The following is a 94,829-nucleotide window of genomic DNA, read 5'->3' as shown; positions in this document are numbered from 1 at the left end:
CGCGCCTACAACAACGTCGTGCCCTCCTCCGGCAAGGTGCTGACCGGCGGTGTGGATTCCAACGCCCTGCAGCGCCCCAAGCGCTTCCTAGGTGCTGCCCGCAACGTGGAAGAAGGCGGCTCGCTGACCATCATCGCCACCGCGCTGATCGACACCGGCAGCCGCATGGACGAAGTGATCTTTGAAGAATTCAAGGGTACCGGCAACTGCGAAATCCATCTGGACCGCCGCCTGTACGAAAAGCGCGTCTTCCCGTCGATCCAGCTGAACCGCAGCGGCACGCGCCGCGAAGAACTGCTGCTGTCGCCCGAAATCCTGCAAAAGAGCCGCATCCTGCGCCAGTTCATGTACAACATGGACGAGATCGAGTCGATGGAACTGATGCTGAAAAACATGAAGTCCACCAAGAACAACGTCGAGTTCTTCGACATGATGCGCCGCGGCGGATAATAAATCCACGCTATAATCGAAGGCTAATCGCGAAAAGTACCGGGCTTTCAAATTGGGCAAAACATTGCCCAAGGCACCGGGTGGCTAACGCAATTGAACAAGGAAGAAATAATGAAAGCTGGCATTCACCCCAACTACCGTGACGTGTGCTTCATGGACTTGTCGAACAACTTCAAGTTCGTGACCCGTTCGTGCGTTAACGCCAAGGAAATGATCAAGATGGAAGACGGCCGCGAACTGCCGCTGTACAAGCTGGACACCTCCAGCGAATCCCACCCTTTCTACACCGGTACACAAAAATCCGTGGACAACATGGGTGGCCGCGTGGAGCGCTTCCGCAACCGTTTCGGCAAGACCACCGCTGCTGTCGCAGCACCTGTCGCCGCCGCAGAATAAGTTTTTCTGCAACCTCAAAGGGGCAGCCCGGTTTATCCGCGCTGCCTTTTTGCATTATTGGCCTTACATTTCCGTTCTGTGAACCAAACCACCCCTGCCATCGTTGCGCAAAGCGCCGTCCGCCGCCTGCCGCGCATTGCGTTGTGGCTGCTGTGCCTGGCCTATGTACTGCCCGGCTTTATCGGCCGTGCGCCCTGGCGTAACAACGACATGACGACGTTTGGCTACATCGCCGAACTGGCACGTGGCAGCACGGCGTGGTTGCAGCCCACGCTGCAGGGCCAGCCGCCCGAGATTGAAGCGTTGGTGCCCTATTGGCTGGGTGCCTGGGCGGTGCAACTGGCGCCCGATGCTTGGGCGACCGATTTTGTGGCCCGTATTCCCTTCATGCTGCTGCTGGCAATGGCGCTGGCTGCCACCTGGTACGCGGTGTACTACCTGGCGCGCAGCCCGCGCGCCCAGCCGGTGGCGTTTGCTTTTGGCGGTGAGGCCAAACCGGCCGACTACGCCCGGGCCATGGCCGATGGCGGCCTGCTGGCCATGATTGCCTGCCTGGGGATGGCGCAGCTATCGCACGAAACCACCCCGGCGCTGGCGCAACTGGCGTTTACCGCCCTGAGTTTCTTCGCACTGGCTGCCATGCCCTACCGAACCTGGATACCGGCCATCGGCGTGGTGTTGGGCCTAGCCGGGTTGGCGCTGTCGGGTGCACCGACCATGGCCGTGCTGCTGGGCCTGGGCGGTGCGCTGGTGTGCTTTCTGGACCGCAATGCCCAAGAACCTGGCGAACTCTGCAACGCGCCGCGCAGCCTGCGCTGGAGCCTGGCGGTATTGCTGGTGACGGTGGCAGTGGCAGCGCTGGCCTGGGCCTTGGACCAATGGCGCTGGCGCATCGATCTGCCCGAGACCAACTGGCCCAGCCTGCGCAACCTGGCCCGGCTGCTGCTGTGGTTTACCTGGCCGGTGTGGCCGCTGGCGGTGTGGACGCTGTGGCGCTGGCGGCGGCAACTCACCAGCGGTAACTTTGGCCGCCATCTGGCCCTGCCGTTGTGGTTTGTGGCGGTGGCACTGGGTGCCACCCTGACCACCGATGCCGCCGACCGCTCGCTGATGCTGGCCTTGCCCGCTATGGCCACGCTAGCGGCATTTGCCCTACCTACCTTGAGCCGCACCGTCAGCGCGCTGGTGGACTGGTTCACACTGCTGTTTTTCACCATCTTTGCGCTGATCATCTGGGTTATCTGGGTAGCGGCGCAAACCGGCGTACCCAAGCAACCGGCGGCCAATCTGGCCCGCCTGCTGCCTGGCTTCATGCCCAGTTTTGAGTGGCTGCCGTTCGCTGTGGCGCTGGGGGCCTCGCTGGTGTGGGTTTGGCTAGTGAAATGGCGCGTAGGCCGCCACCGCTCGGCCATCTGGAAGAGCCTGGTGCTGCCCGCGGGTGGCACCGCCCTGTGCTGGCTGCTGCTGATGACGTTGGGCATGCCTGCCGTGAACTTTGGCCGCAGCTACCTGCCCCTGGTGCGCAATGTAGACCGTGCCATCCGCACCCAAACTCCGGGGCGCGCCCTGCCCGATTGCGTAGAGTTCGACAACCTGACCCGGGGGCAGATTGCCGCGTTCCAGTTCCACGGCCAGCTGGTGCTCAAGCCCCGCGGTGCCTCCCAGTGCGCCTGGCTGCTGGTCGATACCACCACAGCCCGCCCACCACCGCAAGCGGTAGACAAGAAAACCTGGGTGCTCAAACTAGGTGTGCGACGGCGGGCAGACAACGGTGAAGCCGTACAGCTCTACCAACGAATCCAGCGGTAGATTACACACCTCAGGTTGCAGTGCTTCGCATCTTTCCCTATCCTTGCTGGGGCAACACCAGCAGCCTGGCAAAGCCAGTTCTGCGGTGTTTCTGACGGTCGTGCTTTCTGGCTGGATGGTGGATGGTGGATGGTGGATGGTGGATGGTGAGTCGTTACTAAATTACAAGCTTTTTAGGCCTCTAACGTATATTCTGCCTACACTAATAGCTATCAATTGGATAGTATTCAACCTATGGCGTGGTGATGGTTTGCGGCATGCTCCCGCGCAAGCGGCTGGCCGGAAACACGATGGCAAAGCGCGAGCCCTGGCCCTGCGTGCTCTCGATGCGCAGTTCGGCACCGTGACGTTGCACCACGTGCTTGACGATGGCCAGGCCCAGGCCGGTGCCGCCGGTTTCACGCGAGCGGCTGGGGTCTACACGGTAAAAGCGCTCGGTCAGACGCGACAAATGTTCGGCCGCGATGCCCGGTCCGGTGTCTTTCACCGAAAACTCGGCCCGGCCATCGGGCAAAGGCTGCCAGCGCACGTCGATACGGCCCCCGGCGGGCGTGTAGCGTACGGCATTGCTGACCAGGTTCGACAAGGCGCTGAGCAATTCGCTCGATGCCCCAGCGATGGAGCCCTCGGGCATGGGGCCAAAGCGCAGGGCATGCACCTTGGTGTGCCCGGCGGTCACCATGCCCGACAAAGCCTCGGCCTCGCGGGCACACTGGGCCAGCAGGTCGCGCAGCACAATCCATTCGCTGTTGCTGGGCGCAGGGCTGCCTTCGATGCTGGACAGGGTGAGCAAATCACTCACCAGGGTTTGCATGCGCTGGGCCTGCTGGGCCATGAAGCCCAGGTAACGCTCGCGCTGGCCTTCGTCCAGAGGCAGGTTCTGCATGGTTTCCACAAAGCCGGACATCACGGTCAGCGGCGTGCGGATTTCGTGAGACACATTGGCCACAAAGTCACGGCGCATGGCCTCGGCCTGCTCCAGTGCCGTCACATCGCGGGACAACAGCAGCCGACGGCCATCGCCATACGGATGCAGGTGCACCGACAAACGCACCGGGCGGCTGGCAGAGCCGCCGCGCCCATGCATGAAAGTGCCGCGCGAAAAGTCGGCATCGGCGTAGTAGGCGGCAAACGCCGGGTCGCGCACCAGATTGCCGATCTGCTGCTGCAGATCGCGCTGGGCATCAAAGCCAAAATGCTCTGCTGCGATGTGGTTGCACCACTCGATACGCCCTTGCGCATCCAGCAGCACCACGCCATTGGGTGAGGCCTGGATGGCGGCCAAAAACTCTTGCAGCCGGGTTTCGGCATCCAGCATTTTTTGCTGCGTCTGGCGCAGCCAGCGGCGGGTGCGGTCGGTGAGTTCACCCCACCAGCCTTGCATGTGCGGTGCTTGCGTGGCCTCGCCGGTGCGTAGCCAGCGCATGACACGCAAGCCCCGCACGGCATCCAGCAGCATCCAGAAAATGCCCGCCAGCACTACACCGACCAGCGCACCCAGGTAGGCGGCCCACTCCCAGCCCAGCAGGCCCGCGCCCAGCTGGAGGCCTAAAAAGCTTAAAAATCGAAACCACATAGGGTGAAAAAAGGAATGCGGGTGGTGTTATCAACCACCCTGGGAATCAAACTGCAGAGGCCGCAGTGGCTGCATTGGAGATGGGGGGCGTAGCCGCCACTGGCTGCGCCGTGATGCGGTAGCCCGCGCCGCGCACGGTTTCCACCATGGTTCCGCCCGCGCCCAAAGACTCGCGCAGGCGCTTGACATGCACGTCCACCGTGCGCTCTTCGATAAACACGTGGTCGCCCCAGACCCGGTCGAGCAGCTGCGAGCGCGAATGCACCCGTTCGGCGTTCTTCATCAGGTACTGCAGCAACTTGAATTCGGTCGGGCCGATTTTGACGGCCTGCTCCTGGAAGGTGACCCGGTAGGTGGCGGCATCCAGCGCCAGGGCACCGATGCGCAGGGTGCCACTCTCTTGCTCGGGTGCGCGTCGGCGCAGCACTGCGCGGATGCGGGCCAACATTTCCTTGGTCGAAAACGGCTTGGAAATGTAGTCGTCGGCACCTGCATCCAGGCCAGCCACACGGTCGTTTTCGTCGCTGCGGGCGGTCAGCAGGATGATGGGCACACTCTTGGTACGCGGGTTGGCGCGCCATTTTTTGGCCAGCGACAAGCCGCTTTCGCCCGGCAGCATCCAGTCCAGCAAGATCACGTCGGGCAGCATGGCATCCAGCTCGCACTGCGCCGTAACGCTGTCCATCGCCCAGGTCGGCTGGAAGCCGCTGTGGCGCAGGTTGACCGCAATCAGCTCGGCAATCGCGGGCTCGTCTTCGACGATCAAGACCCGGGGCATGGTTTTCATTGCAGTGCCGACTCCACCTGTGCGACGGTGGCGTGGCGCACGTCTTCGCCTTTGACGATGTAGATGATGAACTCGGCAATGTTCTTGGCGTGGTCACCGATGCGCTCAATAGCTTTGGCGATGAACAGCAGGTCCAGGCTGGCGGTGATGGTGCGTGGGTCTTCCATCATGTAGGTGATGAGCTTGCGCACAAAGCCGTCGAATTCCTGGTCGATCAGATCGTCTTCTTTCAGGATGTCCAGCGCGGCGCTGGTGTCCAGCCGAGCAAACGCGTCCAATGCCTTGCGCAGCAAACCGGAAGCCATGTCCGCTGAGACGCGCAGGTCCAGCGTCGGCAAGGAACGGGGCGAGCTGCTCTTGGCGATGGACTTGGCCATGCGGGCAATTTTATTGGCCTCGTCGCCCACGCGCTCCAGATTGGCCGTGGTTTTGGAGATGGCGATCAGCAAACGCAAGTCACGCGCCGTGGGCTGACGGCGGGCGATGATGCTGGAGAGTTCGCGGTCAATCTCGATTTCCATGCCATTCACACGGATTTCGGTTTCTGCAACCTGGTCGGCCACCTCAACGCTGAACTGCGACAACGCATAAACCGCCTGGCGGATCTGCGACTCCACCAGACCGCCCAGCTCCATCACGCGGCTGGAAACGCCATTCAGTTCGCTGTCGAACTGGCTGGAAAGATGTTTATCGGACATGAAAGTCTCCAATACAAAGAGGGGCCATAAACGGCAAGCCTGAATTTTTCAAGAACACTGCAGAACCGGCTCCGCCGGGCTGCCAGTGTTACCCCCTGCAAGGGGGTTGGCGAAAACCTGCGTTATCGGCCCTATGGGCCGATCCCGGGGCAGTGTGTAGCCTGGGGGTTAGCCAAACCTTCCGGTGATGTAGTCTTCAGTTTCCTTGCGCTTGGGCTTGAAGAAGATGTCTTCGGTGGCACCAAACTCCATCAGGTCGCCCAGGTACATGTAGGCGGTGTAGTCGCTGCAACGCGCGGCCTGCTGCATGTTGTGGGTGACGATGACCACGGTGTAGTCATTCTTCAGCTCGGTGATCAGCTCTTCCACCTTGGAGGTAGAGATCGGATCGAGTGCCGAACAAGGCTCGTCGAGCAGCAGCACTTCGGGCTTGATGGCAATGCCCCGGGCAATACACAGGCGTTGCTGCTGACCGCCGGACAGACTGGAGCCGCTTTGGTTGAGCTTGTCTTTCACTTCGGTCCACAGGGCCGCCTTGCGCAGGGCCCACTCGACTCGCTCTTCCATGTCGGTGATGTTCAGGTCTTCAAACAGCTTCACGCCAAAGGTAATGTTGTCGTAGATCGACATCGGGAACGGCGTGGGCTTTTGAAACACCATGCCGACCTTGGCCCGCAGCAGGGCCACGTCTTTTTTGCTGGTCAGCAGGTTCTCGCCGTCCAGAATGATCTGGCCTTCGGCGCGCTGCTCGGGGTAGAGCTCGAACATACGGTTAAAGATACGCAGCAGCGTGGATTTACCGCAGCCCGAGGGGCCGATGAAGGCGGTGACCTTCTTTTCAGGGATTTCCATGTTGATGCCCTTGAGCGCATGGAACTTGCCGTAGTAAAAATTCAGGTCTTTGACCGAGATTTTCGAGGGGCTTGCAACAGTAGTTGGCATGGTAAAGACCTAGGTTAATTCTTGTTGGAACCAGCCCACAGGCGGGCCAAAATATTCAAGCCCAGCACGGCCATGGTGATCAAAAACACCCCGGCCCAGGCCAGCTTTTGCCAGTTTTCGTACGGGCTCATCGCAAATTTGAAAATCGTGACCGGCAGGCTGGCCATCGGCTGGCTCAGGCTGGAGGTCCAGAACTGGTTGCTCAAAGCGGTGAACAGCAGCGGCGCGGTTTCTCCGGCAATCCGGGCCACAGCCAACATCACACCGGTAATTACACCGGCCCGGGCAGCTTTCAGAGTGATGCTCAGAATCACCTTCCACTTGGGCGCACCCAAGGCATAAGCCGCTTCCCGCAGTCCCGGCGGTATCAGTTGCAGCATGTTTTCGGTGGTGCGAATGACCACCGGAATCACGATCAGCGCCAAGGCCACCACACCAGCCCAGCCCGAGAACGACTTGAAGCGCGACACCACCACGGCGTAGACGAACAGACCGATCACGATGGAGGGAGCCGACAACAAAATGTCGTTCACAAACCGGGTGGTCGAGGCCAGCCAGCTCTTGGTGTCGTACTCGGCCAGATAGATACCGGCCATGATGCCGATGGGTGCACCCACGCAGGTGGCCAGCGTCACCATCAGGAACGAGCCGTAAATCGCATTGGCCAGGCCGCCTTCGTCGTTGGGCGGCGGGGTCATCTGGGTCAGGGTCGCGATGGTCAGGCCTTCAATGCCCAGCCGCACGGTTTCAAACAAAATCCAGAACAACCAGAACAGGCCGAAAGCCATGGCTCCCAGGGCCATCACCAAGGCAATCTGGTTGACGCGCTTGCGTTTGGCGTATTTGACGCCGCGGGTCTGTTCCAGCGCAGCAGCTTTGAGCAATATTTCGCCCGTGGTCATGATTTGGCTCCTTCATTTTTCCGCAGCTGCGACAGCAGCAGTTTGGACAGGGAAAGAATGACAAAAGTAATAAAAAACAGCACCAGGCCGAGGTACATCAGCGCACCTTGGTGCAGGCCTTCGCCCGCCTCGGCAAACTCGTTGGCCAGGGCCGAGGTGATGCTGTTGGCCGCCTGGAACAGACTGAGCGAATCCAACTGGTTGAAATTACCAATCACAAAAGTCACTGCCATGGTTTCGCCAATGGCCCGGCCCAAGCCCAGCATGATGCCGCCCACCACACCCGACTTGGTGTACGGCAACACCACCTTGGACACTACTTCCCAGGTGGTGGCACCCAGGCCGTAGGCCGATTCTTTCAGCAAGGTAGGCGTGACTTCAAACACATCGCGCATCACGGCCGCAATGAACGGGATGATCATGATGGCCAAAATGATGCCGGCTGACAAAATGCCGATGCCTACGGGAGCCCCGGAAAACAACGCCCCCAGGTAGGGCACGTCGCCAAACGCTGCTTGCAAAGGCTGCTGCACATACGTGGACAGCACCGGGCTGAACACCAGCAAACCCCACATGCCGTAGACGATAGAGGGCACAGCAGCCAGCAGTTCAATGGCCGTTCCCAGCGGGCGCTTCAGCCAGGCAGGCGAGAGCTCGGTCAGAAACAGCGCGATACCGAAACTCACCGGTACGGCAATCAGCAAGGCGATGAACGAAGTCATCACGGTGCCGTAAATCATCACCAAGCCGCCAAAGTCTTCTTTGACCGGGTCCCAGGTGGTGCTGGTCAAAAAGCCCAGACCGAACTTGTCAATCGCTGGCCATGCACTGATGGTCAGCGACCCCAAGATGGCAATCAGCATCACCAGGGTAAAGATGGCCGAACCCTTGGCCAACCAGGCAAAGATACGGTCGAAAACCGGCCCGGAGCGGGCCGCTTTGGGGCGGGGAGGAGTGGTCATCGCATGTCCGGAAGACTTACCAGATGGATTTAACAGGTGCTCGGTCGCCGGAAGTGTAGATGACACGTTTTGCTCCTTTGTCCTAGGGTATCGGTTCTTACTTGATCGCGACAGGCTTGCCAGCGGCGTCTGTCACCTGGCTCCAGGCCTTCTCGATCGAAGCCACCACGGGTGCTGGCAAGGGCACATAGTCCAGATCGTCGGCAATCTTGGCGCCATTTTTGTAAGCCCAATTGAAGAACTTGAACACTTCGGTGGCGTTCGCTGGCTTGTCTTGCTTGGTGTGCATCAAGATGAAGGTAGCGGTAGAGATAGGCCAGGCTTCCTTGCCAGGCTGATCGGTGATCAACTGGTAGAACGACTTGTTCCAGTCGGCACCGGCAGCGGCAGCGGCAAAGGCAGTGTCGCTGGGGGCAACAAACACACCATCGCGGTTCTTCAGCAAGGCGTAGGTCATCTTGCTTTGCTTGACGTAGGCATATTCCACGTAGCCAATCGAGTTGGGCAGGCGGTTCACAAATGTGGCCACGCCTTCATTGCCCTTGCCGCCCGAGCCCGAAGGCCAGTTCACGGCTGTGCCCTCACCCACTTTTTCTTTCCACTCGGGGTGGACGCGGCTCAGGTAGTTGGTGAAGTTGAAGGTAGTGCCAGAACCATCGGCGCGATGCACGGTGGTAATGGCTGCATCGGGCAATGGCACACCAGGGTTCAGCGCTACCAGCGCAGCGTCGTTCCACTTGGTAATCTTGCCCAGGAAGATGTCGCCCAGCACCGCGCCGGTCAGCTTCAGTTGGCCGGGTGCGATGCCTTTGATGTTGACCACGGGCACCGTGCCGCCGATGACAGCGGGAAACTGCATTTGGCCCTTGGACTTCAGTACTTCGTCGGTCTGGGGCATGTCGGATGCACCGAAATCCACCGTTTTGGAGTCGATTTGCTTGATGCCAGCACCAGAGCCCACGGATTGGTAATTGATCTTGACGCCCGTGACCTTGTTGTACTCAGCCGCCCACTTGGAATACACGGGTGCGGGAAAAGTGGCACCGGCACCGGTAATTTCTTGGGCACTGGCGAAACCAGCAAAAGACAAGGCGACCGAACCAGCCAAGCTGGCCATGGCGATTTTGAAACGTACTTGCATCAGAAAACCCTTTGGGTAAGTGGAAACATGTCGAAGAGGAGCTGCGGTTTACCGGATAGGCAAACCTTGGCGATGGCTGTACTTTAAGAAGGTTGTGTGACATCTATGTGACAAAAAAAATAACGCCGTGCTGCCCACGCCGTGGGTGCTATGCTGCGCCCACGAAAAAAGCAGCTACACCATGCAAAACGGAACTCTCATCGCCGCCCTGGACCTGGGCTCCAACAGCTTCCGCCTCGAAATTGGTCGTCTCGACCACGGGCAAATCCACCGTACCGAATACCTGAAAGAAACCGTCCGCCAAGGCAACGGCCTGGACGAAAACCGCAACCTGAGCCAAGAGGCCATGCAGCGCGGCTGGGATTGCCTGGCACGTTTTGGTGAACGCCTGGCAGGGTTCGAGCGTCACCAGGTGCGCGCCGTAGCCACGCAGACCCTGCGCGAAGCCCGCAACCGCGACGTGTTTCTGGCCAAAGCGCACGAGGTGCTGGGCTTTCCCATCGACGTGATTCCAGGCCGCGAAGAAGCCCGGCTGATCTACCAAGGCGTGGCCCGACTGCTGCCGCAGTCGGACGAGCGGCGGCTGGTGGTGGATATCGGTGGGCGGTCCACCGAAATGATTCTGGGCCAAGCCTATGACGCTACGGTGATGGAATCCTTCCGGGTAGGCAGCGTGGCCTGGTCGATGAAGTATTTCCCCAATGGCCAGTTCACCCGCGATGCCTTCCGGATTGCCGAAATTGCCGCCAAGGCCGTACTGGACGAAGCCCTGGACGCCTACCGCCGCGACACCTGGGACGTTGCCTATGGCTCCTCCGGCACCATCGGTGCAGTGGGTGACATCCTGCATGCCGCAGGCTGGCCGCTGAACCTCATCACCCGCGAAGGTCTGGACTGGATCAGCGACCGCTTGCTAAAAGCCCAAAGTGTTGAAAAACTGCGCATCGACGGCATGAAGGATGACCGCAAACTGGTCATTGGCGGCGGCATCAGCGTGCTGCGCGCCGTATTTGACCTGCTGGGCATCAATGAAATGCACGCTGCCGATGGTGCGCTGCGCCACGGCGTGCTGTACGACCTGGTGGCACGTGGCCAGGAAGAAACCGACCTGCGTGCCGTCTCGGTGCAGCGCATGGCCAGCCGCTTTGGCGTGGACACCCAACAAGCCCAGCGCGTAGCCAAGCTCGCTTGCACGCTCTACGGCCAGTTGCAAACCGGCAGCGGTGTAGCCCCCACCGAAGTCGCCCGCCAGCAGCGCAAGCTCAACTGGGCCGGGCAGCTGCATGAAATTGGCTGCCAAATCTCGCACCAGGACCACCACAAACACGGTGCTTACGTTCTAGAGCACGCGGACGCCCCCGGCTTTGCCCTGCTAGAGCTGCACCGCTTGAGCCAGCTGGTGCTGGGCCACCGGGGCAAGCTGCGCAAGCTGGAACTGGATTTTGGCGATGCTGCCTTCATGCAGCAATTGCTATGTTTGCGGTTGGCCACCATACTCTGCCATGCCCGCCGAGACCCCGACACCGCAGGGCTGGAACTCCGCGTGGACCCCGCACTTGCCAGCCAGTTTGTGCTGTCCACCCGCCCCGGCTGGGCGCAGGCCTATCCGCAATCGGCCCATCTATTGCGTGAAGAAGCCCAAGCCTGGCAAAAAACACCGTGGTCCTTGCAGCTTTCTGAAGCGTAAATGTGACTTCTTGCGGCAAACTGTAAAAAATATTTAGGCAATTTATCCGTTAAGCCTGCGTAAAGTGTGTACGGTAACAAGTCGCTCCTCTTTCAACACCCTGCAAGGCCCGTATGTCAGACAATCCCCGCCTTAACCTGGGCGATGGCTACAAGCAGTACTTTGAAATTGCGCCTGCACTAGACACCGCCCGTATCAACGACGTATTTTTTATCCGGCACGATGTTTATGCCCGCGAACTCGGCTTCGAGCCGGTACGAGAAGACCAGCGCGAAACTGACAAATACGATTACCGCTCCCAGCATTGCCTAGTGCGCAGTGCCGATGGAACCCGCCTGGCAGGCTGCGCGCGCCTGGTTCTGGCAGACCCGGCCGATCCCGATGCGCCGCTGCCGTTCGAGGTGACTTGCAAAAACACGCTAGACCGCAGCATCATCGACCCCGCCCTGCAACCGCGTGGACGCATTGCCGAGGTATCCCGGCTGGCGGTCATGTCTGAATTCCGCCGCCGCAAGGGTGAGCAGCAAACCGAAGCCGTTATTTCAGAGCAGGATTTCGGCGACCAGAAACAGCCGCGCTTCCCCTACCTTCCGGTCAGCCTATACATGGGTGCCGTACTCATGGCCAAACGCCAGGGCATTGAAACCCTGTTCACCCTTACCGAACCGCGGTTGGCCGAGCACTTTGCCAAACTCGGGGTCAACATCATTCCCATTGGCGGCCCGGTGGAGCACCGCGGTCAGCGCGTGCCATCCATGCTGCTCGTGAACGAGGTTTACCAAGGGCTGCGCCTCATGATCCAGCCTCTTTGGCACACCATCAACGAACAAATCAACGCCGGGTACGCAAAATCTGCGGGCTAAACAGCCAGTTTCGTTATTTCTAAATATGCTTATTTGCATATTGGTAGAACAATAAAGTAGTTTGGATTAAAGGTGCAGGCTTTTATAGTCGCGCCCTATGCATGATTTTGCTTTTGTTTTTGCCGGATTCTTTGTCGGCTTTGTCGTCGGCTTGACCGGGGTGGGCGGCGGCTCGCTGATGACCCCCATCCTGATTTTCTTCTTCGGCATGAAGCCCTACTTGGCCATCGGCACCGACCTGCTGTTTGCCTGCTTTACCAAAGCCGGTGGCACGCTGAAGATGGCCCGCTCCGGCATGGTGAACTGGCGCATCGTCGCCACGCTGTGCGCAGGCAGCATTCCGGCTTCACTGATCACTTTGTGGGTGTTGCATACCCTAGGCCCCGCCGATGCGCAGGTGCAAAAAGCCATGACCACCACCCTGGGCGTGGCCTTGCTGCTCACCGCTGCGGCCACGCTCTACAAAAGCATCCGTGGCAAATCGGCCCCCCGCAGCGTCAGCGCAGGCAATATGGCCCAGGCCGAGCGCCCGCGCCACTGGAGCCTGCCCCTGCTGTTTGGTGCCTTCATTGGCGCACTGGTCACGCTGACTTCAGTTGGTGCCGGGGCCATTGGCGTGACGGTGCTGATGTTGCTCTATCCGCTGCTGCCGCTGCAACGCATCGTCGCCGCCGACATCGCCTACGCCGTGCCCTTGACCCTGGTGGCGGGCCTGGGCCACGCCGGGCTGGGCTCGGTCGATTGGCCACTGCTGGCCAAGCTGTTGGCCGGTTCGCTGCCCGGCATCTGGCTGGGTTCGCACCTGATGCTCAAAACCTCGGACCGCGTGATCCGAGGCCTGTTGTCCCTGCTATTAGCCTATGCAGGCACCAAGTTACTCGCACTTTAAAATCGCAGCTTGCCCTGCCCCACGATCGATAAAAAATGTACCAATACACCGAATTTGACAAACAGTTCGTCAAACTGCGCGCCGCCCAATTCCGCGACCAGCTAGAACGCTGGCAAGGCGGCACCCTGGCCGAAGAAGAGTTTCGCCCCCTGCGTCTGCAAAACGGCTGGTACGTACAGCGTTTTGCACCCATGCTGCGCGTGGCCGTGCCCTACGGCGAACTGTCCAGCGCCCAGCTGCGCGTGCTGGCCACCATCGCCCGCGACTACGACAAAAAAGACGCACACGACCTGAGCAAAGCCAACCCAGGCCTGAGCGACCTGCACAGCCTGCCCAGCGCCTGCGCCCACTTCACCACCCGCCAAAACGTCCAGTTCAACTGGATTCCGCTCGACAAAAGCGTCGACGTGATGGACCTGCTGGCCAGCGTGCATCTGCACGGCATCCAGACCAGCGGCAACTGCATCCGCAACACCACCAGCGACGAGCGCGCCGGTATTGCCGAAGATGAAATCGCCGACCCGCGCCCGCTGGCCGAAATCATCCGCCAGTGGAGCACGCTGCACCCCGAGTTCGCCTTTTTGCCGCGCAAGTTCAAGATCGCCATCGTCGGTGCTACCGATGATCGCGCCGCCACCGCCTGGCACGATATCGGCCTGCATGTACTGAAGAACGAAGCCGGTGAAGTCGGCCTGCGTGTCATGGTGGGCGGCGGCATGGGCCGCACCCCGGTGCTGGGCACGGTGATCCGCAGCTTTTTGCCCTGGGACCAGATCCTCAACTACCTGGAAGCCGTGGTCCGCGTGTACAACCGCTGGGGCCGCCGCGACAACATCTACAAGGCGCGCATCAAGATTTTGGTCAAGGCCGAAGGCCAGCGCTATATCGACGAGGTAGAAGCCGAGTACCAGCAGATCCTGACCGTGGACGGCGCGCCGCACACCATCGCCCAGGCCGAGCTCGACCGCGTGACCGCCTGCTTTGTGCCCCCGGCCAGCCGCGTCGGCACCCTGCCCGCCCTGGCCAACCCGGTCGCCGCCCCAGTGGACGACAAAGACTACACCCGCTGGCTCAAGCAAAACGTGGCCGCGCACCAAAACCCGTTGCTGCGCTCTGTAACGCTATCGTTCAAGCGTCTGGGATACTCGCCCGGCGATGCCACCGGCGACCAGCTTGATCTGTCGGCAGACTTGGCCGACCGCTACAGCGCCGGTGAAACCCGCGTTACCCACGACCAGAATCTGGTGCTACCTTGGGTGCGCGCTGACGAATTGCCCGCGCTCTACGCCGAAGCCAAAGCCGCCGGCCTGGCCCGCGCCAACATCCGTTTGCTGACCGACATGATCGTCTGCCCCGGCGGCGATTTCTGCTCGTTGGCCAACGCCCGTTCGCTACCGATTTCCGAAGCCATCAGCCAGCGCTACCAGGACATGGACGAGCTGCACGACATCGGTGAAGTAGACGTTCACATGAGTGGTTGCATCAACTCCTGCGGCCACCACCACAGCGCCCACATCGGCATTCTGGGCGTGGACAAAGACGGCCAAGAGTGGTATCAGGTCACGCTGGCAGGCTCGGACGGCTCCAACCTCAGCGGCCCCGCCGCTATCGGTAAGGTGGTCGGCCCATCGTTCAGCGCCGCCGAAGTGCCCGAAGTCATCGAAGCCGTGCTGGACACCTACCGCGCCAACCGCACCAGCGGAGAAGCCTTCATCGACACCCTGCGACGCGTCGGCCAGGACCCGTTCAAGCTGGCCGCCAATGCCGCCCGTACCAGCACCGCCCGTGCGCCCAGAGCAGCGGCCGAAGCTTAAAAGGTCAAATACTATGAAAATAATAGCTGCTACCGCACACACTGCCTACGCTGAAGGCCAAAAAGACCAAATTTTTCTGGCGAACGACGCAGATCCGCGTGCACTGTCGCTCGACGGCGTGACCCGCATCGATCTGCACTTCCCCAAGTTCACCGATGGCCGCGCCTACAGCCAGGCTTTCCTGCTGCGCCGCCGCCTGGGTTACACCGGCGAAATCCGCGCCACCGGTGATGTACTGATCGACCAACTGGTGCAGATGCAACGCAGCGGCTTCACCGTTGCCGTGCTGCGCGAAGGCGTGGACGCCAGCGCTGCCCAGCGCCAGTTCGACCGCTTTGAAGGCTTCTACCAGGGCGACGCGGTGCATGTCGAACCGCACTTCGCCGAAGCCGAAAATTCCGCAGCTTATGCCGCTGAGTTTGCGCTGCAAGACTCGGCCTGATCGGAGCTGACACCATGAGCACCCTCAACCTCGCACACATCAACGCCGAACTCGGCCGCAATGCACCCGGACTGGTGGAATGGGCCCTCGGCTTGGGCCAGCCTTCCATCGTCACCACTAACTTCCGCCCGTTCGAAGCGGTCATCCTGCACATGGTCACCAACGCCCGCCCCGACGTGCCGGTGGTCTGGATGGACAACGGCCTGAACACCGAGGCCACCTACCGCTTTGTCGATGAAGTCACCCAGCGGCTCAAGCTCAATTTGCACATCTATCTGCCGCGCCGCTCGCGGGCGCACCGCGAGGCCGTGGACGGCCCGACGCCCGCGCTGGACGACCCGCGCCACGCCGCCTTCACCGAAGAAGTGAAGCTGGAGCCTTTTGCCCGCGCACTGCGCGAAACCGCACCCAAGGTCTGGTTCACCGCACTGCGGGCCACCGACACCGCCGTACGCGCCCAGATGGACCCGGTCAGCATCAACCCCGACGGCCTGATCAAGGTCGCGCCGCTGCTGCACTGGTCGTCCAAAGAGCTCTACCAATACTGTGAAACCCACGGCCTGCCCAACAACTTCGACTACGTGGACCCCACCAAGGGTGATGACAACCGCGAGTGCGGCTTGCATCTCGCCCATTGAGACCCACTGAAATTTGACCCCCGACATGAATACCCAAGTTACCCCACACCACCTGAGCAACACCCACCTTGACGCACTGGAAGAAGAAACCATCTTCATCCTGCGCGAAGTGGCTGCCGTGTTTGAACGCCCTACCCTGCTGTTTTCGGGCGGCAAAGACTCGCTGGTGCTGCTGAAATGTGCCGAAAAAGCCTTTGGTGCGAAGAATGTATCCACCGGCAGCGGCGGCATTCCCTACCCGCTGTTGATGATCGACACCGGCCACAACTTCCATGAAGTTACCGATTTCCGCGACTTCCGCGCCCAGGAACTGGGTGCCGAGCTGATCGTGCGCAACGTCGAAGACTCGATGAAGCGCGGCACCGTGCGCCTGGCGCACCCTGGCGAGTCGCGCAACGTGCACCAGTCGGTCACCTTGCTCGAAGCCATCGAAGAATTCCGCTTTGACGCACTGATTGGCGGCGCCCGCCGCGACGAAGAAAAGGCCCGTGCCAAAGAACGCATCTTTTCGCACCGCGACAGCTTCGGCCAGTGGCAGCCCAAGGCCCAGCGCCCCGAGCTGTGGACCCTGTTCAACACCCGCCTGCAGCCCGGCGAACACTTCCGCGTGTTCCCCATCAGCAACTGGACCGAACTCGACGTGTGGCAGTACATCGAACGCGAAAAAATCGCCCTGCCGTCGCTGTACTACACGCACAAACGCGAAGTGGTGGAGCGCAAGGGCCTGCTGGTGCCGGTGACCGAACTCACCCCGCTCAAGGCCGGTGAAACTTCTGAGCAGCGCGACGTGCGCTTCCGCACCGTGGGCGACATCACCTGCACCTGCCCGGTGGACAGCTTGGCCGCCACCGCCGCCGACATCGTGATCGAAACCCTGGCCGCCGACGTGAGCGAACGCGGCGCGACCCGCATGGACGACAAGACATCAGAGGCTTCGATGGAGAAGCGCAAGAAAGACGGATACTTCTAATGAATGCTACTACTTCTATAGCTACTCCCGCAGGCACTACAAGCGCCACAGCCCTTTCCGCCTTAAAGTTTATCACCTGCGGATCAGTCGATGACGGCAAGAGCACCCTGATTGGCCGCCTGCTGGTGGACACCAAGGCCGTGCTGCAAGACCATCTGGCCGGTGTGCAACGCCAGGGCGAAACCGACTTGGCGCTGCTGACCGACGGCCTGAGCGCCGAGCGCGAGCAAGGCATCACCATCGACGTGGCCTACCGCTACTTCAACACCGAAGACCGCAAGTTCATCATCGGCGACGCGCCCGGCCACGAGCAGTACACCCGCAACATGGTCACCGCCGCCAGCAGCGCCGATGCCGCCGTGGTGCTGGTCGATGCCACCAAGCTGGACTGGAAAAACGCTGCCCTGGAACTGCTGCCGCAAACCCGCCGCCACTCGCTGCTGTGCCATTTGCTGCGCGTGCCCAGCATCGTCTTTGCCATCAACAAGCTGGACGCGGTGGAAGACTCCTGCCTGGCGTTTGCCCACATCAGCGCCGCGCTGAACAGCTTTGCCACCGCTGCCGAGATTCCCGTCAAGGCCATCGTACCGATTTCGGCCCTCAAGGGCTGGAACGTGGTGGAAGCGGGCCATACGGATACACCCGATTGGTGCAATTACACCGGCCCGACCCTGCTACAGATTCTGGAGCAATTGCCCAGCACGCCCGCAGAAGTGGAGCAGCCCTTCGCCTTTCCGGTGCAGTGGGTGGAAAAATTCTCTTCTAGCGCCGACACCAGCCAGGGCCGCCGCGTGTTCTGGGGCCGCGTCGCCACCGGCAAAGTGGAAGTGGGCCAAGAAATCCGCATCCTGCCCAGTGGCCAAACCGCTACCGTGGCCCAAGTGCTGGACCATGCCCGCAACCCCAAGAGCGTGCTGGCTGGCAACAGTGCCGGCATCACGCTGGACCGCGAGGTCGATGTGTCGCGTGGCGACTGGTTGCTGGCCCCCGGCCAGTTCGAAGCCAGCCGCGAGATTTCGGCCACCGTCGCCTGGATGGACGACGAACCCCTGGTCGCAGGCCGCGTCTACTGGGCGCTGCACGGCCACCGCTGGGTCAAGGCCAAGGTCAAGCGCATCGTGCACAAGCTGGACATCAACACCCTGGTCGAGGAAGATGCCACCGAATTGCCACCCAACGCCATCGGCCATGTCGAGCTGGCGCTGCAAGAGGCGATCGCCACCCGGCCCTATACGCAGTCGCGTTCCCTGGGTGCCTTGGTTTTGGTCGATACCGCTACGCACAAAACCTCAGCCGCCGTTTTGGTGCGCTAAGCATTCCACCCCTAAAATCACGGTCTATCCCCCGCATCTCGAAAATACCATGACCCACGTCGTTTCCGAATCCTGTATCAAGTGCAAGTACACCGACTGTGTGGACGTGTGCCCCGTGGACTGCTTCCGCGAAGGCCCGAACATGCTGGTCATCGACCCCGATGAATGCATCGACTGCGCCGTCTGCATCCCCGAGTGCCCGGCCAACGCCATCTACGCCGAAGAAGACATGCCCGCCGACCAGCTGGCCTTCATCAAGCTCAACGTCGAACTCGCCCGCGCCGAAGGCTGGAAGAGCATCACCAAACGCAAACCCGCCCTGGCCGATGCCGACGACTGGAAAGATGTGATGCCCAAAATCCAGTTGCTGGAGCGTTAATTTGGTATTGCCCGTGCCTCTGGAAACCGGGGCCGTCGTCATCGGCGCGGGCCCGGTTGGGCTGTTCCAGGTGTTCCAGCTCGGCTTGCTGGAAGTGCCCACCCATGTCATCGACGCACTGCCCCATGCGGGCGGCCAATGCATGGAGCTGTACCCCGACAAACCCATCTACGACATCCCAGGCACACCCGCCACCTCCGGGCGGGCGCTGGCAGATTCGCTGCTGCAGCAAATCCAGCCGTTCCAAACGCCCTTCCACCTCGGCCAGCAGGTCAGCCGCATCGAAAAGCAGGCCGATGGCCGTTTTCTGGTGCAGACCGACCAGGGCACGCAGTTTTTGGCACCTGTGGTCATCATCGCCGCCGGTGTGGGCGCATTCCAACCCCGACGCTTGAAGCTGGACGGCATCGAAGCCTTTGAAGGCGGCCAGCTGCGCTACCACGCGGCCCCCGCCACGGTGGCCGGGCAGGACGTGGTGGTGGTCGGTGGCGACGAGGCCGCATTGCACTGCGCGCTAACCCTGGCCGACTTGGATGCCAAAAGCGTCACCCTGTTGCACCGCCGCGATGTACTGCAAGCGCCCATGGCCAATATCGCTGAAATGCAAATGCTGGTGGCGGCCGGGCGCATGCGCTTCATGGTGGGGCAGATTACGGGGTTTGGTGCGGCAGAAGGCCGCTTGGCCAGCCTGGAAGTCAGCGATGTGGACGCAGCGCTACACCAACTGCCAGTCGATGCGCTGAGCGTCTTCCTGGGCCTGTCGCCCAAGCTGGGCCCGGTGGCTGATTGGGGTTTAGCCATGGAACGCAAGCAGTTGCAGGTGGACACGGCCCGGTTTGAAACCAGCGTGCCCGGCATCTTCGCCGTGGGGGACATCAACACCTATCCGGGTAAGCAAAAACTCATCGTCTGCGGCTTCCACGAAGCCACGCTGGCGGCGTACGCGGCGGCACCGCTGGTGTTTCCAGGCAAGAAGATTCCGTTCCAGTACACCACCACCTCCCCCCGGCTGCACCAGTTGCTGGGTGTACCAACACCGTCTTAAAACTTGACGCGGTAGTACACCATTGGCTTGCCCCGGCTGAGGCGCAGTACCACCCGTTCGTTATTGTTGAGCTGCAGGCCCAAGGCCCCACCCAATTCAAACTGGATACCGCGCGCACTGGCCGCACTGAACTGCATCTCCAGCCGGGTGTTGTAGTTAACGGGATTTATGGCTGGATTGGCAACACCTACAGGGTCCTGCCAGGGATTCACGTGCTGCCATACGCCGATGCGGACCCGGCCCTGGCCCTGGTCGGCAGACCGCCAGTGCAACCCCAGATCCAGCCCAGGTGCAGCGTTACGTCCATCCCCCAGCGCGCTCTGGCTAGGTACGGACCAGCCCAACCCCAAGCCCACGCCCGCTTGGGACGTGGGGGCGGACCAGCCGGTCAAACTCATACGGGAATCCATGCGCCCATCGGCCCGCTGCATCGAAGGGATGGTCAGCGTAGCCAGCTCCAGTTGCGCAGCCGACTCGCCCTGCACCTGGGCCCACACCAAGCCATCGCAGCACAGCACAACCAGCGCTACCCAGCAGCGCGGGTACAGCAGCACGTCGGGGCGAAAAGCGATTACAGGCATGGCGGCACACCTTGGTGTAATTACCACTATTGTGCTGCGCCGCCGCGTTTTTACCAGCTTTTTCCCCAACCCACAGCCGTAAAAAAAGCCCGCAAAAAGCGGGCTTATCGGAGGCCTTGGTCAGGCCAGGAATCTTTAAAACTCTTTGACCAGCGAGTAGGTCAGCCCGGCCGTGCCCAACATGTCGATCTGTGCATTCCAGCCCGAACCAAAGCGCCAGCCCGCGGCCGGCACGATGGCGGGCGAGAAGCCTTTGTAGTTCAGCGGCACCTTGTGGTTGTAGGGTGGCTTGTAGCCGTAGAGTACGCCCGCCGACCATTTCAGGTAGACCTTGGGCAGGCTGTCAAACACGTTGTAGTAGGTCTTGCCCAGGTAGGCGTAGCCGCTGTCTTGGCCAAACGAGTTGGTGAACAGCGCCAGACCGTAGAAGCTGTTGTCCACGGTGGATTCGCGTTCCAGGCCCACCAGGTGCACCGGGTGGTGCTCTACGTTGTAGCTGAAATGGGTGGTGTGCGGGCTGAGCTCCAGCCGCCAGCGGTAGGGCACCGCAGGCGCGTCGGCCGGTGCCGAGTCAGGAGCGGTGGCCGTCTGGGCCATGGCGCTGCAGGCCAGACCCAGCAGCGCACAAGCGGCGAGGCGGCGGGGAATCAAAAAAGCATCCATGGGGGTCTTGAAAGAAAAAAGTGGCTGGGAAGGTGCAAGGCCGACATCCATCGCTGGAGCGCACGAACCACGTACCTGGCTGACAAGCATTGTACCGCTACTGTTTTAATAGCTATACGCACAGGTAACGCCTACACCTCAGCCCTATTTTGTATAAATTTGTAAGCCACTGCGTTAGAATTCGGCACTCTGCCAGCGCATCCAAGCCTGGCAGAGTTCCGCTAGGGGTGTTGGGGCTGTAATGGCCCCGACTGAGAAAGTCCCTTTGAACCTGATTGAGGTAATCCTCGCGCAGGGAAGCATGTTCTTCAACGGGCACCGCTGCCTTCTCGGCACAGCGCTGGCCCGTTCGGTTCAAGCCCCCTGCCACTATTTTGCATGGAGCAAATGAATGGCAAATTCACCGTTTTTTCACAATGATGCACTGACACCGATCCCGGACGCAGACCGCGTTTTCGGCTGGTCATCGCACGCCGCCCTGTGGTTCAGCCTGGGCGTGGGCCTGCTGGTGATGCAGATCGGGGCCTACCTGGTGCCGGCCGTGGGCACGCAACAGGCACTGGTGGCCATCGTACTGGGGTCGGTACTGGGCGCAGGCCTGCTGGCCTGGGTGGCGCGCATCGCCTGCGACAGCGGCCTGTCCAGCGCCGGGCTGATGCATGCCACCTTTGGCAGCGGTTTTGCCCGCCTGCCGGTGCTGATGAACATCGTGCAACTGGTGGGTTGGACCACCTTTGAGCTGGTCATCATGCGCGACGGCACCGCAGCCATCGCCAAGCACAGCCTGGGCTGGGACCTGGGCAGTACCCGCGGCGTGCTGCTGACCACGCTGCTGTGGGGCATGGTACTGACCGCCCTGATGGCGGGCTCCATGCTGACCCTGGTGCGCAAGTTTATTGGCCGCTTCGGCCTGCCGCTGGTGGTGCTGTCGCTGCTGTGGCTGAGCTGGCAGTTCGCCCAGAAGCTGCTGGCCGGTGACGCGTTGGCCTTCTGGCACCGCTCTGGCGACGGCAGCATGGGTTTGCTGTCGGCCATGGACCTGGTGATCGCCATGCCGGTGTCGTGGCTGCCCCTGGTGGCCGACTACGCCCGCCATGGGCGCAATGGCAAATCCGCCATGAGCGGCACCTGGCTGGGCTACGCACTGGCCAACATCTGGTGCTACGCACTGGGTGTGGTGGTGGTGACGGTGGCCGCACCGGGCACCGACCTGGTCACCGCGCTGCTGATCGCCCAAGGCGGTTTGCTGGCGCTGGGGCTGATTTTGTTCGACGAAATCGACAATGCCTATGGCGACGTGTACTCGGGTTCGGTGTCGGCCCACAGCCTGCACCCCAAGCTGAGCATCCGGCGCTGGGGCCTGCTGCTGGCCGCGGCCTGCACGGCGTTGGCGCTGGCGCTGCCCGTCCACAGCCTGGAGCCGTTTTTGCTGTTGCTGAGCTCGGTGTTTGTGCCGCTGTTCGGTGTGATTCTGGGCCGTCTGGGCAGCCATGCCACCGCATCTGTGCAGCGCCTGGTGGAACCGATGGCCGCCGGGCTGTGGCTGGCGGGTATTGCGCTGTACCACCTGCTGGCCACCTACGCACCACAGTTTGGCGCGGCCCTGCCCACGCTGGCCGTAGTGTTCATCGCCGCCTGGCTAAGCCGCCCGCTACGGATTACCTACGCACTACAAAAATAATAGCTACTAGCGTAGGTAGAAACTACGCTAGAGGCCTATTTCTCATAAATTTCTAGTTGCGGACAATCCCCATGGGCAAGGGCGCAAAGCCGTGGTTCAACGGCCCCTGGCCGTGCCCGGTGCGCACATCGGCACCGCTGGTGATAGCCCCCAGGATGTAGGCACGCGCCAGCCCCACCGCCTCGCGCAAAGCATGGCCTTGTGCCAGATAGACGGCAATCGCCGACGACAGCGTGCAGCCGGTGCCGTGCCCGTTGTGGGTGGCGATGCGCACCGACTCCCAGCGCTGGCGCACACCATTCGCCAGGCCCAGCACATCGACCACCGCGCTACCCGGCAGATGCCCGCCTTTGACCAATACCGCCTGCGCGCCCAGCGCCAACAAGTCGGCCACGGCGGGCTCCAAGGCAGCTTGGTCGTCCACGCTGCGGCCCAGCAGCAAGCTGGCCTCGTCCAGGTTGGGCGTGACCACGGTGGCGCGGGGAAACAGCTGGCCTACCAGCACCTGCACCGTCTCCTGGGCCATCAGCCGGTCGCCGCTGGTGGCGACCATCACCGGGTCGAGCACCACTTTTTTCAACTGGTAGTGGTCGATAGCCCAGGCCACCACCTCCACCATTTCAGGGGAGTGCAGCATGCCGATCTTCACTGCGTCGGCACCGATGTCGTCCAACACGGCCTGCAGCTGGGCTTTCAAAAACGCGGGGGGCACGGGATGGATGGCGGTGACACCCCGGGTGTTTTGCGCCGTCAGCGCGGCCAAGGCGGTCATGCCGTAGCAGCCCAGGGCGCTGAAGGTTTTCAAATCGGCCTGGATGCCCGCGCCGCCGCCACTGTCGGACCCGGCGATGGAGAGCAGACGCAGGTAGCGCGGATAGCTTGGTGGGTTGGTCATGGGGAAATTATCGGCGAGCGAATGTGATGTAATTCACGCCACGGATGAAACAGGGGTGTCTGGCGGATGAAGCTGGACTGAGAAAAACCCTCATACCCGATCCAGGTAATACTGGCGTGGGAAGATTTCTATCAACGACCCAGCCTCGTTTCGTCCTGTTTTACCTACGGACGACTCCTTGGCAACACCTCTTACTACCACCATCCTCGGCGCAGGCCTGATGGGCCGCTTGCTGGCCCTGGCCTTGGTGCGCGCGGGCCACACGGTGCAGGTGTTTGAAGCCGGTGGGCCAGAGGCCGAGGGCGCAGCCGCACGCGTAGCCGCCGCCATGCTGGCCCCGCTGGCCGAGTCGGCCATCACCGAAACACAAGTGGTGCAAATGGGCCAGTACGGCCTGCTGCGCTGGCCAGAGCTGATCGCACAACTCGACGCACCCGTGTTCTTCCAGCAAAACGGCACTTTGATCTTGTGGCACCGACAAGACGCGGCCGAGGCCACGCGCTTCGGCCACCAGTTGACCGCCACGCGCCAGGCATTGCCCAGCCTGCCTGCCCCGCAGGCCCTGGATGCCACCGCCATCGCCGATTTGGAGCCCAGCATCGGCACCCGCTTCGCCCAGGGCCTGTACCTTCCAGATGAAGGCCAGTTGGACAACCGCCAACTGCTGGCTGCGCTGCTGTTGCAGTTGCAAAAGCACGGTGTCAACATGCACTGGCACAGCCCACGGCAACCTGAAGATTGCCAGGCAGATTGGGTGTTTGACTGCCGGGGCCTGGGCGCACGTGGCCAATGGCCCGGCTTGCGCGCGGTGCGTGGCGAGGTGCTGCGCCTGCACGCGCCAGGGGTGGACCTGCGCCGCCCGGTACGCCTGGTGCACCCGCGCTATCCGCTGTACATCGCACCCAAAGAAAACAACGTGTTCGTGGTGGGCGCCACCGAAATCGAGTCCGACGATATGTCGCCCATAAGCGTGCGCTCCAGCCTGGAGCTGCTCAGTGCCGCCTACAGCGTGCACCCCGGCTTTGGCGAGGCGCGCATTCTGGAGTCCAACACCCAGTGCCGCCCCACTCTGCCCAACAACCTGCCCGCCATCCGCCAACTCAGCGCTCAGGCCCCGCGCGTGCTGCAAATCAACGGCCTGTACCGGCACGGTTTCTTGATCGCCCCGGCGATGCTGGACGCAGTGCTGGAATTAGTAGAAAAAGGGCAGTCAGCGCTTGCCGTGCAATGGAATCTTGCTATAGAAACTGTATGAACGTCCTGATCAACAACCTCCCCTACACCCTGCCCTTGGGCGCCACGCTGGCCGACGCGGTGGCGCTGCTGCAGGCCCAGCCACCCTTTGCCGCCGCCGTCAATAAAAGCTTTGTTCCGCGCGCGCTGTACCCGCAGACCGCACTCCAGGATGCTGACCGCATCGAAATCATCCACCCCGTCACCGGCGGCTGAAACATGACACCTGATCCCCTTATCCTTTACGGCGAAAGCTTCGCCAGCCGCCTGCTGCTGGGCACCTCGCGCTATCCTTCCCCTAGCATCCTGGGCAGCGCCATCGCGCGCGCGCAGCCCGCCATGCTGACCGCGTCGCTGCGCCGCCAGAACCTGGGCCAAGCCGATTCCGGTGCCAATGGTTTCTGGGAGCTGCTGCGCCAGACCGGCGTGCCCGTGCTGCCCAACACCGCCGGTTGCCACGGCCTGCAGGAAGCCATCACCACCGCCCACATGGCCCGCGAGGTGTTCGACACGCCGTGGATCAAGCTGGAACTGATTGGCGACGACTACACCCTGCAGCCCGACACGCTGAACCTGGTGGAAGCCGCCAGCCGCCTGATCCAGGACGGCTTCAAAGTACTGCCCTACTGCACCGAAGACCTGGTGCTGTGCCAGCGCCTGGTCGATGTGGGCTGCCAAGCGGTAATGCCCTGGGCCGCGCCCATCGGCACCGGCAAGGGCCCCATCAACCCCTACGCCATGCAGGTGCTGCGCGAGCGCTTGAGCGTGCCGCTGCTGGTCGATGCCGGGCTAGGCCGCCCCTCGCACGCCTGCCAGGTGATGGAATGGGGCTATGACGCGGTGCTGCTGAACACGGCGGTGGCTCTGGCCCAAGACCCGGTGCGGATGGCCGGTGCGTTTGCCGATGCCGTGCAGGCCGGGCGCAACGCATTTTTGGGCGGCGCAATGCTGGAGCAGCAAGCCGCCCAGCCCAGCACCCCGGTACTCGGCACGCCGTTTTGGCACCACGCGCAGGAATAAACACCATGCCCCACGACATCCTCACGCGCTATGCCGACATGGCGCTGCCGGCCACAGACGAAGCGCTCCGCATCAGCGCCTGCCTGCAACTCGGCTTCATCCCCGCCGATGCCGCCTGCATCGCCCAGGCCTGGCAGGCGCAGATTGCACGCACCGGCAACACCACCGACTGGCCCGATGCCCCGCAAGATTTCGGCCTGCGCCCCTGGCCGCGCCAAGATGCCTTCCCGTGCTGCCCGCAGCAGCTCGGCCTGTACGCCGTGCTGCCAGATGCCGCCTGGGTGGGCCGCATGGTGCGGGCCGGTGTACCCACCGTGCAATTGCGCTTCAAATCGGACGATGCGCAAGCCATCGCCCAAGAAGTCGCCGCCGCCGTGGCTGCGGTGCAGGGCACGTCCGCCCGGCTCTTCATCAACGACCACTGGCAAGCCGCCATCCAGGCCGGGGCCTACGGCGTGCACCTGGGCCAGGAAGACCTGGACGTGCTGCAGCCGGTAGATCTGGATGCCATCCGCACCGCAGGCCTGCGCCTGGGCGTCAGCACCCACGGCTACGCCGAGATGCAGCGCGCTGACCGCGTCAGCCCCAGCTACATCGCGCTGGGTGCCGTTTTCCCTACCACGCTCAAACGCATGGCCACCGCCCCGCAAGGCACAGCGCGGCTGGCCGCCTACGCCCGGCTGTTGCGCGGCTACCCGCTGGTCGCCATCGGCGGCATCGATACCGAACGGCTACCCGAGGTGCTGGCCAGCGGCGTGGGCTCGATTGGCGTGGTGCGGGCACTGACGGCAGCGGCTGATCCCGAGCTAGCAGCCGCCGAACTGGGCGCTACCATCCAGAAGTTTTTGACTACAGCGCAGAAACGGTGAATTCCCACGCTATAATTTGAGGCTGCAATATTCCTCGATAGCTCAGTTGGTAGAGCGCCGGACTGTTAATCCGTAGGTCCCTGGTTCGAGCCCAGGTCGAGGAGCCAAAATTTCAAAATGGGCTTACGCCAACCCGTAGGCCCTTTTTATTTCAGTTAAAAGTATTTGTATTCCTCGATAGCTCAGTTGGTAGAGCGCCGGACTGTTAATCCGTAGGTCCCTGGTTCGAGCCCAGGTCGAGGAGCCACTGAATTCCAGTATGAAAAAAGCACTTACCCATCTAGGTTAAGTGCTTTTTTTATGTCCAATCACCTCCCGCAGTAAATGCAATTACCGAAAGCACACATGTTTGACCAAAGCGGCCAGTGGATTCCCCTTAAGACTTATGACGACTTCGACAATGGCCTGGGCGAGCTGATCGACCTGTGGTCCAGCCTGGATAAGGCCGCCACCCAGCAGCGCAAGCAAGCCGCCCTCGCCCATTACAAAGCCGACCTGGAAGCCGCCACGCTCCAGTGGGCCGACAACAAAGCCAAGTCCAAGAAATACGCCGCCATTGCGCAAGAGCTGGCCGAGTTTGAAGAAGTGCTGGTGAACGGCGCAGGCCCTGAGGCCTGACGAGCCAACCCGGACGCTCCATGGTCGGGCAATAGCCCAACCAATAGCCCACTAAAACAACAAAACCCGCCGAAGCGGGTTTGTGAGCAGGTCTATGCGATCAACCCAAGGGATCAGGCCTGCTTGCGCTTGCGCACAGCCACCAGCCCGGCAAGGCCCAGTCCCAAGAGAGCGAGAGAACTTGGCTCTGGCACAGCATTGGGGGTGGTCAGGTTAAGAACCGAATTCGTCAACCCAACGCCCCAGCCTGCGCTCAACGCATCGATATCAATCCGCAGCATCAATCCGGTGGCGATATCGTCGAAAAAGTTGCTCGCAAGTGTAAAACTGGTATTGGAGAACGCATCGTTTGCGCCAGTAAGCTTGCCCAACTGCACCCACTGGCCTCCCTTCGAATTGGCATCGTAGGCATAGATGTTGTCAATTTCACCAGGGTCCACGTCATGTGCGCCAATGGTCAAGATGGCCGAGGTAAACAAGCCGCCATAGGCGGCCTGCCTCCAGCTCCAATCCTGGGATGCAAATCGGGTGTAGGGAGCGTTGTTTATTTGGCTGGTGACGGGGCCAAAGTAGGTAGTGGGCGTGGTGACGTAACCCACCGGAGTCGCCTGCGCCGCGCCAAAATGGCCTAACACCGCACCCAGAATAACGGCCGAGAGAATTTTTGAAGAAATAGTCATATTTTTTAAGAAAAAGGCTACGGTAGTAACCAGGGTAAGTAGATGAACAAATTTTCACATTTAGTACAAATTGTTACCGTAATTTATTTGGCAAATCGCGCAACTTGATGAACCCCTGTATCTTCTTTACCAATGTCCGCTGGGGTGCTAGTACTCACCTGTGCAGAGGACTCAGGTCTTCACGCCATTTGCCAGGATGTTTGTGCAACGCATCGCTCTCGAAACCTTCGATCATTTCGCCAAAGACCTGAGGCAGCGCCGGTTTGCACCGGACTGGTATCTTCTGGCCATGCCCATCCACTCCTACGAACCCCGCCTTGGCCACGGCCTGCCGCACGATCCGTTCAACGCCATCGTCGGGCCGCGGCCCATCGGCTGGATTGCCTCACACAGCGCAGCCGGGTCTTTGAACCTAGCTCCGTACAGCTTTTTCAACGCCTTTAATTACACGCCGCCCATCATTGGCTTTGCCAGCGTGGGCTACAAGGACACGGTGCGCAACATCGAAGCCACCGGCGAATTTGTGTGGAACCTGGCGACGCGCACGCTGGCTGAGGCCATGAACCAGACCTGCGCCGCCGTGCCGCCCGAGGTGAGCGAATTCGGGCTGGCGGGGCTGACCCCGGTGGCATCACAACTGGTGGCGGTGCCTCGGGTGCTGGAGAGCCCGGTGGCGTTCGAGTGCCGCACCACGCAAATTCTGCAATTGCAAGGCGCGAACGGCGAGAAGGTGCCGACCTGGCTGGTGCTGGGCGAGGTGGTGGCGGTGCACATCGATACCGTGCTGCTGAAAGACGGCGTGTACGACACGGCCCGCGCCGGGCACATTCTGCGCGGTGGCGGGCCTGCGGATTACTTCCATATCAGGCCAGAGCAGCTATTCCAGATGCGCCGCCCGGTTTAAGAAAAACAGGCTTCTAGCGCTTATTCCGCCTGCATTCGACCATCAAAATGCATAGCAAAGCAGCACCTGCAATGCACACCGGTATTTTTCCTACAAAGCTTATCCAAACTGTCTGACAGCGGGCGGGCGCTCGGCAATCATCACTCCACACAACTTTTGGAGACCTGTATGAGCCGCCCCTACCCTGCCACGGCCGATGACATCGGCAGCTTCCGTGCAGACCCCGGCCTGCCCCCCACGGCCAGCCCCGCCAGTGCCGTGTCCTGGGGAGCGATCCTGGCGGGCACCGCCGCCGCCGCCGCCTTGTCGCTGATCTTGCTGATGCTGGGCGTGGGCTTGGGCCTGTCGTCGGTATCGCCCTGGGCCCGTGACGGGGTCAGCGCCACCACCTTTGGCACCTCCACCGTGGTGTGGATTACGGTGACCCAACTGGCGGCTTCGGCGTTTGGCGGCTACTTGGCCGGGCGGCTGCGGCACCGCTGGGCGAACACCCACACCGACGAGGTGTACTTTCGCGACACCGCGCATGGATTTCTGGCCTGGGCCATTGCCTCGCTGGTAACGGTGACGCTGCTGGCCTCGGCCGTGGGCTCCATCCTCAGCGGAGGTGCACAGGTGGTGGGTACAGCGGCCACCGCAGGTGCGCAACTGGTGGCCAAAACCGATAGCGCAGACACCTCCATGGGCTATTTTGTCGACACCTTGTTCCGCAAAGAAAGCAAGGATGGTGAGGTGGCTCAGGCAGAACCCGTCTCGGCAGCCCCGTTGGTCGAGGTAGGCCGTATTTTTGCCAGCAACCTGCAATCTGCCACCCTGCCCCCAGCCGATGCGCGCTACGTGGGCCAACTGGTAGCACAGCGCACGGGCTTGCCGCAGGCGGATGCCGAAAAGCGCGTCAACACCGTCTATGCCCAGATGCAGGCCCAGCTGCAAACCGCCAAGGCCACCGCGCTGGAGGCCGTGGAAAAAAGCCGCAAGCTGTCGGCCTACGCCGCCTTGTGGCTGTTCATTGCGCTGCTGATGGGTGCCTTTGTGGCCAGCTGGGTCGCCACCTATGGCGGCCGCCAGCGCGACCTTTAAATCCTTGCGTTACCCCTGATTCCTTTTCACTTTTTTGGAGAACAGCATGCGTTCACTGCTTTTGTACCTGATCGGTATCCCCATTCCCATCATCATTTTGATTGCCTTGTTTGTGCGCTAGGCACATCCAGCAAGCATGAAAAAGCAGGCCGCGTGCCTGCTTTTTTGTTGCACTGCGCTCAACCCGGTGCCAGCTGCCGATAGACCTCGTGGGCCACGCGCGTCAGCTCGGGTTTGGCGATGCTGCCTGACAAGGCGTAGCCAAAGCTTTTATCCACCCAATAGAAGACATTGACCTTACCGTCTTGGCCGAACTGGAAGGCGGTTGCGGGCTGGTTTGGCCCCGTGGGGACTTCGTGGGTGAGGTACAAGGTCAGCCGTTGGCCGCCGGCATCGGCGTACATAAATTGCGCCACCGGGCCGCTGTCGCCAGGCAGCAAGCGCCCGCCCAGCAGCGCGTAGCCGATGGGCTGCAGGCTGGGCACAGTAACGGTGGCCCCCAGGCGTTTGGACAGCCAGGCCACCAGGTGCTGCTCCTGGTCGGCGCTTACTTCTACCGGGTGCCGCACCTCGGGACTGTAGACCACATGGGCCACGGCAGCCCGCAGCGCAAAGCCGGTCAGCGCGGGCTCTGCCCCCAGGGGAGCCAAGGCCACGGTCTGGTCAACATGCCCGCGCACAAACCAGGCCGATGCGGCGCTGACCACGGCAATCGCTACGCCCGCGGCCAGGCGTTGACCGTACCAGGGTGACCTGGGCAGCGCCGTCTGCACCAGGCGCGGCGGCAGGGTTTCCGCCAGCACTGGGGCAAACAGGGCGCGCAGGCTCCGGGTTTGGGCGCGGTAGGCGTTGATGCGCAGGGCCTCGTCGGGGTGCTGGGTCAGGTAGATCTGCATGTCGGCCTGGCGCTCGGGGGCGAGCTGGCCGTCGGCGTAGGCGTGCAAATCGGCTTCAGTGATGGGGGGGTGGACGGGGCTCATTTGACAACTTTCAGGTGCACCGGCTCGGCGCGGCCTTCCATCAGGGCACGCAGGCGCTCGCGGCCACGCGACAGGCGCGACATCACCGTGCCGATAGGGATGCCCAGCGTGCTGGCGATGTCGGCATAGGCCATGTCTTCCAGCGCCACCAGCAGCAAGACTTCTTTTTGCTCGTGCGACAGCAAGGCCAGGGCGGCCTGCAGGTCCAGCACGTCCAGGCGCTCGCTGTGGCTGGCCGCAACGGGAATTTCGGGAGTGGCATCGTCCAGCTCTACGGTGGCCAGCCGGGGGCGGCGCTGGCCGTCTGCGTGCAAGTTATGCATGACGCCGAACAGCCAGGCGCGCATATCGACCACACCGCGCCACAGACTGGATTTGGCCCAAGCGCGCTCCAAGGTGTCTTGCACCAGGTCGTCGGCATCCTCGCGGTTGCGCACCAAAGCCCGCGCGTAGCGGCGCAGGCGCGGCACGGCGCTGAGGAGTTGCAGGTCGTCCTGGGGCATAGGCGTGCTTGCGAAATCCCTACTTCGCCACGTGCCAGACATCCTTGAAGTTATCGCCCATGCGGTCGGCGGCGGTTTTGTCGTTCTGGAAAAAGTACAGCGGCTTGCCCTTGTAGGCCCATTGTTTACTGCCGTCGTCACGGGTGACGAGGGTGTAGCCGTCTGTGGGCTGGTCGGCTGCCGCGGCCATCAGGGGCGGCCACAAGGTGGCGCAGGGGCCGTTGCAAACGCTTTTGCCGTTGCCCGCCATGTCTTTGTCAAAGGTGTACAGCGCCATACCGTTGGGCCCGACCAGCACGCCACCGGCCATTTTGGCGGGGGCATCGGCCGCACTGGCAGCCAGGGTGGCACAGCCGAGTAGCAGGGCTGCGGCAAAGGATTTTGTGAACATGGTGTGGTTTCCTTGGAAAGAAAATCGGGCAAGGTAGGGCAAAAAGCGCCTACATCCGGGTAGACGCAAAGTGTCTGTGGTTTATTCCCGCGGCCGCAAAAATATTCCCAATCCAGCACATACCCACCCACTTACTTATTTTTGTAATATGCATCCATACAACCGATACCCAAAGGCTTCACTATGGATGTACTGCGACTGACCCTGCGCCAACTGCAGATTTTTGTGGCCGTGGCCCACAGCGGCAGCACCACGGCGGCCAGCGTGGCGATTGCGCTGTCGCAGTCGGCCACCAGCTCTGCCGTGACGGAGCTGGAGCGACTGCTGTCACTGCAGTTGTTTGACCGCGTGGGCAAGCGCCTGCTGCTTAACGACAACGGCCGCGCCCTGCTGCCGCGCGCGCTGGCCCTGCTGGACGGGGCGGCAGGCATTGAACAGATGGCGCGCTATGGCAGCGGTGATGGCAGCGGCCAGGCCCAGTCGCTGCGCATCGGTGCCAGCACCACCATCGGCAACTATGTGCTGCCGCCGCTGCTGGGCGGCTGGGCGGCCTGGCAGGCATCGGGGCAGGCCAGCGCCTGGCAGTCCAGGGTGCAGATCGGTAACACCGAGCAAATAGCCCGCGCGGTGGCCGAATTTGCGCTGGACGTGGGCCTGATCGAAGGTGCCTGCCACGAGGCAACGCTGCAGGTCACCCCCTGGCTGCAAGACACGCTGGTGCTGGTGGCCGCGCCCACGCACCCGCTGGCGCAGGGCGGCACCGCTTCGCTGGACGGCCTGCGTGAAGCCGTGTGGCTGCTGCGCGAACCCGGCTCGGGCACCCGCGAAACCACCGACCAGGCCCTGCTGCCGCACCTGCACGCCTACCGCCGCAGCATCGAGCTGGGCAGCTCCGAGGCCATGCAGCAGGCTGCCGTGCACGGACTGGGCATCACCTGCCTGTCGCGCTGGGTGGTGCAAGATAAATTGGCCGCCGGGCAGTTGCGCTGCCTGGCCACGCCTCTGCCCGCCATCCTGCGCCAATGCCATTTGATCGTGCCGCGCCACAAGCAGATCACCCCGGCGCTACAGGCCTTCATCGCCTTCGCCACAACATTTGCAACAACCCCTGGGAATGCTGCGCTGATGCAAAAGCACTAGAGTTCTAGAAAATTAGGAGCCCGCCATGCACCCCGCCTTTTACGCTTTCGGCTTTGCGCTAGTCGCCAGCAGTCTGCCTGCTGCCGCCCAAAATCCGCCTGCCTGTCCGGCCGTGCTGCAGCACCAGTTTCCGCGCCTGCAAGACGAGGCACCGCAGAACCTGTGCCAGTACACCGGCAAGGTGGTGCTGGTCGTCAACACCGCCAGCTACTGCGGCTTTGCGGGCCAGTTCGAGGGGCTGGAAGCGCTGTACGCCAAGCAAAAAGACAAGGGGCTGGTGGTGCTGGGCTTTCCGTCCAACGACTTCGCGCAAGAGGCCAAAACCTCCAAGGAAATTGCCGACTTCTGCTTCAACACCTACGGTGTGAAATTCCCGATGCTAGGCAAATCGGTGGTGTCGGGTGCGGGCAAAAATGCGTTCTACGCCGAACTGGTCAAGGCCACGGGCCAAGAGCCGCGCTGGAACTTCTACAAATACCTGATCGACCGCAAAGGCCAGGTAGTGGACAGCTATAACTCCATGACCGGGCCCGACAGCCCCAAGCTGGTGGCGGCGATTGACAAGGCGCTAGCGCAGAAGCCCTAGGCATTAACTTAGGCATCAAATTGGCCTATAGCGCATATGCCATCTACACCATTAGCTATAAATTTAGTAGCAATCAACTTAATTCTTGCTAGCTTCCATCGCAAACCGCAGCAGCGCGGCACTGCTGTCTAAATTGAAGCGCTGGCGGATGTTGGCGCGGTGCGCATCCACGGTGCGAAAGTCGATGCCCAGAAAGCGCGCGATCTCCTTGCTGGTCAGGCCCTGGGCCACCAGGGCCAGCACCTCGGCCTCGCGGGCGGTCAGGCTGGGCTGCTGCTGGCGGCGCTCCAGGGCGCGCATCAGGCCCGCGGGGTAATGGGTAGAGCCACCCATCACCGCCTCGATGGCCTTGACGATTACCTCCACCTCCGACTCCTTGACCACAAAACCCGCCGCACCGGCATCAAAGGCCTGCAGCATGTGCTCTTCTTGCGTGGAGGCCGTGAACACCACGTAGCGGATGCCCGGCTGGCGCGCGCTCAGGCGCTCGATCAGGCTGATGCCGCTGGTGGGCTGCATGCGCAAATCCGTCAGCACGATGTCTGGCTGGCTTTGCTCGGCCAGCACCAGGGCTTCTTCGGCGCTGCGGGCCTGCGCTACCACCTGCACGGGCGGGCCGTAGGTAGTGAGCAGGCTGACCAGGCTGTGCAGCACGATGGGGTGGTCGTCCACGATCAGCAGCTTGATAGGAGGGCGCGCGGCGGTAGGTGTCACAGTTTCAGGGCTTCCGGGGGCAAATAGGCGGTCAATACGGTAGCACCGGGCTCTGACTGCAGGCTGAACTGCCCGCCCAGTGTGGCAATACGTTCGCGCATGTGGGTCAGGCCCAGGCCTTCGCGCACTTGGCGCTGGCTGGCCTGCACGTCAAAGCCGCGGCCATCGTCGCGCAATTCCAAGCGTAAACCCGCGGCGTCGTACCGCAGGTGCAGCGCCACGTGGCGGGCCTGGGCGTGTTTTTCGACATTGCCCAGCGCTTCTTGCAGCACACGGAACACGGCGGTGGCCACGGCATCGGGCAACTGCGGCAGCGTGTCCACCTGCGCATCCACCGCGATGCCGGTGCGCTCGCCAAATTCACGGGCAATCTGGGCCACGGCACCGGCCAGGCCCACGTCGTCCAGCAGCGTGGGGCGCAGGTCGTGCGAGATGCGGCGCACATCGCGCATCACGCCCTGCATCAGGTCCAGCCCGCTGCGCAGCGTGGCGACGGCATCACCGCCACCCCGCTGCACCTGCACCAAGGCCGACTCGAAGACAAATTTCACCGACACCAGCCACTGGCTGATGCCGTCGTGCAGCTCGCGCGAGACGCGGGAGCGCTCGGCCTCTTGCGACAGCACCACCTTCTGGGCCATGGCCCGCAGCCGGGCATCGGCAGCACGCTGCTCGTACAAATTCAAGGCAAATCCGCCGCCCGCCACCAGCAGCAATGCGGCCAGTGCTATCAAAAGTATCTGGTTACGGGTTTGCACGATGGCTTGCGCGGTAGAGCTGGTGATCAGCGCCTCGGTTTCCTGCAGGTGGTCCAGGTACAGGCCGGTGCCCACCACCCAGCCCCAGGCGGGGATGAATTCCACATAGCCCAGCTTGCGCTCGACGCGGTGGGTGGAGGGCCGGTTCCAGGGGTAGTCCACAAAACCGCCGCCGCCCTGGGCCCGGGCCACCAGCTGCTGGATGGTCAGGCCGCCCGTGGCATCGCGCAGCTCCCACTGGCTGCGGCCCTCCAGCTGCGGCAGGCGCGGGTGCATCAGGCTGTTGCCGTTTTGGTCGTAAACAAAGAAGTAGCTGTCTTCGTCAAAGTCCATGCGCCGCAGCAGCGCCAGGGCTTCGTTTTGGGCCGCTGCTACATCGCCTTTTTGTTCCACCAGATAGGCGATGGCGCGCACGCCCACGCGCACAAAATGCGCCAGTTCGTCCTTACGGGCCTGCAGCAGAATGGGCTGCACTGCCGCGATCTGGGCCTGCGCCAACTGGTCGGACTGCTGGCGCACCGTCCACGCCACCGCCGCCATCGCCAACAACAGCGGCACGGCGGCCAGCAGCAACACTTTCCACCGTAAACGCATCGCCATCCTTTCGGTTTGAGCACCGATGGTAGACGGCCCTGCTCTAGGGAAAACGCTTACGTATTCACACAGAGCAGCGCTCCGCACTAGCACCGATGCCAAAGCATGTCGCGGCAAGAATACTCAAGTCTTTGATTTTTACAACGAGACAAGACCATGCACACTCCAACAAAAAGCTGGGCCAACCACGCCCTGTGGGCGCTGGTGGCCCTGGGCGGCGCGGGGGCGCTAGCCACCATTGCGCTGCACCGGGGCGAGACCGTCAACGCTCTGTGGGTGGTGGCCACGGCGATTGCGGTTTACCTGATCGCCTACCGCTACTACAGCCTGTTCATCGCCGACACGGTGCTCAAGCTCGACCCCGACCGCCCTACCCCGGCGGTGCGGCTCAACGACGGGCTGGACTACGTGCCGACCAACAAATACGTGCTGTTTGGCCACCACTTTGCGGCGATTGCCGGGGCCGGCCCGCTGGTCGGCCCGGTGCTGGCCGCGCAAATGGGCTACCTGCCCGGCATGCTGTGGATTCTGGCGGGCGTGGTGTTTGCCGGGGCGGTGCAGGACTTTCTGGTGCTGTTTATCTCCACCCGGCGCGATGGCCGCTCGCTGGGCGACCTGATCAAGTCCGAGCTCGGGCCGATACCGGGCGTGATCGCCTTGTTCGGCACCTTCATGATCATGGTAATCATCTTGGCGGTGCTGGCGCTGATCGTGGTCAAGGCGCTGGCCGACAGCCCCTGGGGCACGTTCACCGTGGCCGCCACGATTCCGCTGGCGCTGTTCATGGGCGTGTACACCCGCTACATCCGGCCGGGCAAGATTGGCGAGGTGTCGGTGATCGGCTTTGTGCTGCTGATCGCCTCCATCGTCGGCGGCGGCCAGGTGGCACAAAGTGCCGAATGGGCACCGATGTTCACCTTTGACGGCAAGCAACTCACCTGGATCCTGATTGCCTACGGCTTCATCGCCTCGGTGCTGCCGGTGTGGCTGCTGTTGGCCCCGCGCGACTATTTGTCCACCTTTTTGAAAATCGGCGCAATTCTGGCGCTGGCCATCGGCATCGTGGTGATTGCCCCCGATCTGAAGATGCCCGCCATCACCCGCTTTGTGGACGGCAGCGGCCCGGTGTGGGCGGGTAGCCTGTTTCCGTTTTTGTTCATCACCATCGCCTGCGGCGCGGTGTCGGGCTTTCACGCACTCATCGCCTCGGGCACCACGCCCAAGCTGCTGGAAAACGAAGCCCAGGCCCGCTTCATCGGCTACGGTGCAATGCTGATGGAGTCGTTTGTGGCCATCATGGCCCTGGTGGCCGCGTCCATCATCGAGCCGGGTGTGTACTTTGCGATGAACAGTCCGCTGGCCGTGCTCGGCCCCACGGCCGAAAGCGCCGCGCAGGTCATCTCGCAGTGGGGCTTTGTGGTCACGCCCGAGATGCTGCTGCAAACCGCCAAGGACGTGGGCGAAACCACCATCATCTCGCGTGCCGGTGGCGCACCCACGCTAGCCGTGGGCATGGCGCAAATCTTCTCGCACATGGTGGGCGGCAAGGCCATGATGGGCTTCTGGTACCACTTTGCCATTTTGTTCGAAGCCCTGTTCATCCTGACCGCCGTAGACGCAGGCACCCGCGCTGGCCGCTTCATGCTGCAAGACCTGCTGGGCACCTTCGTGCCCTCGCTCAAGAAGACCGACTCGTGGATCAGCAGCGGCCTGGCCACCGGCCTGTGCGTGGCCGCCTGGGGCTACTTTTTGTACCAGGGCGTGGTCGATCCGTTGGGCGGCATCAACACGCTGTGGCCGCTGTTTGGCATCTCCAACCAGATGCTGGCCAGCGTGGCGCTGATCCTGGGTACCGTGGTGCTGTTCAAGATGAAACGCGAGCGCTACGCCTGGGTGAGCATGCTGCCCGCCACCTGGCTGCTGATTTGCACCATGACCGCCGGATGGCAAAAGCTGTTCGATGCGAATCCAAAAATCGGCTTCCTGGCCCACGCTGCCAAGTACCGCGACGCGCTCGACCAGGACAAGCTGCTGGCCCCCGCCAAGGCCATGGAGGACATGCACCGCGTGATCGTCAACGACTACATCGATGCCACGCTGTGCGCCTTCTTCATGGTGGTGGTGGTGAGCATCCTGTTCTACGGCATCCGCGCCTGCCTGGCCGCCCGCCGCGCCAGCCAGCCCACCACCCGCGAGACCGGCGTGCCCGTGGTGATGCCCGTACGCATGACCGGTCGGAGTGGCCGCGCCAATGCTTAAAGAAATCGCCAGCCTGGGCAGCTACCTGGGCCAAACCGCCCGCCTGATGGTCGGCGTGCCCAACTACGACACCTACGTCGCCCACCAGCGCAGCCAGCACCCGGACCAGCCAGTGATGGGCTACGAGGCTTTCTTCCGCGAGCGGCAGGAGGCCCGGTACGGGGGCAAAGGGCGTGTGGGGCGCTGCTGCTGAGCCAATGCTCCTGTTTTTGACAAAGAAAACAGGAGCACCTCACGTATATTTAATATACGCAAGAGACCTTTTTTATGCCTGAAATTAGGCCTGCTACAGCATCTTCTGGATCAAAGCGCCCTTGAACAGCACAGGTCCGGTCGGCCCAAACCCAACAGGTACGCCGCCTTTGGGCTCCAAGGTAATGGCCAGGGTGGGGATGGCGTGGACATCGCCTTCACCGGCGGTCAGGCGCAGCAGCTTGTCGGTTCCCAACACGCCCAGCGAACGCGGCCCGCCCTTTGGTGGCAAAGCCCAGAGCTGGAGCGACTTGTCGCTGGCTTCCTGGTAGCCGCCCACGCGCTGCAGCAGCAGCTTGTTATTACTGGCATCGAAGGTCACCAGCATCGAAGGATCGGCCTTGCCATCGGCCAGCACGGCCACGTATTTGATTTGCGGTGCAGCCTGCAATTGGGTCTGCAGGCTGGCGATCTGGGTGCCCAGCTGCGCGCGCTGGTCCACGCCCACCACCATGGCGACGATGGCGGCTGCCACACCGGCAGCCGCCGCGCCGCGCCAAACGAACAGGCTGCGCAGCCATCCCACAGCAGCAGGCGGGGCTACGTGTGCATCGCGCATGGCCTGGCGCTGCACATCGGCCTGCACGAGGTTGTCGATACGCGTCCACACTACCGGCTCGGGCAATATCTGGGTTTGCAGTTCGGCCACACTGCCGATGCGGGCCTGCCAGATCAGGGCGGCGGCGCGCACCGGGGCCTGTTCGCGGGCCAAGGTTTCAAAGCGGCGGCGCGCGCCACCGCGCAGCGTGCCCAGGGCGTAGCTGGCGGCCAGTTTGTCTAACAGTTCAGGGTGTTGGGGCAAATGCATTTATTTGCTCCTTACGCAAACCGCGCCATGCAGGTGCGCAATTGTTCCAGCCCGCGCCGGATCCAGGTTTTTACCGTGCCCAGCGGCAGCTTGAGTTGTTCTGCCAGTTCGCCGTGGCTCAGGTCGCGCAGATAGGCCAGGCTGACCACCTCGCGCTGGCGGTTTTCCAGCCGGGCCATGCACTGGTGCAGCGCCCAGGCTTGCTGGCTGGCATTGGTGGTGTCCATCGGGTTGGGGCTGTCGCCCTCTAAAGTTTCGGCCATCACTTCGTCAAGTTCCTGCGTCACGCCATTGCGGTCGGCGGTGCGGCGGCGCAAAAAGTCCAGTCCCCGGCTGCGCACGATCAGCCCCAGCCAGGCCATCGGCGGGCTGAGGCTGGCGCGGTAGTCGCCTGCGGCGCGCCAGATGGTCATGAAGGCCTCTTGCAGCACGTCTTCGGCCCATTCCCGGTTGCCCACCACGCGCACCGCCAGCCCGTAGAGCTTGGACGAGGTGTGCTCGTACAAAGCTTTCAGGGCGGAAGCATCGCGGTTGGCGACTCGGTCCAGCAGTTCCATGAGTTCAGTGTCCGGGTTGAGAGAGGAAGTGGGTGTGGATGGGCTCATAAGCCGGATTGTCAGGCATATCCAGATACAGATTCCAATGCAGGGAATACGGGGCCTGGGGGGCTTTGGATTCAGACCCTAATAACCCAGTATGCCAGTATGGATTTACATCTACTCTGTGCGACGCTGCGTAAACGCCAAGTCGCCTGCGATAGTGCAGCCCTTAACTATTCCGTCTGTATGCACATGTTTTCTGAAGCCCACGCCCTGCCCCGCCTGCCTTTTTTGTTACTCGCCCTGTGGGCCGCTGCACCGGTCAGCGCCCAGTCGGTGGAACATGGCCACGCGCTGTACACCGCCCATTGCACCGCCTGCCACAGCGTGGGCTACAACCTTACCGGCCCCATGCACCTGGGCGTGGTGGGCCGCAAGGCGGGCAGCGTGCCCGGATTTGACTATTCGCCCGCGCTGCGCCATAGCAAGCTGGTGTGGACCCGTGCCAACCTGCTGGCCTGGCTGCAAGACCCCGAGGCGCTGATTCCCGGCCAGGGTATGGACTTCAGCCTGGAGTCTGCCCGCGACCGCGAGGACGTGGTGGCCTACCTGGCCACGCTGACCCCGGCCTCCAAATAAGCTCAAGCAAAATACGGCATCTTTTCAACCGTATTTGCCATGTCCTTCCCCCAAGAAATCTCCCCCGGCCTCGTTATCCAAGGCATCACCCCGCCGCTGCGCCTGGCCGACTTCAAGCTGATTGCGTTCGACATGGATTCGACCCTGATCAACATCGAATGCGTGGACGAAATCGCCGATGCTGCAGGCCGCAAGGCAGAGGTATCGGCCATCACCGAAGCCGCCATGCGTGGCGAAATCACCGACTACAAAGACAGCCTGCGCCAGCGCGTCGCCCTGCTCAAGGGCGTGAGCGTAGCCAGCATGGAGCAGGTCTACACCCAGCGCCTGCAACTCAACCCGGGTGCGGCGGCTCTGGTGGCGGCCTGCAAGGCAGCGGGCATGCAGGTGCTGCTGGTGAGCGGCGGCTTTACCTTTTTTACCGACCGGATTCGTGACTTATTGCACATCGATGCCACCCGCTCTAACCACCTGGAGGCTATCGATGGTCTGCTCACCGGCCGTATGCTGGGCCAGCCCTGGGGCGACATTTGCGACGGTGACGAAAAACGCAAGATGCTGTTGGAAACCTGCGCCAAGATGGGCATTAGTCCACACCAGGCTATCGCCATGGGCGACGGCGCAAACGATTTGCCCATGATGGGCGTGGCCGGTTTGTCGGTGGCCTACCACGCCAAACCGGCGGTACGGGCCCAGGCGATGGTGGCAATCAACACTGGCGGGCTGGACCGGCTCTTAGAGATACTCAACTAAATGGCCTTTGCCCTTACTTGACACACGCTGGGGCTAAGGCTCTATGATGATTTACGAGCTGATTTAAAACACATAAAAAAGAACTTCCCACGAGCCTTGCGACTCAGACCCATACGACCATAGACAGCACAACACCTAGGAGAATGCCATGACCATTTTCACCCGCTACCAAGGCCGCTTTACCGCTGCACAGGAAGAGGAAATGTCGGTTCAAGACTACCTGGAGTTGTGCAAACGCGACCCCTCGGCCTACGCCAGCGTGGCCGAGCGCATGTTGATGGCCATCGGTGAGCCCGCACTGGTTGACACCCGCACCGACCCGCGCCTGTCGCGCATCTTTGCCAACAAGGTGCTCAAGGTCCACCCCAGCTTCAAAGACCTGTACGGCATGGAAGAGGTGATCGAGCACATCGTCGCCTACTTCCGCCACGCCGCCCAGGGGCTGGAGGAAAAGAAGCAAATTCTGTATCTGCTGGGTCCGGTGGGCGGCGGCAAATCGTCAATAGCCGAGCGGCTCAAGGCGCTGATCGAAAAAGTACCGTTCTACGCCATCAAGGGATCGCCGGTACACGAGTCGCCGCTGGGCCTGTTCAACCCGGCTGAAGATGCGGACCTGCTGGAGTCCGACTACAAGATTCCGCGCCGTTACCTGGGCACCATCATGAGCCCTTGGGCCGTCAAGCGGATGCAGGAATTTGGCGGCGACATCACCCAGTTCCGGGTGGTCAAGCTACGCCCCTCGGTGCTGTCGCAAATTGCCGTGTCCAAGACCGAACCTGGCGACGAAAACAACCAGGACATCTCGGCCCTGGTGGGCAAGATTGACATACGCAAGCTGGAAACCTATTCACAAGACGACCCGGATGCCTATTCGTATTCGGGCGGGCTGTGCCTGTCGAACCGGGGCATTCTGGAGTTTGTGGAAATGTTCAAGGCCCCCATCAAGGTCTTGCACCCGCTGCTAACCGCCACCCAAGAGGGCAACTACAAAGGCACCGAAGGCTTTGGTGCCATTCCGTTCGACGGGCTGATCCTGGCCCACTCGAACGAGGCCGAATGGCAGGCCTTCAAGAACAACCGCAACAACGAGGCCTTCCTGGACCGCATCTACATCGTCAAGGTGCCGTACTCGCTGCGCGTGTCGGACGAAATTCACATTTATGAAAAGTTGGTGGAAAACTCGTCGCTGGTGAAAGCACCCTGCGCGCCCGACACACTGCGCATGCTGGCCCAGTTCTCGGTTCTGTCGCGCCTGAAAGAGCCGGAGAACAGCAGCAGCTTCTCGAAGATGCGGGTCTACGACGGCGAGAACCTCAAAGATACCGACCCCAAGGCCAAAAGCTACCAGGAGTACCGCGACTTTGCCGGGGTGGACGAAGGCATGACCGGCCTATCGACGCGCTTTGCGTTCAAGATTTTGTCGCGCGTATTCAACTTCGACCACCGCGAAGTGGCCGCCAACCCGGTGCACCTGATGTACGTGCTGGAGCAGCAGATCGAGCAAGAGCAGTACCCGCCCGAAGTGGAAGAAAAGTACCTGCGCTACATCAAGGAATTTTTGTCGCCGCGCTACGCCGAATTCATCGGCAAGGAGATCCAGACCTCGTACTTGGAGAGCTATTCCGAGTACGGGCAAAACATTTTTGACCGCTACGTGGTCTACGCCGACTTTTGGATCCAGGACCAAGAATACCGCGACCCCAACACCGGCGAAATGCTGGACCGCAGCGCCCTGAACGACGAGCTGGAAAAGATCGAAAAGCCCGCCGGCATCAGCAACCCCAAGGACTTCCGCAACGAGGTGGTCAACTTCGTGTTGCGCGCCCGCGCCCGACAAGACGGCCACAACCCGCTGTGGACCTCCTACGAGAAGCTGCGCGCGGTGATCGAGAAGAAGATGTTCTCCAACACCGAAGAGTTGCTGCCGGTGATCTCGTTCAACACCAAGGGCAGCGGCGAAGAGCAGAAGAAGCACCAAGATTTTGTGAACCGCATGATCACCAAGGGCTACACCGAGAAGCAGGTACGTCTGCTGTGCGAATGGTATTTAAGGGTCCGTAAGTCTTCATAACTGCCGTCCACCATTTGGAGTGTTTATGACCGTGCGCATCGTAGACCGTCGATTTGACAGCAAGCACAAAAGCTCGGTCAACCGCAGCCGCTTCATCCAGCGCTTCAAAGGCCAGATCCGCAAGGCCGTGTCCGATGCCGTCAACAAGCGCGGCCTGAAGGACCTGGACAACGGCGAGAAAATCGGTATTTCGGGCCGCGACATCGGCGAGCCGCAGTTTGAACACGGCAAGGGCGGCGTCTGGGAAACGGTGCGCCCCGGCAACGACCGATTTTTGCGCGGCGACCAGGTGGAGCGCCCGCCCAGCGGCGGTGGCAAAGGCAGCGGCAAGGGCCAGGCCAGCCAGGACGGCGAGGGGCTGGACGAGTTTGTCTTCACCCTCACCCGCGACGAGTTTCTGGACATCTTTTTCGACGAACTGGCCCTGCCGAATCTGGTCAAGTTACAGCTGGCCCGCATCGAGCAGTACCGCCGCATCCGCGCGGGTTTTGTGCAAACCGGGGTGCCGACCAACATCAACCTCAGCCGCACCATGCGCGGCGCGGCACTGCGGCGCATTGCCATCGGTGGCCCGTACGCGGCGCAGATCCGGGCGCTGGAAGCCGAGCTGATGGAGCTGTTGAGTACCCGCCCTGAAGACGACCCTGAGGTAGAGCAAGCCCGCCGCGACATCGCCAAGCTGCGCGCCAAAATCGAGGCCGTGCCCTTTGTAGACACTTTTGACCTGCGCTACAACAACCGCGTGCGCGTGCCCCAGCCGACCACCCAGGCGGTGATGTTTTGCCTGCTGGATGTGTCGGGCTCGATGGACGAGGGCCGCAAGAACGTGGCCAAGCGCTTCTTTATGCTGCTGTATTTGTTTTTGACACGCAACTACGAGCGCATCGAGGTGGTTTTCATCCGCCACCACACCATCGCCAGCGAGGTGGACGAAGACGACTTCTTCACCTCGCGCGAGTCGGGCGGTACGGTGGTGTCGAGCGCCCTGAAGCTGATGCACGAGATCATCGTCGCCCGCTACCCCAGCAACGCCTGGAATATCTACGGCGCGCAGGCCTCGGACGGCGACAACTGGCACGACGACTCGCCCCGCTGCAAGGCCTTGCTGGAAGAATCCATCCTGCCGCTGACCCAGTTTTTTGCCTACATCGAAATCACCGACGGCCCGCCGCAAAACCTGTGGGAGGAATACGAGCGCCTGGCCAGCAGCAAACAAGGCACGTTCGCCATGCAGCGCATTGCAACGGTGGCCGACATCTACCCCGTGTTCCGAGAGTTATTCAAACGCAGGGCCTGACCCCATGACCAAGCCGAAACTCCTCCCCACCGGCTCCGAATGGACCTTCGAGGCCATCGAAGAGTACGACCAGGCTATCGGCGAGGTGGCGGCACGCTACCAGCTCGACGGCTACCCGCATCTGCTCGAAGTCATCAGCGCCGAGCAGATGATGGACGCCTATGCCTCCATCGGCATGCCGGTCTACTACCACCACTGGTCGTTTGGCAAACATTTTTTGGCTACCGAAAACCGCTACAAACGCGGCCAGATGGGCCTGGCGTATGAGATTGTCATCAACTCCGACCCCTGCATTGCCTACCTGATGGACGAAAACACCCTGCCCATGCAGGCGCTGGTAATCGCCCACGCGGCCTACGGGCACAACTCGTTCTTCAAGGGCAACCACCTGTTCAAGCAGTGGACCAGCGCCGATGCCATCGTCGATTACCTGGTGTTCGCCCGCAAGTACATCGCCCAGTGCGAAGAGCGCTTTGGCATGGAGGCGGTGGAGCAGCTGCTGGATGCCTGCCACGCCCTCAGCAACCTGGGCGTAGACCGCTACAAGCGCTCACCCCGCCTGTCGCTAGAGAAGGAAACCACCCGCCTCAAAGAGCGCGCTGAGTACCTGCAAGCCCAGGTGAACGACCTGTGGCGCACCCTGCCGCCGCGCGCCGAAGCCGAAGAAACCCGCGAAGAAAAGCGCTTTCCGCTGGAACCCGAAGAAAACCTGCTGTACTTTGTAGAAAAAAATGCCCCCCTGCTCGACCCCTGGCAGCGCGAGGTGGTGCGCATCGTGCGCAAGATTGGCCAGTACTTTTACCCGCAGCGCCAGACCCAGGTGATGAACGAAGGCTGGGCCACCTACTGGCACTACACCCTGCTCAATACCTTGTACGACGAAGGCCGCCTGGGCGACGGTTTCATGCTGGAGTTCTTGCAGTCGCACACCAACGTGGTCTACCAGCCGCCGTACAACAGCCCGCATTTTTCGGGCATCAACGTGTACGCGCTGGGTTTTGCGATGTGGCGCGACATCCGCCGCATCTGCGAAGCGCCCACCGACGAAGACCGCGCCTGGTTTCCCGATATCGCGGGCTCCGAGTGGCGCAAGACCTTTGACTTTGCGATGCACAACTTCAAGGACGAAAGCTTCATCGCCCAGTACCTGTCACCCAAGCTGATGCGCGAGTTCCGTTTTTTCTCGGTGCTGGACGACGACGCCCGCAAGACGCTGGACATCCAGAGCATCCACGACGACAGCGGCTTTCGCGCCCTGCGCCAGCAGCTGTCGGAGCAGTACGACCTGGGCAACCGCGAGCCCAACATCCAGGTCTGGAACGTGGACCTGCGCGGTGACCGCTCGCTCACCCTGCGCCACTTCGCCCACCAACGCCGCCCGCTGGGCGAATCCAGCGCCACCGTGCTCAAGCACATGGCCACGCTGTGGGGCTTCAACGTGCGGCTGGAGCGGCAAAACGCCGACGGCAGCGTCTCGCTGGTCACCGAGCACCAAAGCGAAAAGCGCCGCCGCAGCGATGCCAAAAAAAGCCCCTGACCCTGTTGCTCCTATTTAAATAGCTACTAGCGCATACAGTACCTACGCTAGAGGCCTATTTTTTATAAATTTTACTTACCCCTGTGGCCAGAGCGGTATTTAAATAACCATCCGAATACCATCCATACGGATGGTTTAAACTGCAGGCATGCCCTCTAAAGCCATTGCGCAAACACCCTCCACCGCAGCCAAGCCCAGAGTGCTGGACTCGGAAAAAATCACCATCAACCTGGGTTTCGTCGACCTGGGCCACATCGACCTGCTAGTGGCTGAGAGCTTTTATGCCAACCGCACCGACTTCATCCGCACGGCCATCCGCAACCAGTTGGCTTCGCATGCCGATGCGGTCAAACAAGTGGTGGCCCGCAAGATGCTGGTGCTGGGCCTGCAGCATTTCAGCCAGGCCGACCTGTTGGCGGTGCAGGCCGCGAACCAAAAATTGCAGGTGCGCGTGCTCGGCCTGGCCAGCATAGGCCACGACGTATCGCCCGAGCTGGCGCTGGCCACCATCGCTTCGCTCGAAGTGCTGGGCTCGCTGCAAGCCAGCCCCGAAGTCAAAGCCGCCCTGGCCAGCCGGCATCTGTAGCCCCTCCTTTTTTCACCCCCTTTTCACCCCACCGAAAGCTGCCATGAGTGCCCTGTTCAAAAAATTTCTGCAAGAAGCCACCCGGCTTACCCGGAGTGGCAGCCTGCAAGAAGCCACGCGGGCCATCCAGCAGGCGCTGGGCCGCATGGCCCCCCCTGCTACGCCACCGCCTGCCGCATCCCCTTGGAGCACCGACAGCGATGTCATCGACGTGGTGGCGCGGCCTGCCCACAAGGCGACCCACCAGCCCCGCCAGCCGGTATCCGAGCCCGTGCGCCCCCTGTTCACGCCGGTGGAGCCGGCCTCTAACGATGGCCCCGGCGAATTCACCGAAGCCAGCTTTACCCACGCAGGCACCACCCGCAGCTACAAGCTCTACACCCCGCCACACGCCATTGCCCACCCGGCCCAGCCCTTGCCGCTGGTACTGATGCTGCACGGATGCACCCAAAACCCGGACGACTTCGCCACAGGCACCGGCATGAATGCGCTGGCGCTGGAGCACGGCTTTGTGGTGGTCTACCCCGCACAGAACGCCGGCGCCAACCCGCAGCGCTGTTGGAATTGGTTCACCCCCGGCGACCAGCAGCGCGACAGCGGTGAAGCCGCCTGGCTGGCTGCACTGGTCCACGAAGTCGGCCAGTTGCGTGCCATCGACCCGGCCCGCGTCTATGTGGCGGGCCTGTCCGCCGGCGGTGCCATGGCCAGCATCCTGGGCCACACCCACCCCGACGTGTTTGCCGCCGTGGGCGTGCATTCCGGTCTGGCCTGCGGTGTGGCCAGCAACGTGATCACCGCCCTGTCGGTGATGAAAAATGGCCGCAGTGTGGCCGGCGCCCCATCGCGCCTGCCCACCATCGTGTTCCATGGCGATGCCGATACAACCGTCCATCCGCACAACGCCGAAGCCGTGCTGCAAACCGCCATTGGCCAGGCCACCACCACCGCCAAAGTCACTGAGGGCACCGCCGCCCAAGGCCAAAGCTACACCCGCACCACCTACCAGACCGCTGGCGGCGGCAGCATTGCCGAAAACTGGAACCTGCACGGTGCAGGCCACGCCTGGTCGGGCGGCAGCGCCAAAGGTAGTTACACCGACCCGCTGGGCCCGGATGCCTCGGCCGAAATGTGGCGCTTCTTTGCGGCCCATCCGCGTGCCGCCGTGCACTAAACTGCCGCCCCTGCCTTCGCGTGTGTCCGCATGTCTGATTTTTTAACCGCCGCCTTCTACCAGTTTGTCGCCCTGCCCGACTACACCGCCCTGCAAGCCCCGCTGCTGGCCTGCTGCGAGGCGCACGGGGTCAAGGGCATGGTGTTGCTGGCGACCGAGGGTATCAACGGCACCATCGCCGGGCCGCCAGACGGTGTGCACGCGGTGCTGGCCTGGCTGCGCAACGACCCGCGCCTGGCGCAGTTGCAGCACAAGGAGGCCACCGCCCGCCACGACCCGTTCTACCGCATGAAGGTGCGGCTCAAACGCGAAATCGTCACCCTGGGTGTGCCGGGCGTGGACCCGACCCAACTGGCCGGGCAGTACGTCCAACCCGCCGACTGGAACGCCTTGATCAGCGACCCGGACGTGGTAGTGGTAGATACCCGCAATGACTACGAGGTGGCCATCGGCAGCTTTGAGGGCGCGCTCAACCCCCACACCCGCAGCTTTGCCGAACTGCCCCAGTGGGTCGAGCAGGCCCGTGCCGAGGGCCAGCCGCTGGCCAAAAAGCCCAAGGTCGCGATGTTCTGCACCGGCGGCATCCGCTGCGAAAAATCCACCGCTTTCCTGCGCGCCCAGGGCTTTGACGAGGTCTACCACCTGGAAGGCGGCATCCTGAAGTATTTAGAGACTGTGCCCGAGGCCGACAGCCTGTGGCGCGGCCAATGCTTTGTGTTTGACGAGCGCGTGTCGGTAGGCCACGGCCTGGTGCCCGGCGGGCTGGAACTCTGCCGCTCCTGTCGCCACCCGCTGACCGAGGCCGACCTGGCATCGCCCGAATTTGAACGCGGTGTGGCTTGCGCCCGCTGCGTGGACCAGACCACCGAAGCCCAAAAACAGGGCTACCGCGAGCGCGAGCGGCAGATGGCGCTGGCCGACGCAAGGCAAACACAGCACGTCGGCGCAAAGCTCGCCAAATGACGCTGCCCATCCTGTATTCCTTCCGCCGCTGCCCCTACGCCATGCGGGCGCGGCTGGCGCTGGCCGTGAGTGGCCAAACAGTGGAATTGCGCGAAGTGGTGCTGCGCAACAAGCCGCCCGAGCTGCTGGCGGCATCCCCCAAAGCCACGGTGCCGGTGCTGGTACTGCCCAATGGCCGCGTGCTGGAGCAGAGCCTGGACATCATGCGCTGGGCTTTGGAGCACAGCGACCCTGCGGGCTGGCTGCAAGCGCCACTGGCGGAAATGCTGGCGTTGACCAGTGCGGTGGACGGCCCCTTCAAACACCACCTGGACCGCTACAAATACCCAGGTCGCTATGAAGACGATAGCACCTCACCCAGTCAGTACCTACACCGGATTGCTATCGGGCATATGGTTTCCGAATGGGAGCAACGCCTGGCCAGACAGCCCTATCTGTTCGGCCTCCACCCCACGCTGGCCGATATGGCCACCGCACCGTTTGTGCGCCAATTTGCGCATGTGGATGCCACCTGGTTTGCGGCCCAGCCTTGGCCGCGGGTGCAAAAATGGCTGGCAGATTTTGAAGCATCCGCGCTGTTTGCGCAGGTGATGCAAAAATTTGCGCCGTGGCAGTCTGGCAGTGCGGGCCTGCCCTTTCCTAGAGCGCCTTAAGCCCCATCAGCAGCAAACCCGCGGCCAAAAAGCTGCCCTGCAGGCGCAAGGCCGAGGGCATGCAGATCAGACGGGTCTCCACATTGCGGTACAACCACTGCCCCGAGCGCAGCGACAGCGTAAAGGCCAGCAGCATGCCCGCAGCATTCATCCACGGCTGGGCGGGGAAATACTGGCTGAACACGGTGTTGACCAGCAGGCACACCGAGAAATGCACCAAAAACACCGAGTACGACATCTGCCCCAGGCGCTGCACGCGTGGCAGCGGCGACCACTGACGTGCCCAGGGGCTAGCCTGCAACACGCCCAGCACCAGGGTGGTGACCAAGGCCACGGCGATGCGCTCGCGGTAGTCCAGCACCAGGGCGGTCAAGCCCAGCAAGGCCAAGGCCACTAGCCAGGCCCAGGGCCGGGCACTGCGTCCTGCCCAAAACGCCAGCATGCCCATGCCGTAGGCCCCGGCAAAGTACAGGCCCAGGGTGTCGAAATTGGCATCCAGGTTGAAATACAGCAGCGAGGCGCTGGTCAACCCCACCACCAGCACCGGGGACAGCCAGCGGGCCGATGGACCGTTTGACAGACCACCCGACCATCGACGCGCCAGACTGAACACCAGCACCGCCAGCACAAACAGCTGGAAGTCGATAGCCACGTACCAAACCCCGGCCGACAGGGCCTCATAGCCCAGCAAATCCTGCAGCATGAACACATGGGCCAGCAACTGGGGCAGCGAGGGCTCGGACGGGATGGACGGGTGCTCCATGCCGTAGCGCGCCACGGCAGCCGCCAGCAGGCCAAACAGCAGCGCGGCCAGATACGGCGTGGACAGCCGCACAAAGCGCCGCTGCACCTGCTGCCAGGACCCTTCGAACCGGGCCACGCCGTCAGGGGCCAGGGTGCTGGCGGCCAGGTAGCCACCCAGCACCAGAAACACCTGTACCGCCATGCGGCCGTAAGTGAACAGCCAGTCCATCAATTCGCTGGCCAGCGGGTAGGCGGTCGTGGACATGGGGCCGTAAAACACCAGGTGGTGGGCCACGATGAGCATGCAGGCCAGGCCTTTGAGAACATCCAATAACGGAATGCGGGAAGCGCGGGGTGTAGAAATCGGCATCGTCACAAAAAACGTCCGCCCGCCGCTGGCAGTGCAGCGGCGGGCGGACAGGTATCAGAAGCGCAGCGCGCCAGTAAAAATTACAAAGACAGCCGGGCTTTGGCCTCGGCGTATTCGCGGGAGAGTTGGGCGACATAGTCGGCCACAGGCTGGATTTTACGGACTGCGCCGATGCCCTGACCGCAGCCCCAAATATCTTTCCAAGCCTTGGCTGCCGTATCGCCGCCAAAGTTCATCTTGGTGGGGTCGCTTTCAGGCAAATTCTCGGGGTCCAGGCCCGCCGCGCGGATCGATGGGGCCAGGTAGTTGCCGTGCACGCCGGTGAACAAATTGCTCAGCACGATGTCGTCCGAATCGCCATCTACCACGGCCTGCTTGTAGGCCAGCGTAGCCCGTGCCTCGGTGGTGGCGATGAAGGCCGAGCCGATGTAGGCAAAGTCGGCCCCCATGGCCTGGGCCGCCAACACTGCGCCGCCGGTAGAGATGGAGCCGCTCAGGGCCAGCGGGCCGTCAAACCATTCGCGGATTTCCTGGATCAGCGCAAACGGGCTCTTGATGCCCGCATGGCCGCCCGCGCCGGTGGCCACGGCGATCAGGCCGTCGGCGCCCTTTTCAATCGCCTTGTGGGCAAACTTGTTGTTGATGCTGTCGTGCAGCACCACGCCGCCGTAGCTGTGCGCGGCAGCGTTGATGTCTTCGCGCGCGCCCAGCGAGGTGATGACGATAGGCACCTTGAACTTCACGCAGGCCTGCATGTCGTGCTCCAGCCGGTCGTTCGACTTGTGCACGATCTGGTTGATGGCAAACGGCGCGGCAGGTTTATCGGGGTGGGCCAGGTTGTAGGCCGCCAGGGTCTCGGTGATCTCGGCCAGCCAATCGTCCAGCTGGGATGCCGGGCGCGCGTTGAGGGACGGCATGGAGCCCACCACACCGGCGATGCACTGCGCAATCACCAACTGCGGTGTGCTGACAATGAACATCGGTGAGGCGATGATGGGCAGCGGCAAGGCACTTAAAGCGGCGGGAAGCTTGGACATTTCGTCTCCATCTTGGTTTTTATAAGAAATCAGGCTCTAGCATAGTTACTACCTACGCTAGTAGCTACACAATAAATAGCACGTCAGAATGCGTCCACTGCCATACCGGTCACGCTGTCGGCACCTTCCACGATGCTGTCGCGCAGGCTTTGCGCCGCCACCAGCACGTGGTCGGCATAAAAGCGTGCGGTGGTGATCTTGGCCTGCATAAAAGCGGTGTCTTCGCCCTTGGCCAGCAGTTCCTCGGCCACCAGCAGCGAACGCGCCAGTTGCCACCCCGCCACCAGCTTGCCCGCCAGCATCAGGTAAGGCACGCTGCCCGCAAACACGGCGTTGGGCTGGGCCTTGACCTGGGTCACCACAAAGGTCACCACGTCCAAAAAGGCGGTGCGGGCGGTTTTCAGGCGCTTGGCTACTGCCACCGCATCGGCGCTGCCGCTCTGGGCCAGCGCGGTTTCGGTCACCACGATCTGGCGCGCGATTGCCTTGGCCGTGGCACCGGCATCGCGCAGGGTTTTGCGGCCTACCAAGTCGTTGGCCTGGATGGCAGTGGTGCCTTCATAAATGCTCAGAATCTTGGCATCGCGCAGGTACTGCGCCGCCCCGGTTTCTTCGATGAAGCCCATGCCGCCGTGCACCTGCACGCCCAGCGAGGCCACGTCCAGGCTCATTTCGGTGCTGTAGCCCTTGACCAGCGGCACCAGGAATTCATAGACCGCCTGGTTTTGCTGGCGCGTATCGGCATCCGGGTGGTGGTGCGCCGTGTCGTAGGCCGCCGCCGCCGCCATGGCCATAGCGCGGCAGCCCTGGGTGTGGCCGCGCATGGTCATCAGCATGCGCTGCACGTCGGGGTGGTGGATGATGGCCACGCTGGCCTTGATGCTGCCATCCACCGGGCGGCTTTGCACCCGGTCTTTGGCAAACTGCACCGCGGTCTGGTAGGCCCGCTCAGCCACCGCAATGCCCTGCACGCCCACGGCGTATCGGGCGGCGTTCATCATGATGAACATGTATTCCAGGCCGCGGTTTTCTTCACCCACCAAAAAGCCCACAGCACCGCCGTGGTCGCCGTACTGCAGCACGGCGGTAGGGCTGGCCTTGATGCCGAGCTTGTGCTCGATGCTGACGCAGTGCACGTCGTTGCGTGCGCCCAGCGTGCCATCGGCATTGACCAAAAATTTAGGCACCACAAACAGGCTGATGCCCTTCACGCCCTCAGGCGCGCCGCTCACCCGCGCCAGCACCAGATGGACGATGTTCTCGGCCATGTCGTGTTCGCCCCAGGTGATGAAAATCTTGGTGCCAAACACCTTGTAGCTGCCGTCGCCGACCGGTTCGGCACGGCTGCGTACCATGGCCAGGTCGCTACCGGCTTGCGGCTCGGTCAGGTTCATGGTGCCGGTCCATTCGCCGCTGACCAGCTTTTCCAGGTAGGTGGCCTTGAGCGCGTCAGAGCCCGCCGTCAGCAGTGCCTCGATCGCGCCATCGCTGAGCAAGGGGCACAGCGCAAAGCTCAGGTTGGCACTGTTGCACATTTCCACGCAGGCCGCGCCAATCGACTTGGGCAGGCCCGCGCCGCCGTAGTCGGCCGGGTGCTGCAGGCCCTGCCAGCCGCCTTCGGCAAATTGCTTGAACGCCGCCTTGAAGCCGGGCGTGGCGGTGACCACGCCGTCTTTCCAGCTCGACGGATTTTGGTCGCCCACCCAGTTCAATGGTGCCAACACGCCCTCGTTGAACTTGGCCGCCTCTTCCAGCACGGCCTGGGCCGTGTCCAGCCCCGCGTCTTCAAAGCCCGGCAGCGCAGCGATGTGGTCGATGCGGGCCAGATGCTGGATGTTGAACAGCATGTCTTTCAGCGGGGCGGTGTAGCGCATGGGGTGTCTCCGAAATCGAATAGATGTAAAAAAAGGGCACCGCGCACGATGCCCCTTTGCACTGACCTGCGTCTTACAGCGCCTTGACCAGTTCTGGGACCGCGACGAACAAATCCGCCACCAGCCCGTAATCCGCCACGCTGAAGATCGGCGCCTCTTCGTCCTTGTTGATCGCCACGATGACCTTGCTGTCCTTCATGCCGGCCAAGTGCTGGATAGCACCCGAGATACCCGCAGCGATGTACAACTGGGGTGCGACGATCTTGCCGGTCTGGCCCACTTGCCAGTCGTTGGGCGCATAACCTGCGTCCACCGCAGCACGGGAGGCGCCCAGCGCCGCACCCAGCTTGTCGGCCAGCGGGACCATGACTTCGTTGAACTTCTCGGCGCTGCCCAAAGCCCGGCCACCGGAGACGATGATCTTGGCGGCAGTGAGTTCGGGGCGGTCGTTCTTGGCGATTTCGCTGCCTAGGAAGCTGGACTTGCCCGCATCGGCGGCGGCAGTCAGTACTTCCATAGAAGCAGAGCCGCCGGTGGACGCTGCGGGGTCGAAACCGGTGGTGCGCACGGTGAGCACCTTGGTCGCATCCAGGCTTTGCACGGTAGCGATGGCGTTACCGGCGTAGATGGGGCGCTCGAAGGTGTCGGCGCTGATCACCTTGGTCACGTCGCTGATCTGGCCGACGTCGAGCTTGGCAGCCACGCGGGGGGCCACGTTCTTGCCGGAGGCGGTGGCGGGGAACAGGATGTGGCTGTAGCCGGAGGCCAGTGCCAGCACCTGGGCGGTGACGTTTTCGGCCAGGCCGTGGGCGAAGCCAGGGGCATCGGCGTGCAGGACTTTGGCGACTCCGGCGATTTGGGCGGCAGCGGCGGCGGCGGCACCGGCGTTGCTACCGGCGATGAGGATGTGCACATCGCCACCGCATTGGAGCGCGGCGGTGACGGTGTTCAGGGTGGCGCCTTTGACGCTGGCGTTGTCGTGTTCGGCAATGATGAGGGTCGTCATGTCAGATCACCTTGGCTTCGGTTTTGAGTTTGGCGACCAGGGTGGCCACGTCGGGGACTTTGATACCGGCGCTGCGTTTGGGCGGCTCGGAGACTTTCAGGGTCTTGATGCGGGGGGATACATCCACACCCAGGTCTTCGGGTTTGAAGACATCGAGCTGCTTCTTCTTCGCTTTCATAATATTTGGAAGCGTCACATACCGGGGCTCGTTCAGGCGCAGGTCGGTGGTGACCACGGCGGGGAGAGAGACGCTCAAGGTTTCCAGGCCGCCATCGACTTCGCGGGTGACGCTGGCTTTGCCGTCGGCAATCTCGATCTTGCTGGCGAAGGTGGCTTGGGGCAGGTCGGCCAGGGCGGCGAGCATTTGGCCGGTCTGGTTGCAGTCGTCGTCGATGGCTTGTTTGCCCAGGATGATGAGGCCGGGTTGTTCTTTGTCGACCAGGGCTTTGAGGAGTTTGGCGACGGCCAGGGGTTGGAGTTCTTCGCTGGTCTCGACCAGGATGGCGCGGTCGGCACCGATGGCCATGGCGGTGCGCAAAGTTTCGGAGCACTGGGTGACACCGCAGGAGACGGCGATGATTTCGGTGACGATGCCCTTTTCTTTCAAGCGCACGGCTTCTTCGACGGCGATTTCGTCAAAGGGGTTCATGCTCATCTTGACGTTGGCGATGTCTACGCCCGTTCCGTCGGTTTTGACGCGGACTTTGACGTTGTAGTCAACAACGCGTTTTACGGCTACCAGGACCTTCATGTAACGGCTCCTCAAAGTTATGGAATGTGCTTGTCGAGCGTGATTTTATGCCGCAACCCAAGCAGGGCTATAAAAAATAGTACGGTCGTTCTTTTTTAAATTATAGAGGGCAAATCGAATCCAGAACCACTCTGTAGCGTCAATCTGGCGACAGCGATTCCGCGGGTTTACCCGCGACCGTGTGCACCACCCGCTGCGGATATGGCACGTCGATATGGTGGGCGCGCAGGGCTTGCAAGATGCGCAGGTTGATGGCGGAGCGCAGATTGCCCTGCCCGTTTTCGGGGTCGGCGATCCAGTAGCCCAGGGCGAATTCCAGCCCGTCAACGCCAAAGGCGGTCAGGGTGACACTGGGGGCGGGCTCGCGCAGCACGCGCGGCTCTTGCAGCGCGGCATCGGTGAGCAGGCGGATCACCAGGTCGGCATCGCTGTCGTAGCCTACGGCCACTTCGGTCGATTGGGAAATTCTGGAATTGTTCAGCGACAGGTTTTCCACCCGCTGGATCAGCAGCATCTCGTTGGGCACGATGGATTCGCGGCCATTGGGGGCGCTGACCACGGTGTAGCGGGCGTTGATGTCGGTGACCCGGCCTTCAAAGTTGTCTACCTTCACAAAGTCGCCAATGCGGATGCTGCGCTCGGCCAGAATCACAAAACCGCTCACATAGTTGGCCGCCAGCTTTTGCAGGCCAAAGCCGATACCCACGCCCACCGCACCGCCCAGCACCGACAGCGCCGTCAGGTCGATGCCCACCGACGACAAGGCCACCAGCAGGCCCACAAACATCAGCAAGGCCCGGGTGGCGTTGCTGATGGCCTTGCGCAGCGACAACGCGCTACCGGTGGCCGACTTGAGCAGCCGTGCCTCGATGGCGGCCGAAATCCACAGCGTGAAGATCAGCACCGCACCGGCGGTGAGCGCGCCTTCCACCAGGTTGCGGGCCGACAGCATGGAGCCGCCCACCTTCCACTTGAACTGGTCCAGCTCGTCCAACAGCACCGGCAGCAGGCCGCTGACCCACAGCACCATGGCCAGCCAGGCGACCCAGGAAATGGTGCGCTCCAGCAGCCGCACCACGGGTGCGTTGTTGAACGCCACCTGCAGCACCTTGACCCCCGTGCGGATCACCGCCAACGACACCAGCACCGGCATGGCGATCTTGAACAGCGCCAGCGGAATCCACTGCTGCAGCAGCAATTCGTCGAGCAGGCCCAGGCCTAGCAAGAGCAGCGGAAACATCACGCCATCGACGATGCGGCGGCCAAACAGAATGGACTTTTCGTCTGGCGTACCCACCGCCCGGCGCAGCAGCCACACCAAGGTCCACGCCAGCAGAATGCACACGCCTAAAGAGGCCAGTTCCACCAAGGCGGTGGGGCGTAACAGGGCGGCAAGCCAGCTGTCTAAATCGGTGATGGGAGCGCTATTAGAAGAAGAAACAGAATTCATGGAGACGTTGGAAGAAACAAAGCAAAAAAGGTTCCCGGCCAAGCGGGAAGAGCGCAAGCAGCTACAAATCCGCTAGCACCCGAAAGCCCTTACAAATCCGCTAGCACCCGAATGTGGGCTTCCACGCTGCGGCCCAGCGCGCTCAGGTCGTAGCCGCCCTCCAGGCTGCTGACGATGCGGCCCTTGGCGTAACGCCGGGCGATGTCCTTGATGCGCATGGTGATCCACGCGTAGTCTTGCTCGACCAGGCCCATCTGGCCCATGTCGTCCTCGCGGTGCGCGTCGAAACCGGCGCTGATGAAAATCATCTCGGGCCGGTGTTCTTCCAGGCGCGGTATCCAGTACATCTCGATGAGCTCGCGCACCTCCATGCCGCGGGTGTAGGCGGGCACGGGGATGTTGACCAGGTTGGCCGCATCCGACTGTGCCCCGCCCTCGGGGTAGAACGGGTGCTGGTAGAAGCTGACCATCAGGATGCGCTCGTCCCCGGCCACGATGTTCTCGGTGCCGTTGCCGTGGTGCACGTCAAAGTCCACGATGGCCACCCGTTTGAGCCCATGCCGCTCCAGCGCGTAATTGGCGGCAATCGCCACGTTATTGAAAAAGCAAAAGCCGCTGGAGGTGTCGCGCCCCGCGTGGTGGCCGGGCGGACGCACCGCGCAAAAGGCGTTTTCCAGCTCGCCCGCCAGCACCGCGTCGGTGGCGGCCAGCGTGGCCCCGGCGGCGGCCAGGGCGGCATCCCAGGTGTAGATATTCAGGCTGGTGTCGGGATCAACCTGCGCGTGGGTGGGGCCACCGGCGTTGATGTCTTCGCGCAGCGTGTCGGTCAGGCCGCGCAGGGTGGAGACCAGGCTGCGGCTGTGGGCCAGTTCGATGTCGGCCAGAGCGGCGGGGGCGGCCTGCAGATGCTCCAGCGCATCGCCCACGCCGCTGATCAGCAAACGGTCGTCAATCGCATCCAGCCGCGCCGGGCATTCGGGGTGGCCTGCGCCCATTTCGTGTTTGCGGCAGGCGGGGTGGGTGAAGTAGCCAGTCTTGTGCACAGTGAACTGCTTTTCTTAGGGATTAGAGGTCTTTGTATTTCGGGTAACGTCAGCGAATGCACGTACAAAACAAACTCAACGAACTGCTAAAACAGCTTAACACGGTGATTGTGGGCAAACCCGCGCAGGTGCAGGACTGCGTGGCCTGCTTGTTGGCTGGGGGTCACCTGCTGATCGAAGACGTGCCCGGGGTGGGCAAAACCACGCTGGCGCATGCGCTGGCCCGCACCTTTGGCCTGCAGTTCTCACGCGTGCAGTTCACCGCCGACCTGATGCCCAGCGACCTGACCGGCGTGTCGATCTACGAGCGCGGCAAGGAGGCCTTTGTGTTCCACCCCGGCCCGTTGTTTGCGCAGATTTTGCTGGCCGACGAAATCAACCGCGCCAGCCCCAAAACCCAGAGCGCGCTGTTGGAGGCCATGGAGGAAAAGCAGGTCACCGTAGAAGGCGCCACCCGCCCCCTGCCCTCGCCGTTCTTTGTCATCGCCACGCAAAACCCGCTGGACCAGCTGGGCACCTTCGCCCTGCCCGAGTCGCAACTGGACCGGTTCTTGATGCGCATTTCGTTGGGCTACCCCGACCGCGCCTCCGAACGCCAGTTGCTCGCCGGGCAGGACCGGCGCGACCTGGTGGAGCACCTGCCCAGCCTGCTCAGTGCGGCCGAACTGCAAAGCCTGCAGCAGCAGGTGCTGCAAGTCCACGCCGCCGATGCGCTGCTCGACTACGTGCAAGACCTGGTGGCCGCCACCCGCTCGGGCCGCTGGTTTCTGCAAGGCCTGAGCCCGCGCGCCGGTATCGCCGTGGTGCGAGCCGCCAAAGCCCAGGCGTTGCTCAGTGGCCGCGACTACGTGGCCCCGGACGACGTGCAGGCCATCCTGGCGCAAACCGTGGCGCACCGCCTGGTGCCGGTAGGCGATGCCGGGCGCGGCGCGGTAGCCCAAGTCCAAGCCATGATTGCAGGCACGCCCCTGCCGTGAACATGCCGTGATCCAACCAGCCAAATTGCTGCGGGCCCGCTTCCAGCGCTGGTGGCAGGCGCGCATCCATCTCACCGATACCACGCTGCTGACCCAACGCAACGTCTACATCCTGCCCACCGGCCCCGGCTGCATGCTGGCGGCCACCTTGCTGGTGCTGCTGGTGGCCAGCATCAACTACCAGCTCAATCTAGGCTATGTGCTGACCTTTTTGCTGGCCGGATGCGCTGTGGTCGGCATGCACGTAGGCCACGCCACGCTGCGCGGCCTTACTCTGCATTTGATATCGCCTGACGCACAGTACATGGGCGCTAGCGCGCTTATTTCCATACAAATCAGCAGCACGCGCAAAACCACCCGCCATGGCATCGGCCTGGGTTTGCTAGGCAGTGGCCACTGGGCCTGGACCGACGTACCCGCCCAAGGCAGCCGCCGGGTGCAAATCGCCTTCACCCCCACCCAGCGCGGCCTGCAGCATCTGCCCGCCATCACGGCCGAGACCCGCTTCCCGCTGGGCACCTTCCGTGTCTGGACCTACTGGCGGCCAGCCGCCCAGCTCTTGGTCTACCCCCGCCCCGAAGCCCACCCACCGCCGCTACCCCCCGGCCAGCCGCGTGCCGGAGGGGCCAGCCACAGCGCGCCCAACGCCAGTGGCGAATTCGACGACGTGCGCCCCTACCGGCGCGGTGACCCGCTAAAACTGGTGGTCTGGAAAAAATCCGCCAAGGCCGATGTCACTGGCGAATGGGTCAGCCGCGACAGCCAGCAAACCCAGAGGCATGAACTGTGGCTGGACTTCGCCCAAGCCGGGTCGCTGGGCGGGGAAGCAAAGCTCGCGCGCCTGTGCGCCTGGGTGCTGCTGGCCGACAAGCTGGGGCTGGACTACGGGCTGCGCCTGCCGGGGCAAGAGCTTGCACCGGGTGCGGGCGAGGCCCACCGGCGGCGTTGCCTGGAAGCGCTGGCTTTATGCCAAATCGGCCTCTAGCGCATATTCCACCTATACGAATAGCTACTTATTTACTAGCAAACACTTTATGCGCTGGCTAACACCCTTCACCACCTTGCCCAGAGACAGCCGCGACACGCTGTTTCTGCTGGCCGTCATCGCCTGGGTGGTGCTGCCGCAGGTGGGCAACCTGCCGGTCTGGTGCGCCCTGACGACGGCGGGGGTGCTGGGGTGGCGTGGCTGGCTGGCGTGGAAGTCACGGCCATTGCCGTCGCGCTGGTGGCTGGCGGTGCTTCTGGGGATGGCGCTGGCGGCCACACTGGCGACGCACAAAACCCTGCTGGGGCGCGATGCCGGGGTGACACTGATCGTGGTGCTGCTGGCCCTCAAAACCCTGGAGCTGCGGGCGCGGCGGGATGCTTTTGTAGTGTTCTTCCTGGGCTTTTTCACCATGCTCAGCAACTTCTTTTTCTCGCAGTCGCTGTTGACCGCTATCGCCATGCTGGTGGCGCTGCTGGGGCTGCTGACGGCGCTGGTCAACGCCCATATGCCGGTGGAAAACAAGGCCCCGCTGCGCGAGGCGGCACGCATTGCCGGCGGCATGGCGTTGCTGGGCGCGCCCATCATGGCCGTGCTGTTTGTGCTGTTTCCGCGCATGGCCCCGCTGTGGGGCGTGCCCAGCGATGCCATGGCCGGGCGCAGCGGTTTGTCCAACCAAATGCAGGTCGGCACCATGGCCAGCCTGGCGCTGGACGACGGCATTGCCATGCGGGTGAAATTTGACGGCCCACCGCCTGCGCAGCGCGACCTGTACTTTCGCGGCCCGGTGCTATCGCTGTTTGACGGACGCACCTGGCAGCCACGCTACAACGACTTTTCGCGCACGGGAGCCAGCGATTTGCAGGTGTCTGGCCCGCCGCTGAAGTACCAGGTGACCCTGGAGCCCAACAACCGCCCCTGGCTGCTGGCGCTGGATGCTACGCCCCAGGCCCCCGCCCTGCCCGACGGCCTGAGCGCGGTAATGACCCCCGACCTGCAATGGCTGGCCAGCCGCCCCACCACCGACCTGTTGCGCTACCAGGCACAGAGCTACTCACAGTTCCGCTACGGGCCGCAGCGTGCAAATTTAAGCCTGCAGAGCTTTGTGGAGCTGCCCGCGGGCTTCAACCCGCGCACCCTGCAACTGGCGGCCGACATGCGCCGCGCCCAGCCCGGTGCCGACACCGCCGCGCTGGTGCAAACCGTGCTGACCCGCCTACGCACCGGTGGCTACGCCTACACGCTGGACCCCGGCCTATATGGGCGCGACACCGCAGACGAATTCTGGTTTGACCGCAAAGAGGGTTTTTGCGAACACATCGCCTCGTCCTTTGTGATCCTGATGCGGGCGCTGGACATCCCCGCCCGCGTCGTCACCGGCTACCAGGGCGGCGAACTCAACGGCGTAGACGGCTTCTGGGTGGTGCGCCAAAGCGATGCCCATGCCTGGGCCGAGGTATGGACGGCGGGCCAGGGCTGGACCCGGGTGGACCCTACCGGCGCGGTGTCGCCGGGCCGGGTGGGCAGCTTTACCCGGCTACAAGCCCCGCGCGGGGCCATTGCCAACACCCTGGCCACCGTCAGCCCCGACACCGCCCGCCGCCTGCGCGCCGCCTGGGACGCGGTCAACAACGGCTGGAACCAGTGGGTGCTGAACTACAGCCAGAGCAAGCAGCTCAATCTGCTGAAAAACATCGGCTTTGACAGCCCGGAATGGGAAGACTTGGGCAAGGTACTGGCCGCCCTGCTGGTGCTGGCCAGCCTGGGCGGGGCCGCATGGGCCCAGTGGGAACGCCGCCAGCACGATCCCTGGCTGCGTCTGCTGGACCAGGCCCGGCGCAAACTGGCCAAAGTCGGTATCACCGTGCCCGCCAGCGCCGCCCCCCGGCAGATGGCCGCGCTGGTGCCGGACCAGCCCGCCCTGCGCGATTGGCTACTGCAAATGGAAAGCCTGCGGTATGCGCCGCACAGCCCCGGCAGCCTGGCCGCGCTTCGACGGGCGTTCAAGCGGCTGGTGTGGCCGCGCTAGACTTGGGCGACCACCTATTGACGCCCATGCACAAACTCCTCCCGATTGCTCTTCTTTTAATAGCTACCTGCCTAATTCCCGTCTGTGCTAGCACCAAAAAAAGCATAAAAAATAAGCCTGTCACTACCGCCACACCCAGCGGCCCGCTGTACGCCAGCCGCGAGGATGTGATGGCCATCGCCGACGACATCGCCGAGCGCCGCGGCCTGGACCCGGCCTGGGTGCACCAGATATTGGCGCAGGCCCGGTTTATCCCCAGCGTGCCGCGCCTGATGGCCCCCGCACCCAAGGGTACGGTGAAAAACTGGAAGGTCTACCGCAGCCGCTTCATCGACCCGGTGCGCATCGCCGCCGGGGTGCGTTTCTGGCAGGCCAACCGCGCCACGCTGGAACGGGCCGAAAAGGAATACGGCGTACCGGCCGAAATCATCGTCGGCATCATTGGCGTGGAGACGATTTACGGCCAGAACATGGGCAACTTCCGGGTGCTGGACGCGCTGGCCACGCTGGCCTTTGACTTCCCCGCCAGCCATCCGCGCGCCAAGGAGCGCAGTGCCTACTTCAAGGGCGAGTTGGAGCAATACCTGAGCCTGACCCAGCGCGCCGGCATCGACCCCCTGAGCTTGCGCGGCAGCTACGCCGGGGCCATGGGCCTGCCGCAGTTCATGCCGACCAGCTGGGTGCAATTTGCGGTGGACTTTGATGGCGACAGCCGTGTCGATCTGTTCAACAGCCCGGCCGACGCGATTGGCTCGGTGGCCAGCTATTTCAAGGCCTTCCACTGGCAGCCTGGCATGCCGATCTACTACCCGGTGCAGTTCGACCCTAAAACCCTGGACATGGACGCACTGATGGCCCCCGACATCCTGCCTACCTTCAGCGTGGCCCGTTTTCAGACCCTGGGTGCAGTGCTGGAAGGCCCGGCCCTCCAACACTCCGGCCCGCTGGCGCTGGTGGAGCTGCAAAACGGAGGGGATCCGCCGCAGTACGTGGCGGGTACCGAGAATTTCTACGCCATCACCCGCTACAACTGGAGCAGCTACTACGCCATGGCGGTGGTCGAGTTGGGGCGTGAAGTGGCCGCCGCCGTGAAGGCCCAAACCGGGCCATAAATTGCCTAGCTAAACCGCTTAGACAGACCGCACGCCCGACCCTATGGGTTGTGGTAGACACAACACTCTGGAAGCTCGACAATGTCACGAAAACCCGCTCCATTATCCTAAAATCTATATTTTTCAATAGCTTACGCGCGACCCTGTGTAACACTCCTTAATAGAAGATTACATAACCACAGGATCACGATGCGCTTTTTACCGAAATTACTGGCCACTTCCTTTATCGCTTTCGCAGGGATGGGCAACGCCACCGTGTTGACTTTTGAGGACATCCCCGGTCAGGGCACCTTGGCATCCAATTACGCTGGGCTCACCTGGGGCGCTGGCTGGGAATACTACGACTCGGCGCAATCGCCTTACAACGCCGCGTCGGGTAAAACCCGTATCTACAACAACACCGGTGCAACCACCGACTGGTTCAAATTCTCCAACGACGTCATTTTTGACGGTGCCTTCTTCGCGGGCTACCAAACTGCTGGATTTGAGCTGTTCAACGACGGGCAACTGGTGTTCACCTCGTCCCTGCTGGGCTTGTCGGGTACGCCCAGCTTCCTGTCCTCGGGCTATTCGGGCCTGGTGGACGAAGTGCGCCTGTCCGTCACCAACGGTAATTTCGTCATGGACGACGTGACCTACCACGCTGCCGCGGCCCGCAACACGGTGCCAGAACCCAGCTCGTTGGCCTTGATGGGCCTGGGCTTGGTAGGTTTGATCCTTTCACAGCGCCGCAAGGCCTAAAGCCTGGCGGACCGTCCTAGAGCGCCCTGCGGGGCGCTTTTTCGTGGTGGTACTTCTGGCAAACCCAGCGGTAAGCACCCGGTAAAGCAGACCTTCTCCTACAGGAAAACCCTGTGCTTTCCGCTCAAATAGGTCCATACACCTTGAAGAAGTTTTCATGAAAAAGACAGTTTTTGTCGCCGCACTCACCGCCGCCTCTTTGGCGTTCAGCAGCATCGCTTTTGCCCAAGGCAACAGCGGCCGTGGAGGTGATGACTTCCGACACCAGAACCAGCAGCGCGACCAGCCCAATATCCGGCAAGACAACAACCGGCCTGGCAACAACCGCGGCCCTGGCCCGCAGCGCATGCAAGAGCAGCATCGCAACGGCCCCGATTTTGCGCAAGAGCGTGGCGCGGGTCCCGACCACAATTTCCGCCGTGGTGGCCGTCTGCCCAACCAATACCGCAACAACCAGTACGTCGTAGACAACTGGCGCGACCACCACCTGAGCGCGCCTCCCCGCGGCTACCACTGGGTACAAACCGGCGGTGACTACGTGCTGATCGCCATCACCACCGGCATCATCGCGCAGATCCTGCTGGGCAACTATTGAGATAGCCCCAAACGCACTTCGGGCCCGCTAGCCCAAAAGCTAGCAGGCCCGAAGCGGGACTTATTGCAAACCAACCCAGTTTCAGCTAGAACGCCCCTCCACCAGAAACACCGCAGAACTGGCTTTGCCAGGCTGCTGGTGTTGCCCCCTGCAAGGGGGTTGGCGAAAAGCGTTTGCGCTGTAGCCTGGGAGGGTACTTAGTTACGGGTTTGATCGACCAGCTTGTTCTTGGCGATCCAAGGCATCATGGCGCGCAGCTGGGCACCGACGACTTCGATCTGGTGCTCGGAGGTCAGGCGGCGGCGGCTGATCAGCGTAGGGGCGCCGGCCTTGTTTTCCAGGATGAAGCTCTTGGCGTATTCACCAGTCTGGATGTCATTCAGCACTTGCTTCATGACCTTCTTGGTTTCTGCCGTCACGATGCGCGGGCCGGTAACATATTCACCGTATTCAGCGTTGTTCGAGATCGAGTAGTTCATGTTGGCGATGCCGCCTTCATAGATCATGTCGACGATCAGCTTCAGCTCGTGCAGGCATTCGAAGTAGGCCATTTCTGGCGCGTAACCGGCTTCCACCAGGGTTTCGAAACCGGCTTTGATCAGCTCGACCGCACCACCGCACAACACGGCTTGTTCGCCGAACAAATCGGTTTCGGTTTCTTCGCGGAAGTTGGTTTCAATGATGCCGGACTTGCCGCCACCGTTGGCCATGGAGTACGACAGCGCCATTTGCAGCGACTTGCCGGACTTGTCCTGGTACACCGCCACCAGGTGGGGCACGCCGCCGCCTTGGGCGTAGGTACCGCGCACGGTGTGGCCAGGGGCTTTAGGAGCGACCATCCACACGTCCAGGTCAGCACGGGGCGTGACCAGACCGTAATGCACGTTGAAGCCGTGGGCGAACACCAGGGCTGCACCTTGTTTGATGTTGGGGTGCACGTCAGCGGCGTAAACCGAAGCGATTTGCTCATCGGGCAACAAGATCATGACCACGTCAGCGGACTTGACGGCATCTGCCACTTCGGCGACCTTCAGGCCGGCCTTGCCAACCTTGTCCCAAGAAGCACCACCCTTGCGCAGACCGACCACGACGTTCACGCCGCTGTCGTTCAGATTTTGCGCGTGGGCATGGCCCTGGCTACCGTAGCCGATGATGGCGACTGTCTTGCCCTTGATCAGGCTGAGGTCGCAGTCTTTGTCGTAATAAACTTTCATGATCTTCTTTCAGAAAAAATAAAGGGTTTGGCGAAATGCCCATCGACAGGCCCAGGGCGAACGTTTACCGCAATCGCCAAAAATAGTCCGTTCGCGTTGAGCCCGTCAAAACGCGCGTACGGACAACTCAAAACTTAAACCCGCAAGATGCGTTCACCGCGCCCGATGCCACTGGCACCGGTACGCACGGTTTCCAGAATGGCACCGCTGTCCAGCGCTTCCAAGAAAGCGTCGTTCTTGCCCTGGTCGCCGGTCAATTCGATGGTGTAGCTCTTTTCGGTCACATCAATGATGCGGCCGCGGAAGATGTCGGCCATGCGCTTCATTTCTTCGCGCTCTTTGCCGACGGCACGCACCTTGACCATCATCAGTTCACGCTCGGTGTAGGCGCCTTCGGTCAGGTCGACCACCTTGACCACCTCGATGAGGCGGTTCAGGTGCTTGGTGATCTGTTCGATCACGTCGTCGGAACCAGAGGTTTGGATGGTCATGCGCGACAGCGTCGCGTCTTCGGTGGGAGCCACCGTGAGCGACTCGATGTTGTAACCCCGGGCGGAGAACAGGCCCACGACGCGGGAAAGAGCGCCGGGCTCGTTTTCCAGCAAGACAGCAATGATGTGTTTCATAAGACTAGATTCCTCTTTTCGCTGCCCTCCCCCGCACACGGTAATGTGCAGGCTCGGCAAGCAATAGATTCGTCAGAAAGTTAATACTATCGAAATAATAGCTACTAGCGTAAGCCTAACCTACGCTAGAGCCTGATTTGGCTTAAAGATCTTCGCTGCCCAGCAGCATCTCGGTAATGCCCTTGCCGGCCTGCACCATCGGGAACACGTTCTCGGTGGGGTCGGTGCGGAAGTCCATGAACACCGTGCGGTCCTTCAGCTTGCGGGCTTCGCGCAGGGCGGGCTCCACATCTTCGGGGCGCTCGATCAGCATGCCGACGTGGCCATAGGCCTCGGCCAGCTTGACAAAGTTGGGCAGTGCATCCATATAGCTGCTGCTGTAGCGGCCAGCGTATTCCACCTCTTGCCACTGGCGCACCATACCCAGGTAGCGGTTGTTCAGCGAGACAATCTTGATCGGCGTGTTGTACTGCAGGCAGGTGGACAGCTCTTGGATACACATCTGCACCGAGCCTTCGCCGGTGATGCAGAACACCTCGCTGTCAGGCCTAGCCAGCTTGACACCCATAGCGTAAGGAATGCCCACGCCCATGGTGCCCAGACCGCCGGAGTTGATCCAGCGGCGGGGTTCGTCAAAGCGGTAGTACTGCGCAGCCCACATCTGGTGCTGGCCCACATCGGAGGTGATGTAGGTGTCGGCATCCTTGGTCATGTCCCACAGGGTTTGCACCACGTACTGGGGCTTGATCACGTCGGGCGAGCCCATGCTGAACTTCAGGCAATTGCGGCTGCGCCAGCCTTCAATCGTGTCCCACCAACTGCCCAAAGCAACGGCATCGGGCTTGGTGGTGGACTCTTTGATCATGGCGATCAGCTCGGTCAACACCTCTTTCACGTCGCCAACGATAGGCACATCGACCTTGACGCGCTTGGAAATGCTCGACGGGTCGATGTCAATATGGATGATCTTGCGTTCGTTTTGCGCGAAATGCTTGGTATTGCCGATGACGCGGTCGTCAAAGCGGGCACCCACAGCCAATAGCACGTCGCAGTGCTGCATCGCATTGTTAGCCTCAATCGTGCCGTGCATGCCCAGCATGCCGAGGAATTTTTTGTCGCTGGCGGGGTACGCGCCCAGGCCCATCAAAGTGTTGGTGCAGGGGTAGCCCAGCATGTCCACCAGGGTGCGCAGCTCTTGCGAAGCATTGCTCAGCAAGACACCGCCGCCGGTATAGATATACGGGCGCTTAGCAGCCAATAGCAGTTGCAAAGCCTTGCGGATCTGGCCGCCGTGGCCTTTGCGCACCGGGTTGTACGAGCGCATGGTCACGGTTTCAGGGTAGCCCGCGTACAGCGCCTTCTTGAACGACACGTCTTTCGGAATATCGACCACCACCGGGCCGGGGCGACCGGTACGGGCAATGTGGAAGGCTTTCTTCATGGTTTCGGCCAGATCACGCGCGTCTTTGACCAAAAAGTTGTGCTTAACAATCGGGCGGGTGATGCCGACCGTGTCGCATTCCTGGAATGCATCCAAGCCAATGGCGTGCGTGGGCACCTGGCCACTGATGATCACCATGGGAATACTGTCCATGTACGCAGTGGCAATACCGGTCACGGCATTTGTCAGGCCAGGGCCCGACGTAACCAGCGCCACACCGACATCGCCGGTGGCGCGGGCATAGCCGTCGGCAGCGTGCACGGCCGCTTGCTCGTGGCGCACCAGCACGTGCTGAATAGTGTCTTGTTTGTAGAACGCGTCGTAGATGTACAGAACTGCGCCACCGGGGTAACCCCAGATGTGCTTGACGTTCTCGGCCTGAAGGCACTTCACCAGAATTTCGGCACCCATGAGCTCAACGGGGGCGGGACGCGAGATGGTGGAAGTAGAAGCTGCGGCGGCTGAAGCGATTTCGGCTTTGTTGATTTCCATGATGAACCTTTGTGAATTTCTCTAACGAAATACCTTGGGTGCTACTTCACGCACTCTTTTGGAGTTGTGTTGGAACTTAAGACCAAAGCCATGGGCGAGCTGCTTGCATCGCCGAACCATGATCCGTTTGCTTTTTAACTAGCAATGCGGATTATGGCATCGTACTGCGCAAAAACTGCGCGTCGCACCAAGAAATTCGCCGGTCAATGCCATAATCCGGCCGCACGCGCCCCATACCGGGGCATTCCGTTTTCCCAGAAAACCACGCATCCCCACCGATCCGCCCTACAGGCAAGACCCTTTTGGCCACTGAACGCGAACTTTCTGATTTCCTCAAAAGCGTTGAAAGCCGAGCCTTTAAACGCTCGGTGTACCACGTGCGCAACGAAGAATCGGCGCTGGACATCGTGCAAGACAGCATGATGAAACTGGCTGAGCACTATGGCGACAAGCCAGTGGCTGAGTTGCCCATGCTGTTCCAGCGGATTCTGTCGAACTGCACGCTGGACTGGTTCCGCCGCCAAAAAACCCGCAACGCCTTGTTCTCGAACATGAGCGACTTTGAATCAGGTGACGGCGATGGCGATTTCGACCTCTTGGAGACCTTGCAGTCGTCCGACAACGCCGAACGCACAGAGAGCGCCGAAGACACCACGCGCCGGGCACAGGTATTGCGTGAGATTGACACCCAGATACAAGAGTTACCGGCGCGTCAACGAGAAGCGTTCTTGATGCGTTACTGGGAGGAGATGGACGTTGCCGAAACCGCCAGCGCTATGGGCTGCTCGGAAGGCAGCGTCAAAACCCACTGCTCCCGTGCAGTCCAGTCGCTCAGCAAGGCGCTCAAGGCCAGAGGAATACATTTATGACACAGCTGCAAACCAACCCCATGCTGTCGGCGCAAGACCGTTTTGCGCGCAACGTCACGGCGCGCCTGACGGAAGGCTCGGCGGCGCTACCGCACGATATTTCCGAACGCCTGCGTATTGCCCGTATGCAGGCACTGGCGCACCGTAAGCAGGTCATCATGCGCAGCGCCACCGTGGTCGCTAGCCAAGGTGGCGGCACAGCCGCGCTTACATTTGGCAACCAAGGTGATAACGACAGGCCCAATTGGTGGACGCGTTTTGCCGCGGCCTTGCCTTTGGTCGCACTGGTGGCCGGTTTGCTGACGATTTACGTGGTGCAAAACGATCTGCGTGCCGACGAGTTGGCCGAAGTCGATACCGCCCTGCTGACCGACGACCTGCCCACCGTGGCCTACACCGACCCTGGTTTTGTGGAGTTCCTCAAGGCCAACCGAGACACCACTTCCCCTTAATTGGAACGGATACGGATGCTGCTATCGCTTAGGAACTTGTTGTCTGCCTCCTGTGTGGGGGTAGTGTTGTCCCTGGGCGTGTTGCCAACCGCATGGGCGGAGATCGCTCCAGATTTTGGTCCGGCCTCCATCCCCCTGGCTTCCGCCAGCAAGCCCGAGCAAAAACCGCTCTGGAAAGAGCTCACGCCGGCGCAGCAGCAGGCGCTCAAGCCCCTGGCTACGCACTGGAACAATATCAGCGAGCAGCAAAAGCGCAAATGGCTGGCCTTGTCGGTAAACTTTGAAAAAATGTCGCCCACCATGCAAACCGTACTGCAAGAGCGCATGCTGGACTGGGGGGCCCTTAGCGGCACACAACGCAGCCAGGCACGGCTGAATTTTGCCGAAGCAAAGCGGCTGTCACCTGCAGAAAAGCAGGCCAAATGGGAGGCCTACCAAACCTTGGACCCGGAAGAAAAAGCCAAACTGGTCAAGCAGGTGCAGAAAAAGCTGGCCGGTGCAGCGACGGGCGTGAAGCTCACCCCCTCGCAGAAGCTGGCCAATGTGCCGCCCCCGCGCATCAATGAACCCAAAGGCCCCTCCATTGCCACGGGTGCACACCAGATTGACCCGCACACCCTGCTCCCGCTGCCCGCTTACCGGTTCAGCAGTGGTAGCTCGGTAGTACCCCAACCGGCCAAGCCCGCCGGACAATGAGCATATTGGCGGCACCAGCCCTTCCCCCCACTCCTTTGACCGCACCCAGCCTGCGCCGCCGTATGGCCTGCTGGCTGTACGAAGGCATGCTGATGTTTGGTGTGGTATTCATTTCGGGCTACCTTTTCGGAACCCTGAGCCAAACACGCAACGCCATGGACAACCGACCCGGCTTGCAGGCTTTTTTGTTTGTCATCTTCGGCATCTACTTCACCTGGTTCTGGTCCAAGGGCCAGACCCTGGCCATGAAGACCTGGAACATCCGCGTGGTGGGCCGTGACGGCCAGGCCATCAGCCAGCCGCGCGCCTTGCTGCGCTATGTGTGGAGCTGGGTGTGGTTTCTGCCGCCCTTGGGTGCCATGGCGCCGTTTGGCTTGCCAGTTGGCGAAACCCTGGTCATTGTGTTGGGCTGGGTGGCTTTCTGGGCCTTGCTCAGCCGCTTTCACCCGCAACGTCAGTTCTGGCATGACGCACTGGCGGGCACCCGACTGGTCGGCTCGCTGCCATTGAGTCGCTAAAAGTGGAATCCCCTACCGCCCAAAAATCCCGCAAGGGCCTCAACCGCCTCTGGCACGCTGCAGGCTATTCGCTTGCGGGGCTGCGGGCAGGTTGGGGAGAGACGGCTTTTCGCCAGGAAGCCATCGCCGCCATGGTGCTGGTACCACTGGCCGCCTGGATGGCCCATAGCTGGGTGGAATTTGTCCTACTGGCGGGCTCTGTGGTGCTGTTGATGGTGGTGGAGCTGCTTAACACCGGGATAGAAACCGCGATTGACCGCATTGGCCCCGAATGGCACCCGCTGTCAAAACGGGCCAAAGACATGTGCAGCGCTGCCGTGCTGCTGACCGTGCTGATCACGGCCACCATTTGGATTCTGGCGCTGGTGCAGCGCTTCAGCGCTTAAAAAGCCTAGACCGCTGCTTCATCCTGCTCGCCGGTGCGGATGCGCACCACGCGCTCTACGCTGGTCACAAAGATCTTGCCATCGCCAATTTTGCCGGTGCGGGCAGCGCGGACGATGGCCTCCACGCAGCGGTCCACCTCTTCGGTTTTCACCACCACCTCGATCTTCACCTTGGGCAAGAAGTCCACCACGTATTCGGCACCGCGGTACAGCTCGGTGTGGCCCTTCTGGCGGCCAAAACCCTTAACTTCAGTGACGGTGAGGCCGGTCACACCGCATTCGGCCAATGCCTCGCGCACTTCTTCCACTTTGAACGGTTTCAGGATGGCAGTAATTTGTTTCATAGAACCCTTGTCTGGTTGAATTAAGCGCGAAATTTGCTCGTAATAGGATAGCGCCAATCCTTGCCAAAGCTGCGGTGGGTAACCCGAATTCCGACGGGCGACTGGCGGCGTTTGTACTCATTGATTTTAATCAGCCGGGTGACGCGCTCCACGTCGGCGGGCGCAAACCCGGCAGCGATGATGGTCTCCAGGCTTTGGTCGTTTTCCATGTAGCGCTCCAGGATCGCGTCCAGCACCTCGTAAGGCGGCAGGCTGTCCTGGTCGGTCTGGTCGGCGCGCAACTCGGCGCTGGGCGGACGGGTGATGATGCGCTCGGGGATGGGGTTGCTACCGGTGCCGTACGGGTCGTTGTCATTGCGCCAGCGGGCCAGGGCAAACACCAGGGTTTTGGCCACGTCTTTGATGACCGCAAAGCCGCCGGCCATGTCGCCGTACAGCGTGCAATAGCCGGTGGCCATCTCGCTTTTATTACCGGTGGTTACAACAATGCTGCCGAATTTGTTGCTCAAGGCCATCAGCAGCGTGCCGCGGATGCGGGCCTGGATGTTTTCTTCGGTGGTGTCCTCGTCGCAGCCAATGAAATGCACGGCTAGCGAGGTCTTGAAGGCCTCGAACTCAGGCAGGATGGAGATTTCGTCGTACCGCACACCCACCCGGGCGGCCATGTCGCGCGCGTCAATCCAGGAGATGTCGGCCGTGTAGGGCGAGGGCATCATCACCGTGCGTACCCGGTCTTTGCCCAGCGCGTCCACCGCAATCGCCAGCACCAGGGCTGAGTCGATGCCGCCGGACAGGCCCAGCAGCACGCCGGGGAAGTTGTTTTTGCCCACGTAGTCGCGCAGGCCCAGTACCAGGGCATCCCACAGCTCGGCATGCAGGCTGCGCTCGGGCTCGATAGTTGCTACTAATTCAATAGCTGCTTGCGCCCGTGCGGTCTGCACAAAGAACAGATTTTCCTTAAAACTGGGGGCGCGGCCACTCAGGGCACCGTCGGCATTGACGCAGAACGAGCCGCCGTCAAACACCACCTCGTCCTGTCCGCCGACGATGTGCGCGTACACCAGCGGCAGCGCCACACTGCGGGCGCGGTCGGCCATGCGCAGCACCCGTTCGCCGCCCTTGCCCATGTGGAAAGGCGAGGCGTTAATGACCGCGAGCAGCTCGGCCCCGGCCTCCTTGGCGGCGCGCGCGGGTGCCTCGAACCAGGCATCTTCACAAATCAGCAGACCGACCTGCACGCCCTCGACCGCAAACACACACACGCCCTGGCCCGGCGTGAAGTAGCGGCGCTCATCGAACACCTGGTAATTGGGCAGCTCGCGCTTGATGTGGGTGGCCACCATGTGGCCCTCGCAGAACACGCTGGCGGCGTTGAAACGGTGCTGCACGGCCACCGATTTGGTGCGGTCGTCGCCGCCCTGCGGGTGGCCGACCACCACGTGCAGGCCTTTTAACCCGGCGAGTTCGCGGGCCACTGTTTTCACGGCATCATCACAGGCAGCGGTAAAGGCCGGGCGCAAGAACAGATCTTCGGCCGCGTAGCCGCAGATCGACAGTTCGGGGGTCAGTACCAGCCGGGCACCGTCGGCATAGGCCGTGCGGGCGGCATCGATGATTTTTTGCGCATTGCCGGCCAGGTCGCCGACGACAAAGTTAAGCTGGGCAACACAGAGTTTGAGAGTCATGGAAACAAAAAAAACGGTGGTGGCGGCGGGCCAAAATGGGGTGGAGGACAGTGCGACTGATTATGTCATTCGGGTGCTGGACTCGCCCCTGCAGCTTTCCGCCGAGGCCTGGAACAGCCTGCTGACCCAGCAGCCTGATGCCAGCCCCTTCATGCGCTATGAATACCTGGCCGCGCTGCACCACAGCGGCAGCGCCACGTCCGCCACCGGCTGGAAGCTGCGGCTAGTCACAGTGTGGCTGGGCGACGTGCTGCAAGCCGCCTGCGCGCTGTACATCAAAGACCATTCCTACGGCGAATACGTTTTCGACTGGGCCTGGGCCAACGCTTACCAACAGCACGGCGTGCCCTACTACCCCAAGGCCGTGGTGGCCGCACCGTTCACTCCTGTGCCCGGCGCGCGGTTGCTGGCGCGGGATGCGGAGTCTCGGACGGTGCTGGTACAGGCGCTGGTGGCCTGGTGCGAACAAGAAGAACTGTCGTCCCTGCACGTACTGTTCGCCAACCCGGTGGATGTTGCCGCCTGCGCCGACGCGGGCCTGATGCTGCGCCACACCGTGCAATTCCACTGGACGAATAAGGTGGATGGCTACTGCGACTTCGACGACTTTCTCGCCTCTATGGCCCAAGACAAACGCAAAAAGATCCGCCAGGAGCGCCGCAAGGTCGCCGACGCGGGTATCACGTTCCGCTCGGCCCAGGGCCGCGCCATCACGCCGCAAGACTGGGATTTCTTTTACCGCTGCTACGAGCGCACCTACCTGGAGCACGGCAACGCGCCTTACCTGAGCCGCGACTTCTTCCAGCGCATGGCCGACACCATGCCAGAGCACTGGCTGCTGTTTGTGGCCGAGCGCGAGGTGCAGGGCGTCAAAATCCCAATTGCTACTAGTTTGATAGCTATAAGCGAAGACACCACCTGCGCTATAGACCTAAAAGATACCTCAATCCAGCCCCTGGTCGCCTATGGCCGCTACTGGGGCGCACTGGAGCGCGTGGACTGCCTGCACTTTGAAGCCTGCTACTACCAGCCGCTGCAATGGTGCATCGCCCACGGCGTGGCCCGTTTCGAAGGCGGCGCGCAGGGTGAACACAAAATGGCCCGCGCCCTGCTGCCCGTCAAAACCACCAGCGCCCACTGGCTGGCGCACCCGGCGTTTGCCGATGCGGTGGAGCGGTTTCTAGAGCGCGAGGGGGCGGGGATTGCGGGCTACATGGACGATCTGGCCCAACGCAGCCCGCTGAAAATCACGAGCCACGTACAAACATAGTCACCAGCGGCACATCTCCCAGCAACCGACTCCGGTGCCCATGCACCCTGTCATCAAACGTCGCCCCCGCAGGCAGCACATCGGCCGAATAAAAATGGTCGCCCGGCTGAAACACGCGGGCCGTGCCGTCTTGCAAACCAATTTCCATCTGCCCGGCCAGAATCACCACCCACTGCGGGTCGGTGGTGCAGTGGAAGCTGCTGGCAAAACCCACCGGGCTGTGGCGCAGTTGGAAGCCGCCGCTGGCTTGCAGGGCACTGAGCTGGGAGGTGGGTTTGCCCTCGGTCAACGGGATGGACTCGTCGCGAAATTTGGCAACGCCGTCGGTGTCGGTAAAAAGGACTACTTTGGTGAAATCGGTCATGGCAAGTTTTAGCAATAGTGTGGTGGGGATGATAAGTGGCTGCAACGATAATCAGGCCCCATGAATCCCTTGCTCTCCACCCTCCAGCCCTACCCTTTCGAGCGGCTCAAGCAACTTTTCGCCAGCGTCACCCCCAACCCGGCCCACCGCGCCATCAGCCTGGGCATTGGCGAACCCAAGCACGCCACGCCTGCGTTCATCGAGCAGGCCATGCTGGCAGGCATCAAAGGCCTGTCGGGCTACCCGGCGACGGGCGGTGAACCGGCCTTGCGCACGGCGATGGCGCAGTGGATCCAGCGCCGCTACGGCTTGGAACTGAACCCCGCCACCCAGGTGCTGCCGGTGAATGGCTCGCGCGAGGCGCTGTTTGCGTTTGCCCAGACCGTCATCGACCCCACCCAGCCGGGGGCCCGCCCGGCGCAGGGCCGCCCCAAGGCGGGTGGAACCCCCTCGGGGGGCAGCGATGCACACGAAGTGGCAAGCGTGGGGGCTCCGGTGGTGGTCTGCCCGAATCCGTTCTACCAAATCTACGAAGGCGCGGCCCTGCTGGCCGGGGCCACGCCCTACTACGCCCCCAGCGACCCGGCGCGCAACTTCGCGGTGGACTGGGACAGCGTGCCCTTGGACGTGTGGGCGCGGACCCAACTGCTATTTGTCTGCTCGCCCGGCAACCCCACCGGCGCGGTGATGCCGCTGGGTGAATGGCAAAAACTGTTCGAACTCAGCGACAAATACGGCTTTGTAATTGCCTCCGACGAGTGTTACAGCGAAATCTACTTCCGTGACGAACCCCCGCTAGGCGGGCTGGAAGCCGCCGCCAAGCTGGGCCGCAGCGACTTTAAAAACCTGATCGCCTTCACCAGCCTGTCCAAACGCAGCAATGTGCCCGGCCTGCGCAGCGGCTTTGTGGCGGGTGACGCAGCACTCATCAAGCCGTTTTTGCTCTACCGCACCTACCACGGCAGCGCCATGGGGCCGGTGGTGCAGTCGGCCAGCCTCGCGGCCTGGAACGACGAAGCCCACGTGGTCGAGAACCGCGCCCTGTACCGCAGCAAATTTGCCCAGGTCACGCCCATCCTGGCCGAGGTGATGGATGTAGCCCTGCCCGACGCGGGTTTTTACCTGTGGGCGCAGGTGCCTGGCCCGGCACTGGTGGACGGCCTGGACAGCGATGTCGCCTTCGCCCGCGACCTGCTGGCTGCCTACAATGTGACGGTGCTGCCCGGCAGCTACCTAGCGCGCGAAGCCCATGGCCAGAACCCCGGCCGCCAGAGCATCCGCATGGCCCTGGTGGCCGAAACCGCAGAGTGTGCCGAAGCCGCTCAACGAATCCGCCAATTTATCCAATCCCGTAACTGAAGAACCAACATGACACAACAACTCCAAGCCACCATCGAAGCCGCATGGGAAGACCGCGCCAACCTGTCGCCCACCGCGTCCACCGCCGAAGTGCGCGATGCCGTGGAACACGTGCTGAATGAGCTGAACAACGGCCACCTGCGCGTCGCCACCCGCGAAGCGGTCGGCCAATGGACCGTGCACCAGTGGATCAAGAAGGCCGTGCTGCTGTCGTTCCGCCTGAAAGACAACGAAATCATGCAAGCCGGTTCGCTGGGCTTCTACGACAAGGTACCCACCAAGTTCGCCCACCTGAGCGCCGAAGAAATGAAGGCCACCGGCGTGCGTGTGGTGCCCCCTGCCGTGGCCCGCCGTGGCAGCTTTATCGCCAAGGGTGCGGTGCTGATGCCGTCGTACGTGAACATCGGCGCCTACGTGGGTGAAAACACCATGGTCGATACCTGGGCCACCGTGGGTTCGTGCGCACAGATCGGCAAGAACGTGCATTTGAGCGGCGGCGTGGGCATTGGCGGCGTGCTGGAACCCCTGCAGGCAGGCCCTACCATCATCGAAGACAACTGCTTTGTGGGCGCACGCTCCGAAGTGGTGGAAGGCGTGATCATCGAAGAAAACTCGGTCATCTCCATGGGCGTGTACATCGGCCAGAGCACCCCCATTTACGACCGCGCTACCGACACCGTCACCTATGGCCGCGTGCCTTCGGGTTCGGTAGTCATCAGCGGCACCCTGCCAAAGGACGGCGGCAAGTACAGCCTGTACGCGGCCATCATCGTCAAGCGCGTGGATGCGCAGACGCGCTCCAAAACCAGCCTGAACGACCTCCTGCGCGACTGACCCCACCACCCCCATCGGAGGTAAGCCATGAGCACTATGGAACGCATTCTGCGACTGATGCAGGAGAAGAAAGCCTCCGATGTTTACTTGTCGGCCAATGCGCCCGCGCTGATCCGTATCAACGGCATGTGCGTGCCGGTGAACAGCCAACTGCTGCAAACCGATGCGCCGCGCAGCCTGTTGGCCGAAATTGTGCCGGCCGAGAAAATGGCCGAACTAGAGGCCACCGGCGAGCTGAACATGGCCGTGTCGGTGCCCGGCGTAGGCCGCTTTCGGGTCAGCGCCATGCGCCAGCGCGGCAGCTATTCGGTGGTGGTGCGTTACATCAACGTGGACGTGCCCTTGCTCAGCAGCCTCAAGGTGCCCGCCATATTGGGCGATCTGGTGATGCAAAAGCGCGGCCTGCTGCTGATGGTGGGCTCTACCGGCGCCGGTAAAACCACCACCCAGGCGGCGATGATCGACCACCGCAACCAGCGGGCGGGCGGCCACATCCTGACCATCGAAGACCCGATCGAATACCTGTACAAAAACAAGCGTTCCATCGTCAACCAGCGCGAAATCGGCACCGACACCGCATCCCTTGAAGTGGCCCTGAAGAACGCGCTGCGCCAGGCCCCAGATGTGATTTTGATCGGCGAAATCCGCGACCGTGAAACCATGTCTGCGGCCATCGCCTACGCCCAGACCGGCCACTTGTGCATAGCCACCTTGCACGCCAACAACTCCTACCAGGCGCTGAACCGCATCGTCAACTTCTACCCGGTAGAAGTGCGCGCCACCATGCAGGCCGACTTGTCGGTGGCGCTGAACGCCATCGTCTCGCAGCGGCTGGTGCGCACGCCGTCGGGCGAGCGCGTACCGGCGGTGGAGATCATGCTCAACACCTTGCTGGTGGCCGACATGATTGAAAAAGGCGATATCGGCGGCGTCAAGGATGCCATGGAGAAGTCGCTGGCCGAGGGTTCGCAAACCTTTGAGAGCGACCTCGCCCGCCTGATCACCGACGGCACCATCGACCGCAAGGAAGGCCTGGCCAACGCCGATTCGGCCACCAACCTGATGTGGCGGCTGCAAAACGACTTTGCCCGCGCCAGCCAGAAAGCCGAGGTCACCGTGCTGCAAGCCGAGGCCGACGACGAACCCAGTTTTACCGACTTCACCTTGGACGTGCGGCCTTAACGTTTCCTACCTATGTCCCAGACCCTGTATTTGGCCGAGCAACTGATTGCCCAGCCCTCCGTTACCCCGGATGACGCGCAATGCCAGCCCCTGATCGCCGAGCGCCTGGCCCCGCTGGGCTTTGTGTGTGAAACCATTGAGAGCGGCCCCGAGAACTTCCGCGTCACCAACCTGTGGGCGGTACGCCACAGCATTTTCAAGGGTTTTAGCCCTCTAGCCCAGGTAGCATCTACGCTAGCAGCTATTAAACTCATAGCATTCGCAGGCCACACCGATGTGGTGCCTACCGGACCGCTGGCACAGTGGAGCAGCGACCCGTTCACCCCCACGCACCGCGACGGCAAGCTGTTTGGCCGCGGCGCGAGCGACATGAAAACCTCGATCGCAGCCTTTGTGGTGGCGGTGGAAGAATTTCTGGCAGCCCAGCCCGAGACCCCGCTGTCCATCGCCCTGCTGCTGACCAGCGACGAAGAAGGCCCTTCGGTAGACGGTACGGTGGTGGTCTGCAAGCTCTTAAAAGAGCGCGGCGTGCAGATGGACTACTGCATCGTCGGCGAACCTACGGCGGTCGAGCGCACCGGCGACATGGTTAAAAACGGCCGCCGCGGCAGCATGAGCGGTAAGCTCACCATTCGCGGCGTGCAGGGCCACATCGCCTACCCGCAACTCGCCAAAAACCCCATCCACCTGGCCATGCCCGCCCTGGCCGAGCTGGTGACCACGCAATGGGACGGCGGCAACGCCTTCTTCCAACCCACCAGCTGGCAGATGAGCAACATCCACGCGGGCACGGGTGCCAACAACGTCATTCCCGGCACGGTGGTGGTGGACTTCAACTTCCGCTTCTGCACCGAATCCACGCCCGACGGCCTGCAGCGCCGCGTGCACGAGGTGCTGGACCGCCATGGCCTTAGCTACGATATCGCCTGGACGGTAGGCGGCCTGCCATTCTTGACCACCCCCGGCACCCTGGTCGATGCCGTGCGCAGCGCCATCCTGGCCGAGACGGGCATCACCACCGAACTTTCAACCACCGGCGGTACCAGCGATGCGCGCTTCATCGCCCAAATCTGCCCGCAGGTCATTGAATGCGGCCCGCCCAACGCCACCATCCACAAGATTGACGAACACATCGTGGTGGCCGACATCGAGCCGCTGAAAAATATCTACCGCCGCACGCTGGAAAACCTGTCCAGCCTCCATTCCGCACCATGAACGTCCTCCAACTCATTGAACAATCCGCCGCCCAGCTGGAGGCCGCAGGCGTGTCCTTCGGCCATGGCACCATCAACGCATTCGATGAAGCCGCTTGGCTGGTGATGTGGAAACTGGGTCTGCCGCTGGACGACCTGGATTCTGTAGAAAATCAACCTGTAGCCCAGGAACAGATTACGCAAGTAGCTGCACTTTTAGAAGCACGCATCCTCAGCCGCAAGCCCGCGGCCTACCTTACGCAAGAGGCCTGGCTGCAGGGCGTGCCGTTTTATGTGGACGAGCGCGCCATCGTGCCGCGCAGCTTTATCGCCGAGTTGCTGGTGGACGGTGGCATCGACTACTGGCTGCGCGAGGAATCGCACCGCGTGTTAGACCTGTGCACAGGCAACGGCAGCCTGGCCGTGCTGGCAGCCATGGTCTACCCGGACGTGCAGGTGACCGCCAGCGACCTGAGCGCCGATGCCCTGGCCGTGGCCCGCATCAACGTGGATAAACACAGCCTGCAGGCGCGCATCACCCTGGTGGAATCGGACGGCCTAGCCCAGGTGGGTGGTCCGTTTGACATCATTTTGTGCAACCCGCCCTACGTCAACAGCCAGAGCATGGCCGCCCTGCCCGCCGAGTACCAGGCCGAGCCCGCACTGGCGCTGGAGGGCGGGAAAGACGGTATGGACTTTGTCCGAAAACTGTTGCATGGGGTTTCTGCGAAAATGGCTCCTCTCGCGGTGCTGGTTTTGGAAATCGGCAACGAGCGCGAACACTTTGAAGCCGCCTTCCCCGCGCTCGAAGTGGTGTGGTTAGACACCAGCGCAGGCGAAGACCAAGTGTTGTTAGTGACACGCGAAGCTCTCGCTACCCTTTAGTTTTTCTTGACGATCGTTTTGTGGTCGTCGTACTCCCGATGATCACCCTTAAAAACGTAGTTCTGCGCCGCAGCGCCAAAGTGTTGCTTGATAGCGCCAATGTCACCATCAACCCCGGCGAAAAGGTCGGCCTGGTAGGCCGTAACGGCGCGGGCAAATCGACCCTGTTTGCGCTGCTCAACGGCACGTTGCACGAGGACGGCGGCGATTTTTACGTGCCCTCGCAGTGGCGGCTGGCCCAGGTCGCCCAGGACATGCCCGAAACCGAGCAAAGCGCTACCGAATTCGTGGTCGAGGGCGACACCAACCTGCTGGCCGCCCAGCAGGAAGTCACCGCCTCCGAGCTGACCGATGACGGCGAACGCATGGCCAACGCCTACATGGCCTTGTACGACGCAGGCTCTGGCGACGCGCAGGCCCGGGCGCAGGCCTTGATTTTGGGCCTGGGCTTCAAAACCACCGAACTGGAGAACCCGGTCAACAGCTTCTCGGGCGGCTGGCGCATGCGCTTGCAGTTGGCCCGCGCGCTGATGTGCCCGTCAGACCTGATGCTGCTCGATGAGCCGACCAACCACTTGGACCTGGACGCACTGGTGTGGCTGGAAGCCTGGCTCAAGCGCTACACCGGCACCATGCTGGTCATCAGCCATGACCGCGAATTCCTGGATGCCATCACCGACGTGACGGTCCACATCGAAACCGCCAAGCTGAACCGCTACGGCGGCAACTACAGCAAGTTTGAAGACATGCGCGCCGAGAAGATGGAGCAGCAGTCGGCATCGTTCAGCAAGCAGCAGGACAAGATCGCCCACTTGCAGAAGTTCATCTCGCGCTTCAAGGCCCAGGCCAGTAAAGCCAAGCAGGCGCAAAGCCGGGTCAAGGCGCTGGACCGCATGGAAAAGATTGCGCCGCTGCTGGCCGAGGCCGAATTCACCTTCGAATTCAAAGAACCCGCCAATCTGCCCAACCCGATGCTGTCGATGTCGGATGCTACCTTTGGCTATCCCGCACCAGAAGACGCGCCCGAAGGCACCGGCCCCACGGTCATCGTGCAAAAAGTCAACAAATCGGTGCTGGCAGGCCAGCGCATCGGCATTTTGGGTGCCAACGGCCAGGGTAAATCGACCCTGGTAAAAACCGTGGCCCGCGCGCTCGCGCCTATTCACGGCGAAATTCTGGAAGGCAAGGGCCTGAACATCGGCTACTTTGCCCAGCAAGAGCTGGACGTGTTGCGCCCCGCCGACACCCCGCTGGAGCACATGATCCGCCTGGTGAAAGAAACCACCGCGGCGGGCAAGCTGGCCGGCCAAGGCACGCGCGAGCAAGACCTGCGCAGCTTTTTGGGCACCTTCAACTTCAGCGGCGACATGGTCAAACAGGCCGTGGGCAGCATGAGCGGCGGCGAAAAAGCCCGCCTGGTGCTGTGCATGATCGTCTGGCAGCGCCCCAACCTGCTGCTGCTGGATGAGCCTACCAACCATTTGGATCTGGCCACCCGTGAAGCTCTGGCGATGGCGCTGAACGAATTCGAAGGCACCGTGATGCTGGTCAGCCACGACCGCGCCCTGCTGCGCTCGGTGTGCGACGAGTTCTGGATGGTGTCGCGCGGCGGTGTCGAGCCGTTTGACGGTGACCTGGACGACTACCAGCGCTACCTGCTGGACGAATCCAAACGCCTGCGCGAAGCCGCCAAGGATGCAGGCAAAACCGCCGCTCCAGCGCCCGCGCCGGTAGTGGTAGCCGCCCCGGTGTTCAACACCAAGACGCTGCAGCGCGACCTGGACAAGATCGACACCGAAATGGCCGCCTTGCAACTGGAAAAAGACGGGCTGGACGAAAAGCTGGCTGCAGCCAAAAATCCCCACGAAATTGGCCAGGCCGGCAAGCGGCTCAAAAAGGTCACCGCCGACATGGCTGCGCTGGAAGTGCGCTGGATGGCGCTGTCTGAGCAGCTGGAATCTGCCGGTGCCATGGCCAGTTAACAAAGATAAGGTACAGTCAAGGTTCCTGCAATTTTTGTATACGGAGATCTTCTATGTTTTCTTTGATCGGCACCATCATTGTGGGTTTGATCGTGGGCTTGATTGCCCGGGCCGTGAAGCCCGGTGACGACAAGCTGGGCTTCATCATGACGGCCATTCTGGGTATTGCAGGCTCGTTCGGTGCCAGCTTTATCGGCCAAAAGATGGGTTGGTATGCACCTGGCGCGCCAGCAGGCTGGATTGCCTCTGTTGTGGGCGCCATTGTTTTGCTGGTGATCTACAGCATTGTGGCCAAAAAGTAATTACGCACTTGGTGCAAAAAAAGAGGGGCTTGCGCCAAAGGGGTGCAAGCCCTTTTTCTTTGCACCGTTTTGGCTCAAATAATTCATTTTAATTTTTATTGATTTATTTGATTCAATTTGCTATCTTTGCGACTCCAGACATTTGCAATGCACACCGCTGTCGGAAATACATCCTTCAACCCGGTTTTTCAGGAGTAGCCCGCATGAAATTCACTAAATTTGCTGCCAAAGTCGCCTTCACAGTGGCCACGGTTGCTGCAGCCACCGCCCCCGCAATGGCAGCCGACTGGACGGTCGGTGCCAACATCGGTAACGTGCCCTGGGAATTCCAGGACGCGACCGGCAAGTTTGTCGGCTTCGAGATCGACTTGGTCAACGAGGTCGCCAAACGCGCAGGCAAGTCCGTGCAGATCGAGAACATTCCGTTTAACGGCCTGTTCCCCGCCGTGCAGTCGGGCCGCATCCAGATGGCGGTGTCCAGCATCACCATCACGCCCAAGCGCCTGGAGTCGCTGGCCTTTGCCCAGCCCTACTACGACAGCGACCAGTCCGTGTCGGTACTGAAAGCCACCAAAATCGACAAACTGGAAGACCTGGCGGGCAAGACCGTGGGCGTGGACACCGCTTCCACTGGTGACATCTACGCCACGCAAAACACCGCCAAGCTGAAGATCGCCACCATCTCCCGCTACGAAGGCCTGGCCCCCGCCATGCTGGACTTGGCCTCGGGCCGCATTGACGGCTACATCAGCGATATCCCGGCCGTGGAGTACTACATCAAGGACAAACCGCAGTACCGCATTGCCGCCCGCATTCCTACCAATGAGCGCTACTCCTTCATGTTTGCCAAGAACTTTCCCGATGCAGCCAAGGTGAATGAGATCCTGACCACGATGAAGAAAGACGGCTTTGTGTCCGCCACCCACAAGAAATGGTTTGGCACGACCCCACCAGCCACCTCGTCCAGCGTGATGGTGATGGACGTTCCCAAGCTGTAAAACCGTAAAAGCCTCAAGTTCCCAGCATGAATCTGCTCGACACCTTCTTCAACTGGCCGGTTTTCCGGGATGCCCTGCCTTTGCTAATGCAGGGGCTGTGGACCACGATTCTGCTGGGGGCCGTCAGTATTCTGTTGGGCTTTGTGGGCGGCTTGGTACTGGCGCTGGTGCGGCTATACGGCGCACCCTGGCTGCGCACCATCGCCCGCATTTACATCGACGTGTTCCGCTCGATTCCGCTGCTGGTTTTGCTGGTGCTGGTGTACTACGCCCTGCCCTTTGTGGGCATCCGACTCACTTCCTTTGCCGCCGCCACCGCCGCGCTGTCGCTGGTGTCGTGCGCCTACACGGCAGAAATCATGCGGGCGGGCATCGAGGCCATTCCCAAGGGCCAATTTGAGGCGGCCGATGCCATCGGACTGGGCTTTTTCAGCAGCATGCGCGACGTGGTGCTGCCCCAGGCCTTGCGCATCGTGGTGCCACCGCTGACCAGCAACTGCATCAATGTCCTGAAAGACACAGCCCTGGCCTCGGTAGTGGCCATGCCCGATCTGCTGAAACAAGCCACCCAGGCCCAGGCCTTGGCGGCCAACCCCACGCCCTTGATTGGCGCGGCCGTGCTGTATTTGCTGCTCTTGCTGCCCCTGGTGCGGCTGGTCGGCTACTTTGAAGCGCGGCACCGCGCTGCCACACGCTAAGAACGATATGACGGCACTCATCCAAATCCGTGGTCTGTGCAAGTCCTACGGCTCATTCCAAGCTCTGCACCATATCGACTTGGACGTGAACGCCGGGGAGGTGGTGGTGGTCATAGGCCCGTCCGGCTCGGGCAAGTCCACGCTGATCCGCTGCATCAACCTGCTGGAGGACTACCAGGGCGGCGAGATTCTGGTGGACGGCGAGAAAGTGGTGCGCGGCAAGGCCCTGGCCAAGGTGCGCGCCGAGGTCGGCATGGTGTTCCAGAGCTTCAACCTGTTTCCCCACCTGACGGCCCTGGCCAATGTGGCGCTGGGTCCACTGCGGGTGCGCCACATGCCCAAGCGCGAGGCTGAGGCCCGCGCCCTGGCGTTGCTGGACAAGGTGGGCTTGGCCGCGCACGCGCACAAGCTGCCGGGCCAGTTGTCGGGCGGCCAGCAGCAGCGGGTGGCGATTGCCCGGGCCCTGGCCATGGAGCCCAAGGTGCTGCTGTTTGACGAGCCCACCTCGGCGCTGGACCCGGAAATGGTGGGCGAGGTGCTGGACGTGATGCAAAACCTGGCACGTACCGGTGTGACCATGGTGATCGTGACCCACGAGATGGGTTTTGCCCGCCGTGTGGCCGACCGGGTAATTTTTATGGAAGCCGGACGGGTGATCGAACAAGCCCCGCCCGCCGAATTCTTCAGCGCGCCCCGCGAGGAGCGCACCCAGGCCTTTTTGCAGGCCATTCTTCAACATTGATGTATCCCATGCCGAACGTACTCAACCTAGACCACATCCGCGCCGAGTTCCCGGCCCTACAGAACGACTGCGCTTACCTGGACAACGCCGGTGGCTCCCAGGTACTGCGCCGCGTGGCCGACCGGGTGCGCGACTACCTGCTGACCAGCAGCGTGCAACTCGGTGCCAGCTACGCCCAGTCGCAAGACGCGGGCGGCAAAGTGCTGGCAGCACGCCGCGCGGTAGCCGAACTCATCAACGCCCCGTTTGACGACGAAGTGGTGATGGGCGGCTCCACCACCTCGCTGATGTTCCAGGTAACGCAAGCCATCCAGCTAGGCATCCAGCCGGGCGACGAGATCATCGTCAGCAATACCGACCACGAGGCCAATATCGGTGGCTGGATGCGGCTAAAGGCGGCGGGCGCGGTGGTCAAGGTCTGGGAAGTGAACCCCGAGACCCTGGCGCTGGACCTGGCCGACCTGGACCGCCTGCTGTCGCCGCTCGTGAGATGGGTGGCAGTAACCCACGCCTCCAACATCCTGGGCACCATCAATCCGGTGGCCGAGATCGCCCGCCGGGTCCACGCCGTGGGAGCGCGCCTGTGCGTGGATGCCGTGGCCTACGCGCCGCACCGGCTGGTGGATGTGCAGGCCAGCGGAGCCGACATGTACGTTTTCAGCTTCTACAAGGTATTTGGCCCGCACTACGCGGTGCTGTGGGTACAGCGCGACCTGTTGGTGTCGTTGCCCAGCCTGAACCACTATTTCATCGGCGCAGATGTGCTGCCCTACAAGCTGCAGCCGGGCAATGTGAACTACGAACTGTCGTACGGCTGCATGGGGATCAATGACTACTTGGTGGCGGTGGGCAGCCAACTGGGCAGCACCGGCACCGCACGGCAAAAGATGCAGTGCGCCTTCGATGCGTTTGAGCAGCACGAGGACGCGCTGGCCGAGCGGCTGCTGGCGTATTTGCGCAGCAAGAAGTCGGTGCGCATCATCGGCATGGACAGCGCGGCCCAGGGGGGCCGGGTGCCCACCATTAGCTTCATGGTGGCCGGGCAGATGTCGGAATCCATCGTGCGCCATACCGACCAGTTCGGTATCGGGATCCGTTTTGGCGACTTCTACGCCAAACGCCTGGTCGAGTCGCTGGGCCTGCACACCCAGGGCGGCGTGGTGCGGATGTCCATCGCCCACTACAACACTTTTGCGGAGATCGATAAGTTAGTTCTGCATCTGGACGAGGTGATTGCATGAGCACAACCCTGATTCGCAATGGCCGCATCATCACCGCCACCGACGACTACGTGGCCGACGTGCTAATGCAGGACGGCGTAATCCACACCATTGGCCGCAACATCCAGGTCGGCGAAGATGTGGCCATCGTCGATGCCACCGGCCTGTACGTGCTGCCCGGCGGCGTGGACACCCATGTGCACCTGGAAAACGTGATCGGCCCCACGATCACTTGCGACACCTTTGCCAGCGGCACCAAGGCCGCGGCGTTTGGCGGCACCACCACCATCGTCGACTTTGCGCTGCAAACGGCCACCGACTCGCCCCTGGGCGCCATTGCCCGCGCCCAGCGCAGCGCCGAATCGCAGGTGGCGGTGGACTTCAGCTTCCACGTCATCATCACCCGGGTGGACGAGCAGGTGCTGCAGGACGTGCGCTACGCCATGCGCCACGAGGGCGTGACCAGCTTCAAGATGTTCATGGCCTACCCCGGTGTGATGATGGCCGACGATGCCGCCATCTTCCGCATGTTGCGCCAGGTGGGTGCCGACGGCGGCATGGTGGCCCTGCACGCCGAAAACGGCACAGTGATTGACCTGCTGATCAAGGAAGCGCTGGAAGCCGGCCACACCTCGCCGCGCTACCACGCCCTGACCCGCCCTGCCATCATGGAAGGCGAGGCCACGCACCGCGGCATCCGCCTGGCCGAGCTGGCGAACGCGCCGATCTACTTTGTGCACGTCTCCAGCAACCAGGCTCTGAAACACATCGTGGCGGCCCGGGCCGAGGGCATTCCGGTATTTGCCGAAACCTGCCCGCACTACCTGTTGTTTGACGATTCGGTCTACAACACCGACGACGTGGAAATCGTGAAGTACGTGATGACCCCGCCGCTGCGCACGCCCGATGACCAGAAGCACCTGTGGCGCGCCCTGCGCTATGACGACCTGCAGGTCATCGCTACCGACCACTGTCCGTTTTGCATGAAAGAAGGCCACCTGGGCTACCGCATGCAGAAAATGCGCGGGAAGGACGACTTTTCGCTGATCCCCAACGGCGCGCCGGGCATCGAAACGCGCCTAGTCAGTCTGTTCGACATCGGCGTGATGCAGGGCAAACTGTCGCTGAACCGGTTTGTGGAGCTGACTTCCACCACCCCGGCCAAGCTGTTTGGTCTGTTCCCCAAAAAGGGCACGATCGCCGTGGGCAGCGATGCCGACGTGGTGTTGTTCGACCCCGCTGCCAGCCAAACCATCTACGCCAAAGACCTGCACGGCAACTGCGACTACACCTTGCTCGAAGGCCGTACCCTGCGGGGCCAGGTCAAAAAAGTGTTTTTGCGCGGCACATTGATTGTGGATGGCCCGCAGTGGCTAGGGCGCGAAGGCATGGGCCAGTTTGTGCCGCGTGGTGAGGTGCGGGCGTTCTAGGCCTTGCTATTGTATTTAAGTACTATTTTGATAGCATATTGTGTAGACATAATATACGCTAGAGGCCAATTTAATGCATAAAAAATGGCCTGAATATGCCAAAACCTATTCTGTGGCGGCACCCTGCCAACACCGTATGATTGCTATATGGATAATAGCAAACCAAGCAATCTAGATGCGCTGCGGGACCTGATTGGGCGTGAAAGCGAGCGCCTCACGCCGCGCATGCGCGACGCGGCCCGCTACGCGGTGGACCACCCCAACGACATCGCACTAAACCCGGTCGCCACGGTGGCCGCGGTGGCCAAAATCGCACCCGCCGCCTTCATCCGTATGGCCAAGGCACTGGGGTTTGACGGCTATTCGGATCTGCAGCGGCTGTTCCGCGCACCGCTGCAGCATGCGGTCAAACCCACCTTCCGCGAACGCATCCGCCACTTTGGCGGCGAACAAACACTGGACAACCCCGACGACCCGGCCGAAGTGCTGCGCGCCTTCAGCCAAGCCAATATCGTGTCGCTAGAGCATTTGCAAGACGATGCCGCGAGCCTGCCGCTACAGGAGGCGATTGCCTTGATCCAGAACGCCCGCATCGTGCATGTGCTGGGCCTGCGCCGCTCGTACGCGGTTGCAGCCTACTTGGCCTACGCGCTGAACCGGGTGGGCCAGCCCGCCGTGCAAATCACCGGCCTGGGCGGTACCATCGCCGAGCAGGCCAGCACCGCCAGCCCGCAAGACCTGCTGATCGCCATCAGCTTCCCGCCCTACGCGGCCGATACCCTGCAGGTCTGCGAACAGGTGCGCCTGCGCGGTGCCAAGCGGTTGGCCATCACCGATGCCTTCATGAGCCCGGTGGCCAAGGGTGCCGACCTGGTGCTGGAGGTAAACGATGCCAAGCTGCAGGGCTTTCGTTCTCTGACATCTGCCATGTGCCTGGCCCAAACCCTGGCGATGGGCCTAGCCTTCGCGAAACGCAACAAACGCGCCAAAAAATCTGCTACTCCACCACCGCTGGCGGCCGATCTGGACGATATTGACTGCTGATATGACCACTCTGGTAATTGAACCCCTGACGGCGCAAGCCTTTCGACCCTTTGGTGACGTGATAGAAGCCAGCGACAGCGGGCGGCACTTCTCCATCAACGACGGCTTTGCCGAGCGCTACCACGACCTGGCCCAGATCGACGTGGCCAGCGGCGGTGGACGGGCCATTCTGAGCATCTTCAAAGCACTGCCACGCAGCCTGCCCATGCAGCTTGTGTTGCTGGAGCGGCATCCGCTGGGCAGCCAGGCGTTCATGCCGCTGTCAAACCTGCCGTATCTGGTGGTGGTGGCCGAAGCCGCGCCGATGCCGAACCTGGCGCAGATCCGCTGCTTTCGCGCCACACCTGGCCAAGGGGTCAACTACACCCGCGGCACATGGCACCACCCGCTGATCGCACTGCAAGCACCCTGCGATTTTTTGGTAGTGGACCGTGGGGGTGCGCCAGCGGACGCTAACTGTGACGAACACCCTTTGGGCGACACACCGATCTGGATCAACGCGTAGGCAAAGAATCCATCGCGTTGGCAATCGCACCGGGCGTGGTGAACCAAATGTCGCTGCGGTGCTGGGCAATATGCTGCAAAGCCCGGCGCAGGTGCCGCAAGCGGTAGGGCTGGCCGATGATGTAGGGGTGCAGCGCAATGCCCATCACCAGCGGCTGAGCCTGGGACTGCAGCAGCATTTCGTCAAAATTGTCGATGACCATCTGGGCAAAGTCTTTGGCATCCATCTGGCGGCCCATGACCATCGGAATGTCGTTCAGCTCTTGCGGATACGGTATCGACCAGATTGGGCCGCTGCGGGTCTGCATGGCCACCGGCTGGTCGTCATGGCACCAGTTCAAGGTGTAGCGGTAACCGGTCTCAAACAGCAGATCGGGGGTTAGCGCGGTTTCGGCGATCCAGGGTGACAACCAGCCTGCGGGTGCGGTGCCGCTGTGCTGCAGGATCAGGTTCCGGCACGACTGGAGCAGATCGCGCTCCAGGGTTTCGTCCATGCTGTTTTGCCGCTCGGCGTTGGTGTGGCCGTGCCCAATGAGTTCGTCGCCCCGCGCCACACAGGCCGCGATGACTTCGGGGCAGTGTTCGTACAAGGCAGTATTGATCAGCGTGCCGGTAGGTAGATTGAGCGCGTCAAACAGTTCCAGACAACGCCACACCCCTACTCGGTTGCCGTATTCGCGCCAGCTGTAGTTCAAAATATCCGGCTGCGGCGAAACCGGCCCCAGGTTGGCACCCAGGCCCTCGCCGAAGGCGAAATGTTCAATATTGAAACCCAGGTACACCGCCAACCGTGCGCCATTAGGCCAGCGGTAGTCGGGCCGCTGGTGGATGGCGGAGTAGGCGAAACGGCCGTGCCCGGGAACGGCGCCGTAGCGGTCAAACGCCATGACCCGACCTAGTCGCGCAGCTCCAGGCTCCGATTCACCCGCAGCGCCACCAAGGTGCAAATCGCCCCCGACAGCAGGTAGATGCTGACATAGGCCAATCCGAAATGGGCCGACAGACCGAGGGCAACCAGCGGCGCAAAGGCAGCGCCAATCAGCCACGCCAAATCAGATGTCAAAGCCGCGCCGGTGTAACGGTACTGGGGCTCAAAGTTGGAGCTCACCGCACCCGCTGCCTGTCCATACGACAAGCCCAGTAGGGCAAACCCCACCAGAATGAAGACGTCTTGGCGGAAGGGTTCACCATCCAGCAACATGGGCGCAAACAGGCTGAAAATCGCAATCAACACCGCCAGACTGCCCAGCGTACTGCGCCGACCCACGCGGTCCGCAATCAACCCGGAAGCAATGATGCCCACCATGGCAATCGCCGCGCCGATCATCTGGATGACCAGCACGTCGGCAACGGGCTGCGTGGCGTACAAGGTGATCCACGACAGCGGGAAAACCGTAACCAAGTGGAACAGTGCGTAGCTGGCCAGTGCGGCAAAGGCACCTATAAGCAGGTTACTGCCCTGCGCCTGCACCAAGTCGCCCACATTGCTGGGCTCCAGTTTGTGCTCATTGAGCAGGTGGTCGTATTCGTCGGTCACGACCAAACGCAGACGGGCAAACAGCGCCACCACGTTGATCGCAAAAGCTACATAAAACGGATAGCGCCAGCCCCAGTCCATGAAGTCAACCGGCCATAAGCTGGAATGCAAAAACAGGAACAGACCGCTCGCCACAATGAACCCGATAGGTGCGCCAAGCTGGGGAATCATGGCGTACCAGCCACGGCGGTGTTTGGGGGCATTGAGCGCCAGCAGCGAAGGCAAACCATCCCATGATCCACCCAGGGCAATCCCTTGCAAGAAGCGCAAGACCGACAAAAACACGATAGACGTGAACCCCAGGCTTGCGTACCCCGGCAAAAAGGCAATACCCACGGTGGCTATACCCAACAGGAACAGCGATCCCGTCAACTTGGCCCCGCGTCCCCAGCGGCGCTGGATCGCCATGAAGGCAACGGTCCCGATAGGCCGAGCGATAAACGCAAAAGAGAAGATCACGAACGACAACAATGTCCCATCCAGGCGGCTTTCGAACGGGAAAAAGATCTCGGGAAACACCAGGACCGAGGCGATCCCATAGACAAAATAGTCAAAATATTCGGACGCGCGACCAATGATTACGCCGATGGCGATTTCACCTGGTGCGATCTTGGAATGGTCTGCAACGGAGGCCCTCGCATCACGCTCAAAAGTGGGCGGTGCAACAGCGGCGTGTTCATGATTAATGCTGGACATCATGTTTACTCGTGATTCGGAGGTTGTAATATATAGACGCTGCGGGACAACACAGCTAAGAGAATGATGCCATAGGACAAAACGTCCTATCCCCATCGCCCACAAATAAACGTAAATTTCATACACTATGCGCTTACGTAATCTCATATTGTCCGGCATGCCCTCCTTCAAAAACCTACGCGGATTGCTCCTGTTTCCGGCGGCCATTTTACTGGCTGGATGCAACGCTGTATTGCTGAATCCGTCTGGCGATGTGGCCCTGCAACAACGCGACCTCATCATCGTGTCCACTGTGCTTATGCTGTTGATCATCGTCCCGGTGATTGCCTTGACCTTGTGGTTCGCCTGGCACTATCGCAAGTCCAACACCGCAGCCACTTACGATCCGGAATGGCACCACTCGACCCAGTTAGAGCTGGTCATTTGGGCTGCTCCACTTTTGATCATCATCGCCCTCGGCGCCATCACATGGATCAGCACCCACACCCTTGATCCGTACCGTCCGCTGCAACGCATTGATGCCAACCGCGACGTGATCCCTGGCACAGCGCCGCTGGTGGTGGAAGTGGTCGCGCTGGACTGGAAATGGCTGTTTATTTACCCTGAGCTAGGCATTGCCACCGTTAATGAACTGGTGGCCCCGATAGACCGGCCTATCGCCTTCAAGATCACTGCTTCGTCGGTCATGAATTCATTTTTCATTCCTACATTGGCCGGGCAAATTTACGCCATGCCGGGCATGGAAACCAAGCTGCACGCTGTGATAAACAAAACGGGCGAATATGAAGGCTTTTCAGCTAACTACAGCGGTGCTGGCTTCTCGGGCATGCGTTTCAAGTTCCACGGCATGAGCATTGAAAAGTTTGATGCCTGGGCCAAGGCTACCAAGGCTGGTGGCGGGGAATTGAACCGCGATGGCTACATCCAGCTGTCACAGCCGAGTGAGCGCGATCCGGTACGCCGATACGCCACGGTAGATCCAGATCTGTACGACGCTATTTTGAACCGCTGTGTGGAGCAAAACAGTATGTGTATGAAGGACATGATGGCCATTGACACCAATGGCGGTCAAGGCAAGGTCGGTGCCTACAACATCGCATCCATGGACACCGCAACACGGAAACGCTTGGGCATAGACAACGCGCCTGTGCGCAACTACGTAGGTGCAATGTGCACCGTGAGCAACCCAACAGGTGCAGCTATTGCATCTGGTGTTTAGCCCCTTTAAGTTCCTGGTCAAGCTCCCCACTTACTCCGCGCCGCTTACTACGGCATTTCGGCCTGCGCCGCATTATTTTTGGCATCCGGAATAACGATGTTCGACAACCTCGATCTTACGAAGCTCATTTTTGGCCGTCTCACCTGGGACGCGATTCCATTCCACGAACCGATCCTGCTGGCTACTTTTATCGCTGTCGCGATTGGTGGCATTGCGGTATTGGGCGCACTGACCTATTTCAAACTATGGGGCTACCTGTGGAGCGAATGGTTTACCAGTATCGACCACAAAAAAATCGGCATCATGTACATCATCCTGGGCTTGATGATGATGCTGCGCGGCTTTACCGATGCAGTGATGATGCGCATACAGCAGTCTTTGTCTTTTGGTGATTCCACCGGATTTCTGCCTCCACACCATTACGACCAAGTCTTCACGGCGCATGGCGTGATCATGATTTTCTTCGTGGCCATGCCGTTCGTCACTGGACTCATGAACTACGTGCTGCCTCTGCAAATTGGCGCACGTGACGTGGCGTTTCCGTTCCTGAACAACTTCAGCTTTTGGATGACCGCAGGTGGCGCGGGGCTGACGATGGCATCCTTGTTTGTAGGTGAGTTTGCCCGCACAGGCTGGCTGGCTTACCCCCCGCTGTCGGGCATTCTGTACAGCCCGGATCCGGGAGTGGATTACTACATTTGGTCATTGCAGATTGCGGGCGTGGGCACCTTGCTATCAGGTATCAACCTGCTGGCCACAATCATCAAAATGCGTGCCCCAGGCATGGGCTTGATGAAGATGCCAATCTTTGTGTGGACGGCCTTGTGCACCAATGTACTGATCGTGATGGCGTTCCCCGTGTTGACCGCGGTGCTGGGCCTGCTGTCGATGGACCGCTATGTCGGCACCAATTTCTTCACAAATGATTTTGGCGGTAACGCCATGATGTATGTGAATTTGATCTGGATCTGGGGCCACCCCGAAGTCTATATTTTGATTCTGCCCATCTTTGGCGTTTTCTCTGAAGTGGTCGCCACGTTTTGCAGCAAGCGCTTGTTTGGCTATGCATCCATGGTGTATGCGACGATCGTGATTACCATACTGTCGTACCTCGTGTGGCTGCACCATTTCTTCACCATGGGCTCAGGTGCCAGCGTCAATTCGTTCTTTGGTATCACGACCATGATTATCTCCATCCCGACTGGGGCGAAGATTTTCAACTGGCTGTTCACTATGTACCGCGGACGCATCCGCTTTGAAGTCCCCATGTTGTGGACCATGGGCTTCATGGTGACATTCACCATCGGCGGTATGACAGGTGTGCTGCTGGCAGTGCCACCAGCTGACTTCGTGCTGCACAACAGCTTGTTCCTGATTGCACACTTTCACAACGTGATCATTGGTGGCGTGGTGTTCGGTTCATTTGCTGGCATTACCTATTGGTTCCCCAAAGCATTCGGCTACAAGCTGGATTCGTTCTGGGGCAAGTGCTCGTTCTGGTTCTGGTGCATAGGCTTCTACTTTGCCTTCATGCCGTTGTACGTTCTGGGCCTGATGGGTGTGACCCGCCGGATGAGCCATTTTGAAGATCCTTCTTTGCAAATATGGTTTGTGATTGCTGCATTTGGTGCCTTCCTGATTGCCATTGGTATAGCCTGTTTCCTGATAACGCTTGTGGTGAGCTTCATCCGGCGTGAATCCCTGCGCGACACCACAGGCGACCCCTGGGATGCGCGTACCCTGGAATGGTCTACCTCGTCACCGCCGCCAGCTTACAACTTCGCTTTTACACCACGTGTCCACGACCATGATGCATGGTGGGATATGAAAAAGCACGGCTACGTACGCCCACTTGCAGGCTTCATTCCTATTCACATGCCCAAGAACACGGCAGCGGGTGTCGTTATCGCTGGCCTTAGCACGGTGATGGGCTTTACGTTGATCTGGCACATGTGGCTTCTGGCTGGTATTTCTTTTGTTGCCGTCCTGGTCGCCTGCATCGCCCATACGTTCAACTACAAACGTGATTACCACATCCCTGCCGCTGATGTCCTGCGCACCGAAGCTGCACGCACCCAACTGCTCGCCAGCCATGTCTAATATGACCGCCACCTCCTCCCACGGCACAGCCAACGTGCCTAGCAATATGCAGTTCTACGCGACTACTGAGCAGCACCCCGAAAACGGCACCTTGCTGGGTTTCTGGCTTTATCTGATGAGTGACTGCCTCATCTTCGCCTGCTTGTTTGCCGTCTACGCCGTCGTAGGCCGAAGCTATGCTGCCGGGCCATCGGGTGCCGATTTGTTCAACCTGCCACTGGTGGCATTGAACACCTCCATGCTACTGCTCTCCTCCATCACCTATGGTTTTGCAATGCTGGAGATGCAAAGAAACCGCCTCAAACCGACCATGGTATGGTTGGTTGTGACAGGGCTTTTGGGTGCTGTGTTTATTGGCTTGGAACTGTATGAGTTCACACACCTGATCCATGAGGGTGCAGGCCCACAACGCAGTGCATTCCTGTCGGCCTTTTTTACGCTGGTTGGCACACACGGTTTGCACGTGACTTTCGGCATCATCTGGCTCATCACGCTGCTGTTCCAACTAGGCAAACACGGGTTGATCCCTGAGAACCGTCGTCGCCTGATGTGTCTGTCGATGTTCTGGCACTTCTTGGATGTGGTCTGGATCGGCGTATTTACCTTTGTCTATCTGATGGGAGTGCTGTAATGGGCGCACACACTGAAAACGGCGGCAGCCATGACGATCACAGCCACGGTGACTCTGGTAGCCACAGCACCCTGAAAGGGT

95 protein-coding genes, 2 tRNA genes, 1 pseudogene and 2 riboswitches are annotated in these 94,829 nt (G+C 61.6%); of the genes and pseudogenes, 65 read left to right on the top strand and 33 right to left on the bottom strand.

Annotated elements, in window-relative coordinates; all coding sequences use genetic code 11:
• From rho to Q0T48_RS20595, 3 genes and pseudogenes are all read left to right on the top strand, one after another.
• Positions 1–450, top strand: a pseudogene (gene rho, locus Q0T48_RS20605) (transcription termination factor Rho); the annotation flags it as partial.
• A 111-nt stretch (positions 451–561) separates the two neighbouring features.
• Positions 562–846: a type B 50S ribosomal protein L31 gene (locus tag Q0T48_RS20600; protein WP_295960510.1), complete on the top strand. Its 285-nt coding sequence runs from the start codon at positions 562–564 to the stop codon at positions 844–846.
• A gap of 78 nt (positions 847–924) precedes the next feature.
• Entirely contained in the window at positions 925–2,655 is a 1,731-nt protein-coding gene (locus Q0T48_RS20595) for a hypothetical protein (RefSeq protein WP_295960509.1), read from the top strand.
• Between the two features lie 232 nt (positions 2,656–2,887).
• On the opposite strand, the gene phoR is transcribed toward Q0T48_RS20595, so the two are convergent.
• The 7 genes from phoR to pstS all read right to left on the bottom strand — a co-directional run bounded on the left by phoR (position 2,888) and on the right by pstS (position 9,663).
• The gene (phoR, locus tag Q0T48_RS20590; protein WP_295960507.1) at positions 2,888–4,231 is read right to left on the bottom strand and encodes a phosphate regulon sensor histidine kinase PhoR; all 1,344 of its coding nucleotides are present in this window, start codon (positions 4,229–4,231) and stop codon (positions 2,888–2,890) included.
• 46 nt (positions 4,232–4,277) lie between these two features.
• Entirely contained in the window at positions 4,278–5,018 is a 741-nt protein-coding gene (phoB, locus tag Q0T48_RS20585; RefSeq protein WP_295960504.1) for a phosphate regulon transcriptional regulator PhoB, read from the bottom strand.
• Entirely contained in the window at positions 5,015–5,716 is a 702-nt protein-coding gene (gene phoU / locus Q0T48_RS20580; protein WP_295960501.1) for a phosphate signaling complex protein PhoU, read from the bottom strand. The genes phoB and phoU overlap by 4 nt, the downstream gene beginning before the upstream one ends.
• 168 nt (positions 5,717–5,884) lie before the next feature.
• Positions 5,885–6,658, bottom strand: coding sequence for a phosphate ABC transporter ATP-binding protein PstB (gene pstB / locus Q0T48_RS20575; RefSeq protein WP_295960498.1), 774 nt, complete (start codon positions 6,656–6,658; stop codon positions 5,885–5,887).
• A 14-nt stretch (positions 6,659–6,672) separates the two neighbouring features.
• Positions 6,673–7,560, bottom strand: coding sequence for a phosphate ABC transporter permease PstA (gene pstA, locus Q0T48_RS20570; protein WP_295960496.1), 888 nt, complete (start codon positions 7,558–7,560; stop codon positions 6,673–6,675).
• Positions 7,557–8,522: a phosphate ABC transporter permease subunit PstC gene (pstC, locus tag Q0T48_RS20565; protein WP_295960494.1), complete on the bottom strand. Its 966-nt coding sequence runs from the start codon at positions 8,520–8,522 to the stop codon at positions 7,557–7,559. The genes pstA and pstC overlap by 4 nt, the downstream gene beginning before the upstream one ends.
• A 97-nt stretch (positions 8,523–8,619) precedes the next feature.
• On the bottom strand, positions 8,620–9,663 hold the full coding sequence (gene pstS / locus Q0T48_RS20560; protein WP_295960492.1) for a phosphate ABC transporter substrate-binding protein PstS: 1,044 nt from the start codon (positions 9,661–9,663) through the stop codon (positions 8,620–8,622).
• A gap of 181 nt (positions 9,664–9,844) precedes the next feature.
• On the opposite strand from pstS, the gene Q0T48_RS20555 reads away from it, so the two are divergent.
• The 10 genes from Q0T48_RS20555 (at position 9,845) to Q0T48_RS20510 (ending at position 19,703) form a co-directional block, all read left to right on the top strand.
• A complete protein-coding gene (locus Q0T48_RS20555) occupies positions 9,845–11,350 on the top strand; it encodes a Ppx/GppA phosphatase family protein (protein ID WP_295960490.1) in 1,506 nt (501 codons plus the stop codon).
• A gap of 113 nt (positions 11,351–11,463) precedes the next feature.
• Entirely contained in the window at positions 11,464–12,213 is a 750-nt protein-coding gene (locus Q0T48_RS20550) for a PEP-CTERM/exosortase system-associated acyltransferase (RefSeq protein ID WP_295960487.1), read from the top strand.
• Positions 12,214–12,310: 97 nt separating this feature from the next.
• Complete coding sequence (locus Q0T48_RS20545) at positions 12,311–13,102, top strand: sulfite exporter TauE/SafE family protein (RefSeq protein WP_295960484.1); 792 nt, start codon at positions 12,311–12,313, stop codon at positions 13,100–13,102.
• A gap of 35 nt (positions 13,103–13,137) precedes the next feature.
• Positions 13,138–14,916 carry a nitrite/sulfite reductase gene (locus Q0T48_RS20540; protein WP_295960482.1) on the top strand — a complete coding sequence of 593 codons (1,779 nt, stop codon included), beginning with the start codon at positions 13,138–13,140 and terminating at the stop codon, positions 14,914–14,916.
• Between the two features lie 13 nt (positions 14,917–14,929).
• Positions 14,930–15,358 (top strand): DUF934 domain-containing protein, encoded by a 429-nt coding sequence (locus tag Q0T48_RS20535; protein WP_295960479.1) that lies wholly within the window; start codon positions 14,930–14,932, stop codon positions 15,356–15,358.
• A 14-nt stretch (positions 15,359–15,372) separates the two neighbouring features.
• Entirely contained in the window at positions 15,373–15,996 is a 624-nt protein-coding gene (locus tag Q0T48_RS20530) for a phosphoadenosine phosphosulfate reductase family protein (RefSeq protein WP_295960476.1), read from the top strand.
• A gap of 25 nt (positions 15,997–16,021) precedes the next feature.
• A complete protein-coding gene (gene cysD, locus Q0T48_RS20525) occupies positions 16,022–16,966 on the top strand; it encodes a sulfate adenylyltransferase subunit CysD (protein WP_295960474.1) in 945 nt (314 codons plus the stop codon).
• Complete coding sequence (locus tag Q0T48_RS20520; protein ID WP_295960471.1) at positions 16,966–18,279, top strand: GTP-binding protein; 1,314 nt, start codon at positions 16,966–16,968, stop codon at positions 18,277–18,279. The genes cysD and Q0T48_RS20520 overlap by 1 nt, the downstream gene beginning before the upstream one ends.
• A 49-nt stretch (positions 18,280–18,328) precedes the next feature.
• Positions 18,329–18,658, top strand: coding sequence for a ferredoxin FdxA (gene fdxA / locus Q0T48_RS20515; RefSeq protein WP_295960468.1), 330 nt, complete (start codon positions 18,329–18,331; stop codon positions 18,656–18,658).
• 13 nt (positions 18,659–18,671) lie between these two features.
• Positions 18,672–19,703 (top strand): NAD(P)/FAD-dependent oxidoreductase, encoded by a 1,032-nt coding sequence (locus Q0T48_RS20510; protein ID WP_295960466.1) that lies wholly within the window; start codon positions 18,672–18,674, stop codon positions 19,701–19,703.
• On the opposite strand, the gene Q0T48_RS20505 is transcribed toward Q0T48_RS20510, so the two are convergent.
• Positions 19,700–20,284, bottom strand: coding sequence for a hypothetical protein (locus tag Q0T48_RS20505; RefSeq protein ID WP_295960462.1), 585 nt, complete (start codon positions 20,282–20,284; stop codon positions 19,700–19,702). The two genes, Q0T48_RS20510 and Q0T48_RS20505, sit on opposite strands and share 4 nt — an antisense overlap.
• Before the next feature lie 135 nt (positions 20,285–20,419).
• A complete protein-coding gene (locus Q0T48_RS20500) occupies positions 20,420–20,947 on the bottom strand; it encodes an ABC transporter ATP-binding protein (RefSeq protein WP_295960460.1) in 528 nt (175 codons plus the stop codon).
• A gap of 213 nt (positions 20,948–21,160) precedes the next feature.
• Positions 21,161–21,262: riboswitch (TPP riboswitch) on the top strand.
• A 76-nt stretch (positions 21,263–21,338) separates the two neighbouring features.
• Here Q0T48_RS20500 and Q0T48_RS20495 point away from each other — a divergent pair.
• Positions 21,339–22,628, top strand: a complete 1,290-nt coding sequence (locus Q0T48_RS20495; protein ID WP_295960457.1) for a cytosine permease — start codon at positions 21,339–21,341, stop codon at positions 22,626–22,628.
• A gap of 52 nt (positions 22,629–22,680) precedes the next feature.
• On the opposite strand, the gene thiD is transcribed toward Q0T48_RS20495, so the two are convergent.
• Complete coding sequence (gene thiD, locus Q0T48_RS20490) at positions 22,681–23,523, bottom strand: bifunctional hydroxymethylpyrimidine kinase/phosphomethylpyrimidine kinase (RefSeq protein WP_295960454.1); 843 nt, start codon at positions 23,521–23,523, stop codon at positions 22,681–22,683.
• Between the two features lie 41 nt (positions 23,524–23,564).
• Positions 23,565–23,663, top strand: a riboswitch (TPP riboswitch).
• 38 nt (positions 23,664–23,701) lie between these two features.
• Between thiD and thiO the strand changes: the two genes are divergently transcribed.
• The 7 genes from thiO to Q0T48_RS20455 all read left to right on the top strand — a co-directional run bounded on the left by thiO (position 23,702) and on the right by Q0T48_RS20455 (position 27,263).
• The gene (thiO, locus tag Q0T48_RS20485) at positions 23,702–24,778 is read left to right on the top strand and encodes a glycine oxidase ThiO (protein WP_295960451.1); all 1,077 of its coding nucleotides are present in this window, start codon (positions 23,702–23,704) and stop codon (positions 24,776–24,778) included.
• Positions 24,775–24,972, top strand: a complete 198-nt coding sequence (gene thiS, locus Q0T48_RS20480; protein ID WP_295960448.1) for a sulfur carrier protein ThiS — start codon at positions 24,775–24,777, stop codon at positions 24,970–24,972. The genes thiO and thiS overlap by 4 nt, the downstream gene beginning before the upstream one ends.
• Positions 24,973–24,975: 3 nt before the next feature.
• The gene (locus Q0T48_RS20475; protein WP_295960444.1) at positions 24,976–25,776 is read left to right on the top strand and encodes a thiazole synthase; all 801 of its coding nucleotides are present in this window, start codon (positions 24,976–24,978) and stop codon (positions 25,774–25,776) included.
• Positions 25,777–25,814: 38 nt separating this feature from the next.
• On the top strand, positions 25,815–26,645 hold the full coding sequence (gene thiE, locus Q0T48_RS20470; RefSeq protein WP_295960528.1) for a thiamine phosphate synthase: 831 nt from the start codon (positions 25,815–25,817) through the stop codon (positions 26,643–26,645).
• A gap of 31 nt (positions 26,646–26,676) precedes the next feature.
• A tRNA-Asn gene (locus Q0T48_RS20465) sits at positions 26,677–26,752 on the top strand.
• A 64-nt stretch (positions 26,753–26,816) separates the two neighbouring features.
• Positions 26,817–26,892 (top strand) — tRNA-Asn (locus Q0T48_RS20460).
• Between the two features lie 98 nt (positions 26,893–26,990).
• On the top strand, positions 26,991–27,263 hold the full coding sequence (locus Q0T48_RS20455; RefSeq protein WP_295960442.1) for a hypothetical protein: 273 nt from the start codon (positions 26,991–26,993) through the stop codon (positions 27,261–27,263).
• 113 nt (positions 27,264–27,376) lie between these two features.
• On the opposite strand, the gene Q0T48_RS20450 is transcribed toward Q0T48_RS20455, so the two are convergent.
• The gene (locus tag Q0T48_RS20450) at positions 27,377–27,943 is read right to left on the bottom strand and encodes a PEP-CTERM sorting domain-containing protein (protein ID WP_295960439.1); all 567 of its coding nucleotides are present in this window, start codon (positions 27,941–27,943) and stop codon (positions 27,377–27,379) included.
• A gap of 289 nt (positions 27,944–28,232) precedes the next feature.
• Between Q0T48_RS20450 and Q0T48_RS20445 the strand changes: the two genes are divergently transcribed.
• Entirely contained in the window at positions 28,233–28,847 is a 615-nt protein-coding gene (locus tag Q0T48_RS20445) for a flavin reductase family protein (protein WP_295960525.1), read from the top strand.
• 168 nt (positions 28,848–29,015) lie between these two features.
• Positions 29,016–29,927, top strand: coding sequence for a hypothetical protein (locus Q0T48_RS20440; RefSeq protein ID WP_295960436.1), 912 nt, complete (start codon positions 29,016–29,018; stop codon positions 29,925–29,927).
• Positions 29,928–30,106: 179 nt separating this feature from the next.
• On the opposite strand, the gene Q0T48_RS20435 is transcribed toward Q0T48_RS20440, so the two are convergent.
• From Q0T48_RS20435 to Q0T48_RS20425, 3 genes are read right to left on the bottom strand one after another with little or no spacing between them, the layout of a single operon-like run.
• Positions 30,107–30,907, bottom strand: a complete 801-nt coding sequence (locus tag Q0T48_RS20435; protein WP_295960433.1) for an anti-sigma factor — start codon at positions 30,905–30,907, stop codon at positions 30,107–30,109.
• Positions 30,904–31,410 (bottom strand): sigma-70 family RNA polymerase sigma factor, encoded by a 507-nt coding sequence (locus Q0T48_RS20430; protein ID WP_295960431.1) that lies wholly within the window; start codon positions 31,408–31,410, stop codon positions 30,904–30,906. Before Q0T48_RS20430 ends, Q0T48_RS20435 begins: the two co-directional genes overlap by 4 nt.
• Before the next feature lie 19 nt (positions 31,411–31,429).
• Complete coding sequence (locus Q0T48_RS20425; protein WP_295960428.1) at positions 31,430–31,801, bottom strand: hypothetical protein; 372 nt, start codon at positions 31,799–31,801, stop codon at positions 31,430–31,432.
• A gap of 183 nt (positions 31,802–31,984) precedes the next feature.
• Between Q0T48_RS20425 and Q0T48_RS20420 the strand changes: the two genes are divergently transcribed.
• Both Q0T48_RS20420 and Q0T48_RS20415 read left to right on the top strand, forming a co-directional pair.
• The gene (locus Q0T48_RS20420) at positions 31,985–32,941 is read left to right on the top strand and encodes a LysR family transcriptional regulator (RefSeq protein WP_295960425.1); all 957 of its coding nucleotides are present in this window, start codon (positions 31,985–31,987) and stop codon (positions 32,939–32,941) included.
• Between the two features lie 25 nt (positions 32,942–32,966).
• Entirely contained in the window at positions 32,967–33,527 is a 561-nt protein-coding gene (locus tag Q0T48_RS20415; protein ID WP_295960422.1) for a glutathione peroxidase, read from the top strand.
• Positions 33,528–33,605: 78 nt separating this feature from the next.
• Here the strand turns inward: Q0T48_RS20415 and Q0T48_RS20410 are convergent, their stop codons facing one another.
• Both Q0T48_RS20410 and Q0T48_RS20405 read right to left on the bottom strand, forming a co-directional pair.
• Positions 33,606–34,241, bottom strand: a complete 636-nt coding sequence (locus Q0T48_RS20410; RefSeq protein ID WP_295960419.1) for a response regulator transcription factor — start codon at positions 34,239–34,241, stop codon at positions 33,606–33,608.
• Positions 34,238–35,593 (bottom strand): cache domain-containing protein, encoded by a 1,356-nt coding sequence (locus Q0T48_RS20405; RefSeq protein ID WP_295960416.1) that lies wholly within the window; start codon positions 35,591–35,593, stop codon positions 34,238–34,240. Before Q0T48_RS20405 ends, Q0T48_RS20410 begins: the two co-directional genes overlap by 4 nt.
• Positions 35,594–35,749: 156 nt before the next feature.
• Here Q0T48_RS20405 and Q0T48_RS20400 point away from each other — a divergent pair, with 156 nt between their 5' ends.
• Together Q0T48_RS20400 and Q0T48_RS20395 are read left to right on the top strand one after the other, a co-directional pair.
• Complete coding sequence (locus tag Q0T48_RS20400) at positions 35,750–37,852, top strand: carbon starvation CstA family protein (protein ID WP_295960413.1); 2,103 nt, start codon at positions 35,750–35,752, stop codon at positions 37,850–37,852.
• The gene (locus Q0T48_RS20395) at positions 37,845–38,045 is read left to right on the top strand and encodes a YbdD/YjiX family protein (protein ID WP_295960411.1); all 201 of its coding nucleotides are present in this window, start codon (positions 37,845–37,847) and stop codon (positions 38,043–38,045) included. Before Q0T48_RS20400 ends, Q0T48_RS20395 begins: the two co-directional genes overlap by 8 nt.
• A 93-nt stretch (positions 38,046–38,138) precedes the next feature.
• On the opposite strand, the gene Q0T48_RS20390 is transcribed toward Q0T48_RS20395, so the two are convergent.
• A complete protein-coding gene (locus tag Q0T48_RS20390) occupies positions 38,139–38,912 on the bottom strand; it encodes an anti-sigma factor (RefSeq protein WP_295960408.1) in 774 nt (257 codons plus the stop codon).
• Between the two features lie 11 nt (positions 38,913–38,923).
• Positions 38,924–39,517, bottom strand: coding sequence for a sigma-70 family RNA polymerase sigma factor (locus Q0T48_RS20385; protein ID WP_295960406.1), 594 nt, complete (start codon positions 39,515–39,517; stop codon positions 38,924–38,926).
• A gap of 180 nt (positions 39,518–39,697) precedes the next feature.
• Here Q0T48_RS20385 and Q0T48_RS20380 point away from each other — a divergent pair, with 180 nt between their 5' ends.
• The 9 genes from Q0T48_RS20380 (at position 39,698) to Q0T48_RS20340 (ending at position 49,121) form a co-directional block, all read left to right on the top strand.
• Positions 39,698–40,090: a c-type cytochrome gene (locus Q0T48_RS20380; protein ID WP_295960403.1), complete on the top strand. Its 393-nt coding sequence runs from the start codon at positions 39,698–39,700 to the stop codon at positions 40,088–40,090.
• 39 nt (positions 40,091–40,129) lie between these two features.
• Positions 40,130–40,843, top strand: a complete 714-nt coding sequence (serB, locus tag Q0T48_RS20375) for a phosphoserine phosphatase SerB (RefSeq protein WP_295960400.1) — start codon at positions 40,130–40,132, stop codon at positions 40,841–40,843.
• A gap of 148 nt (positions 40,844–40,991) precedes the next feature.
• Positions 40,992–42,914 (top strand): PrkA family serine protein kinase, encoded by a 1,923-nt coding sequence (locus Q0T48_RS20370; protein ID WP_295960397.1) that lies wholly within the window; start codon positions 40,992–40,994, stop codon positions 42,912–42,914.
• Between the two features lie 25 nt (positions 42,915–42,939).
• The gene (locus Q0T48_RS20365) at positions 42,940–44,211 is read left to right on the top strand and encodes a YeaH/YhbH family protein (protein ID WP_295960395.1); all 1,272 of its coding nucleotides are present in this window, start codon (positions 42,940–42,942) and stop codon (positions 44,209–44,211) included.
• A gap of 4 nt (positions 44,212–44,215) precedes the next feature.
• The gene (locus Q0T48_RS20360; protein ID WP_295960392.1) at positions 44,216–45,748 is read left to right on the top strand and encodes a SpoVR family protein; all 1,533 of its coding nucleotides are present in this window, start codon (positions 44,216–44,218) and stop codon (positions 45,746–45,748) included.
• Between the two features lie 148 nt (positions 45,749–45,896).
• Complete coding sequence (locus Q0T48_RS20355) at positions 45,897–46,334, top strand: CopG family transcriptional regulator (protein WP_295960389.1); 438 nt, start codon at positions 45,897–45,899, stop codon at positions 46,332–46,334.
• A gap of 43 nt (positions 46,335–46,377) precedes the next feature.
• Positions 46,378–47,505, top strand: a complete 1,128-nt coding sequence (locus Q0T48_RS20350) for a PHB depolymerase family esterase (RefSeq protein WP_295960388.1) — start codon at positions 46,378–46,380, stop codon at positions 47,503–47,505.
• A 30-nt stretch (positions 47,506–47,535) separates the two neighbouring features.
• Entirely contained in the window at positions 47,536–48,468 is a 933-nt protein-coding gene (locus Q0T48_RS20345) for a rhodanese-related sulfurtransferase (protein ID WP_295960385.1), read from the top strand.
• Positions 48,465–49,121, top strand: coding sequence for a glutathione S-transferase (locus tag Q0T48_RS20340; protein WP_295960383.1), 657 nt, complete (start codon positions 48,465–48,467; stop codon positions 49,119–49,121). Before Q0T48_RS20345 ends, Q0T48_RS20340 begins: the two co-directional genes overlap by 4 nt.
• Here Q0T48_RS20340 and Q0T48_RS20335 read toward each other — a convergent pair.
• The 7 genes from Q0T48_RS20335 to Q0T48_RS20305 all read right to left on the bottom strand — a co-directional run bounded on the left by Q0T48_RS20335 (position 49,108) and on the right by Q0T48_RS20305 (position 57,396).
• Positions 49,108–50,196 (bottom strand): acyltransferase family protein, encoded by a 1,089-nt coding sequence (locus Q0T48_RS20335; protein WP_295960381.1) that lies wholly within the window; start codon positions 50,194–50,196, stop codon positions 49,108–49,110. The genes Q0T48_RS20340 and Q0T48_RS20335 overlap by 14 nt on opposite strands.
• A gap of 119 nt (positions 50,197–50,315) precedes the next feature.
• Positions 50,316–51,272, bottom strand: a complete 957-nt coding sequence (locus Q0T48_RS20330; protein ID WP_295960378.1) for a nitronate monooxygenase family protein — start codon at positions 51,270–51,272, stop codon at positions 50,316–50,318.
• An 83-nt stretch (positions 51,273–51,355) separates the two neighbouring features.
• On the bottom strand, positions 51,356–53,146 hold the full coding sequence (locus Q0T48_RS20325; RefSeq protein ID WP_295960374.1) for an acyl-CoA dehydrogenase: 1,791 nt from the start codon (positions 53,144–53,146) through the stop codon (positions 51,356–51,358).
• A gap of 73 nt (positions 53,147–53,219) precedes the next feature.
• Complete coding sequence (locus Q0T48_RS20320) at positions 53,220–54,152, bottom strand: electron transfer flavoprotein subunit alpha/FixB family protein (protein WP_295960371.1); 933 nt, start codon at positions 54,150–54,152, stop codon at positions 53,220–53,222.
• 1 nt (position 54,153) lies between these two features.
• On the bottom strand, positions 54,154–54,903 hold the full coding sequence (locus Q0T48_RS20315; RefSeq protein WP_295960368.1) for an electron transfer flavoprotein subunit beta/FixA family protein: 750 nt from the start codon (positions 54,901–54,903) through the stop codon (positions 54,154–54,156).
• A gap of 139 nt (positions 54,904–55,042) precedes the next feature.
• Positions 55,043–56,353 (bottom strand): mechanosensitive ion channel domain-containing protein, encoded by a 1,311-nt coding sequence (locus Q0T48_RS20310; protein ID WP_295960366.1) that lies wholly within the window; start codon positions 56,351–56,353, stop codon positions 55,043–55,045.
• 89 nt (positions 56,354–56,442) lie between these two features.
• Positions 56,443–57,396 (bottom strand): histone deacetylase family protein, encoded by a 954-nt coding sequence (locus Q0T48_RS20305; RefSeq protein WP_295960362.1) that lies wholly within the window; start codon positions 57,394–57,396, stop codon positions 56,443–56,445.
• 56 nt (positions 57,397–57,452) lie between these two features.
• On the opposite strand from Q0T48_RS20305, the gene Q0T48_RS20300 reads away from it, so the two are divergent.
• The 6 genes from Q0T48_RS20300 (at position 57,453) to Q0T48_RS20275 (ending at position 63,835) form a co-directional block, all read left to right on the top strand.
• Positions 57,453–58,373, top strand: a complete 921-nt coding sequence (locus Q0T48_RS20300) for a MoxR family ATPase (protein ID WP_295960360.1) — start codon at positions 57,453–57,455, stop codon at positions 58,371–58,373.
• 7 nt (positions 58,374–58,380) lie between these two features.
• A complete protein-coding gene (locus Q0T48_RS20295; RefSeq protein ID WP_295960358.1) occupies positions 58,381–59,358 on the top strand; it encodes a DUF58 domain-containing protein in 978 nt (325 codons plus the stop codon).
• A gap of 49 nt (positions 59,359–59,407) precedes the next feature.
• The gene (locus Q0T48_RS20290; RefSeq protein ID WP_295960354.1) at positions 59,408–61,387 is read left to right on the top strand and encodes a DUF3488 and transglutaminase-like domain-containing protein; all 1,980 of its coding nucleotides are present in this window, start codon (positions 59,408–59,410) and stop codon (positions 61,385–61,387) included.
• Positions 61,388–61,557: 170 nt separating this feature from the next.
• Positions 61,558–62,499 carry a lytic murein transglycosylase B gene (mltB, locus tag Q0T48_RS20285; protein WP_295960521.1) on the top strand — a complete coding sequence of 314 codons (942 nt, stop codon included), beginning with the start codon at positions 61,558–61,560 and terminating at the stop codon, positions 62,497–62,499.
• 189 nt (positions 62,500–62,688) lie between these two features.
• The gene (locus Q0T48_RS20280) at positions 62,689–63,240 is read left to right on the top strand and encodes a PEP-CTERM sorting domain-containing protein (protein WP_295960351.1); all 552 of its coding nucleotides are present in this window, start codon (positions 62,689–62,691) and stop codon (positions 63,238–63,240) included.
• A 157-nt stretch (positions 63,241–63,397) separates the two neighbouring features.
• Positions 63,398–63,835 (top strand): RcnB family protein, encoded by a 438-nt coding sequence (locus Q0T48_RS20275; protein WP_295960345.1) that lies wholly within the window; start codon positions 63,398–63,400, stop codon positions 63,833–63,835.
• Positions 63,836–64,032: 197 nt separating this feature from the next.
• On the opposite strand, the gene ilvC is transcribed toward Q0T48_RS20275, so the two are convergent.
• From ilvC to Q0T48_RS20260, 3 genes are all read right to left on the bottom strand, one after another.
• Positions 64,033–65,049 carry a ketol-acid reductoisomerase gene (ilvC, locus tag Q0T48_RS20270; protein ID WP_295960342.1) on the bottom strand — a complete coding sequence of 339 codons (1,017 nt, stop codon included), beginning with the start codon at positions 65,047–65,049 and terminating at the stop codon, positions 64,033–64,035.
• A 134-nt stretch (positions 65,050–65,183) separates the two neighbouring features.
• Positions 65,184–65,675, bottom strand: a complete 492-nt coding sequence (gene ilvN, locus Q0T48_RS20265) for an acetolactate synthase small subunit (protein ID WP_295960339.1) — start codon at positions 65,673–65,675, stop codon at positions 65,184–65,186.
• Positions 65,676–65,817: 142 nt separating this feature from the next.
• Positions 65,818–67,608 (bottom strand): acetolactate synthase 3 catalytic subunit, encoded by a 1,791-nt coding sequence (locus tag Q0T48_RS20260; protein ID WP_295960336.1) that lies wholly within the window; start codon positions 67,606–67,608, stop codon positions 65,818–65,820.
• Between the two features lie 302 nt (positions 67,609–67,910).
• On the opposite strand from Q0T48_RS20260, the gene Q0T48_RS20255 reads away from it, so the two are divergent.
• The 5 genes from Q0T48_RS20255 to Q0T48_RS20235 are packed head-to-tail and all read left to right on the top strand — an operon-like array spanning position 67,911 to position 70,529.
• Positions 67,911–68,477, top strand: a complete 567-nt coding sequence (locus Q0T48_RS20255) for an RNA polymerase sigma factor (protein WP_295960334.1) — start codon at positions 67,911–67,913, stop codon at positions 68,475–68,477.
• Positions 68,474–68,929 (top strand): DUF3619 family protein, encoded by a 456-nt coding sequence (locus tag Q0T48_RS20250; RefSeq protein ID WP_295960330.1) that lies wholly within the window; start codon positions 68,474–68,476, stop codon positions 68,927–68,929. Before Q0T48_RS20255 ends, Q0T48_RS20250 begins: the two co-directional genes overlap by 4 nt.
• A 39-nt stretch (positions 68,930–68,968) precedes the next feature.
• Positions 68,969–69,625 (top strand): DUF3106 domain-containing protein, encoded by a 657-nt coding sequence (locus Q0T48_RS20245; RefSeq protein ID WP_295960327.1) that lies wholly within the window; start codon positions 68,969–68,971, stop codon positions 69,623–69,625.
• Positions 69,622–70,143, top strand: a complete 522-nt coding sequence (locus Q0T48_RS20240) for an RDD family protein (RefSeq protein ID WP_295960324.1) — start codon at positions 69,622–69,624, stop codon at positions 70,141–70,143. Before Q0T48_RS20245 ends, Q0T48_RS20240 begins: the two co-directional genes overlap by 4 nt.
• Positions 70,144–70,145: 2 nt before the next feature.
• Positions 70,146–70,529 carry a diacylglycerol kinase gene (locus tag Q0T48_RS20235; protein WP_295960321.1) on the top strand — a complete coding sequence of 128 codons (384 nt, stop codon included), beginning with the start codon at positions 70,146–70,148 and terminating at the stop codon, positions 70,527–70,529.
• 5 nt (positions 70,530–70,534) lie between these two features.
• Here the strand turns inward: Q0T48_RS20235 and Q0T48_RS20230 are convergent, their stop codons facing one another.
• Both Q0T48_RS20230 and Q0T48_RS20225 read right to left on the bottom strand, forming a co-directional pair.
• Positions 70,535–70,873 (bottom strand): P-II family nitrogen regulator, encoded by a 339-nt coding sequence (locus tag Q0T48_RS20230; protein ID WP_295960317.1) that lies wholly within the window; start codon positions 70,871–70,873, stop codon positions 70,535–70,537.
• A 20-nt stretch (positions 70,874–70,893) separates the two neighbouring features.
• Positions 70,894–72,558: an NAD+ synthase gene (locus Q0T48_RS20225; protein WP_295960314.1), complete on the bottom strand. Its 1,665-nt coding sequence runs from the start codon at positions 72,556–72,558 to the stop codon at positions 70,894–70,896.
• Here Q0T48_RS20225 and Q0T48_RS20220 point away from each other — a divergent pair.
• Positions 72,557–73,828: a GNAT family N-acetyltransferase gene (locus tag Q0T48_RS20220; RefSeq protein WP_295960311.1), complete on the top strand. Its 1,272-nt coding sequence runs from the start codon at positions 72,557–72,559 to the stop codon at positions 73,826–73,828. The two genes, Q0T48_RS20225 and Q0T48_RS20220, sit on opposite strands and share 2 nt — an antisense overlap.
• On the opposite strand, the gene Q0T48_RS20215 is transcribed toward Q0T48_RS20220, so the two are convergent.
• Entirely contained in the window at positions 73,806–74,192 is a 387-nt protein-coding gene (locus tag Q0T48_RS20215; protein ID WP_295960310.1) for a hypothetical protein, read from the bottom strand. The genes Q0T48_RS20220 and Q0T48_RS20215 overlap by 23 nt on opposite strands.
• 60 nt (positions 74,193–74,252) lie before the next feature.
• Between Q0T48_RS20215 and dapC the strand changes: the two genes are divergently transcribed.
• From dapC to Q0T48_RS20145, 14 genes are all read left to right on the top strand, one after another.
• On the top strand, positions 74,253–75,551 hold the full coding sequence (gene dapC / locus Q0T48_RS20210) for a succinyldiaminopimelate transaminase (RefSeq protein WP_295960307.1): 1,299 nt from the start codon (positions 74,253–74,255) through the stop codon (positions 75,549–75,551).
• Between the two features lie 9 nt (positions 75,552–75,560).
• A complete protein-coding gene (gene dapD / locus Q0T48_RS20205; protein WP_295960304.1) occupies positions 75,561–76,385 on the top strand; it encodes a 2,3,4,5-tetrahydropyridine-2,6-dicarboxylate N-succinyltransferase in 825 nt (274 codons plus the stop codon).
• 27 nt (positions 76,386–76,412) lie between these two features.
• Entirely contained in the window at positions 76,413–77,567 is a 1,155-nt protein-coding gene (locus Q0T48_RS20200; RefSeq protein WP_295960299.1) for a PilT/PilU family type 4a pilus ATPase, read from the top strand.
• Between the two features lie 12 nt (positions 77,568–77,579).
• Positions 77,580–78,782, top strand: coding sequence for a succinyl-diaminopimelate desuccinylase (gene dapE, locus Q0T48_RS20195; RefSeq protein WP_295960295.1), 1,203 nt, complete (start codon positions 77,580–77,582; stop codon positions 78,780–78,782).
• Positions 78,779–79,645, top strand: coding sequence for a 50S ribosomal protein L3 N(5)-glutamine methyltransferase (gene prmB, locus Q0T48_RS20190; protein WP_295960293.1), 867 nt, complete (start codon positions 78,779–78,781; stop codon positions 79,643–79,645). The genes dapE and prmB overlap by 4 nt, the downstream gene beginning before the upstream one ends.
• A 38-nt stretch (positions 79,646–79,683) precedes the next feature.
• Positions 79,684–81,627 (top strand): ATP-binding cassette domain-containing protein, encoded by a 1,944-nt coding sequence (locus Q0T48_RS20185; RefSeq protein ID WP_295960290.1) that lies wholly within the window; start codon positions 79,684–79,686, stop codon positions 81,625–81,627.
• Between the two features lie 53 nt (positions 81,628–81,680).
• Positions 81,681–81,929 carry a GlsB/YeaQ/YmgE family stress response membrane protein gene (locus Q0T48_RS20180; RefSeq protein ID WP_295960288.1) on the top strand — a complete coding sequence of 83 codons (249 nt, stop codon included), beginning with the start codon at positions 81,681–81,683 and terminating at the stop codon, positions 81,927–81,929.
• Between the two features lie 203 nt (positions 81,930–82,132).
• Complete coding sequence (locus Q0T48_RS20175; protein WP_295960286.1) at positions 82,133–82,927, top strand: transporter substrate-binding domain-containing protein; 795 nt, start codon at positions 82,133–82,135, stop codon at positions 82,925–82,927.
• Between the two features lie 26 nt (positions 82,928–82,953).
• On the top strand, positions 82,954–83,625 hold the full coding sequence (locus Q0T48_RS20170; RefSeq protein WP_295960283.1) for an amino acid ABC transporter permease: 672 nt from the start codon (positions 82,954–82,956) through the stop codon (positions 83,623–83,625).
• Between the two features lie 7 nt (positions 83,626–83,632).
• A complete protein-coding gene (locus tag Q0T48_RS20165) occupies positions 83,633–84,367 on the top strand; it encodes an amino acid ABC transporter ATP-binding protein (protein ID WP_295960280.1) in 735 nt (244 codons plus the stop codon).
• A gap of 8 nt (positions 84,368–84,375) precedes the next feature.
• Positions 84,376–85,608: a cysteine desulfurase-like protein gene (locus Q0T48_RS20160; RefSeq protein ID WP_295960277.1), complete on the top strand. Its 1,233-nt coding sequence runs from the start codon at positions 84,376–84,378 to the stop codon at positions 85,606–85,608.
• Positions 85,605–87,017 carry a dihydropyrimidinase gene (gene hydA / locus Q0T48_RS20155; protein WP_295960275.1) on the top strand — a complete coding sequence of 471 codons (1,413 nt, stop codon included), beginning with the start codon at positions 85,605–85,607 and terminating at the stop codon, positions 87,015–87,017. Before Q0T48_RS20160 ends, hydA begins: the two co-directional genes overlap by 4 nt.
• A gap of 147 nt (positions 87,018–87,164) precedes the next feature.
• Positions 87,165–88,061, top strand: a complete 897-nt coding sequence (locus Q0T48_RS20150; RefSeq protein WP_295960272.1) for a MurR/RpiR family transcriptional regulator — start codon at positions 87,165–87,167, stop codon at positions 88,059–88,061.
• Between the two features lies 1 nt (position 88,062).
• On the top strand, positions 88,063–88,566 hold the full coding sequence (locus Q0T48_RS20145) for an ureidoglycolate lyase (protein WP_295960269.1): 504 nt from the start codon (positions 88,063–88,065) through the stop codon (positions 88,564–88,566).
• On the opposite strand, the gene Q0T48_RS20140 is transcribed toward Q0T48_RS20145, so the two are convergent.
• Complete coding sequence (locus Q0T48_RS20140) at positions 88,556–89,452, bottom strand: polysaccharide deacetylase family protein (RefSeq protein WP_295960266.1); 897 nt, start codon at positions 89,450–89,452, stop codon at positions 88,556–88,558. The genes Q0T48_RS20145 and Q0T48_RS20140 overlap by 11 nt on opposite strands.
• Positions 89,453–89,460: 8 nt before the next feature.
• Positions 89,461–90,798, bottom strand: a complete 1,338-nt coding sequence (locus Q0T48_RS20135; RefSeq protein WP_295960263.1) for an MFS transporter — start codon at positions 90,796–90,798, stop codon at positions 89,461–89,463.
• Positions 90,799–90,955: 157 nt separating this feature from the next.
• Here Q0T48_RS20135 and cyoA point away from each other — a divergent pair, with 157 nt between their 5' ends.
• The 3 genes from cyoA (at position 90,956) to cyoC (ending at position 94,748) form a co-directional block, all read left to right on the top strand.
• Complete coding sequence (cyoA, locus tag Q0T48_RS20130; RefSeq protein WP_295960518.1) at positions 90,956–92,017, top strand: ubiquinol oxidase subunit II; 1,062 nt, start codon at positions 90,956–90,958, stop codon at positions 92,015–92,017.
• Positions 92,018–92,113: 96 nt separating this feature from the next.
• Positions 92,114–94,117 (top strand): cytochrome o ubiquinol oxidase subunit I, encoded by a 2,004-nt coding sequence (gene cyoB, locus Q0T48_RS20125; RefSeq protein WP_295960260.1) that lies wholly within the window; start codon positions 92,114–92,116, stop codon positions 94,115–94,117.
• 46 nt (positions 94,118–94,163) lie between these two features.
• On the top strand, positions 94,164–94,748 hold the full coding sequence (gene cyoC / locus Q0T48_RS20120; RefSeq protein ID WP_295960515.1) for a cytochrome o ubiquinol oxidase subunit III: 585 nt from the start codon (positions 94,164–94,166) through the stop codon (positions 94,746–94,748).
• The last annotated feature ends 81 nt before the right edge of the window (positions 94,749–94,829 follow it).

This window comes from Rhodoferax sp. (assembly GCF_025354435.1).
Lineage (GTDB): Bacteria > Pseudomonadota > Gammaproteobacteria > Burkholderiales > Burkholderiaceae_C > Rhodoferax_B.
Note: the sequence above shows the minus strand (reverse complement) of the source record. Positions and strands in the feature narration are given on the sequence as shown.

Excerpts from the sequence above, each read along its gene's own strand:
- Q0T48_RS20550 (WP_295960487.1), top strand. The coding sequence starts at position 11,464 with ATGTCAGACAATCCCCGCCTTAACCTGGGCGATGGCTACAAGCAGTAC.
- Q0T48_RS20535 (WP_295960479.1), top strand. The coding sequence starts at position 14,930 with ATGAAAATAATAGCTGCTACCGCACACACTGCCTACGCTGAAGGCCAA.
- Q0T48_RS20185 (WP_295960290.1), top strand. The coding sequence starts at position 79,684 with ATGATCACCCTTAAAAACGTAGTTCTGCGCCGCAGCGCCAAAGTGTTG.
- Q0T48_RS20300 (WP_295960360.1), top strand. The coding sequence starts at position 57,453 with ATGCACGTACAAAACAAACTCAACGAACTGCTAAAACAGCTTAACACG.
- Q0T48_RS20290 (WP_295960354.1), top strand. The coding sequence starts at position 59,408 with ATGCGCTGGCTAACACCCTTCACCACCTTGCCCAGAGACAGCCGCGAC.
- Q0T48_RS20345 (WP_295960385.1), top strand. The coding sequence starts at position 47,536 with ATGTCTGATTTTTTAACCGCCGCCTTCTACCAGTTTGTCGCCCTGCCC.
- prmB (WP_295960293.1), top strand. The coding sequence starts at position 78,779 with ATGAACGTCCTCCAACTCATTGAACAATCCGCCGCCCAGCTGGAGGCC.
- Q0T48_RS20415 (WP_295960422.1), top strand. The coding sequence starts at position 32,967 with ATGCACCCCGCCTTTTACGCTTTCGGCTTTGCGCTAGTCGCCAGCAGT.
- Q0T48_RS20175 (WP_295960286.1), top strand. The coding sequence starts at position 82,133 with ATGAAATTCACTAAATTTGCTGCCAAAGTCGCCTTCACAGTGGCCACG.
- dapD (WP_295960304.1), top strand. The coding sequence starts at position 75,561 with ATGACACAACAACTCCAAGCCACCATCGAAGCCGCATGGGAAGACCGC.
- Q0T48_RS20165 (WP_295960280.1), top strand. The coding sequence starts at position 83,633 with ATGACGGCACTCATCCAAATCCGTGGTCTGTGCAAGTCCTACGGCTCA.
- Q0T48_RS20280 (WP_295960351.1), top strand. The coding sequence starts at position 62,689 with ATGCGCTTTTTACCGAAATTACTGGCCACTTCCTTTATCGCTTTCGCA.
- Q0T48_RS20505 (WP_295960462.1), bottom strand. The coding sequence starts at position 20,284 with ATGCCTGTAATCGCTTTTCGCCCCGACGTGCTGCTGTACCCGCGCTGC.
- hydA (WP_295960275.1), top strand. The coding sequence starts at position 85,605 with ATGAGCACAACCCTGATTCGCAATGGCCGCATCATCACCGCCACCGAC.
- Q0T48_RS20220 (WP_295960311.1), top strand. The coding sequence starts at position 72,557 with ATGGAAACAAAAAAAACGGTGGTGGCGGCGGGCCAAAATGGGGTGGAG.
- pstA (WP_295960496.1), bottom strand. The coding sequence starts at position 7,560 with ATGACCACGGGCGAAATATTGCTCAAAGCTGCTGCGCTGGAACAGACC.
- phoB (WP_295960504.1), bottom strand. The coding sequence starts at position 5,018 with ATGAAAACCATGCCCCGGGTCTTGATCGTCGAAGACGAGCCCGCGATT.
- phoU (WP_295960501.1), bottom strand. The coding sequence starts at position 5,716 with ATGTCCGATAAACATCTTTCCAGCCAGTTCGACAGCGAACTGAATGGC.
- pstC (WP_295960494.1), bottom strand. The coding sequence starts at position 8,522 with ATGACCACTCCTCCCCGCCCCAAAGCGGCCCGCTCCGGGCCGGTTTTC.
- thiD (WP_295960454.1), bottom strand. The coding sequence starts at position 23,523 with ATGACCAACCCACCAAGCTATCCGCGCTACCTGCGTCTGCTCTCCATC.
- Q0T48_RS20170 (WP_295960283.1), top strand. The coding sequence starts at position 82,954 with ATGAATCTGCTCGACACCTTCTTCAACTGGCCGGTTTTCCGGGATGCC.
- dapE (WP_295960295.1), top strand. The coding sequence starts at position 77,580 with ATGTCCCAGACCCTGTATTTGGCCGAGCAACTGATTGCCCAGCCCTCC.
- Q0T48_RS20330 (WP_295960378.1), bottom strand. The coding sequence starts at position 51,272 with ATGTCCAAGCTTCCCGCCGCTTTAAGTGCCTTGCCGCTGCCCATCATC.
- Q0T48_RS20150 (WP_295960272.1), top strand. The coding sequence starts at position 87,165 with ATGGATAATAGCAAACCAAGCAATCTAGATGCGCTGCGGGACCTGATT.
- Q0T48_RS20390 (WP_295960408.1), bottom strand. The coding sequence starts at position 38,912 with ATGCATTTGCCCCAACACCCTGAACTGTTAGACAAACTGGCCGCCAGC.
- Q0T48_RS20555 (WP_295960490.1), top strand. The coding sequence starts at position 9,845 with ATGCAAAACGGAACTCTCATCGCCGCCCTGGACCTGGGCTCCAACAGC.
- Q0T48_RS20260 (WP_295960336.1), bottom strand. The coding sequence starts at position 67,608 with ATGGAAATCAACAAAGCCGAAATCGCTTCAGCCGCCGCAGCTTCTACT.
- Q0T48_RS20385 (WP_295960406.1), bottom strand. The coding sequence starts at position 39,517 with ATGAGCCCATCCACACCCACTTCCTCTCTCAACCCGGACACTGAACTC.
- pstB (WP_295960498.1), bottom strand. The coding sequence starts at position 6,658 with ATGCCAACTACTGTTGCAAGCCCCTCGAAAATCTCGGTCAAAGACCTG.
- Q0T48_RS20430 (WP_295960431.1), bottom strand. The coding sequence starts at position 31,410 with ATGCCCCAGGACGACCTGCAACTCCTCAGCGCCGTGCCGCGCCTGCGC.
- Q0T48_RS20360 (WP_295960392.1), top strand. The coding sequence starts at position 44,216 with ATGACCAAGCCGAAACTCCTCCCCACCGGCTCCGAATGGACCTTCGAG.
- Q0T48_RS20230 (WP_295960317.1), bottom strand. The coding sequence starts at position 70,873 with ATGAAACAAATTACTGCCATCCTGAAACCGTTCAAAGTGGAAGAAGTG.
- Q0T48_RS20250 (WP_295960330.1), top strand. The coding sequence starts at position 68,474 with ATGACACAGCTGCAAACCAACCCCATGCTGTCGGCGCAAGACCGTTTT.
- Q0T48_RS20450 (WP_295960439.1), bottom strand. The coding sequence starts at position 27,943 with ATGACTATTTCTTCAAAAATTCTCTCGGCCGTTATTCTGGGTGCGGTG.
- Q0T48_RS20540 (WP_295960482.1), top strand. The coding sequence starts at position 13,138 with ATGTACCAATACACCGAATTTGACAAACAGTTCGTCAAACTGCGCGCC.
- thiS (WP_295960448.1), top strand. The coding sequence starts at position 24,775 with ATGAACGTCCTGATCAACAACCTCCCCTACACCCTGCCCTTGGGCGCC.
- Q0T48_RS20475 (WP_295960444.1), top strand. The coding sequence starts at position 24,976 with ATGACACCTGATCCCCTTATCCTTTACGGCGAAAGCTTCGCCAGCCGC.
- cyoA (WP_295960518.1), top strand. The coding sequence starts at position 90,956 with ATGCCCTCCTTCAAAAACCTACGCGGATTGCTCCTGTTTCCGGCGGCC.
- Q0T48_RS20365 (WP_295960395.1), top strand. The coding sequence starts at position 42,940 with ATGACCGTGCGCATCGTAGACCGTCGATTTGACAGCAAGCACAAAAGC.
- Q0T48_RS20425 (WP_295960428.1), bottom strand. The coding sequence starts at position 31,801 with ATGTTCACAAAATCCTTTGCCGCAGCCCTGCTACTCGGCTGTGCCACC.
- Q0T48_RS20530 (WP_295960476.1), top strand. The coding sequence starts at position 15,373 with ATGAGCACCCTCAACCTCGCACACATCAACGCCGAACTCGGCCGCAAT.
- phoR (WP_295960507.1), bottom strand. The coding sequence starts at position 4,231 with ATGTGGTTTCGATTTTTAAGCTTTTTAGGCCTCCAGCTGGGCGCGGGC.
- Q0T48_RS20600 (WP_295960510.1), top strand. The coding sequence starts at position 562 with ATGAAAGCTGGCATTCACCCCAACTACCGTGACGTGTGCTTCATGGAC.
- ilvN (WP_295960339.1), bottom strand. The coding sequence starts at position 65,675 with ATGAAACACATCATTGCTGTCTTGCTGGAAAACGAGCCCGGCGCTCTT.
- Q0T48_RS20140 (WP_295960266.1), bottom strand. The coding sequence starts at position 89,452 with ATGGCGTTTGACCGCTACGGCGCCGTTCCCGGGCACGGCCGTTTCGCC.
- Q0T48_RS20350 (WP_295960388.1), top strand. The coding sequence starts at position 46,378 with ATGAGTGCCCTGTTCAAAAAATTTCTGCAAGAAGCCACCCGGCTTACC.
- pstS (WP_295960492.1), bottom strand. The coding sequence starts at position 9,663 with ATGCAAGTACGTTTCAAAATCGCCATGGCCAGCTTGGCTGGTTCGGTC.
- Q0T48_RS20320 (WP_295960371.1), bottom strand. The coding sequence starts at position 54,152 with ATGACGACCCTCATCATTGCCGAACACGACAACGCCAGCGTCAAAGGC.
- Q0T48_RS20405 (WP_295960416.1), bottom strand. The coding sequence starts at position 35,593 with ATGCGTTTACGGTGGAAAGTGTTGCTGCTGGCCGCCGTGCCGCTGTTG.
- thiE (WP_295960528.1), top strand. The coding sequence starts at position 25,815 with ATGGCGCTGCCGGCCACAGACGAAGCGCTCCGCATCAGCGCCTGCCTG.
- Q0T48_RS20420 (WP_295960425.1), top strand. The coding sequence starts at position 31,985 with ATGGATGTACTGCGACTGACCCTGCGCCAACTGCAGATTTTTGTGGCC.
- Q0T48_RS20400 (WP_295960413.1), top strand. The coding sequence starts at position 35,750 with ATGCACACTCCAACAAAAAGCTGGGCCAACCACGCCCTGTGGGCGCTG.
- Q0T48_RS20145 (WP_295960269.1), top strand. The coding sequence starts at position 88,063 with ATGACCACTCTGGTAATTGAACCCCTGACGGCGCAAGCCTTTCGACCC.
- fdxA (WP_295960468.1), top strand. The coding sequence starts at position 18,329 with ATGACCCACGTCGTTTCCGAATCCTGTATCAAGTGCAAGTACACCGAC.
- cyoC (WP_295960515.1), top strand. The coding sequence starts at position 94,164 with ATGCAGTTCTACGCGACTACTGAGCAGCACCCCGAAAACGGCACCTTG.
- Q0T48_RS20495 (WP_295960457.1), top strand. The coding sequence starts at position 21,339 with ATGGCAAATTCACCGTTTTTTCACAATGATGCACTGACACCGATCCCG.
- Q0T48_RS20370 (WP_295960397.1), top strand. The coding sequence starts at position 40,992 with ATGACCATTTTCACCCGCTACCAAGGCCGCTTTACCGCTGCACAGGAA.
- ilvC (WP_295960342.1), bottom strand. The coding sequence starts at position 65,049 with ATGAAAGTTTATTACGACAAAGACTGCGACCTCAGCCTGATCAAGGGC.
- cysD (WP_295960474.1), top strand. The coding sequence starts at position 16,022 with ATGAATACCCAAGTTACCCCACACCACCTGAGCAACACCCACCTTGAC.
- Q0T48_RS20500 (WP_295960460.1), bottom strand. The coding sequence starts at position 20,947 with ATGGATGCTTTTTTGATTCCCCGCCGCCTCGCCGCTTGTGCGCTGCTG.
- serB (WP_295960400.1), top strand. The coding sequence starts at position 40,130 with ATGTCCTTCCCCCAAGAAATCTCCCCCGGCCTCGTTATCCAAGGCATC.
- Q0T48_RS20340 (WP_295960383.1), top strand. The coding sequence starts at position 48,465 with ATGACGCTGCCCATCCTGTATTCCTTCCGCCGCTGCCCCTACGCCATG.
- Q0T48_RS20325 (WP_295960374.1), bottom strand. The coding sequence starts at position 53,146 with ATGCGCTACACCGCCCCGCTGAAAGACATGCTGTTCAACATCCAGCAT.
- Q0T48_RS20435 (WP_295960433.1), bottom strand. The coding sequence starts at position 30,907 with ATGAGCCCCGTCCACCCCCCCATCACTGAAGCCGATTTGCACGCCTAC.
- dapC (WP_295960307.1), top strand. The coding sequence starts at position 74,253 with ATGAATCCCTTGCTCTCCACCCTCCAGCCCTACCCTTTCGAGCGGCTC.
- cyoB (WP_295960260.1), top strand. The coding sequence starts at position 92,114 with ATGTTCGACAACCTCGATCTTACGAAGCTCATTTTTGGCCGTCTCACC.
- Q0T48_RS20440 (WP_295960436.1), top strand. The coding sequence starts at position 29,016 with ATGAGCCGCCCCTACCCTGCCACGGCCGATGACATCGGCAGCTTCCGT.
- Q0T48_RS20225 (WP_295960314.1), bottom strand. The coding sequence starts at position 72,558 with ATGACTCTCAAACTCTGTGTTGCCCAGCTTAACTTTGTCGTCGGCGAC.
- Q0T48_RS20275 (WP_295960345.1), top strand. The coding sequence starts at position 63,398 with ATGAAAAAGACAGTTTTTGTCGCCGCACTCACCGCCGCCTCTTTGGCG.
- Q0T48_RS20240 (WP_295960324.1), top strand. The coding sequence starts at position 69,622 with ATGAGCATATTGGCGGCACCAGCCCTTCCCCCCACTCCTTTGACCGCA.
- Q0T48_RS20545 (WP_295960484.1), top strand. The coding sequence starts at position 12,311 with ATGCATGATTTTGCTTTTGTTTTTGCCGGATTCTTTGTCGGCTTTGTC.
- Q0T48_RS20200 (WP_295960299.1), top strand. The coding sequence starts at position 76,413 with ATGAGCACTATGGAACGCATTCTGCGACTGATGCAGGAGAAGAAAGCC.
- Q0T48_RS20135 (WP_295960263.1), bottom strand. The coding sequence starts at position 90,798 with ATGTCCAGCATTAATCATGAACACGCCGCTGTTGCACCGCCCACTTTT.
- Q0T48_RS20160 (WP_295960277.1), top strand. The coding sequence starts at position 84,376 with ATGCCGAACGTACTCAACCTAGACCACATCCGCGCCGAGTTCCCGGCC.
- Q0T48_RS20520 (WP_295960471.1), top strand. The coding sequence starts at position 16,966 with ATGAATGCTACTACTTCTATAGCTACTCCCGCAGGCACTACAAGCGCC.
- mltB (WP_295960521.1), top strand. The coding sequence starts at position 61,558 with ATGGCCATCGCCGACGACATCGCCGAGCGCCGCGGCCTGGACCCGGCC.
- Q0T48_RS20315 (WP_295960368.1), bottom strand. The coding sequence starts at position 54,903 with ATGAAGGTCCTGGTAGCCGTAAAACGCGTTGTTGACTACAACGTCAAA.
- Q0T48_RS20395 (WP_295960411.1), top strand. The coding sequence starts at position 37,845 with ATGCTTAAAGAAATCGCCAGCCTGGGCAGCTACCTGGGCCAAACCGCC.
- Q0T48_RS20455 (WP_295960442.1), top strand. The coding sequence starts at position 26,991 with ATGTTTGACCAAAGCGGCCAGTGGATTCCCCTTAAGACTTATGACGAC.
- Q0T48_RS20445 (WP_295960525.1), top strand. The coding sequence starts at position 28,233 with ATGCCCATCCACTCCTACGAACCCCGCCTTGGCCACGGCCTGCCGCAC.
- Q0T48_RS20310 (WP_295960366.1), bottom strand. The coding sequence starts at position 56,353 with ATGAATTCTGTTTCTTCTTCTAATAGCGCTCCCATCACCGATTTAGAC.
- Q0T48_RS20180 (WP_295960288.1), top strand. The coding sequence starts at position 81,681 with ATGTTTTCTTTGATCGGCACCATCATTGTGGGTTTGATCGTGGGCTTG.
- Q0T48_RS20215 (WP_295960310.1), bottom strand. The coding sequence starts at position 74,192 with ATGACCGATTTCACCAAAGTAGTCCTTTTTACCGACACCGACGGCGTT.
- Q0T48_RS20355 (WP_295960389.1), top strand. The coding sequence starts at position 45,897 with ATGCCCTCTAAAGCCATTGCGCAAACACCCTCCACCGCAGCCAAGCCC.
- Q0T48_RS20380 (WP_295960403.1), top strand. The coding sequence starts at position 39,698 with ATGCACATGTTTTCTGAAGCCCACGCCCTGCCCCGCCTGCCTTTTTTG.